Source organism: Streptomyces sp. NPDC001339 (assembly GCF_042895955.1).
Lineage (GTDB): Bacteria > Actinomycetota > Actinomycetes > Streptomycetales > Streptomycetaceae > Streptomyces.
In genome coordinates, this window is the sequence record NZ_JBIAWT010000014.1 from 1 (window position 1) to 115343 (window position 115343).

Below are 115343 nucleotides of genomic sequence, written 5' to 3' on the forward strand. Positions count from 1 at the left end.
TTGCGCCGGATGATGCGGTTCAGCGCCGCGGTGGCACTGCCCTTGCCGGCCCCGCCGCCGTAGACCCGGTAGACGATGTGCAGATCGTCCGCGATCACGGTGGGGACCCGGCCCGCGTCCGGCGCCGGCCCGACGCCGTTGTCCTGCTCAGCCACGTCCGTCTTCTGCTCAGCCACGTCCGTACCGCTCCTCAGCCTTCCAGAAGTACACAAAGCCGACGACGCCCAGCAGCAGCGCCCAGCCGGCGCCGATCGCCCAGAGCTGGGGCATGTTGTCCCGTGTGTAGCTCTCGATCAGCACGGCACGCATCAGGTCGATGAAGACCGCCGCGGGGTTGCACTCCAGCACGGTGTGCACCCAGCCGGGGATGTCCGCCTTCTTCGCGATGGCGTCGATGCTGAACATCACACCGGACGCGTACATCCACGTCCGCATGATGAACGGCATGAGCTGCGCCAGGTCCGGGGTCTTGCTGCCCATCCGAGCCATGATCATCGCCAGGCCGGTGTTGAAGACGAACTGCAGCGCCAGCACCGGGACCGACAGCAGCCACGACCACATCGGCAGCTGCCCGTAGGCGACCATGATCAGGGCCAGCACGCCCATCGAGAACAGCACCTGCTGGAGCTGCATGATGCAGAACGAGATCGGCAGACAGGCGCGCGGGAAGTGCAGCGCGCGCACCAGGCCGAGGTTGCCGGAGATGGCGCGGGTGCCGGCCATCACCGAGCTCTGCGTGAAGGTGAAGATGAACACGCCGGTGACCAGGAACAGCACGAAGTCCTGGATCCCGTCCCGGGTGCCGATCAGGACACCGAAGATGAAGTAGTAGACGAGTGCGTTCAGCAGCGGCGTCGCCACCTGCCACAGCTGGCCCAGCTTGGCCTGGCTGTACTGGGCCGTCAGCTTGGCGCTGGCGAACGCGGAGATGAAGTGCCGCCGGTCCCACAGCTGCCGGACGTACCCCGGGAGGCTGGGCCGGGCCCCGCTCTGCGAAAGCCCGTACCGCTGGGCCAGCTGGGCCGGGGTGAGCCCGTCGTCGGGCGATGGCGGGGCGCTCATGGCGACCGCACCGTCGTGCGTGGTCTCGCTCACAGTTGACACTTTCGTCCTCAAGGTGCGCTGCCGGGGTGATGCCCCGGCTCGCGCCTGATGCTCTCAGATACGAGCTTGTCAGATGACGGGAGGGCGACCCAGTCGGGTCAGTCGCCAAACGGTAGCCCACTTCATGGGGAGCCTGGGACCGCACGGGGTCGTCCAGCCCTCTTTGAATCCGCCCAGCCAGGCCCGCAGCGCCGGCCGGGAGGGCCGGCGGGCGAGCGTCAGCAGGAACCAGACGCCGAGGTAGACCGGAACCAGGGGGGCCGGGAGGTTGCGGCGAGCCAGCCAGACGCGGTTCCGGGCCACCATCCGGTGGTATACCGCGTGCCGGGCCGGGGCCGTCGTCGGATGGAAGAGGACCATGTCCGACCGGTAGTCGATCAGCCACCCCGCGTCCAGCGCCCGCCACGCCAGGTCGGTCTCCTCATGGGCGTAGAAGAAGTCGTCGGGCAGCCCGCCGACCTCCGCGAAGACCGCGGTACGGACCGCGTTCGCACCGCCGAGGAAGGTGGTCACCCGCGAGGAGCGCATCGGGTCGGAGGCGCGCAGCCGCGGGACGTGGCGGCGCTGGGTCTCGCCGGTGTCCGGGTCGGCGATCCGGAAGCTGACGATGCCGAGCGCGGGGTCCTTCGCGAACGCCTCGCGGCACAGCTGGGCGGTGTCCTCCCTGGCCAGCAGCCCGTCGTCGTCCAGGAACAGCAGGATGTCGACGTCGCTGCCGCCGGGCCCGAAGGCCTCGATACCGACGTTGCGGCCAGCCGGGATGCCGACATTCTCGGGCAGCTCGACGGTCCGTACGCCGGCGGGCAGCTCGGGCAGCGGCGAGCCGTTGCCGACCACCGCGATCTCGACCGGGTCACCGTCCTGCTTGGCGACCGAGTCCAGCAGCGCGCGCAGCTCCTCGGGGCGGTTGCCCATGGTGATGACGACCGCCCCGACGCGCAGGCCCCGCTCCACATCCGCTCCCGTCACTTGAGCCTGCTGGAGGCGAGGATGGACACGAGGTGGAGCAGGGTCTGGAGCAGCGCGATGCCCGCGAGCACCGCGACACCCAGCCGCGAGAAGAACAGGTCGCCCCGCACCGCGTCCAGCACCGCCAGGACCAGGATCAGCAGGGACGCCTCGATCCCGAGGACCAGCCGGTGGAACTTGAGCGCCGCGGCGGCCTTGCGGGCCAGCGCAAGACCCGACGAGCGCGGCTCGGACGCCGCCTCCTTGACCGGCGGCAGGCCGCCCTGGTGGCGGGCGACGCCGACGAGGTCGGTCTCGGCCTTGATCAGGATCGCGCCGAGGGCGGCCAGGGTGCCGAGGAAGGCCCAGAGCCAGTCGATCCGCCCGGGCCCGAACAGGTCCGCGGCGCGCAGGCCGAAGCCGACGAGCACCGCGGCGTCGCACAGGTAGGCGCCGACCCGGTCCAGGTAGACCCCGCCGAGCGAGAACTGCTTCTTCCAGCGCGCCACCTCGCCGTCGACGCAGTCGAGCAGCAGGTAGAGCTGGACCATCAGCACACCGAGCACGGCGCCCGCGATCCCCGGCACCAGGAGGGCCGGGGCCGCGAGGACACCGAAGACGGTCATCAGGTAGGTGAGCTGGTTGGGGGTGATCCTGGTGTTCACCAGGTACCGGTCGCAGCGCAGCGAGATTTCCCGCATGTAGAGGCGGCCGGCCCAGTGCTCACCGCTTCGCCGGTCCTTGACCCCCGCGGGGTGCACGACCGGGCGGAGTTCAGCTACTGACGGTTTTGGCATAGTCGGCGTATGCGTCCCTGATCTGGTCGGTGGACAGGTCCAGGTGCTCCAGGATCGTGTAGCGCCCGGGGCGGGTCTGGGGGGCGAACTCGACGGCCTTGACGAATTCGCTCTCGCTGAAGCCGATCTCGCTCGCCAGGACCGGGAGGCCGTGCCGCTGCAGTACGTCGACCATCAGCGCGGACTGCGCCTTCGCTCCGCGCAGGTACATCGCGAAGCACGCGCCCAGCCCGACCTGCTCGCCGTGGCTGGCCGAGCGCTTGGGGTAGAGCAGGTCCAGGGCGTGGCTGATCTCATGGCAGGCGCCGGACGACGGGCGGGTGTGGCCCGCGATCGACATGGCGATACCGGAGAGGACCAGGCCCTCGGAGAGCACGGTGAGGAAGTCGTCGTCGCCGCAGCCGCCGGGGTGGCGGAGCACGGCCTCGCCCGCCTGCCGGGCCATGGCCGCTGCCAGTCCGTCGATGGCCTCGCCCGTCTCGCGGTGGGAGAGCTCCCAGTCCGCGATGGCGGAGATGTTGGAGACCGCGTCGCCGATACCGGAGCGGACGAACCGGACCGGGGCGTCGCGGATCACATCGAGGTCGATGACGAGCGCGATCGGGGTGGGCACACCGTAGGAGCCGCGGCCCGCGTCGTTGTCGAGGATGGAGACCGGGGAGCAGATGCCGTCGTGCGACAGGTTCGTCGCGACGGCGACCATGGGCAGGCCGATCCGCGCCGCGGCGTACTTGGCACAGTCGATGATCTTGCCGCCGCCGAGGCCCACGACCGCGTCGTAGTGGCCGGACTTCATGGCGTCACCGAGCTTGACCGCGTCGTCGATCGTGCCGCCGCCGACCTCGTACCAGTCGGCTCCGGGGAGGGCGGGTGCCAGTCGCTCCCGCAGCTTGGCGCCCGAGCCGCTGCTGTACGCGATGGCCAGCTTGCCCGACGCGGAGATGCGCTGATCGGCCAGCAGGCCCGCCAGGTCGTCCAGGGCGCCGGCGTTGATGTCAACGACAACCGGGGACGGGATGAGGCGGGTCAGTACCGGCATGCGATCTCACGGCCCTTCGCCAGGTCCTCGTGGTTGTCGATCTCGACCCATGCGACGTCGCCGATCGGGGCCACGTCCACCTTGAAGCCGCGGTTGACCAGCTCCTGGTAGCCGTCCTCGTAGTAGAGGTCGGGGTCCCGCTCGAAGGTGGTCTTCAGGGCGTCGGCCAGCTCGCCGGCGGCCTCGCCCTCGATGAGGGTGACACCGATGTACTCACCGGTCGCCTCGGCCGGGTCCATCAGCTTGGTGATCTTCTGGACGCCCTTGTCGGGGTCCACGACGACCTTCATCTCCTCGTCGGCGAGCTGCTTGACGGTGTCCAGCGCGAGGATGATCTTCTGGCCGTTGCCGCGGGCGGCGAGCAGGGTCTGCTCGACGGAGACCGGGTGCACGGTGTCGCCGTTGGCGAGGATCACCCCGTCCTTGAGCGCGTCACGCCCGCACCACAGGGAGTAGGCGTTGTTCCACTCCTCGGCCTTGTCGTTGTCGATGAGGGTGAGCTCGAGGCCGTACTTCCGCTCCAGGGCCTCCTTGCGCTCGTACACGGCCTCCTTGCGGTAGCCGACGATGATCGCGACCTCGGTCAGGCCGATCTCGGCGAAGTTGCCGAGGGTCAGGTCGAGGATCGTGGTTTCGCCGTCGACCGGCACCAGGGCCTTGGGCAGGGTGTCGGTGTAGGGACGCAGACGCCGTCCGGCGCCGGCGGCCAGCACGAGGCCGATCATGCGGGTTCTCCTTCATCGTGTACGGCGGGTGCTTGGGAGGACACCCAGAAGCGGATGCTCTCGACGAGTACCAGCAGCGCCAGGACCACGGCCAGGGCCGTGAGCGCGATTGTGAAACCTGAGGGGGGGAGCGCGGCGGCGAGGACGGCGACCAGCAGGGTCCGTCCCTCGGCGCCACCGGTCGCCCGGACCAGCCACCGCGGAGGAGCTCCGGTACCACCGCGGATGCGGTAGACGGTGTCGTAGTGATGGTAGGCGACCGCCGCGACCAGCCCGAACGCCGCGGGCAGGGCCCCGGGGTCGTCCGCGCGGGCGGCCAGCACCAGGATCGTGACGTACTCCGCGACCCGGAAGAGGGGCGGTACGAGCCAGTCGAGCGGGCCCTTGAGCGGGCGGGCGACGGCGGCGCCGGAGAACGACGCGAAGACGGCGGCACCGAGCACGGGCCACCAGCTTCCCTCGCCCTTCCAGCCCAGCTGGGACATGAGGAAGACCACACCGGCCACGGCCATGAGAGGCGCGGTCGCGGTGCTGCGCGAGGCCGGGCCCTTGGCGATGACCTCGGCGATCGGACCGGAGTCCGCGAGGTCGGCCAGCGCCCGGGCGGCCCGGTCGGTCCGCCGGGCCCGCCGGGTGAGCGAGCGCAGCACCCGGCCGGCCGTGGTGTAGCAGGCGGCCAGCGCGCAGCCGATGAGCAGGGCGGAGAAGACGATGCGCGGGGTGGTCAGCGCGGTGAGCACGGCGATCATGGCCCAGCGCTCCCCGATGGGCAGCACGATCATCCGGCGGGCCCAGACCGTCCAGCCGACGCTGTCGAGCTTGTCGGAGAGTGCGGCGGTCGGGCTGGTGTTGGCCGTCGCGTCGTGGTTGGCCTCGTTGAAGGAGAAGTCGACGACATGGCGGCAGGTCTGCAGCACCATCGCGCCGAGCGCCAGCACCCATACGTCATCGCCGCCGCGTACCGCCCCGAGGGCCAGGCCGGCGTAGTACGCGTACTCCTTGGCCCGGTCGAAGGTGGCGTCCAGCCAGGCACCCATCGTCGAGTACTGCAGGGAGTAGCGGGCGAGCTGCCCGTCGGTGCAGTCCAGGACGAAGGAGAACAGCAGCAGGAGACCGGCTGCGATGAAGCCGCCGCGGGTGCCGGTGGCCGCGCAGCCGGCCGCGATCAGCGCGGTGATCAGGGACGCGGTGGTGACCTGGTTGGGGGTCAGCCCGCGGCGCGCGCACCAGCGGGCGAGGTAGCGGGAGTAGGTGCTGACACAGAAGGTGGTGAAGAACCCGTCGCGGGACTTCACGGCGGACCGCAGCCGTACCGCCTCGTCGTCGACGGCGGCGACGGCCTCCCGTGCCTCCTCGCGCTGGGCGGGCGTGAGCGCGACGGTGGCGACCAGGCTGCCGAGCGCGACGCGGTGCAGGCCGATGTCGTCGCGGTCGAGGGAGTCGGTGAGGGTCTCGGTGAGGACGTCCGTGAGGTGGGCGGTGCCGGCGCCGACCGGGATCCGGCCGACCGCGCGGGCCAGCGCGGGGCGCGCCTCGGGCTGCGCGGTGAGCGCGCCCGGGACGGCCGCGGCCGGGAAACGGGGGTCGGTCAGCGCCAGCCGCAGGGCGTGCCGGTGGCCGACGAAGCGGGGGTCGACGACGGCGATCCGCTCCTGTGCGGGCACCGTGGCGATCAGCTCCGCGACGGCCGCGGGACCGTCGGCGGTACGGACGTCGAAGCCCAGCGTGCGCAGGTCGGCTTCGAGCGGCGACCCGGCGACCGGCGGACCGGTGAGGATGGCGGTCGACAGACGAACTCACTCCTTGAAGGCTGACAAGGCAGCACGGGCGGTTGGCAGTCGATCCGCATTCGATACGACCTACCCGGGCAGCGGGCGTGGCACACCTGGCGCCGGAGGGCTGGGTGGCACGTCGGCAGAGGCTATCGGATCGCCGGATGCGGCCGTTCACCGCGCATTCACCGCGCGATCGAGTGACCGGCGGCGGGTCTGCCGCGATCATCATGGTGGATCGGGTGGCGCCGGAACAACTGGCCCACGGCCCGGGCGCCCGTGACGATGCCGGATATGAGCGGGCTGGTCACGCGGCGGGTGGGTTGTCCCCGGTCCAGTGTGGCGAGGGCCTCTCCCGGGCTCTCCCCTCCTCCCTCACCGGCGGCGTGGCGCCGCGCGCCGTCTGCGCAGGTGATGCGGACCCGGCTAGGGCAGACTTGGCGTCAACGACCGACGACAAGGATGGGCATGCCGATCACATCTGCCAACGGACAGACCACCGGCGACGCGGCGGTGAGCACACCGGGCGGCGTCGCCGAACCGATCATGCTGGAGCTGGTCGACGAGGACGGCACGACGATCGGCACCGCGGAGAAGCTCGCGGCGCACCAGCCTCCCGGTCAGCTGCACCGGGCGTTCTCGGTCTTCCTCTTCGACAACAAGGGACGGCTGCTGCTCCAGCGCCGGGCCCCGGGGAAGTACCACTCGCCCGGTGTGTGGTCCAACACCTGCTGCGGCCATCCGTACCCGGGTGAGCAACCGTTCGTGGCGGCGGCCCGCCGGACCGCGGAGGAGCTGGGGGTGGCCCCCGCGCTGCTGTCCGAGGCGGGCACGGTGCGCTACAACCACCCCGATCCGGACTCCGGCCTGGTGGAGCAGGAGTACAACCACCTGTTCGTGGGGCTGGTGCGGGCCGAACCGGCGCCGGACCCGGAGGAGGTCGGCGAATTCGCGTTCGTGACGCCCCGGGAGCTGGCCGAGCGGCATGCCCGGGCGCCGTTCTCGTCGTGGTTCATGACCGTGCTGGACGCGGCGCGCCCGGCGGTGCGCGAACTCACAGGAGACTCGGCGGGCTGGTAGCGAACGGGGTGAGCGGCAGCTCGGCCCAGATCGCCTTGCCGCCGTTCACCGTGTGATCGACGTCGCACGCGCCGCCCGCCTCGGCGGTGAGTATCTTGACCAGCCACAGCCCACGGCCGCCGGTATCGCCCTCGTCCGCCTCCAGTGCCTTGGGGCGGTAGGGGTGGTCGTCCTCGACCGCGACCCGGAGCCAGTGCGCGCCGATGGTGACCTGCACGGCGATCTGCGGGGAGAGCAGGGCGGCGTGCTGGACGGCGTTGGTGACCAGTTCGGAGACGATGAGCAGCAGGGCGTCCATGACGTCGGCGGCCATGGGCACGCGCTGTTCGTCGAGCAGGTCCCGGACCGCGTGGCGGGCCTGCGGCACCGAGGCCTCCAGTGCCGGGGTGGTGAACCGCCAGACACCTTCGTACGCGCGCGGGGAGGTCAGCTCTTCAGGGGGTTCTGCGGCGGGTCCGGAAGGCATCCTCACAGGAAGAGTGTTGGGAATGGGCTGGTCCGCACCGGCCCGCTGACCACAAGTCAGCGCCTATTGACGCAAGGTGGCCGATTCTGAATGAGGGGATCGGCCGGCCGACCGGTCGTGTTCTTTCTCTGCCGTGGTGCGGGGACGCCCCGGGGTGGTGACCGAACGATCCCCGCCACACAGGCCGCCCGCCCCCTCCGACTCCCGGCCACAGTGAATGCCGGCCGCAGTGAATGCCGTACAAAAACAGCAGGCCCGGTGCCTGAGCACCGGACCTGCTGTACTTGATCAGTAGCGGGGACAGGATTTGAACCTGCGACCTCTGGGTTATGAGCCCAGCGAGCTACCGAGCTGCTCCACCCCGCGTCGGTTGCCCCCACCTTACGGGTCGCCCGCCCCAGGACCAAATCGATAATCGCGCCGGGCGCCCGGGGCGGCTCCGCCCCCGCTCACACGGCCCGGTCGGTGATCCGTCCGCCGTCGACCTCGATCCGGCGCGTGGTGTGCACCGCGTCCAGCATCCGCCGGTCGTGCGTGACCAGCAGCAGGGTGCCCGGGTACGAGGCGAGCGCGGACTCCAGCTGCTCGATCGCCGGCAGGTCGAGGTGGTTGGTCGGCTCGTCCAGGACGAGGAGGTTGACGCCACGGCCCTGGAGGAGGGCCAGCGCGGCCCGGGTCCGCTCCCCCGGCGACAGGGTGTCCGCCGGGCGCAGCACATGCGCCGCCTTCAGGCCGAACTTCGCGAGGAGGGTACGCACCTCGGCGGGTGCCAGGTCCGGTACGGCGGCCCGGAAGGCGTCCATCAGCGGCTCGGTCCCCAGGAAGAGCCCCCGGGCCTGGTCGACCTCACCGACCACCACACCGGGGCCGAGCGCGGCCTGCCCGGTGTCCAGTGGGAGCCGGCCGAGGAGCGCGGCGAGCAGAGTGGACTTGCCGGAGCCGTTGGGGCCCGTGATGGCGACCCGGTCCGCCCAGTCGATCTGGAGGTCCACCGGGCCGAAGCGGAAGTCGCCGCGCCGGACGGCGGCGTCCCGGAGCGTGGCCACGACGGCGCCGGCCCGGGGCGCGGCGGCGATCTCCATCCGCAGCTCCCACTCCTTGCGCGGCTCCTCGACCACCTCCAGCCGTTCGATCAGCCGCTGGGTCTGCTTGGCCTTGGCGGCCTGCTTCTCGGTGGCCTCCACCCGGGCCTTGCGGCCGATCTTGTCGTTGTCCGGTGCCTTGCGGCGGGCGTTCTTGACGCCCTTCTCCATCCAGTTGCGCTGGGTGTGCGCGCGGGTCTCCAGGGCGGCCTTGGTGTCGGCGTACTCCTCGTACTGTTCCCGTGCGTGGCGCCGGGCCCGCTCGCGCTCCTCCAGGTAGGAGGTGTAGCCGCCGCCGTAGGTGTTGACCTGCTGCTGGGCGAGGTCGAGTTCGACCACGCGGTTGACCGTACGGGTCAGGAACTCGCGGTCGTGGCTGACCAGGACCGTGCCGGCGCGGAGGCCGGTGACGAACGACTCCAGGCGGGCCAGGCCGTCCAGGTCGAGGTCGTTGGTCGGCTCGTCCAGCAGGAAGACGTCGTAGCGGGAGAGCAGCAGCGAGGCGAGGGAGGCGCGGGCGGCCTGGCCACCGGAGAGCGTGGTCATCGGCTGGTCGAGGCCGATGGTGAGGCCGAGCTGGTCGGCGGTCTCCTCGGCGCGCTCGTCGAGGTCGGCGGCGCCCAGCGAGAGCCAGCGCTCCAGCGCCGTGGCGTAGGCGTCGTCCGCGCCGGGCCGCTCCTCGACCAGCGCCTGGGTGGCGGCGTCCAGGGCCAGCTGGGCCGCGGCGACGCCCGTACGGCGGGCGAGGAAGGCCCGTACGGTCTCTCCGGGGCGGCGGTCGGGCTCCTGCGGGAGGTGGCCGACCGTGGCGGTGGGCGGGCTGAGGGCGAGGGCGCCCTCCTCGGGGGTGTCCAGTCCGGCCAGCAGGCGCAGCAGGGTGGACTTGCCCGCACCGTTGGCACCGACGAGGCCGATCACATCGCCGGGGGCGACGACCAGATCAAGGCCGGAGAACAGGACGCGCTCGCCGTGGCCGGCGGCGAGGTCTTTGGCGACGAGAGTTGCTGACATCAGACCACCGATCGTATCCGGCCGCCACCGTGCCGGTCGCTCTAATATCCGGGCATGGAACCGGGTCTGAAAACGCATGTCAGCGGCGGCACAGCGACCGTCACCATCAGCAACACCGGCAAGCGCAATGCGGTGACCGTCCAGATGTGGCGGGATCTGCCGCCCCTGCTGGAGCGGCTGGCCGGCGACCGCACCGTACGGTCGCTGGTGCTGACCGGCGAGGGCGGGACGTTCTGCGCGGGCGCGGACATCGGGTCGCTGCGCGACGCGTCCGGTGAATCGCAGGGTCTGGCGGTGGCCGCCGAGGAGGCGCTGGCGGCGTTCCCCGGGCCGACGCTGGCGGCGATACGGGGCTACTGCGTGGGCGGCGGCGCCCAGTTGGCGGCCGCCTGCGATCTGCGGTTCGCCGAGGAGGGGGCGCTGTTCGGGGTGACGCCGGCCAAGCTGGGCGTGGTCTACCCGGCGTCGGCCACCCGGCGGCTGGTCCGGCTGGTCGGGCCCGCCACCGCCAAGTACCTGTTGTTCTCGGGCGAGTTGATCGACTGTGCGCGGGCGCTGCGGACCGGTCTGGTGGACGAGGTGCCGGCCGAGGGCGAGCTGGACAAGCGGGTGGCGGAGTTCTCCGCCGTACTGGCGAGCCGGTCGCTGCTGACCCAGACGGCGGCGAAGGAGCTGGCGAACGGGACCTGGGACGTGCCGCCGGACGAGGCCGAGGAGCGCGGTGCGTACTGGGCCGCGCAGGCGCGCGCGAGCGGCGACACCGCGGAGGGTGCCGCCGCCTTCCTGGAGCGCAGGGCGCCGCGGTTCGAGTGGAACGGCGGCCTCGGGGCCACCGGCGGAACCGCCGGCACCGAGGCCACCGGCGGGACCACCGGCCCCGGCGACGCGGGCGGCACTACCCGAGGCTGCTGAACTCGTTCCTGAACTTGGCGACCAGCTCGGCCGGGGCCTTCTCGGGCGAGCCCGCATCGTAGGGCGGCTGCGGGTCGTACTCCGCCATCAGCTGGATGCCCTGCGCGTACGTGTCACCGGCGATCCGCCCGGCCAGGGTCAGGCCCATGTCGATGCCGGACGAGACACCGGCGGCGGTGACGTACTTGCCGTCGAAGACGACCCGTTCGCCGGTGGGCTCGACGCCGAACTCCTTGATCGCCTCCAGGGAGAGCCAGTGCGAGGTGGCACGGCGCCCCGTGAGCAGCCCGGCCGCGGCCAGGATCAGGGAGCCGGTGCACACCGAGGTCGTCCAGGCCGAGGTGGCGTCGGCCGCGCGCAGCCAGCCGAGCAGCGCCTCATTGCGCATCTGCGGTTCGACGTTCCGAGGCGGGCCGCCGGGGACCACCACGAGGTCCGGGCGCGGTACCTCGGCGAGCGCCTTCTTCGCCACGAGGGTCAGGTTGCCGCTGTCGTCGCTGACCGGCCCCGGGCTCTCGGCGACGAAGACGGTCTCGGCGTCCGGGAGCGGACTCAGGGTCTGGTACGGGCCGATGGCGTCGAGAGCGGTGAAGCCTTCGTAGAGGACGATTGCGAGCTGCATGGCAGTTCCTGTCGGTAGGGATCGGTATGCACGGAGGGATGGGGATGGGTAGGGGTGTGGGACATCGACGGAGCGGAATACGGAATTCGGGACGGAGCCGTGGGGTCAGGGCGCGGACGGCTGGAAGCGGCGGCGGTACTCGGCCGGCGAGGCGCCCAGGACCCGCAGGAACGCGCGGCGCATCGCCTCGGGGGTGCCGTAGCCGCAGCGGCGGGAGACCTGCTCGATCCCGTCGGCGCTGTCCTCCAGGCGGCGCCGGGCGGCCTCCAGCCGTACCCGGTCGACATAGCGTCCCGGGGTCATTCCGGTCTCGTCGCGGAACGCCCGGGCGAAGTGGCGCGGGGAGAGGCCCGCGCGGGATGCCAGTGCGTCGACGGACAGGTCCGCCGCCGGGTTCTCGGTGATCCACTGCTGGACGTCGCGCAGTGGCCGCCGCTGGGCGGTCTGGGCCGCGAGCTGGGCGCTGAACTGGGTCTGGTTGCCCGGCCGCCGGAGAAAGACCACCAGGTGCCGGGCGACGGCCAGTGCGAGGTCCCGGCCGAGGTCCTCCTCCACCAGGGCCAGCGCCAGGTCGATACCGGCCGTCACGCCGGCCGAGGAGGACACATCGCCGTCCCGTACGTAGATCGGGTCGGGCTCGACGCGGACTGCGGGGAACCGTTCGGCGAGGGTGTCGCACAGCAGCCAGTGGGTCGTCGCCCGGCGGCCGTCCAGCAGCCCGGCCTCGGCCAGCAGCAGCGCCCCGCTGCAGACGGAGACCTTGCGCCGGGCGCGGTGGGCGTTGCCGCGCAGCCAGTCGATCAGCCGGGGGTCGGGGTTGCGGGTGCCCTGACCGCCGGGCACCACCAGGGTGTGCGGCGGTGCGGCGTCGGCAAGCGTGCCGTCGGGGACGAGGGTGAGGCCGCTGGTGGTGCGGACCGGGGCGCCGTCGAGGCTCGCGGTGCGGATGCGGTAGGCGCCCGGTGCCCCCTGAGCCGCACCGTGGAAGACCTCGACGGGCCCGGTGACGTCGAGGGCCTGCACACCGTCGAAGAGGACGATCAGTACATCCAGTCCATCGCGCTGTTCCTTGCGTCCATCCATGCCTCCATCCTGGCCAGCGGCGGCGATGGCGGCAATGACGGATTTCCCACCTTTTCCGCCATCCGCGGGCCACCGACGACCGGGACGGCCACACCCCTGCACCCCCCGGGATGCACAGGCCGCCCCGGGAGCACCTCCATACCGACGGGTCGGTAGCCTGCCCTGTATGACATCTTCCAGCGCACTGCCCGAGCAGGCCGGACGCACCTGTCACGACGTCATCAACCCCTTCCACTCCGCGCACTACTTCGCGCCGGAGTTCCCCGCCGAGATGGCGAAGATCGGCCTCGAGAACAAGCACGCCAGCTACTTCGCCTCCAGGGGCGCGGCCATGGGCGCGGTGGGCCCCGGCACCATCGCGGCGACCTTCTACAACTTCCGGTACGACCTGATCGCCGAGCACGTCCCGCACGTCTGGTCGGTCACCACCCCCGAGACAGTGCTGGCGGCCCGGCTGCGCGCCGCGGACGCCACGCTCCGCCGGCTGCTCGGCGACGAGGCGGTCGCGTCGCCGGAGATGGCCGAGGCGGCGGAGCTGGCGCTGCGCGCCGCCGAGGGCTGCAGCCGCCAGGCCCGGCCCCTGTACGCCGCGCAGGCCGATCTGCCCGTACCGGACGCCCCGCACCTGGCCTACTGGCACGCCGCGACGCTGCTGCGCGAACACCGCGGCGACGGCCACCTGATGGCCCTGATGGACGCCGAACTGGACGGGCTGGAGGCGGTGGTCACCCACGCCGCCACCGAGCGCGGGATGAACCTCCAGGGCGCACTGCGGATCCGCGGCTGGTCGGAGGAGGACCTCCGGGCCGCGCGGGAGCGGCTGCGGACCCGCGGATTCCTGGACGCCGAGGGCCGGTTGACCGAGGCCGGGGTCCGGCTGCGCGAGGACCTGGAGCACATGACGGACCGGCTGGACCGGGGCCCGTACGAGCACCTGGGCGCGGCGGGCGTGGCCCGGCTCACCGAGCTGGCGACCGGCTTCACCACGGCCCTCGTGAAGGCCGGCGCGTTCCCGACGGAGCTGTTCGGCGAGTAGGGCTCCCTCCGGTCCGCCGGGCCCGCCGGGGTGTGCGTGCGGCTTCTCACACCCCGGCCCCACCGGCCGGGCGGTGCGACAGTCCGGCCCGCCAACCGGCACAATGCAGGCTCGAAGTACGAGCTGGAAGGCGGGCAGGATCAACGTGACGGCATCCACTGAGCCCAACGGGGCCCTCGGGTCCATCGAAGCGCGGATCGCCGGGGAGCTCGGCGTCCAGGAGCGGCAGGTGAAGGCCGCGGTCGAACTGCTCGACGGCGGCTCGACCGTCCCGTTCATCGCGCGCTACCGCAAGGAAGCCACCGGGACGCTCGACGACGCGCAGCTGCGCACCCTGGAAGAGCGGCTGCGCTACCTGCGGGAGCTGGAGGAACGGCGCACCGCGATCCTGGAGTCCGTACGGTCCCAGGGCAAACTGGACGCCGCTCTGGAGGACCGGATCCGCGGTGCCGACTCCAAGGCCCGGCTGGAGGACATCTACCTCCCGTTCAAGCCCAAGCGGCGCACCAAGGCGCAGATCGCGCGGGAGGCGGGCCTGGAGCCGCTCGCCGACGGGCTGCTCGCCGACCCGTCGGTGGAACCGGCCGCGGCCGCCGCGGCGTTCGTGGACGCCGACAAGGGGGTCGACGATCCGGCCGCCGCCCTGGAGGGCGCGCGGGCCATCCTGACCGAGCGGTTCGGCGAGGACGCGGACCTGATCGGTGAGCTGCGCGAGCGGATGTGGTCGCGCGGGCGGGTCGCGTCGAAGGTGCGAGAGGGCAAAGGCGACAGCAAAGAGGGGCCCGGCGCGAAGTTCGCCGACTACTTCGACTTCGCGGAGCCGTTCACCGAACTGCCCTCGCACCGGGTGCTGGCGATGTTCCGCGGCGAGAAGGAAGAGGTCCTCGATCTCACCCTGGAGCCGGAGGACCCCTCGGCGGCCACCGAGGGCCCGAGTTCCTACGAGCGGTCCATCGCCGCGAAGTTCGGCATCACCGACCGGGGCCGCCCGGCCGACAAGTGGCTGCAGGACACCGTCCGCTGGGCCTGGCGCACCCGTGTCCAAGTGCACCTCGGCATCGATCTGCGGCTCCGGCTGCGGCAGGCCGCCGAGGACGAGGCGGTTCGGGTCTTCGCCTCGAACCTGCGCGATCTGCTGCTGGCGGCGCCCGCCGGCACTCGCGCCACGATGGGCCTGGACCCCGGCTTCCGTACAGGGGTGAAGGTGGCCGTGGTGGACGCGACCGGCAAGGTGGCGGCCACGGACACCATCTACCCCCATGTGCCGCAGCAGAAGTGGGACGCCTCCCTGGCCACGCTGGCGAAGCTGGCCCGTGAGCACGGTGTCGAGCTGATCGCGATCGGCAACGGCACCGCCTCCCGGGAGACCGACAAGCTGGCGGCCGATCTGATCGCCGCCCAGCCGGAGCTGAAGCTGACGAAGGTGATGGTGTCCGAGGCGGGCGCCTCGGTGTACTCCGCCTCCGCGTTCGCCTCCCAGGAGCTGCCGGAACTGGACGTCTCGCTGCGCGGTGCGGTGTCCATCGCCCGCCGCCTCCAGGACCCGCTCGCCGAGCTCGTCAAGATCGACCCCAAGTCGATCGGCGTCGGCCAGTACCAGCACGATCTGTCCGAGGTGAAGCTGTCCCGCTCCCTCGACGCGGTGGTCGAGGACTGTGTGAACGGCGTCGGCGTGGACGTCAACACCGCGTCCGCGCCCCTGCTTTCACGGGTGTCGGGGATCGGCTCGGGCCTGGCCGAGAACATCGTCGCGCACCGGGACCAGAACGGCCCGTTCCGCTCCCGTAAGGCCCTCAAGGACGTGTCGCGGCTCGGCCCGAAGGCGTACGAGCAGTGCGCGGGCTTCCTGCGGATCCGGGGCGGCGACGACCCGCTGGACGCCTCCAGCGTGCACCCGGAGGCGTACCCGGTGGTGCGGCGGATGGTGAAGACGGCCGGTACCGAGGTCGGCTCGCTGATCGGCAACGCCGCGGTGCTGCGCACTCTGAAGGCCGCCGAATTCGTCGACGACTCCTTCGGTCTGCCGACGGTGACCGACATCCTGCAGGAGCTGGAGAAGCCGGGCCGCGACCCGCGCCCGGAGTTCCGGACCGCGACCTTCAAGGAGGGCGTGGAGAAGATCGGCGATCTGCAGCCGGGGATGCTCCTGGAGGGGGTGGTGACCAATGTCGCCGCCTTCGGGGCGTTCGTGGACGTCGGTGTCCACCAGGACGGTCTGGTCCATGTCTCGGCGATGTCCAAGAGCTTCGTCAAGGATCCGCGGGATGTGGTGAAGCCGGGCGACATCGTGCGGGTCAAGGTGCTCGACGTCGACATCCCGCGGAAGCGGATCTCGCTGACCCTGCGGCTGGACGACGAGCACGAGAAGGGCGGCCCGGCGGGCGGCGGCGAGCGGCGCGGCGGCGCGGGCGGCGGCGGACGCGGCCCGCGCGAGGGCGGCCGGGGCGGTGCGCCGCGGCCGCGCCAGGGCGGCGGCGGACGGCGCGGCGACCAGCGGGGCGGCCGCGACGCCGCACCGGCCAACGGCGCCATGGCGGACGCCCTGCGGCGGGCCGGGCTCCTGGGGAAGGAGCGGGGCGGCCGCTGAGGGCCGGGTACGGACGGCGTACCGGGGGCCGGCGGGTTCGCCACGGCCGCGCTGAACGCAACGCGCCGCCACGGCCGCGCTGCGCGCAACGCGTCGGCGCGGCCGGGTCGACCCGCCCCCGCCGGGTCAGCCAGCCCCCCGCCGGGTCAGCCCGCACCCGCGAAACCGCGGATGCGCTCCAGTTCGGCGGCCACGTCCGTGAGCGTGGCGCAGGCCGGGACCGGCCGGAGATCCCCGGCCGGGACGGTGGTGTCCCGTCGGTGGCGCGGGTCGTCCAGGGCGTCCGCCATGGCGGAGAGCGCCCGGCACAGTCGCTCCGACTCCTCGGGGTCCGGGCGGTGCGCGCCGTGGTCGAGGCGTACGGCGCAGGCGGTCGCGGCGTCCACAATGCGCTCGGCGGCGGTCACCACGGTCAGCCAGTCGGGGTTGCGGTCCCGGCCGGCGAGGAGTTCGGCCGCCGCGGTCTCCGCGGCCGTCCTCGCCTCCCCCAGCGCCCGGTACGCCGCGCGGCGCAGGGCCAGCCGCTCGGTGGGGTCCTGGCCGGGTTCCGCCTCCAGCACGTGCCGGAGGAACCGCTCGGTGGCGCGCAGCGCCGAGGTGACCCGCTGCCCGACCCGGCGGCGCGGATCGGCGAGCGCGGGCAGATGCCCGACGACGAGCACGATGCCGCAGGCGATGGAGGTGTCGACGATCCGCTCAGCGGCGGCCTGCGGGTCCCCGCTGACGTGCACGAACGCCAGCACCATCAGGGTGATCGCGACGGTCTGCAGGGCGAAGTGGCGGGTGGCGAACGGCAGCAGCGCCCCGCCCGCACCGGCCACCAGCGCGGGCCACCACGCCCCCGTCAGCGTCCCCATCAGCGGCCCCGCCAACAGCAGCCCCGCTCCGGCGAAGACCAGCACGCCGGCCACGGTTCCGGCGAAGCGGTTCACCGTACGGGAGAAGAGCGGGCCCAGATCGGGCTTGACGAGGAAGGTGGCGGTCGCCGGAAGCCAGTACCAGTGGTCGGCCCGCAGGAGCAGGGCCACCGCGGTGCTGACGGCGATGCAGACGGCGACCCGGAGGCCGTAGTCCCGCCCGGCGGGTCCGAACAGGCCGCGTCCGGGCCGGGTCCGCCCGGCGGCCACGCGCAGCGCGCGCCAGAGCGCGGACGCCGGGCTCCCGGCGTCGGGGATCATCCGCTGCTCAGCGGCGGCGCGCGCCCGGTCCCTCGCCGGTCCGCGCCCCTTCTCCGGCCCCTTCTCCGGTTGTCTCTTCGTTCCCGTCTCCGGCCGCGACGACGGCTCCCGGCGGGCGAAGGCCACCGCCGTGTCCAGCAGCGCCTGGTCGAACGCACCACGCGCGGCGGTGCTGGTCTCCGGGGCGGACACCTGTCCCGGGGCCTGCCCGGTGCGCAGCGCTTCGGCGAACTGCCGGGGGCTCCGGGCGACCCGGGCCGGCAGTGGGCGGGCCTCCCACAGCAGCGCCACGCTCGCCTCGCACAGCGCGGTGGCGGCGGCGAACCGCTCGGCCAGCAGGACCTCTTCCGTACGGACCGGCCGGCGCCACAGCCTGCTGGTCAGCCGGCGCAGCCGCAGGGCTTCGTCGGCGCGGTCCAGGGCGTCGGTGAGCCGGCGCCGGGCAGGCTCGGCACCGGGTCCGCCAACCGCTTCCAGGGCATCGGCGAGCACGTCGAAGACCCGGGCGACCGCCGCCCGCTCACCGCTGAGCGCACCGCCCGCCGGCCGGGGTGACCGCAGGACGAGGCGCAGCAGGAGCAGCCAGAGGCAGCCGGCGAGGACGTACAGGGCCTTCGCCCAGGGCGCGCCGGGAAGCGGCATCCCGGCGCCGAGGACGGTGGTGGCCAGCATCTGCATACCGGCGTTGGACCGCACCGGCCCGGCCACACTGCCGGCGCCGGAGACGAAGCCGACCGCGAACAGCGCCGGCACGATCCACCAGCCCGCACCGGCCGCCTGCAGCGAGGCGCCGATCAGCATGCCGAGCGACGAGGCGAGGGCGGGCAGGCCGATGCGGACGATGCCGGTGCGCCGGGTGCCGGGGCGGTCGTTGACGCCGGCCAGCATCGAGCCGAGACCGACCAGCACACCGGGCGCCGGATGGCCGGTCGCGATCCCCGCACCGAGCAGCGGCCCGGCGCACAGCGCACCTCGGGCGACGGCGGCCCAGGGAATGGGCAGCCGCTGCCAGCGGAACGGGTGCGCCAACCAGGTGGGGACGGCGCGCGGCGCGCGGAGCATGGGCCTCCTCAGACGACGGCGTACGGAAGAACGGCAAGCGGAATCCGAGGGGCGACATCGGCCGTCGGTGCTGCTACCAGCCTAAGGTCCCCATTTGTCCGCAACACGTCCGCAGCACTGCCGGAGGGTTACAAGATCACGAGCTGGGCCGGAGGGCCACCGGCTCAGCCGAGGGCTACCGGCTCGACGGAGGGCTACCGGCGGACCACGAGCTCGGCACCACCACGTTCAGGACGGCGTGCCCAGTCGCCTGGTCAGCCCTCCGAAGGGCAGGAACGTGGTGCGGGTGGCGAGCCGCCAACTGCCGTCGTCCTTGCGGAACGTGTCCTCGTAGTGACCCAAGTTGGCCGGGAGCTGCGGCGGGACCATGCCGTCGGTGTAGCCGTCCACACGGTAGGTCGCGAAGTAGGTGGTCGCGGCGGCCGTCACCGCGGAGTCCACGGTGACCAGGATGTTGGTACACATCCGGCGGGAGAGCCGGTCGGCGGGCCGGGAGCCGAAGTAGTCGCGGAGCGCCGCACGACCCTCGATCCGGCGACCGCCGGCCGGCCACTCCCAGACGCCGTCGGCGGTGAACAGTTCGGCCACCGCGCGAGGGTCCCCCAGGTCGAGGTGCCGGATGAACTCCAGTATCAGCCGCTCGCAGGCCCGCTCGGCGAGCAGACGGTCCATGGGGTCAAGTCCGTTGGTGTCCATGGCGCTTCCCTATCACCCGGAGCGGCCACGGCGGGCCCGTGGAACGGTCGACGGCCTAGCATTCCGGTATGGCGATCGACACAGGTGACGCAGGCGCAGGTGACGTGTGCGCAGGTGACGTGTGCGTGATCGGCGGCGGCGTGATCGGCCTGACGTCGACGGTCGCGCTGGCAGAGGACGGCCACCGGGTGCGGGTGCTCAGCCGGGACGCGGCGGGCGAGACGACGTCCGCGGTGGCCGGCGGGCTGTGCTGGCCCTACCGCATCCAGCCGTACGAGCAGGCGGTGCGGTGGGCCGTACGCTCCTTCCACGTACTCGCCGGACTGGCACGGAACCCGGAGGAGACGGGCGCCCGGATGGTGACCGGGACGATGGCGCGGGCGCACGTGACGGCAGGCCGTCCGGAGGACACGGACGACGGCCTGGCCTCCTGGTACGCCGCCGTACCCGGGATGCGGCCGGCCCGTGCGGACGAACTTCCCGAGGGATACGCATCGGGGTGGCGGGCCCGTACCCCTCTGGTGGATATGCCGGCCCATCTCCGCTACCTGGAAGGGCGGTTGACCGCAGCGGGCGGGAGCATCGAGCGGGACGAGGTCAGGTCTCTGGAGGCAGCGGGCCGAGCAGCGGACGTGGTCGTCAACTGCTCGGGGCTGGGCGCCCACGTTCTCGTGCCGGATCCGGATGTCCACCCGGTCCAGGGCCAGTTGGTGATCGTCGCCAACCCGGGCATCGAGGAGTGGTACGGCACAGCGGACCCGGGCGCCACGGAGACGACGTACGCGCTGCCGCAGCCGTACGGCCTGGTGCTGGGCGGTACGGCGCGGGCACACGCCTGGTCGCGGGAGCCCGATCCGGCGGTGGCGGAGGGGATCGTGGCGCGCTGCGCACGGCGTTTTCCGGAGCTGGCGCGGGCCCGGATCTTGGCTCACAGGGTGGGACTCCGCCCGGCCCGGTCCGCCGTGCGCCTGGAGGCGGAACGGCTGCCCGGCGGCACCCGCTGTATCCACAACTACGGGCACGGGGGCGCGGGGGTCACCGCCGCATGGGGCTGTGCCGACGAGGTGGTAGGGCTGGTCCGGGAGGCCCTGGAGGCCCCGGAGGCCGACTAGGACGAAAGGCCCACTGGGGCGAAGGGCCCACTGGGACGAAAACAGGCCTGATACGGCTTCGCAGCCGGACGCGGCCCGTGGAGGGCCAGGGTGTCCGGCCCTCCACGGGAGCGGATCCGCGCGCCGGCGGTCAGAGCCGGCGCGCCCGCGCTAGCCGGCTCCCCCTTCCCGGTCTCCAGGCCCACCTCCGGTCCCGCCTCCGCCTCCGCTTCCGGTCCCGCTTCCACTTCCGTTTCCGGTCCCGCTTTCGGTCCCAGTTCCGTTGCCGGTCCCGGTTCCGTCGCCGGTCCCATTGCCACCGGGGCCGATCTGGAGCGCGAAGTCGCCGTCGTACTGCTCATGGCCGGCGATCACCGCCATCTCGACGGCCTCCTCGCCCTTCTGCCCGCGCACGATCAGCGGATCGCTGCGCAGATCCCGGGTCAGCGCCCAGCACATCGCGATCATCACGACCATGAACGGCACCGCCACCAGGATCGTCAGGTTCTGCAGCCCGGTCAGCGCGTCGTCCGAGCCGCCGCCGATCAGCAGCATGATCGCGGCGACCGCACCGGTCACCACGCCCCAGAAGACCACCATCAGCCGGCTCGGCTCCAGGGTCCCCTTCTGCGACAGCGTCCCCATGACGATGGACGCGGCATCGGCTCCGGAGACGAAGAAGATGCCGACCAGGACCATGACGAGGATGCTCATCACCGTGAAGAGCGGGTACTGGTGCAGGACGTCGAAGAGCCGGCCCTCGGGGGTGGCCGAGCCACTGAGCCGCTTGCCGTCCTGCAGCTTCATGGCCGAACCGCCGAACACCGCGAACCACAGCAGGCTCACCACGCTCGGTACGAGGATGACCCCGCCGACGAACTGACGGATCGTCCGGCCGCGGCTGATCCGGGCGATGAACATCCCCACGAAGGGTGTCCAGGAGATCCACCACGCCCAGTAGAACACCGTCCAGGTGCGCAGCCAGTCGCCCACTTCGGCACCGCTGGCCGCCTCCGTACGGCCGGCCAGCTGCGGCAGCTCGCCGAGGAACGAACCGAGGGAGGTCGGCAGGAGGTTGAGGATGAGGACGGTCGGGCCGGCCACGAAGACGAAGACCGCCAGGACCACCGCCAGCACCATATTGATGTTGGACAGCAGCTGGATGCCCTTGGCGATACCCGAGACCGCGGAGAGGATGAAGGCGATGGTCAGGACGGTGATGACGGCGACCAGCAGGCTGGTGCCGACACCGTCCATCCAGCCCAGCACCTTGATGCCGCTGCCGATCTGCAGCGCTCCGAGCCCGAGCGAGGCCGCGGAGCCGAAGAGGGTGGCGAAGATGGCCAGGATGTCGATGACCCGGCCGCCCCAGCCGTTCGCCCGCCGTGTGCCGATGAGGGGAGTGAACACCGCGCTGATCGTCTGCCGTCTCCCCCGCCGGAAGCAGCTGTACGCGATGGCCAGCCCCACGACCGCGTAGATGGCCCATGGGTGCAGTGTCCAGTGGAACAAGGTCGTGGCCATGGCGGTGTCCATGGCCTGGGCCGCGTCCTTGGGATCGGTGCCCGGGGGCGGGCTGGTGAAGTGCCCCAGCGGCTCGCTGACTCCGTAGAACATCAGCCCGATGCCCATACCCGCGCTGAACATCATCGCGATCCAGGACACGGTGCGGAATTCGGGCGGCTCGCCCTCCTTGCCGAGCGTGATCCGGCCGTACTTGCCGACGGCCAGCCAGATCGCGAAGATCACAAAGCCGGAGGAGGCGAGCACAAATGCCCAGCCTCCGTTGTCCATCACCCAGTTCAGCATCGCCGTCGATGCGTTCTTGAGCGAGGTGGTGGAGGTCGCTCCCCACCCGATGAAGGCCAGGGTGAGCAGCGCGGTCACACCGAAGACCACACGGTCGGTCTGCGGCGGCCCGGCTCGCCGCGAGTCGCCGGTGTGGCCGGAGTTGCCGGTGTGAACGGAGTCTCCGGCGTGGCCGGGGTCGCCGTTGTTTCGCTGACTCGCGTCCCGTTTGCCGGGTTCTGTCTCGTGAGAGTCTCTCTTGATTGTCTCCGACACGCATCGACCTTTCGATCGGCCATGATTTTCCTGCCGCTTACCCCCTCTCACACAGGGCAGTCGTCCATGGGCACCGCAACCGCAAGGTGATATCCGGCCCGTTGGTCCAGCAGCAGCGGGACGAGGGCGCGCAGCGACTGACGCAGCGGGACGACCGCGCCGTCGGCCGGGTCCGTTCGCCACGTCAGGCCGTGCAGGGCCAATTCATCTCCCACGCGGTCCAGTTGCTCCGCGTCCAGGCGGTATGCGCAGGGTGGGTCGGAGAGGGTCTGCGCGCCGGTGGGGGGTGCGTTGTCGGCGCCGCCGAGGTAGACCGGGCCGTGGTCGGCGTATCCGGCGAGCCGGGCTGCGGTGGTGGCCGCTTCGATGCGTGCGCGGTGACGGCCGAAGAAGGTGAACGCACCCTTCAGCGCGGCGAGGTGGGAGTCGACCCGGCGCCGGTTGTTGAGTGCGGGGTCGGCCTGCTCGGCGGCGGTGAGGGGGTCGATACGGGTCTCGACGAGCAGCCCGAGGGAGCCCTTGACGCCCACGGTGTTGCGGAGGATGCGCTCCTGGCCGTCGCCCGCGACCTGCTTGACGGGCTCATCGGTCTCCGGGTCGGTCCAGATTCCGTAGACCCCGGCACTGAATCCGGCGTTCCGGACGGCGGGTCCGACGAACTCCTCGGCGAGTGCGCCGGACTCGTGGTGCACCGCCTCCGAGGTGTTCGGGTTGCGCGGCCAGAGGGAGAGCAGGTCCTTCGTGTAGTACGGGACGGTGGCGTCGTACTCGTGCAGGTCCAGGACGGAGTCGGGGCGGTAGTCGCGGAGAACCCTGGCCATGGCACGGGCCTCGGCGGTCCGCAGGGCGAGGTGGTCGCGGTTGATGTCCTTCCCGTCGGCGTTGCCCCGGGTGTTCGCCGCCCGGCCGTCGGGGTTGGCGGTCGGTACGACGAGCACGCTGGTGCGTTCCAGGAAGCGCCGGGTGGCCCGGTCCCTGGCGTAGGCGAGGTCGCGGATGGTGGAGAGGCAGGCCTCGCGGCCGGAGGGCTCGTCGCCGTGCTGGGCACAGATCAGCAGGACGGAGTTGCCGCGCCGTACGTCGGCGGGGCGCTCCGGGGCGGGAGCGCCGATGCGGACGAGTTGCAGCGGGCGGCCCTGCTCGGTGGTGCCGATCCGGTCGATCCGTACGCGTGGGGTGGCGCGGTCGACGGCGGCGAGGAACGTCTGCTCCTCGGGCTGGCTGGTCCAGCGCGCGCCATGGCTGGTTTCGAACCCCGTACGGGGTGTCCGGGTTCCGGCGGCATCGGCCGGGGTGGCGGGCAGGGTCGCGCCGAGCGTGGCGGTCAGGGCGAAGGCCAGCGCCCCTAAGACGAGGAGTCGTCCGGCACGGCGGGAGCGGAGTGTCACGAGGAGGTGCCTCCCTCGGGTGAGTGGCGGGGAAGGGGACGCGGGACCGGCGTGAGGGAGCGCGGCGGGGTGATCCCGGCGAGCGGTGCGCCGCCCGTGTGCGGGGACACCCCCGCAGTGGCCCCCGCAGTGGCCCCCGCAGTGGCCCGTGCGAAGGCCGGGTAACCCCCGGTCAGCGGCAGTGCAGCCGCAGTACGGGAGAGATCGAGGGTGAGCGTCGGCCGGGACGCGGGTGGGTCGATCAGGCCGGCGTCGGTACCGGCCACGATCAGTGCGAGCCGGTGTCCGGCGGGCACGATGTGGTCGGCGGCGGCCAGGTCGAGGGTGAGGGTGTACGGCTTTCCCGGGGTGAGCGGGCGGCCGTGGTGGGGGTCGGCGTAGTTGCCGAGGTCGGCCCAGCCGCGGCTGAAGACGGTGTGCGCCACCTTCCGGGTGTCGGCGGCGGTCTCCTTGAAGCAGCCGCTGTCGCCCGTGATGCCGGCTCCCCAGCAGGTGCGGTGGCCGAGGGTGGTGATGCCCTCACCGGCGGCGGCGTAGTCGCGGATGGTGTCGGGGCCCAGGTCCACCAGGACGGCGGAGAGATGGGCGGTCGAGGTGCTCGGGGTGGCGGTCACGGTCACCGTTCCGGAGCCGGACAGCCGCAGGGGCGCACGCAGTGGGCCGGTGGTGAAACCGGCCTTGGCGGTGGTGGATTGGTCGATCCGGGCCGCCCAGTCGGCCTCGCTCAGCGACGGGTCGTCGGTGAAGGTCTCGGTCGCGCCCTGCGGGGCCGGTGTGGTGCCGAGGACGCCGACGCCGGGCGCGGAGCCGTTGTCCGGCCGCAGTGTGGTGGTCCGGGTGCCGGGGGCGGGCCACTGCGGATCGGTGGACCAGGTGCCGGGCGAGCGCTCGATATCGGCCATGGGGGCGCGTTCGATGCCGTTGTCGTAGCCCAGCAAATAGTGGTCGAACCAGTGGTGCAGGGTCTTGACCCAGGCTCCGCGCCGGAGGTCGAACGGATCGACGTGCCCAGCCTGGGAGAGCCAGATCTTCCGCTCCACGCCGTGCCGGGCGAGCGCCTCCCACCACTGGCCGGCGTGCCGGGTGCGGACGTTGAGGTCCTGCAGACCGTGCACCATGAAGACACTGGCCCGGACCCGGCCGGCGTCACGGACGTAGTCCCGCTCGGTCCACAGATCCGTCCAGTCGCCGCTGCGCGGCGCACCGTCGACCAGTCTCTGCTGTACCGCGGCGCAGCGTTTCTTCGCCTCCGGGCTGTCGACCAGGCTGCCGAGCCCGTCAGGTCCTGAGCCGTTGAGCGGAGCGCCCTTGGCGAAGTAGTAGTCGTACCAGGAGGAGATACCGGCGATCGGGACGATGGTCTTCAGGCCCTCGACGCCGGTGGCCGCGACGCCGTTGGCGATGGTGGCGTCCCAGCTCTTGCCGATCATTCCGGTGCTGCCGCTGGCCCAGTCGGCCGTGGCGGGCCGGCCTCCGGTACGGGTGGTGTAGGCGCGGCCCCGGCCGCCGAGCCAGTCGACGACGGCCTTGGCGGACAGGATGTCCGAGCGGCCGCCGACGTCGGCACAGCCGTCGGAGCGGTTGGTGCCCGCCAGGTCGACGAGGACCGTGGCATAGCCACGCGGTACGAAGTAGTTGTCGTAGAAGAGCGGGAACTGGACCGGCCGTCCCTGGGCGTCGTAGGTCTTCTTCTGGCTTTCGTTGCCGCGTCCGCAGCAGGAGTAGTACGGACTGGCGTCCATGATCACGGGTATCCGAAGGCCCTGCTGGGCGGGTTCGGACGGCCGCACGATGTCGACGGCGACCCGGTCGGTCCTGCCGTCCGAGTCGCCGTCCAGCCGGGTGTCCACCCAGACCGATTCGCGTATCGCGCGGTCGTAGGAGTAGACGGGGCGGCTCTCACCGGGTGCCGCCTGCGCGGCGGACGGCCCGATCAGTCCGGCCAGCAGCGCGGCGACGGCCGTCAGCGCGAGTACGGTGAAGGAGATGCGGGGAAACCGCGCGGGATTCGTCACGAGGCGGACGGTAGCGCGGCACAACTCCCCTGCGTAAGGGCGTATATGGCGGCGGTGGTGCGGCCGGTCACAGCGAGGTGGCGAGGTGGTTCATGTCGATCATGTGTCAGATCGCACCATGTACATGACGTGGACCCCGGACAGTACATAAGGTCCCGGATGAGAGCCATCCCCCTACGAGTTGGAGGACTCGTGCGTCACAGACTTATCGTCCCGGGCGCGGCCGCCCTCAGTCTGCTGCTGGCGATCCCGGCATCGGCTGCCGACTTCCAGCCCGGGGCCCCGGGGGTGGGTGACAGCTACTACCCCGCGAGCGGAAACGGCGGGTACGACGTCTCCCACTACGACCTGCGGCTCAAGTACCAGCCGAAGACGGATCTGCTGGAGGGTACGGCGACGCTGCTCGCCACGACCACCCAGAACCTCTCCCGCTTCAACCTGGACTTCGGCCTCAAGGTCAGCGAGATCCGGGTCAACGGCAAGAAGGCCGCCTTCACCACCTCCGGCCAGCATGAGCTGGAGGTCACCCCGGCCGCCCCGCTGGAGAAGGGCAAGGCGATCAGCGTGGTGGTGCGCTACGCCGGCAAGCCCTCCGAACTGAAGATCGACGGCTTCACCGCCTGGGCCCGTACGCCCGACGGCGGCGTGGTGGCACAGGAGCCGCACGGCGCCGCGTGGTGGTTCCCGAGCAACGACCACCCCACCGACAAGGCGACGTACGACATCTCGGTGGCGGTCCCGGACGGCACCCAGGCGCTCAGCAACGGCGTTCTGCTGTCGGAGACCTCCAAGCTCGGCTGGACGCGCTACAACTGGCGCTCGGACAAGCCGCAGTCCACGTACCTGACGACGCTGGCGGTCGGCAAGTTCGACATCACCAAGGACACCACCGCCAACGGACTGCCGGTCATCAACGCCGTCAGCAAGGACCTCGGCGCCAACACGGGTGCGGCCAAGGCCAGCATCGAGCGCACCGCCGAGGTCGTGGAGTGGGAGGAGGGCGTCTTCGGCCCGTACCCCTTCAACGCGCTGGGCGGGTATGTGCCGAACGTACCGGCCGGGTACGCGCTGGAGACCCAGACCCGGCCGTTCTACGGGAAGCAGGCCTTCGACCGCGGCACCAACGTGTCGGTGGTCGTGCACGAGCTGGCGCACCAGTGGTACGGCGACAGCGTGTCCCTCAAGGACTGGAAGGACATCTGGGTCCACGAGGGCTTCGCCCGCTACGCCCAGTGGCTGTGGTCGGAGAAGGAGGGTGAGGGCACCGCCCAGCAGCTCGCGGAGTACGTCTACCAGCAGCACCCGGCCGACGACCCGTTCTGGAAGGTCAAGCCCGGTGACCCCGGCGCGAAGAACCAGTTCGACATCGCCGTCTACGACCGGGGGGCGCTGGCCCTCCAGGCGCTGCGCAACAAGCTCGGCGACAAGGCCTTCTTCGGGCTCCTCAAGTCCTGGCCGACCGAGAACAGGTACGGCAACGGTTCGGTGGCCGACTTCGTGAAGTTCGCGGAGAAGAAGTCCGGTGAGCGGCTCGCCGGCTTCTTCGACACCTGGCTGTTCCAGACCGCCAAGCCGTCCTTCGGGGCGGCCAAGGGCGCCACGATAGCCGCGCCGAGCACGAAGCCGGTGGCGCAGCCGAAGTCGTGGAAGGCGATCGCCGCCACGAACGAGGTGCACGAGTCCCACGGGGCGCACGGGCACTGAGTGACAGCGGCCTCAGGGCTGACTCGGGGCCGCCTCAGGGCTGACTCGGGGTCAGCTCGGCATCAGCTCAGGGCCGGCCGAGGCGGGCCGAGGATCAGCTGAGGGGAGCCGGGGCGGTGTCACGCCCCGGCTCCCCGGCCGTGGTATCGCCGGGCTCCGCCGCGGCACCGCACTGCCGCCCCACCCCGCCCCGCCGTGTCAGCGTGTCACCGCCGGGCCGCCCGGCGAGCCCGGCGCGCGACGGGCATATAGCGCAGCCGCTCCGGCAGCAGGGGGACGACGGTACGCACCACCCGTCCGAAGCGGCGCAGCCGGCGCTCCTGGACGTCCGTCCACTCCAGCCCGATGGCACGCCGGGCGTCCGGCGGCATCAGGCCGATCGTGACGAACCTCCGGAAGCGGGCGAACCCGGGTCGGAGCCACGGCCAGGTCAGCCGGAGCAGCAGCCGCACCCACCGGGGCCCGCGGTCGGGGACCGGGAGCGGCGGGTCGGTGGCGATCAACTCCCGTACCACCGCGGTCTCTTCGAGTTCCTCCTCCAGGACTCTGCGGTAGTACGGCCAGAACTCCTCGATGGTCTGCGGCATATCGCGGTCGTGAATGCCGAGGACACGCCCGACCTGAAGCCACTCCGCGTACAGCCGGCGCTCCTGCTCCTCGGTGAAGGGACGGCCGAGATACCGCTGGACGTGCCGGAAGACGGGGTAGCCGGTGGCGTGCACCCAGGCGTAGCAGGCAGGGGTGAGCGCGTGGTAGGTACGGCCGTGGGCATCGGTCCCCTGGATGGTCCGGTGCAGCCGGCGCAGCCGGCGCCCCTCCTGCGCCGCGCCCTCGCCTCCGTACACCCACAGCTGCAGCGAGACCAGCGACCGCTCACCGCGTCCCCATGGGTCCGTACGGAAGACGGAGTGGTCGTCCACACCGGCGCCCACCGCCGGGTGCGCGACCTGCAGGGCGATCGCGGGCGGCAGGGTCAGCAGCATGCGGATGTCACCGGCCAGCGACCAGAGCACCCCTCCGACCGGTGGAGGGTGCGGGCCGCCGGTGTCCGCGTTCTCCGCACTCATGACATTCATCATCATACGGCGGCACCCCCCTCCGGACCTCTCGCTCCGAATCCCCCTCTCCGTCACCTCTTCACACCCCGATGGTTACCTGGAAGTAACCACGACTGCTTGGATAAGTCGCGGACCAACCCCCCACCCCCCAAAGGGAGTTCCCGTGCCGCACTCCGCGCTGCGCACAGCCCGGGCCGCCGCGACCGCCGCCGTCCTGGCCGCCGTCCCCCTCACGGCCCTGTCCCCCACGGCGTCGGCCGCCACCGCCCCCCATCTGAAGGTGCTGTCCTACAACACCTTCCTGATGAGCAAGAACCTCTACCCCAACTGGGGCCAGGACCACCGCGCGCGGGCGATCGCGGCCGCGGGCTTCTTCCGGGGCAACGATGTGGTCGTGCTCCAGGAAGCGTTCGACAACTCCTCCTCGGACGCACTGAAGTCCGACGCCTCGGCGCAGTACCCCCACCAGACCCCGGTGGTCGGCCGGAGCAAGAGCGGCTGGGACGCCACCGGCGGCGCCTACTCCGCCGCCACCCCGGAGGACGGCGGGGTGACACTGCTGAGCAAGTGGCCGATCCTGCGCAAGGAGCAGTACATCTACAAAGACGCCTGCGGTGCGGACTCCCTGTCCAACAAGGGCTTCGTCTACGCGGTACTGGACGTCAACGGCGCGAAGGTGCACGTCGTCGGCACGCACACCCAGTCCACCGACTCGGGCTGCGCGACGGGCGAGGCGGCCGCCGACCGCGCCAGGCAGTTCAAGGAGCTGGACGCCTTCCTCGACGCCAAGCACATTCCGGCGGACGAGGAGGTCATGGTCGCCGGCGATCTGAATGTCGACTCACGCAGCGCCGAGTACGACGCCCTGCTCAACAACGCCGACCTGGCTCCCGCCGACGGCCGTACCGGCCACCCGTACTCCTTCGACACCCGGGAGAACTCCATAGCGAAGTACCGCTACCCGGACGACCCCCGTGAGGACCTCGACTACGTCCTGCACCGCAACGGCCACGCCCGGCCCGGCGGATGGCGGAACGAGGTGATCAAGGAGGAGTCGGCGCCCTGGACCGTCTCCAGCTGGGGCAAGGACTACACCTACACCAACCTCTCCGACCACTATCCGGTGATCGGCGGCTGAGCCGCCGGGCCCGTCCGGGACCCGGTGCGGCCGCACGCAAGGGCGGCCGCGGACGCCTTCCGGCCTCCGCGACCGCCCTGACCTGCTACGGGTGTCGCTACCGCGCGACTACTTCGCCTGCTCCCGTTCCTTGGCGATCCGGGCCACCCGGCCGCGTACCGCGTACCAGCCGGCGACCAGGGCCACCGCGAGGACCGGGATCAGCATCACGGTCTGCCGGCCGACACCGTCGTCGAACCACATCAGGACGATCACGCCGAGCAGGAAGGCGATCGTGGCGATATCGGTGACCGGCGTGCCCGGCAGACGGAAGCGCGGACGCGTGGCCAGCCCCTGCTTGGCGCGGCGCACGAACACCATGTGACAGACCATGATCGTGCACCAGGTGCTGATGATGCCCAGCGCGGCGATGTTGATCACGATCTCGAACGCCTGGCCCGGCAGCCAGTAGTTGAGCCCGACGCCGAGCACACACACCGCGGAGGTGAGCATGATGCCGCCGTACGGTACCTGGTTGCGGTTCATCAGGCCGGCGAACTTCGGCGCGGAGCCGGCCATCGACATGGAGCGCAGGATGCGGCCGGTCGAGTAGAGCCCGGAGTTCAGGCTGGACATCGCCGCGGTGAGCACGACGAGGTTCATCACATCGCCCGCCGCCGGGACGCCGACGTGCGACAGCACCGTGACGAAGGGGCTCTCACTGCCGGTGTACTTCTCCCACGGCAGCAGCATCGCGAGCAGGACCACCGAGCCGACGTAGAAGACGCCGACCCGCCACATGATGGAGTTCACGGCCTTCGGCACGACCTTGTGCGGCTCCGCGGTCTCACCCGCGGTGACGCCGACCAGCTCGACCGCGGAGTAGGCGAAGACGACGCCCTGGAGCACGATCACCACGGGCAGCAGGCCGGTCGGGAAGAAGCCTCCGTTGTCGGTGATCAGATTCAGCCCCGGCGTGTGGCCGTCGACCGGGTGCTGGGTGGCCAGCAGGAAGATGCCGATGAACATGAAGACGACCAGCGCGGCGACCTTGATGATCGCGAACCAGAACTCCAGCTCACCGAAGATCTTCACGGAGATCAGGTTCACCGCCAGCACGACCGCCAGCGCGATCAGCGCCATCACCCACTGCGGGATGTCGGTGAACAGGCTCCAGTAGTGCGTGTAGAGGGCGATCGCGGTGATGTCGGCGATACCGGTGGTCGACCAGTTGACGACGTACATCCAGCCGGCGACGTAGGCGCCCTTCTCACCCAGGAACTCCCGGGCGTAGGAGACGAACGAACCGGACGACGGTCGGTGCAGCACCAGCTCGCCGAGGGCGCGGACGACGAAGAAGGCGAAGACGCCGCAGACCGCGTAGGCGACGGCCAGGGCGGGACCGGCGGAGTGCAGCCGGCCGCCGGCGCCCAGGAACAGGCCGGTGCCGATCGCCCCGCCGATGGCGATCATGTTGATGTGGCGGCCCTTGAGGCCCTTGCTGTAGCCCGCGTCGCCCGCGTCCTGCTGCGCGCCGCTCCCCCCGTCAGGTGACCTGTGGGCTGTCTCGGTGACGGTTTCCGTGCTCACTGCTGGTGGTTCTCGCTTTCGGGCAGGCCGCTTGCCGTCGGGCAGGCGATCGAGCGAAGGCCGGATCCCGCGGTTCACACGGTCGGCCGCCGGACACCTTCCCCGAAGACCGGCCCCCCGTCTGTGGGCAAGATCACACCATGTATAGGCCATCCAATATCTGTCCGTATTTGTCCCGGATTGCCCGGCGGCATAATTTCAAGGACGGCGTCAGTTCGCCCGTCTCCACCCCCCACTCCTCGCCCAGCAACGCGAATTTCTTGACTTGTTCTGTTCGGTTCAAGCGCGAATTCGCCGCCTCGACGGCTCGCTCCACCTCGGCCCGCACCTCCGGATGCCCGGCCAGCTCCCGCAGCGTCCCCCCGATACCGCGCCGCGCCGCCCAGGCAGCGGCCGGCTCCGGGTCCAGGACGAGCAGCGCGACCAGGTAGGACCGGCCGTCCCCGTGCACCATCGCCTGGCCGATGAGCGGGTGCTCCTTGAGGGTGTTCTCGACCAGCGCGGGCGAGACGTTCTTGCCCGTCGAGGTCACGATCATTTCCTTCTTGCGATCGGTCAGCCAGAGGAAGCCGTCCTCGTCGATCCGGCCGATGTCACCCGTCGCGAACCAGCCACCGGCACCGGTCGCCGGCTCCACCGCCCCGTCGGCCCGCAGGTACCCCTCGCACACGGTCCGCCCCCGGACCTCGATCTCCCCGTCCGCGGCCGTACGCACCTCCACACCGTCGATCGGACGGCCGACCGAGCCGAGCCGGAACGCCCGGGGGCCGTTCGCCGTGCACACCCCGGCCGTCTCCGTCAGTCCCCAGGCATCCATGATCACGATGCCCAGGCCGGCCCAGAACCGCACCACGTCCGGGGGCATCGGCGCGGAAGCGCTCGCCGTCCACACCAGCCGGTCGAAACCCACCATGGCCAGCAGCGGACCGAGCACCTCGGCCTTCGCCACGGCGTACCCCTCCGCCAGCGCGGCGGAGGGGCGCTCACCCCGCTCCTGGCACGCGAGGTACGCGCGGGCCTGCTCGCCCGCCGCCTCGACAGCCGCCCGCCGCTCCTCGGGGAGCCGTGCCAGCGCGGCCCGTACCGACGCCGCGAGCTTCTCCCACACCCGTGGTACGCCGAAGAACTCCGCCGGACGCAGCTCGCGCGCGGCCTCCGCGACCGTCGCCGGATCCGCGCAGAGGTGGACGTGCGCGGCGCGGAAGACCGGCAGGTAGAGGCCCAGCAGCCGCTCGGCGATATGCGCGAAGGGGAGGTAGCACAGGTGCGCGGCGTGGTCGGGCAGCTCCACCACCTGGTCCAGCGCCACCGCGTTGAGCAGCACATTGCGGTGGCTGATCACGACGCCCTTGGGCTCACCGGTGGTGCCGGAGGTGTAGACGACGGTCAGGGTGTCCCCCGCCGCCACCTGCCGCCAGCCGTCCTCGAACGCCGCGGGGTCGTACCGCGACGCTCCCCGCTCGGCCAGGTCCGCATACGTCTCGTGCCCACCCGCTTCCTCGGGGCCCTCCACGTCGACGATCACCAGCTTCTCCAGCCGGGCCGCCGGATCGTCGAGCAGCGGCTCCCAGCGTTCCCGTTCCCGGGTCCCCTCCAGTACGGCGAAGCGGGCCCTGCTGTGCCGGGCGATCTGGGCGATCTGTCCGGGCGCGGCGGTGCCGTACACCGTCACCGGAACCGCTCCGAGGTGCACCAGGGCGAGGTCGCTGAGCCAGTGTTCCGGGCGGTTGCCCATCATCAGGAGGATGATCTCGCCGCGCCGTACGCCGAGCGAGCGATAGCCGGCGGCCAGTTCCGCGACCCGGCGGCGGGCCTCGGCCCAGCTCAGCGTGTGCCGGCCGGTGCGACCGTCCGCGCGCCAGGAGAGCGCGGGCAGTTCGCCGTGGTCCTCGGCGTTGCGTAACAGCAGGGCGGGGAGGGTGACTTCGCCCGGTGCACCGGGCATGCGCAGGATCGTGGTCAACGCGGCCTCCGGATGATGTGGCCTGATCTGCGGACCGAACTGCGGGACCGGCTGCGGGGTGCGGTGCGGTCGGAACCGTTTCCCGAAGGTTTCACAAGAGTGGTGAGACAGCAATACTGTTGAACATGAGTGAGTCCGCCACCGGTCTGACCGTCGACGAACTGGCCGCCCGGGCCGGCGTCACGGTCCGCACGATCCGCTTCTACAGCACCCGCGGTCTGCTGCCACCGCCGGAGATCGGTCCACGCCGGGTCGGCCGTTACGGACCGGACCACCTCTCGCGGCTCGCGCTCATCGAGGAGCTCCAGCACCAGGGGCTGACGCTCTCGGCGATCGAACGCTATCTGGGGCAGCTGCCGCCCGACCTGAGCGCCCAGGACCTGGCCATCCACCGTGCGCTGGTGGCGAGTTGGGTACCGGACAAGGCGGAGGACGCCACCCGCGACCAGTTGGAGCGGCGGATCGGCCGGGAGCTGACCGAGGAGGACCTGGACCGGCTGGCGGCCATGAGCGTGCTCGTCCGGACCGAGGACCCGCAGATCTTCCGGGTCGACCCCGGACTGCTGCACCTGGGCACCCGGCTGCTGGACGTACCGCTCTCGCTGGACAGCATCCTCGCGGCCCGCACCGTCGTCATCGAGCACACCCGCGCCGCGGCCCGCGAGCTCAGCCGGCTCTTCCGGGACGAGGTAGGGGAGCCGTATCGGGACAGCACGCCGGACGCGGAGGAGAGAGCGCGGATGAAGTCGCTCTCGGCCCATATGCAGCCGATGGTGGTGCAAGCACTGGTCACCGCCTTCCAGCGGTCGATGAAGCAGGAGCTGCGGGAGTGGCTCGGCGACGGCCCCGGCCACCCCGACACCGCCGCGCAGGGGTGACGGGGCGGGCCGCGGCGGCCCGCCCCGTCCCGGTCGGTCCCGGTCAGTCGCTGAACTTCTCCCCCTTCTCGGCCTTGTCGAGCAGCAGCGCGGGCGGTGCGAACCGGTCGCCGTACGCCGCCTGCAGCTCGCGCGCCCGCGCCACGAATCCGGGCAGGCCTACGAGCTCCTCCCGACCTGGCCCGCCGAGCTGCTCCCGCCCTGGCCCGCCGAGCTGCTCCCGCCCTGACCCGCCCTGGTACCCGTTGATGTACTGGAGCACGCCGCCGGTCCACCCCGGGAAGCCGATGCCGAGGAGCGAGCCGATGTTGGCGTCGGCGACGGAGGTGAGCACGCCCTCCTCCAGGCAGCGGACGGTGTCCAGCGCCTCGGAGAAGAGCATCCGCTCCTGCATGTCCCGGAACGGGATGCCAGCGCCCGCCTCGGCGCTGCCGTCACCCGGCCTCCCGGAGCCCCCGAAATGCTCGCGCAGTCCCGGCCACAGGCCGATGCGTTCGCCGTCCTCGCCGTACTCGTAGAAGCCGGTGCCACCGCTGCGGCCGGGGCGCCCGAACTCGTCGACCATCCGGTCGATGACCTCGTCGGCCGGGTGCGGCTGCCAGGAGCCGCCGGACTCCTCGACCGCCCGCCTGGTCTCCTCGCGGATCTTTCGCGGGAGAGTGAGGGTCAGCTCGTCCATCAGCGAGAGCACCTTCGCCGGGTAGCCGGCCTGGGCGGCGGCCTGCTCCACGGAGGCCGGATCGAGGCCCTCGCCGACCATCGCCACGCCTTCGTTGATGAACTGGCCGATGACGCGGGAGGTGAAGAAGCCGCGCGAGTCGTTGACGACGATCGGGGTCTTCCTGATCTGGCGGACCAGGTCGAAGGCGCGGGCCAGCGCCTCGTCGCCGGTCCGCTCGCCCTTGATGATCTCCACCAGCGGCATCTTGTCGACCGGTGAGAAGAAGTGCAGACCGATGAAGTCCTGGTCGCGCTCGACGCCCTCGGCCAGCAGGGTGATGGGCAGGGTGGAGGTGTTGGAGCACAGCAGCGCGTCCGGCGCGACGAGGTGCTGGATCTCCTTGAACACCTTGTGCTTGAGCGCGACGTCCTCGAAGACCGCCTCGATGACGGCATCGCAGCCCGCGAGGTCGGCCGGCTCGGCGGTCGGCGTGATCCGGGCCAGCAGCGCGTCCGCCTTCTCCTGGGTGGTACGGCCCTTGGCGACGGCCTTGGCGCAGAGCTTCTCGGAGTAGTCCTTGCCCTTGGCGGCGGCGTCCCGGGACACGTCCTTGAGGACGACCTCGATACCGGCAAGGGCGCACGCGTAGGCGATCCCGGCGCCCATCATCCCGGCGCCGAGGACGCCGACTTTGCGCACCGTGCGCGGCTCCACGCCCTTGGGGCGGCTGGCGCCGGAGTTGACCGCATTGAGGTCGAAGAAGAAGGCCTGGATCATGTTCTTCGCGGTCTGGCCGGTGACCAGTTCGGTGAAGTAGCGGGCCTCGATGGTCTGGGCCGTCTCGAAGTCGACCTGGGAGCCCTCGACGGCCGCGGCGAGGATGTTGCGCGGGGCCGGGTAGGGGGCGCCGTTGGTCTGTTTCTTCAGGCCGGCCGGGAAGGCGGGGAGGTTGGCGGCGAACTTCGGGTGCGCCGGGGTGCCGCCGGGGATCTTGTAGCCGGGGACGTCCCAGGGCTGCTGGGACTCCGGATGGGCGTCGATGAAGGCGCGCGCCTTGGCCAGCATCTCCTCGGGGGTGGCGGCGAGTTCGTGGACGAGGCCGTGCTCCAGTGCGCGCTTCGGGGAGTACTGGGTGCCCTGGAGGAGCACCTTGAGCAGGGCGTCCGTGATGCCCATCAGCCGTACCGTGCGGGTCACGCCGCCACCGCCGGGGAGCAGGCCGAGGGTGACCTCGGGCAGGCCGATCTTGGAGCCCGGTGCGTCCAGCGCGATGCGGTGGTGGCTGGCGAGCGCGATCTCGTAACCGCCGCCGAGCGCCGCGCCGTTGAGGGCCGCGACGACGGGCTTGCCCAGGGTCTCGATGCGGCGCAGGGAGTGCTTGATTCCGGTGCCGGCCTCGAACACCCGCTGGGCGTCCTCGGGGCCGGCCTTGATCATGTCCTTCAGGTCGCCGCCGGCGAAGAAGGTCTTCTTCGCGGAGGTGTAGATGATGCCGCGGAGGGTGTCCTTCTCGGCCTCCGCGCGGTCGGCGATCGCCGCGAGGGAGTCCTTGAACGCCTGGTTCATGGTGTTCGCGGACTGGTGGGGGTCGTCGAGGACGAGGGTGACGATGCCGGTCTCGTCCTGCTCCCAGCGGATGGTCGTGCTCTCGGTCATGGCGGGTTCTCCGTAGAAGTCTGGTGGGCCGCTGGGTTACAGGCGCTCGACGATCGTGGCGATGCCCATGCCGCCGCCGACGCACAGCGTGACCAGGCCGTAGCGCTTGTCCTGGCGCTCCAGTTCGTCGACGAGCGTGCCGAGGATCATCGCGCCGGTGGCGCCGAGCGGATGGCCGAGGGCGATGGCGCCGCCGTTGACATTGACCTTGTCCAGGGAGAGGCCCATCTCCCGGACGAAGCGCAGGACAACCGCGGCGAAGGCCTCGTTGATCTCGACGAGGTCGATGTCGTCGATGGTCAGCCCGGCCTTGGCGAGGGCCTTGCGGGTAGCGGGCGCGGGCCCGGTGAGCATGATGGTGGGCTCGGAGCCGGAGACCGCCGCGGAGACGATCCGGGCACGCGGGCGCAGTCCGTACCGCTCCCCCACGGTCCGGGAGCCGATCGCGACGAGCGAGGCGCCGTCGACGATGCCGGAGGAGTTGCCTGCGTGGTGGACGTGGTCGATCTTCTCGACCCAGTGGTACTTCTGCAGCGCGACGGCGTCGAAGCCGCCGAGCTCCCCGATGTCCGCGAAGGACGGCTTCAGTTTGGCGAGGGAGTCGGCGGTGGTGCCGGGGCGTGGATGCTCGTCGCGGTCGAGGACGACGAGACCCGAGCGATCCTTGACCGGCACGACGGACCGGTCGAAGCGGCCGTCCTTCCAGGCCGCGGCGGCACGCTCCTGCGACAGGGCGGCGTACTCGTCGACGTCACGCCGGGAGAAGCCCTCGATGGTGGCGATCAGGTCGGCTCCGATGCCCTGCGGCACAAAGTTGACGGCGAGGTTGGTCATCGGGTCGTTGAACCAGGCGCCGCCGTCCGAGGCCATCGGCACCCGTGACATCGACTCGACGCCGCCCGCGAGCACCAGGTCCTCCCAGCCGGAACGGACCTTCGCCGCGGCCAGGTTGACGGCTTCCAGGCCGGAGGCACAGAAGCGGTTCTCCTGGACGCCGGCCACCGTGTCGGGCAGTCCGGCCGCGACGGCGGCGATCCGGGCGATGTCGGAGCCCTGGTCGCCGACCGGTCCGACGACGCCGAGCACGATGTCGTCGATCGCCGCCGGGTCGAGGTCCGGGCAGCGGTCACGGAGCTCGTGGATGAGGCCGACGACCAGGTCGATCGGCTTGGTGCCGTGCAGGGCTCCATTGGCCTTGCCGCGTCCGCGCGGGGTGCGGATCGCGTCGTACACAAACGCTTCGGGACTCACGGTCGAGCCTTTCTTGTCGGGCCGGGGCCGGGGTGTCCCCGGAAACGCGCGGCGACGAGGGGTCAGGCGAGCAGGGAGCGGCCGATGATCTCCTTCATGATCTCCGTCGTCCCGCCGTAGATGGTCTGGATACGGCTGTCGGTGAAGGCCTTCGCAACGGGGTACTCACTCATATAGCCGTATCCCCCGTGGAGTTGGAGGCAGCGATCGGCGACCCGCTTCTGGAGTTCTGTCGCCCACCACTTGGCCATCGAGGCGTGTACGCCGTCGAGCGTGCCGTCCGCGTGGTCGGCGATGCAGCGGTCGAGGAAGGCACGGGTGACGGCGCACTCGGTGGCCATCTCGGCGATCTCGAAGCGGATGTGCTGAAGCTTCGCCAGCGGGCGCCCGAAGGCCTCCCGCTCCTTGACGTACCGGGTGGTGATCTCCAGCAGATGCTCCGCGGCGGCGATTCCGGCGACCGCTATGCCCAGGCGCTCCTGCGCGAGGTTGGTCATCAGATGCCCGAACGCACCGTCGAGCTCGCCGAGCAGATTCTCCTTGGGCACCCGTACGTCGCGGAAGAACAGCTCCGCGGTGTCCTGGGACTTCTGGCCGATCTTGTCGAGGTTGCGGCCCCGCTCGAAGCCCGCCGTGCCGCGCTCGACGGCCAGCAGGCTCAGGCCCCGCGCCCCGCCCTCCGGAGTCGTCTTGGCCACGACGATGACGAGGTCGGCGAGGATGCCGTTGGAGATGAACGTCTTGGCACCGTTGAGGATCCAGTGATCGCCGGCGTCCTCCGCGCGGGTGCGGATGCCCTGGAGGTCGGAGCCGGCGCCGGGCTCGGTCATGGCGATGGCGGTGATGATCTCGCCGCTGCAGAAGCCGGGCAGCCAGCGGTGCTTCTGCTCGTCGGTGGCGAGCGAGGTCAGATAGGGGCCGATGATGTCGTTGTGCAGGCCGATGGCGAGGCCGGCGGCACCGGCGCGGGCGAACTCCTCGGCCAGTACGGCGCTGTAGCGGTAGTCGGGCTGTCCGCCTCCGCCGTACTCCTCGGGCACCGCCAGGCCCAGCAGGCCCTGTCTGCCGGCGGCCCGCCAGACGTCCCGGCTGACGATGCCGTCCTTCTCCCACTGCTCGTAATGCGGCGTCACCTCCTTGGCGAGGAAGGTGCGCACGGTCCCGCGGAAGGCCTCGTGGTCGGCGGTGTAGAGCTGGCGCTGCACGCTACTGTCCCTTCGAAGGATCGTTCCGGACCGACGGAGTCCGTCGACCGGGCGGGGCGCCCGCGGAGTCGGCGGGCGGCGGTACAAGGAGGCTGCGCACCCGCCAGTCGCGGGCGATCTCCTCGGTGTCCGCTCCGGGCCGTGCGGGCGGTCTGCGGACCGCGCCCGGTGTACGCGAGAAACGGGGCGCGGGCGCCGGCTGGGTGATCCCGCCGTGGTCGAGGAAGGTGCCGCGGGCGGCGAGATGCGGGTGCTGCGGGGCCTCGCGCAGCGAGAGCACGGGCGCGACGCAGGCGTCGGACCCCGCGAAGACGGTGGTCCACTCCTCGCGCGTCCGGGTCCTGAAGCGGGCGGCGATGGCGGTACGCAACTCGCCCCAGGCGGCGAGGTCGTCGCGGCCGGGTGCGTCGTCCTCGATGCCGAGCAGGCGGATGAATTCTCCGTAGAACCGCTGCTCCAGGGCGCCGACCGCCATGTAGCCGCCGTCGGCCGTCTCGTAGGCGCCGTAGAAAGGTGCCCCGCCGTCCAGCAGGTTCCTGCCGCGCCGGTCCTGCCAGCCGCCGGCCGCCAGCATGCCGTGGATCATCGCCGTCAGATGGGCCGTGCCGTCGACGATCGCGGCGTCCACGACCTGGCCCGTGCCGTCCTCGGCGCGGGCGTGCTGGAGGGCGGCGAGGACGCCGATGACCAGGTAGAGGGAACCGCCCGCGTAGTCACCGAGGAGGTTGGCGGGGAAGACGGGCGGGCCGTCGGACGGACCGGTCATGCCGAGGGCTCCCGTGAGGGCGATATAGCCGATGTCGTGTCCCGCTGTGCCGGCGAGCGGCCCCTGCTGTCCCCAGCCGGTCATCCGGCCGTAGACGAGCCGGGGGTTGCGCGCCAGGCACTCCTCGGGCCCCACCCCGAGCCGCTCGGCCACACCGGGGCGGTACCCCTCCACCAGGACATCGGCCCGCTCGGCCAGTTCGAGGACCTGGGCCACCCCTTCGGGTGTCTTCAGGTCGACCAGGACCGAGCGCTTGTTGCGGTTGGTGAGGTCGTGGGCCGGATCGATGCCCGGCCCGGCGCCTCCGGGCCGGTCGACGCGGACGACATCGGCGCCGAGGTCGGCCAGCAGCATGGCCGCGAAGGGGCCGGGGCCGATGCCGGCGAGTTCGACCACCCGCACCCCGCTCAGCGGGCCGTTCCCTGACTCTGCCATCGCGTCCCATGCCCTTCCGCACTGTGACACTTCTGATGTAACACTCGTGATGTTAAGAACGTGTTCCACTTTCCACAAGACCCCCGGCGCCAAGCGGCCACCACCGCGAAGGCCCGCGCCGACGAAGCTCAACTCCCCTCGCCGTCACGGGCCTTCGCGCGCCTGCTGCCGCTGCGCCGCTATCCCCCGTCGAGCTCGGCGATGAGCTGCTCGGCGGCTATCCGACGGCAGGACTCACGAGGGGCGCAGGACAGCCCGCGCACCCGCTCACGCCTGTGTCCCCACACCGCCGTCAGACTCGCCACCTCACCCACGAGTCGCTCCTCCGCGTCCGTCGAACTCCGTCATGTCCATCGCCTCGGACGGCACCGCCCGCGATGCCGTCCGGCGCGTCCGGCGCCGCGCTCGTCGCGCAGACCGGTCAACGCAGTCCACGCTAACCGCGACCACTGACAACGGCCCGCGCAGCGCCGGACGCCCGGCCGACAGGGGGACAAGCGCGGTCCGGCCCGACCGGCGGCCCGCCGCGTCCAACCGGACGGCCGAGACCGGCCGTTGACGCCACCACCGCCACTGCCTAGGGTCCGGACACCAGGTCAACGGGGCAGTGGAGAGGATGGGCAATGCGACGGCAGGACACCTCGGGACGGACCCATGACCTCGTCCTGTACGGAGCCACCGGCTTCACCGGCGCACTCGCCGCCGCCTACCTGGCCGAGCACGCCCCCGAGGACTGCCACTGGGCGCTGGCCGGACGCAGCCTGGCCAAACTGGAGCAACTGCGCGACCGGCTGACGGCGACCCACCCGGCCTGCGCCGCCCTCCCCCTGTTGCGGGCCGACAGCGGTGACCCCGCGTCGCTGCGCGCGCTCGCCGCCGGCACCCGGGTGCTGGCGACGACGGTCGGCCCGTATCTGCTCCACGGCGAACCGCTGGTCGCCGCCTGCGCGGAGGCCGGCACCGACTACGTCGATCTGACCGGCGAACCGGAATTCGTCGACCGGATGTACCTGCGGCACGATGCGACGGCCCGCGCTTCCGGCGCACGCCTCGTCCATGCCAGCGGCTTCGACTCCGTCCCGCACGACCTGGGTGTCCATTACACCGTCGGGTTCCTCCCTGAGGGCGTCCCGATCCGTATCGACGGCTTCGTCCGCACCCACGCGACGTTCTCCGGGGGCACCCTGGCCTCCGTACTGACCGCCGTCTCACGCCCGGTCGCCATGGCACGGGCCGCCCGCGAACGGCGACGGGCCGAGCCGCGGCCGCTGGGCCGTACGGTACGGGTCCCGATCGGCCCGCCGCTCAGGAGCCGCGAGACGCACACCTGGGGTGTGCCGTTGCCCCTCCTCGACTCGCAGATCATCGCCCGCTCGGCCGCGGCGCTGGACCGATACGGGCCCGACTTCCGCTACCGCCACTACGCCGGTGTGCGGCGGCTGCCGGTCGCCGTGGGCGGTGCCCTGGGGGCGGGCGCGCTGTGTGCGCTCGCGCAGGTGCCGCCCGCGCGGCGCTGGCTCTCGGGCCGCCTGGAGCCGGGCCGGGGACCGGACCCGGAGCGGCGGGCGCACAGCTGGTTCGCCGTCCGCTTCGTCGCCTCCGGTGGCGGCGAACGCCTGGTCACGGAGGTCTCCGGCGGCGATCCCGGCTACGAGGAGACGGCGAAGATGCTCGCCGAGTCGGCGCTCTGCCTGGCCTTCGACGACCTCCCGGAGACCGCGGGCCAGGTGACCTCCGCGGTCGCCATGGGGGACGCGCTGACGACCCGCCTCCAGAAGGCGGATATCACCTTCCGCGTGGTGAAGGAGGGAGAGGGAAAGGAGGGACAGGGATAGGGCGCAGGTACGGATGGGGCGAGATACGAAGCGAGAGAGAAGAGATGACGGAGAGATGCGGAGGAGACGGGGCCGCCGACGGCCGGCCCCGCCCTCAGGCTCCTGCCAGCGCCCTCCGGCACAGCGCGTCGGCGGCCCGGGTGGTCTCCGGAAGCCGGTAGGCGGCCGCCAGGTGGAGCGTGTGCGCGCAGGCCCGGTCCAGGCCGATGCGGTGCCCCACCGAGACGAAGACCGGTTTGACGCCCTGTTGCGTGCGCAGCGCCCGTCCGACCTCCTCGTCGCCGTCCAGGAGCGGAGAGGTCGCGCCGCGCTCAGGCCCCGGAGCCGCGTACCGGAACGTGAAGGGATTCTTGGCCACGCCGATCGCGGGCAGTCCCGTCAGCACCCCGAGATGGCTGGCCAGGCCGAAGCGGCGGGGGTGCGCCAGCCCGTACCCGTCGCAGACCACGAGGTCGGGTGTGCGGGTGAGGCGGCTGAGGGCGTCCAGCACGGTGGGGATCTCGCGGAAGGCGAGCAGACCGGGGACGTACGGGAACGAGACCGGCCCGACGGCGGTGGCCCGGTCGACGACGGCGCGGGTCCGGGCGTCCAGTGCGACGGCGGCCGCGGCGACGACGTTCCGCTCGTCGTCGTAGGCGACATCCACCCCGGCCACGATGCCGTCGAACCCTGGTTCCGGCCCCGGCTCGCCGAGCCGCACCCGGGACCGCAACCGGTCCTGGACGGCGCGCGCCTGGGCTTCGTCGGTCGGCCAGCGCCGCAGTTCCTCGTCGCAGGAGATCGTTCCGGAGGTGTCCATGATGGTTCCACGCTACCGAACGGCCGAGCGCACCGGAGCGTGCGGATCGACGAGCGGCCTGCTGTCAGTGGGCGTCGGTACCGTGAGGAGCAGCCCCCGCCCCGGCCCCTGCCCCGATGTCACCGGAGGCTCTCATGACCGACGCTCTCCACTATCTCGATGCCACCGACCTCGCCGCCCGGTTACGCCGCCGCGACCTCTCCGCCCGGGAAGTCGTACAGGCCCACCTGGACCGCATCGAACAGGTCAATCCGGCCATCAACGCCATCGTGACCCTCGACCCGGAGGGCGCGCTCACCGCCGCCGCGGCCGCCGACGAGCGCCTCGCCCGGGGCGCGCCCGTCCCGCCCCTGCACGGCCTGCCGATCGCCTTCAAGGACACCCACCTCACCCGGGGGATGCGCACCACGTTCGGCTCACCGCTCTTCGCCGACCACATCCCGGACGAGGACGAGCTGCTGGTCGACCGACTGCAGCGGGCCGGTGCCATCCGTCTCGGCAAGACCAACGTCCCCGAGTTCGCGGTCGGTTCGCACACCTTCAACCCGGTCTTCGGTACGACCCGCAATCCGTACGACACCACGCGTTCGGCGGGCGGCAGCAGTGGGGGCGCCGCCGCGGCGCTCGCCGCCGGACTCCAGCCCCTCGCCGACGGCAGTGACATGGGCGGCTCGCTGCGCAACCCGGCGTCCTTCTGCAATGTGGTCGGGCTACGGCCGACACCGGGACGCGTCCCGGCGCACCCCGGCCGCAATCTCTGGGACACCCTCGCCGTACCGGGTCCCATGGGGCGGACCGTCGCCGATACGGCACTCCTGCTGTCGGCGATGGCCGGTCCGGATCCGCGGTGCCCGCTCAGTCTGGAGACTCCCGGCGAGGCGTTCGCGGTGTCGCTCGACCGCGAGCCGCGCGGACTGCGCCTCGCCTGGTCGCCCGACCTGGGCGGATTCGCGCCCTGCGACCCGGACGTCCTCGCCGTTCTGGAACCTCAGCTGAGTGTCCTGGAAGAGCTCGGCTGCCATATCGACGCCGCATGTCCGGACCTCACCGGAGCCGACGAGACCTTCCGGACGTTGCGGGCGCACAGCTTCGACCTGGCCTTCGGTGATCTGCTCGACTCCGACCGGCAGGCCTTCAAACCGAGCCTGGTCCGGAACATCGAGCAGGGCCGCCGCCTGAGCGTGAGCGACCTCATCACCGCCACCACGATCCGGAGCCGGCTGCACCTCGACGCGGTCGGCTTCTTCTCCCGGTACGACCTGCTCCTCGCGCCGGTCAGCCAAGTCACGCCGTTCGACGCGGAGCTGGAGTACCCGCAGGCGGTGGCGGGCCGGGCCACCGAGACGTATCTGGACTGGATGCGTTCCGCCTACCTGATCTCCGTCCTCGGCGTGCCGGCCCTCTCGGTCCCCGCCGGATTCACCCCGGACGGTCTGCCCGTGGGGCTGCAGTTCATCGGCGCCCCGCGTGCCGATCTCGCTGTCCTCCGGGCCGGGCACGCGTATGAGAGAGCCACTCGGCACGGCCGACACCGCCCCGCATCACCCACCGCCTGACCCCCCTGGCCTGGGACTTCCCGTCCGCGGGGCGATGGCACCGCCCACGCCCTCCTCCCCACTGCTCTATATTTCCGGCATGTTCGTATTGGAATTGACCTACACCGCGCCCCTTGAGCGCGTAGATGCCTCCCTTGCCGACCACCTGGCGTGGCTGCAGAAGCAGTACGCCGCCGGGCACTTCCTCACCGCCGGCCGCAAGGTCCCGCGCGAGGGTGGCGTGATCCTCGCCGCGGGGATGGACCGGGCGACCGCCGAGCAGATCGTGTCCGAGGACCCCTTCGTCATCGCCGGCGTGTGCGAGTACCGGATCGTCGAGTTCGTGGCGACAACGACCGCACCGGCGCTGGAGGCGTACCAGGAGCAGCAGGCGAACTGAGGCACCGTCCGTACGAGCCCGTGGGCACCCGGGGATGCAGCACTCCAGGGTGCCCATGGAGCGGCGGCCGGGAGCCCCTCTCCTCCGGGCCGCTCAACTCGACGGCCAGCGCCCGCCATGACGCCAGTAGTCCCGGATCTCCTCCAGCTGACGGCCCTTGGTCTCGGGCGCGGTGACGGAGGCGAAGATCAGCGCGGCCAGCGCCAGGACGCCGAGCCCCGCGAAGGTCCGCGCGGCACCGGCCCTGGCCATCAGCGACGGGAAGAACTGGGCGATCAGGAGGTTGGCGACGAGGTCGGCCGTGAGCATCACCGACGCCCCCGTGGAACGCAACGGGGCGGGGAACGCCTCACTCGCATAGACCCAGATCAGCGATCCGAAGCCGAAGTTGAAGGCCGCGGTGAACAGGAGGATCGCGGCGAAGCCGATCCAGGTCGTGGCGCCGTGCAGCTCTCCTGTGGCGAACACCGCGGTCAGGACGGCGAGCATCGCCGCCATCGTGCCGATGCCACAGAGCAGCACCAGGCGCCGGCCGAGCCGGTCGATGACGAGGATGGCGAGAACCGTTGCGGCCAGTGAGGCGAGTTGCACGAAGGACGGCAGCAGGAAGCTCTGGCCGTTGCCGGAGAAACCCATCTCCTCGAAGATCTGCGGGCTGTAGTACGTCACGGCGTTGATGCCGGTGATCTGGCAGAAGAAACCCAGGCCGACGACGAAGAACGCGGCGCGGGCGTACGGCTTGCGCAGCAGCGAGCGCGCCGATCCGCGGCCTTCCCCGGCGAGCGCGGCGCCCACGGCGGCGACCTCGGCCCGCGGTTCGACGTCCGGGTCGACCCGGGCCATGACCTCGACCGCTCGTTCCGTACGCCCCTTGAGGACGTACCAGCGCGGAGTGTCCGGCAACCGGAGCAGCGGGATCAGCACGAGCGCCGCGGGGATCGCGGAGAGGCCGAGCATCCAGCGCCAGTGGCCGCCCCCGGACAGGCCCCAGTTGACGAAATAGGTGATGACGATGCCGGCGACCGTGGCCACTTGATAGGCGGCGACCGACGCACCGCGGATGCGCGCCGGGGTCGATTCGGCGACGTAGAGCGGGGCGGCGACGATCGAGATGCCGATGGCGACGCCGAGCAGGAACCGGACGATGTCCAGCACGACAACGTTCGGCGCCAGCGCCGACAGCGCGACGAACACGGCGTACGAGCCGGCGACGATCAGCATCGCGGCCTTGCGCCCCAGCGCATCGGCCAGCTTGCCGCCGATCAGCGCGCCCAGGATGGACCCGAACACCAGAACGCTGTTGACCAGGCCTTTCTCGGCCTCGGTGAGATGGAAGTCCTTGCTGAGGAAGACCAGGGCACCGGAGATGCTCCCGGTGTCGTAGCCGTAGATGACACCGACGACGGCGCCGGTGAGCGCGAACAGCCTGCCGGTGCGGCGCGGGGTCCGGGAGGACGGTGGCGGGGGCGTCGTGGGGAGCGTGGCAGTGGACATGAGCAGTCCTTCGTGCGGCGGAGCGGCCTTGCTGCATGACTGATCAGCTTCGTGACTGATCTTGCGAATATGCTGCGCCTTTCGCGCAGCTGTCAACACTTAGCAGGCAAGCCGTTGCCCGCACCCCCGCACTGCACACATCCGGCCAACCTGCCGCCCCCTTCGGCTCTCCCTCCACCCGCTCACCCACCCCCTTCGCCTCACTCACTCGTTCGAGGGATGGATCGGCGGCGCAATTCTGCGTACAGTCGATTGCAACGAAGCAGAAAGTTGCAGTTTCGCGCAGCAGTACGCAGAGCGCTGCGGTACGCCGCGAGGGTGCGACTCGACATCGGAGCCGTTTCACTCATCACGGGAGGGTGGGCCATGAGCGAGACCTCGTACATGGAGCAGGAGCTGCAGAGTCAGCCGGAGACCTGGCAGGAAGCCGCGCGGATCGGCGCCGCGGCCGGGCCGCTGCCCAAGGCCGGACAGCGGGTGGCCGTCATCGGGTGCGGCACCTCGTGGTTCATGGCGCAGTCGTACGCGGCGCTGCGCGAGAGCGCCGGGCTGGGGGTGACGGACCCGTTCGCCGCCTCCGAATCGTTCCTCGGTGGCGACCGTGGCTATGACGCGGTGGTGGCGATCACCCGCTCGGGCACCACGACCGAGGTGCTGCGGGTGCTCGAGGCGGTCAAGGGGCGCATCCCCACGGTGACGATCATCGGTGATCCCGACACCCCGGCGGTCGCGATCTCCGACGAGACGGTGGCGCTCCCGTTCGCCGATGAGAAATCAGTGGTCCAGACCCGCTTTGCGACAACAGCGCTGACGCTGCTGCGCGCGCACCTCGGCGAGGATGTCTCCCGGGCAGTGGCTGACGCACGGGGGGCGCTGGGCACCCCGGTGGAGCAGGACTGGGTGGACGCCGAGGAGTTCTCCTTCCTCGGCACGGGCTGGACCTTCGGCCTGGCCAACGAGGCGGCGCTCAAGATGCGGGAGGCGTCGCAGAGTTGGACGGAGTCCTACCCCGCGATGGAGTACCGCCACGGGCCGATCGCGATAGCGGCACCGGGCCGGGTGACCTGGCTGTTCGGCCAGGCGCCGGACGGTCTGGAGGCGGATGTGGCGCGGACGGGCGCGCGCTTTGTGTGCCATGACCGCGATCCACTGGCCGATCTGGTGCTGGTCCAGCGGGTGGCCCTGGAACGGGCCCGGGCCCGTGGCCTGGACCCGGACAACCCGCGCAGTCTGACCCGCTCGGTGATGCTCGAAGCGCCGGCCGCCTCGTAGTCCCCGTTCCTCCCGGCACGTCAACCCGCCTTTCCTGCAAGGGAGCTACCGTCCCATGCCTCTCGTTCCCACCTCATCCATCGTCGAGGCCGCGCGCAAGGCGCGCATCGGCGCCGCGGCCTTCAATGTCATCCATCTGGAAACCGCCGAGGCGCTGGTCACCGCCGCCGAGCGCACCGGCACCCCGCTGATCCTCCAGATCAGCGAGAACTGCATCCGCTACCACGGCAGTCTGCTGCCTCTCACCCGCGCCACCCTCGCCCTCGCCGAGGGTTCCAGCGCTCCGATCGCCGTGCACCTCGACCACATCACCGATGCGGAACTGGTCCGCCAAGGCATCGCCGCCGGAGTGCGGTCGGTCATGGTGGACGCCTCCGCGCTCCCCTACGAAGAGAACGTCGCCACCACCGCTGAACTCACCGCCTGGTGCCATGAGCGGGGCGCCTATGTCGAGGCGGAGCTCGGCGAGGTCGGCGGCAAGGACGGGGTCCACGCACCGGGGGTGCGTACGAAGCCGGACGAGGCCCTGGCGTTCGTCCGTGCGACGCGAGTGGACGCCCTGGCGGTGGCCGTCGGCTCCTCCCATGCCATGCATGAGCGCACCGCCGTACTGGACAAGGACCTCATCGCGGCACTGCGCGGCACCCTCCCGGTGCCGCTGGTGCTGCACGGCTCCTCCGGAGTGCCGGACGACGAGTTGCGCCGCGCCATCGCCGCAGGGATGACGAAGATCAATATCTCCACGCATCTGGTCTCCGTCTTCACCGGCTCGATACGGCAGACCCTGGACGCGAATCCGTCGCTGGTCGACTCCCGCAAGTACGTCAAGCCGGCCCGGGAAGCCGTGGCCGAAGAGGCCGCGCGACTACTGGGGGTGCTGACCACTCCTGCGACGGTCGCTGACCGGCTCACGGCCCGGGCCTCGACTCGGAGGTGAGCGACAGCGCGCGGTGGGGGACGAGAGGCCCAGCGGTGGGGGACGAGACGTCCGGCGGACGTCATCGAGGCCGACCGGGACGGATTAGGCTCGCGCCATGAAGCGCCATGAACGGATGAACGCACTGCTCGAGCTGCTCGGGGACCGAGGCCGGGTGGATGTCGAGGAGGCAGCGACCGCACTCGAGGTCTCGGCCGCCACGATGCGCCGTGACATGGACGCCCTCGCCGAGCAGCAGCTGCTGACCCGCACCCGGGGCGGGGCGGTGCTCAGCTCCGTGGCGTACGACCTGCCGATCCGCTATAAGCACGCGCACCGGTCGGCGGAGAAGGAGGCCGTGGCCAAGGCGGCGGCGAAGCTGGTCGAGCAGGGCGACGTGGTCGGGCTGAGCGGTGGTACGACCACCACGGCGATCGCCCGGGTGCTGGCCACCCGTCCGGACTTCGCGGAGGCGGGCCCGCAGCCACACCTGACGATCGTGACCAATTCCCTCAACATCGCCAATGAGCTGGCCGTACGGCCGCAGATCAAGATCGTGCTCACCGGCGGGGTAGCGCACTCGCGATCGTTCGAACTGGTCGGCCCCTTCAGCGAGTTGGTACTGCAGCAGATCTCGATCGATATCGCCTTCATCGGAGCCAACGGTGTGGACCCGGTGATGGGGGTCACGGTGCACGACGAAGCGGAGGCCCGGGTCAACCGCCTCATGGCCGAGCGCGCCCGACGTGCGGTGGTCGTCGCGGACTCGTCGAAGATCGGCGAACGCTGCTTCGCCCGGGTCGGTGACGCGGATGTCTTCGACACTCTCATCACGGACGGCGGCGCGAAGGAGGCAACGCGCCGGGAGTTCGCGGACCGCGGGCTGAAGGTGGTGGCGGCCCGGCCGTCCACCAGTGAGTGACGCATCACCGAGTTGTAGGCTTGCGGGTCCGGTCGTCTGCTCGCGGCGCGTTCCCCTGCCGTGTGGCCCACGCGCAGCTCTGCCACGTAGCGAAAGGGGCGCGCTTGTGTCGCGATTGTGTCCCTGTGTGGCCCCCGGGGCTGAATCTGCCGGAGCGGGCATGGACAATGGGGAATGAACGTGCGAAGTCAGCGCCTGGTGCGGGAAGCCGGTGCCCGGTGCGGGTTTCGCCAGGAGAGCCCCAGTCCGAATGCCTCTCGGGGGAGATAACGTGCGGAAGATGATCGCCATAGCGCTGGCGGCGGTTGCGTGCAGCGCCTCACTGACGTTGGCCGGTGCCTCGAACGCGATGGCCGCCGACCAGGGGCCGCGGTGCGTGAAGGTAGGCAAGTACTTCACCAAGGACCACAACCGCTACGTCCGCCTGACCAATCTCTGCACTCAGCGGACGTCGTGCTTCACGATCGTCATGCCGCACCAGAAGGATCCCCGTGGCCGCCTGCCGAAGGGCGCGACGAAGGACGTCCGCTACGCCACGACCTCGTCGCCGCGGGCGCTGTACGTGAAGAACAGCCCCTGCTGAGATAGCCCGTATCGAGGTACCCCCTGCCGGGATACCCAGCCGCGAAGGCTCTGCCGAGCGGCTGAAGCGGGCGCAGGGGTCAGTCCCGTACGGCGATGCCGTCCAGGACCATCGAGAGGTACTGCCGGGCGATCTCCTCGGGACTGTGCTGCCCACCCGGGCGGTACCAGCTCGCCGCGACCCAGACGGTGTCGCGCACGAAGCGATAGGTCAGCCGGATATCGAGGTCGGCACGGAAGACGCCGTCGGTCACACCCCGCCGCAGCGTGCCGAGCCAGGCCTTCTCGAATCTCTGCTGGGAGTCGGTGAGGTAGCCGAAGCGGGGCTGGGCGGAGAGGTGCTTGGCCTCTTTCTGATAGATGGCGACGGCTGCGCGGTGCCGGTCGATCTCCCGGAACGACTCGGTGACCAGGGCCTCGATGGTCTCCCGGGGGCCGAGCCCGGCGGCGAGTACGGCGTCGTACCCGTCCCACAGTTCAGTCAGGAACGTGGAGAGGATCTCGTCGAGGATCGATTCCTTGGAATCGAAGTGGTAGTAGAGGCTGCCGGCGAGCATCCCGGCTTCGTCCGCGATCCGGCGGACGGTGGTGGCGTTGTAGCCCTGCGCGGCGAACACCTCGGCCGCGGTGTCGAGCAGTTCGCGGCGGCGTTCCGGGGACGCGTTCGCGGTGGTGGTCTTCTTCTTGGCGGCTGGCACCCGGCCATTGTCGCTCCCCCGCATCCCCGGTGACGGACGGGCTCTCGTACGAGTTCCCGCTGAGGCTGGGCCCCGGTGTGAGCCGGCGCATATTATTTACAAGTAAAACACCTGCTAACCTTCCCTTATGGGGAAGCACGCCAAGCCCGCCGGTACGAGACGCAACAGGAGGAGCGAGAGGAGTGGCGCGAGCAGCGGGAGTGGCGGGAGCAGATGGCAAGGGGGGCGCGCCGCGCCGGGAGGTGTGGTACGCACCCGGCCGTTGCCGGTCAAGAGCACTGTGCGGGTGCGCCGCCCCGTCGACACCTGGTACAAGTCGGCGTTCAGCGCGGTCGTAGCCCTGGCGATCCCCGATCTCACGCTCCTCGCGGTGGGCCGGCTGGACCTGGTCCTCTACACCTCGGCCGGAGCGATGTGCGCCCTCTACGCACACGGGCTGCCGTACGCCGCACGTGCCCGTGCCCTGCTGTGGGTGGTGCTCGGCATGGTCGCGAGCCTGGGCATCGCACTGACCGCCGCGTCACTGATCACCTCGGCCGTCGTCCTTGTCGCGCTCGCCGCGCTGATCGCCGCAGTCCACAAGATGGTCTGCGATGCGACGCGTATCGGTCCTCCGGGGAACCTGATCCCGACCTTCATCTCCGCGTCGGCGTTCTTCGTGCCACAGCACCTGGGGCAGGTGCCCCTGCACATGGCGCTGGCGCTGGGTACCGGTGTGCTCGCCTGGCTGGTGTGTATGGCGCCGGGGCTCGTCCGGCCGCGCGGGCCGGAGCGGATCGCGACCGCTCGTGCGCTGGAGGCCGCCGCCGGACTGCTGCGCACCGATCCGGGCATCGGGACCACGCAACGGGAACCGGCCGGTGGCGGGGCGGAGCCAGTCGGTGGCGGAGCAGGGCAGGCCGGTCGTGGGGCAGAGCAGGCCGGAGTGGCGCAGGCCCGGCATGCCGCCGCCGCTGCCGTGAACGCGGCCTGGCACACGTTGTTCCTGGTCCCGGCCGCCCGCACGCCGGAGAGGGCCACGGAGCGGGCCGGGCTCGAACGGCTGCTGGTGCGGGCGGAAGCGGCGCTGGGGGAGGTGGCGCCTCGGGGAGCCTCCGAGCGCGGCCAGGGAGCCTCCGGGCGAAGCGGCGGCACGGACCCGGGCGTCCGGGACGCCGGATACGACCCCGGTGCCGAAGCCGGACGTCTCACCGCCTGGGCTCGTGACCTGCGCGGTGGCCGCGCCCTCCCCCAGGTCGCGCTGTCGGAGCCGCAGGCCGAGGAGTTGCGCGGGGTCGCCGTGGCAGAGGCGCTGGCCGGTGACCCGCCCGGGGGCGCGACGCGTACCGGAACCGGGGCGGCGGGGCCGCGGCGGCCCGCGCCCGGCCGCCCGCGCGGGGTACGGGCGGTGTTCGCCCGGCTGGCGCCCGGCTCGCCGCTGCTCCCCATCGGAGCGCGGGTCGCCGCCGGGTGCGCACTGGCGGGCTGGGTGTCGATGGCCGTCGGCGTCGGACACCCGTACTGGGCGGTGGTGACCGCGGCGTCGATCTACCAGGCCAACACCACGCTCTCCTGGCAGCGCGCGCTGCAACGCACCCTCGGCAATCTGCTCGGTCTGCTGCTGTTCACCGCGCTGCTGCCGCTGATCCACACCGGGCAGTTCGCGATGGTCGTGCTGGCCCTGGCCTTCCAGCTCGGCGCGGAGGCCTGCATCAGCCGGAACTACTGGCTCGGCACGGTCTGGGTGACGCCGATGGCGCTGCTGCTGACCGAGTTCGGCAGCCATCTGCCGGCCAGGACGCTGGTCGTGGACCGCTGGATCGACACCGTGGTGGGTGCGGCGGTCGGCCTGATCTGCTGTGTCGCGGTCACCAACCGGCGGGCCGCGGACCGTATCGACCTCGCGCTGGAGCGGGTCGCGGAGGCGGAAGCCGCCGCCACCCGGCTGCTCACGTCGGATCCCGTGCCCGGCGCCTCGGATCCCGCGCCCGGTGCCGACGACGCCCTGAAGGACGATGCCCTGGAGACCGGTTGGGCGCGCGACCGGCTGGCCGGTGCCCTGGTCGAGCTCCGGGAGGCGGTGGAGGTGGCGGCCGGCGAGTGGTGGCAGCGCACGCTTCCGGAGGAGCGGATCGCCCGCGCCGAACAACAGGGGCACCGTACGCTCGCCCGGCTGGTCCGGCGGCTCTCGGCACCGGCACTGGCCGCCTGACGCACGCGCCCGCCAGGCCCGCCGCGCACCCGCCCCCCACCCGCACGGCGGGCGCCCTCGCGCGGGGCACAATGAGGGCGTACGGCACGGCACAACGGTGTACGGCACGGCATGAGGGTGTACGGCACGGCCGAGAGGAGAGTGCGGGTGGCAACCGAGGACATCGTCGCAGGGGTGATGCGCCAGTGGCAGCAGGTGCACCCCGGGCTGGACACCGGCCCGATGGCGGTGATCGGGCGGCTCAACCGGTGTGCCGCCCTCCTGCAGCAGGCAGCCGACGCGCCGCTGCGGCGGGCCGGACTCGCCCGTCCCGAGTTCGACATCCTCGCCACCCTGCGCCGGATGGACCGTGAGCTGACTCCCGGACGGGTGGCCCGCGAGACCTTCGCCTCCGGCGCCGCGGTGACCAAACGCGTACGGCAGCTGGAGGAGCGGGGGCTGATCGCCCGCCGGCCCGACGAGCGGGACCGCAGGGTCGCGCACCTCTCGCTCACCGACGAGGGCCGCGAGACCATCGACCGGCTGCTGCCCGAACAGCTCCGGTACGAGGCGTCGCTGCTCGACGGCATCGGCGACGTGCGGCAGGGCGAACTCTCCGCCGCGCTGGGCGAGTTGCTGGTCGTCTTGGAGGGACGTCTCGGCAGCCTGATGGAGTGAGCAGTCGGGCGGACCGAGCCGGCGGACGGAGTGCGTCGGCGGACGGAGTGAACCGTCGGGCGGAGTGAGCCGTCCGACGGGGATGAGACGCTCGATCCGGCTTCAGGGGGCGACGGGGCGGCCGTCGGCGGCAGCCGGGGCCGCGTCTCCGAACAGGTCGGCCAGGTGCCGGTCGAGCAGACGTAGCGCGGTCCGGGGGCCGTGCACATCCAGCAGGACATAGGTGGCGAGCCCGTCGACCAGGCCGATCAGGAGCATCGCCTCGTCCTCGGTGGCGCGTTCCGGCGGCAGCTCACCGCGCGCGGCGGCCAGCCGGAGCTGATCGGCGAAGAAGGCGCGGAGCTGGGGGATGCCCTGTCGGGCTTCGGCGCGCAGGGCTTCGTCATGGACGGCGCGGGCGTAGTAGGCGGCGCCGACCAGCTGGCCGACGCGGCTCTTGTCGTCCAGCGGCAGCATGCCCGACAGGCAGGCGCGCAGTACGTCGCGCGGGGTGCGCGCGCCCGGGAGCGCCTCGATGCGCTCGCGGACGCGGTCGGCGGCCAGCCCATTGATGTGCCGGAGGGCGAAGAGCAGCATCTCGTCCTTGGTGCGGAAGTAGTGCTGGAGCCGGCCGAGCGAGATACCGGCCTCCGCCGCGACATCGCGCAGGCTCGCGCCGTCCAGGCCGCGGGTGCCGGCGATCCGCAAGAGCGCTTCGGAGATCTCCCGGCGCCTGGCTTCGTGATCCACCTTCTTGGGCAAGAACGGAACCTCCGAACCGCTTTTACAAGTCACTCGTATCGCTATAACGTAGCCTACCGCTACTCAATACAACTGACTTGAAACCGGTGATCTCATGTCCGGGCCCGCCGCCCCGCTCCTGCGCCCACCCCGCCACCGCGTCGATCCCCGGGCCCGCCGCTGGTGGACCCTCCAGGCCCTGCTGACGCTCAGCGGCCCGCTGCTGGTCACCGCGCTGGTCATGGCGGTACTGTCGCTCCTCTTCTTCCCCGGCGCGCTGCCATGGCTGGGGCCGTTGCTTCTGGTCGTGCTCGTCCTGCCCGCCGTCGGCTATCTCGCGCTGATGCCGCGGTGGCGGTACGCGGTGCACGCCTGGGAACTGGGCGGGGCGGCGGTCTACGCGGCGAGCGGCTGGTTCTGGCAGAAGCGGCGGATCGCACCGCTGTCCCGGGTGCAGACGGTGGACACGGTGCGCGGACCGCTGCAGCGGCGGTACGGGCTGGCGACGGTCACCGTCACCACCGCGTCGACGGCCGGCGACATCAAGATCGCCGGGCTGTCCGACGCGGACGCCGAGGAGCTTTCCCGGCGGATCGGCGAGGCGGCGCAGGACGTGCCGGGTGATGCCGCATGAGCACGCCGCCCGGACCGGAGGTACCCCCCACGCCGCCCATGCCCCCCACACCCACGCCCACATCCACACCCGCACCCGCCTCTCCCTCCGCCCCCTCCCCTCCCTCCGATCCCTCCGACGCGAGGGCGCAGTGGCGCCGACTGGACCCGCGCACCCTTCTGGTGCACTGCGGCTGGCTGGGGGCACCCCTCGCCTCGTTGGCGCTGACCGCGCTGGCCACCGGGGGCCGGATCACCACCGGCGCCTGGATCACGCTCGGAGCCATCGCCGCCTCGTTCGCCGTCATCACCGCCCTCGGCCTGATCCGCTGGGCGCGCACGGAGTTCCGGGTGACCCCCGACACCCTCACCGTACGGAGCGGGCTGTTCAACCGGCGGCTGCGCAGTGTGCCGCTGCACCGCATCCGCACCGTCGACCTGACGGCGTCACCGCTGCACCGGCTGCTGGGCGTCACCGTGCTGCGGGCGGGTACGGCGGGCTCCGGCGAGAGTGGCGGCGGGCTCTCGCTGGACGCACTCACGGTCGCCGAGGCGGACCGGCTGCGTACGGAGCTGCTCGCCCGGGCCGGTGCCCGGACGGTCGCGGAGGACCCGGTCCTGGCCCGCATCAGCTGGCGCTGGCTGCGCTATGCGCCGCTCACCTTCTGGGTCGTCGGCGGGGTGTTCGCGGTGGCCGGATCGCTCTACCGGGTGCTGGACGGCATCGGCATCGAGCCGTGGAAACTCGGCTTCGTCCGGCGGGCGTTCGACGAGTTCGGCGCGAGCGCGCTCTGGCTGACGATTCCCGCCGCGCTGCTGGCCATAGTCGCGCTCGGCTCGGTCGGCGCCGTCGCGCTCTACGTCGAGAACTGGTGGCAGTACTCCCTGGAGTGGACCGATACCCACACACTGCGGGTGCGACGTGGGCTGTTCACCACCCGCTCGGTGACCATCGAACGGGCCCGGCTGCGCGGTGTGGTGCTGCGGGAACCGCTGCTGTTGCGGGCGGGCGGCGGCGCACTGGTCCGTGCGGTGGCCGGCGGCCTGGGCAACCGCGAGGAGAACCGCAAGCGCAGCGGGCTGCTGCCGCCGGCGCCCCGCCCGGAGGCACTGCGGGTGGCGAGCGGCGCGCTGCGCTCACCGTTTCCCGGAAGTACCCCACCGGCACCCCCCGGAACCCCCGGGAGTAGCGCACCGGCACCACTGGCGCCGCACCCGCGTGCCGCCCTGCGGCGGCGCCGGATGCGCGGACTGCTGTTCGTCGTGCTGCCCGGCACCGCCGTGCTCGCCGGGCTCGGCGCCGCGTTCACGCCCGTCCTGCTGCACTGCGCCTGGATCTACGCGGTGGTCACCACGCCGCTCGTACTGTGGCTGGCCCGGGACGCGTACCGCAGTCTGGGACATGGCATCGAGGGCGGCTGCCTGGTCGCCCGGTCGGGGACCTTCAGCCGCGACACCCTCGCCCTCCAGCGCGAGGCGATCGCGGCCTGGACGTTCTCGACGTCACCGTTCACCCGCCGGTCCGGGCTGGTCACGCTGACCGCCGCGGTGGCGGCGGGCGAGGACGGCTATCACGTCCGGGATCTCGCGGCCGCCGATGCCGCGGGCTTCGCCGCGGCGGCGGCCCCGGGGATCGTGGACGAGTTCCTGGTCCGCCCCACGGGTCGATGACGCCACCCCACGGGTCGATCCCACCGGGCCCCACAGATTGATGGCGCTGTCCGGGCAACACCTGCGATGACCAGGACAACCCATCGTCAAGGTGAGATACATCACACACCTGTCGCGTGCACGGCGAGACCGGACAGACCGTCCTACTGGACGAGCTAGTGCCCATGACCGCTCTTGCCCATGACCGACAGCCGTGAGGGAGCAGCGCGATGAACACCGTCATCGACCAAGCCGTCCAGGTCCGTCTCATCGCGACCACCCCCGGCCCGCACGCGTTCCCGGCCATGCTGCACTACCAGCCCGCCGACCCCCTGGCCGTACGGATGTCCTTCCCGCCGGAGATCTCGCTGGACGGGTCCGCGGTGGACTGGGCGTTCGCCCGCGAGCTCCTGGACGAGGGCCTGCGGACGCCGGCCGGGCGGGGCGACGTCCGGGTACGGCCGTGCGGCCCGGACCGGACGGTGATGGAGTTCCACGCGGAGGAAGGCATCGCCATGCTCCAGTTGAAGACCGCGGACGTGCGGCGGTTCCTCGCCCGTTCCTACGAGGTGGTGCCGTCGGGCGGCGAGGCCGCGCATCTGGGCATGGAGCGCGAGCTGGCGGAGCTGTTCGGCGCGGCGTGACGACGCCGTACCAGTGGATAGCCGCTACCGGCAGATTCCAGGAAGAAATTCAGGAAGAGAAGAGATTCACGACAAGAGCAGGAGAAGAGAAGAGGTTCAGGAAGAGAAAGAGGCCGTCGCCCGGGGAAGCACCCGGGCGACGGCCTTTCCGCGACCATGGCGGCGGCCTCTTCGCGAGCTACCGCCGCCACTCCCTGCCTTGGTCACCGCTGCGGAAACCCGAACCCGTAGCCCTGCTCCTTCATCCACGGCAGCAGCCGGTCCAGCGCCTCGACCGTCCGGGCGCGGTTGCCGCCGCCGTCGTGGAAGAGGATCGTGGGCCCGTTGCGGAGTTCCCCGCGCACCCTCGACTCGATCGTCGCGGCGCTGCCGCCCTCGAAGTCCTTGCTGTCGACCCGCCAGCCCAGTGGACGCATGCCGTGCTGGGCGGCGACCTTGCGGCTGTGGGGGGTGAAGGCGCCGCCGGGGGCGCGGTAGTACTCGACCTTGGCGCCGCCGGCCGCGTCCTCGATCTTCTTCTGTGCGTCGAGGATCTCCCGGGACTGGTAGCTCTCCGGCTTGTGGTCCATACCGGTGTTGTGGCTCATGCTGTGGTCACAGAGCTTGTGTCCGCCGGCCACGACCTTCTTGACCAGGTCGGGGTGGGCCTCGGCCTGCGGGCCGATCATGCAGAAGACCGCCTTGACGTCGTGCTTCTTCAGCACATCGAGGACCTTGGGCGTCCAGGTCGGGTCCGGGCCGTCGTCGATGGTGATGTTCTGGCTGCGGCCGGGACGGTCCGAGGCGTGCACGATGGACGGGTCGACCTGGGCCGTCTCGGGCGGCCGGGCGGAAGCGGAGCTGTCCGCCTCGGCCGTGGAGGTGCCACCGAGCTGGCCGGAGGCGACGGCTCCCACGATCCCCAGCGACACCACCGCCGCCGCCACAACTCCTATGATGCCGCCCTCAATTCCGAAGCGCCGAGCCATCCCGATCCCGTCCCCTTGCGTCGTGCTGGTGTCCGTACCGGACGGAGGCGGGCGATATGTCCACCCGCCGCCTTCCACCACGACAGATGCACCCCGGACGGGACAGGATGCTCCTGTTACGGATCCATCATGAAACTTATTGATACTGGACCCATGCCACGTGTACTTCTGATCGAGGACGACGCCGCCGTTCGGGACGGGGTGACCCTCGCGCTACGGCGGCGCGGCCACGAGGTGGCGGCCGCGGCCAGCGGTGAGGAGGGCCTCACGGTCCTGCCGGTCTTCCGCCCGGACATCGTGCTGCTGGACCTGATGCTGCCCGGCAAGGACGGCTTCGAGATCTGCCGGCTGATCCGCGCCGAACGGCAGCTGCCGATCATCATGCTCACCGCTCGCGGCGACGATCTGGATGTGGTGCTCGGGCTGGAGGCCGGGGCGGACGACTACATCGTCAAGCCGGCCCGCGGTGAGGTCCTCGAAGCGCGCATCCGTGCTGTGCTGCGGCGTACCGCGCTGCCCGCGGACGGTGCGCCGGCGGCCGCGGAGCCGGGACCCGCCCCGGTCGAGACGTACGGCGAACTGGCCATCGACCGGGCCGGTCTGGTCGTCACCAAGGGCGGCAAGGATCTGGCGCTGGCGCCGTCGGAGATGAAGCTGCTGCTGTTCCTGTCCGCGACGCCGGGGCAGGTCTTCAGCCGCCAGCAGTTGCTGGAGCATGTGTGGGAGCACAGCTACCACGGCGATGCGCGGCTGGTGGACGCCTGTGTGATGCGGCTGCGGACGAAGATAGAGGACACCCCGCGCAGCCCCCGGTACGTGCAGACGGTACGGGGCTTCGGCTATCGCTTCGGGCCCCTGTGAAGCCCCACGGCCGCCGGATGCCGTCCCGGCCCCGCGCCCTGACCCTGCTGCGGGGCCTGCGGGCCCGTCTCGTGGTGGGGTTCCTGGTGGTGGCCGCGGTGAGCGCGCTGACCACCGCCCTGCTGACCTACCGCGAGGCCCGTAACGCGATCCTCCAGCGGTCCCAGGACATCGCCGTCAACGATCTGCGGGCGCAGGTCAATTCGCTGGCGCCGGAGCTCTCGGTACCGCCGTCCCAGGCCGACCTGGACAACTTCCGGGTCCAGCTGGAGCGCGCCGGCAAGTCCCGTGACTGGGACATCTCGGTGCACTACCGGGGCGTCCCGGACAGTGCCGAGAACGGGCTCCGGAGCCATCTGGTGATCCCCGCCGAGCTCAAGGCCTCGGTGGACGCGCGCCATGTGCCGGTGTTCCAGCGCATCGACCGGAGCGGCGACCCCTGGCTGCTGATCGGTATGCCGGTCCGGCAGTCCGACGGCCAGGCCTCCGCGCTGTCCGTCTACGCCCGGCTCCCGCTGCATGCCGAGGAGGCCAACGTCGAGGCGCTGGTGAGCGCCGCACAGCGGGGCGCGCTGCCGGTCCTGATCCTCGCGGTGATCCCGGCACTGCTCGCCGCCCGCGGGGTGCTGCGGCCCGTGCGGGGGCTGCGGCAGGCCGCCGGACGGATCGCGGAGGGCAAACTCGACACCCGGCTGGAGGTCAAGGGCGCCGACGAACTCGCCGATCTGTCGCGGACGTTCAACGACATGGCGGCCCGGCTGGAGGAGAGCATGGCCGAGCTGAGGCGGCTGGAGGCCAACTCCCGGCGGTTCGCCGCCGATGTCTCGCACGAACTGCGCACGCCGCTGGCGGCGATGAGCGCGGTCACCGACGTACTCGACGAGGACGCCGACTCCCTCGACCCCGACACCGCCTCCGCGGTCCGGCTGATCAGTCAGGAGACCGGCAAGCTGGCGCGGATGGTGGAGGACCTGATGGAGGTCTCGCGGTTCGACGCCGGGGCCGCGGCGCTCCATCTCGACGAGGTCGACGTCGCCGAGACCATCCGCAAGACGCTGCAGGCCAGGGCCTGGCAGCAGCGGGTGACAGCGGAGCTGCCCGAGGACGTACGGGCCAGGCTCGATCCCCGGCGGCTCGATGTGGTGGTCGCCAACCTGGTCGGCAACGCGCTGCACCACGGCGGTGAGCCGGTCCGGGTGCTGCTGCGCACGCCGGAGCCGGGCGCCGGCCGGCTGCTGATCGAGATCTCCGACAGCGGTCCCGGCATCGACCCCGACGTACTGCCGCACGTTTTCGAGCGCTTCTACAAAGCGGACTCCGCCCGCGCCCGCTCGGAGGGCAGCGGCCTGGGCCTGGCCATCGCCATGGAGAACGTACGGCTGCACGGCGGGACGATGCGGGCCGCCAACTCCCCCGAGGGGGGCGCGGTGTTCACGGTGGACCTGCCGCTGCGGCAGGACGAGCCGGGCGGCGAGGGCGGGACGGACGGAGCACACGCACCGGACGGAGTGGACGGGACCGACGGAGCGGACGGGACGGAGCGCGCGGCAGGCGCCGGAGCCGGGAAGGAGAACGACGGATGACCGCCTGGAACAGGCCGGACGGACTGAACGGCCGGAACGGACGGCGCGCGGTGCGGGCCCGGCGGCGGCTGCTCGGCGGCGTGGCCGGCACCGCACTCGCCGGCGCGCTGGCCGGCTGCGGGATCGCGCCGACCGATGTGATCGACGCCGGCGAGCCCGCGATCGGCGTGAAGTCCCCCGGCCAGCCGGCGGCCGATGTCCAGCTGTTCTTCTACGGAGCGTCCGGACTGCGCTCCGCGACCCGTCCGGCGAAGGCCCCGGTCGACCCGGAGCAAGCCATCGAGCTGCTGATGAAGGGGCCGAACCACGCCGAGCGGATGCGCGGCCTGACCACCGCCCTGTCGACATTCCCCGGCCCGCTGACCGTCGCCACCGGCGAGGGTACCGTCACGATCACTCTGCCGAGGAAGTCCGGGCCGCCGGGCTCCGCCTCACTGAACCAGCTGGTGTGCACCGCGGCCAATGCCCGGGTGCCCGGCGGCGGGCCGCCGGAGCGGGTCGCCGTGACACTGGTGGGTGCGACGTTCCGGCTCAACCCCATGGTGTGCGGCGGAAACAACGCCTTCCCGGTGGTCCAGCCGAGCCCGAGCGGCGCGACGGACAGCGGTGACGGTACGAGCGGTACCGGCACCGCGAACGACAGCGGCGTAGGCTGACAGATACCACCGCACCCTGGGGAGATATGCGATGACCGAGCGCAAACCACCCGGCGTCACCTTCGAGACCTGGGTCGACAAGCAGATCCGCGAGGCAACGGAGCGCGGCGACTTCGCCGATCTGCCCGGGGCCGGCAAGCCCCTCCCGCACCTCGACCGGCCGTACGACGACATGTGGTGGGTCAGGGAGAAGATGGACCGGGAGAATCTCTCCTGCCTTCCGCCGAGCCTCGCTCTGCGCAAGGAGGCCGAGGAGGCCCTGAAGGCGGCGGCCGACGCCCCGTCCGAGGCCGCGCTGCGCCGCATCCTCACCGCGGTCAACGAGCGGATCCGGGCGGCACTGCGCACCCCGCTCGACGGCCCGCCGCTGCATCTCGTTCCGTTCGACATCGACGAGCAGGCCCGTAAGTGGCGGGAGCGGCACGGCAGTTGATTCTGCGTCACGGCTCCGTGTCCGCCGCCATCCGCACCCGCAGGAACCGGGGCCGGTACAGGTCCACATCGCCGTTGAGCCGGGCGTCGGGCGGGACGCCGGGCGGGCCCAGCCAGTTGACGTCATAGCTGAGCAGGAGGCGCCCGTCCGTGGTGAACTCCGGGTGGGCCTGGGGGTTGTAGACGATGACGTAGCGGGGGTCGGGTGCGGGCGGGCGGGGCGGCGTGAGGCGGCCGTTCGGGCCGTGCCAGGGGCCCTGGGGTGAGCAGGACCAGTAGCTGGTGAGGGCCTGTGTCGCGGCCGTGCCGTCTCCCCCGGTGTCCATGGTGAACAGCACCCAGGCGGGGCCCTCCCGTACGACGGTGAACCCGGTGCCGACGCCGCGCCGTCCGCCGTCCCGCAGCACCGGCACGGCCTGTTCGGGACTCCGCCGCCAGTGGGTGCCGTCCCAGAAGCGCCAGCCGCCCCGGTCGGCGAGCCGCCCGGCCGGGACCCGTGCGAGGTAGGCGCTGGAGCCCGGCGCGGACGGCGATTCGTCGGCACCGAAGACATACGTCCAGCCGCCCTCGCCGACGGCGGCGGCGCCGTAGAGGACGCGCCGCTCCGGGTCGGTGACGGCGCTCTGGCCGACCGCCTCCCGGATGCTCTCCAGCCGCAGCCCTGGCAGCGACAGCGTGGCGACGTCCGTGGCGCGCGGGACCCCGAAGATCCACGGCCCGGTTCCGGGCGCGCGGTTCCACAGCAGTACCCGGACCACCTTCTCCCGGGATCCGGGCGTACGGGGTTCCACGCGGGCGCGGACGGGCCAGCGCAAGCCGCCGTCCGCCGGGTCGGGGAAGAACGGGCCGGGTCCATCCGGGGTGCGGCCGGTCAGGGTGCGCTCCAGCCGGCCCGAACGGGACATCAATACGGCGGAGTTGTGGCGGAGGAAGGGCGGCCGCCCGTTGTCCGCGGTGCGCCAGGAGTGGGGCTCCCCCTGAGGGTTGGGCGGCGGGTGGATCCGGTCGAGGAAGGTGTCGGAGAAGAGCCAGAGGGTCCGGCCGTCGGGCAGGCGCACCGAGTGGGTGCCGTCACCGCCGGTCCAGTCGTCCACCCTGGTGTTGTCATCGCCGTACCGGACGAATTCCGCGATCTGCCGGGAGTCGGCCGACCAGGAAGCGATCCGGCGTGCGGTACAGCCCGCGGCGTGGCCGGGGGACTCGGCTCCCGGCACCGCGCAGACCAGCGCGGCGGCGGCCAGCAGCAGCGTGGCGACGGGCTTGGTGCGGATGCCCGGTGACTGGTCCATCGTGCTCCTCCGTCCGGGAGCCGCGCCCACCGCGGCGAACCGGCCACCGTGACCAACCGTCCAACCCCCTGAACGGTCACCGCCGGAGCCCAGGAGCACCTGCCACCGCACGGAATGGACAGGAAGGTCCTTGGCAGGTCAATGGACAGGAAGTTCCCTGGCAGGTCAACGAGTGCAACATCACAGCCGGCGCCCCTGCTCCGGCTAACGGTCGTTCGCCTAGCCTGCTGCCATGACCGCCGAGTCCCCCGAACTCCCCCTGGCCGCCGCCTTCCCGGATGCCGACCGAGAGCAGTGGCAGCGCCTCGTCGAAGGCGTACTGCGCAAATCGGGCGTCACGGAAGCCACGGGACCCGCCGCCGAGGACGCGCTCGCCACGGATCTCCAGGACGGCATCCGCGTCCGGCCGCTCTACACCGCCGAGGACGGCGGCACCGCCCTGGGGCACCCCGGTTTCCCGCCCTTCCTACGGGCCGGCCGGCCCGAGGGCACGGCCGTCGGAGGCTGGGACGTACGCCAGCGCCATGTGCAGACCGATCCGCGGCGCGCCAACGAAGCGGTGCTCGCGGACCTGGAGAACGGCAGCACCTCCCTCTGGCTGACCGTCGGGGACGGCGGGATCCCGGTGACCGGTCTGGAGGAGGCACTCCGGGGCGTCTATCTCGACCTGGCCGCGGTGGTCCTGGACGCGGGCGCCGACTTCGTCCCGGCGGCGGAGGAGTATCTGCGGCTGTACACGGCGTCCGGGGCGCCGCTGAGCGAGGCCGTCGGCTGCCTGGGCGCCGATCCGCTCGGTCTGCTGGCCCGTACCGGCGACGACAGCAAGCTGCGGGTCCAGCTCGAGGCCGCGGCCCGGCTGGCCGGACGCTGTGCCGCCGAGGCACCGGGGGTGCGGGCCTGGGCGGTGGACGCGCTGCCGTACCACGAGGCGGGCGGTTCGGCCGCGGAGGAGCTGGGCACCTCGCTGGCCACCGGCGTCGCCGCGCTGCGGCAGCTGACCGCTGCCGGGCTCGGTATCGACGACGCCTGCCGGCAGCTGGAGTTCCGCTACGCCGCCACCGCGGACCAGTTCCTGACCATCGCCAAGCTGCGCGCGGCCCGCCGGCTGTGGGCGCGGGTCGCCGAGGTGTGCGGGGCCTCGCCCGAGGCGTCCGCGCAGCGCCAGCACGCGGTCACCTCCTCGGTGATGATGACCCGTCGGGACCCGTGGGTGAACATGCTGCGCACCACGGTCGCCGGTCTGGCGGCCGGTGTGGGCGGCGCGGACGCGGTGACGGTGCTGCCGTTCGACGCCGCGCTGGGCCTGTCCGACGCCTTCGCCCGCCGGATCGCCCGTAACACCCAGTCGGTGCTGCTGGAGGAGTCTCATCTGTCGAAGGTGATCGACCCGGCGGGCGGCTCCTGGTACGTGGAGCGCCTCACCGATGAACTGGCCCGCGCGGGTTGGGCGTTCTTCCAGGAGGTCGAGGCGGCGGGCGGGCAGGCCGCGGCGCTGCGCTCCGGGAAGCTCGCCGAGCGCCTCGCGCGCACCTGGGAGCGCCGCACCGAGGACCTCCGGCACCGCCGTGAACCGATCACCGGCGTCAGCGAGTTCCCGCACCTCGCCGAGCAGCCGGTGCACCGCGAGCCGGCCCCCGCGCCGGTGCGCGGAGGGCTGCCGCGGGTCCGCCGGGACGATGCGTACGAGCTGCTGCGGGCGCGTTCCGACGCGCATCTGGCGGCGGCCGGCGCCCGCCCGAAGGTCTTCCTGGCCGCGCTCGGCCCCGTAGCGGCGCACACCGCCCGGGTGACATTCGCCGCCAACCTCTTCCAGGCGGGCGGCATCGAGGCCGTCCAGGAGGCCGTGGATGCGGGGTCGGTGGCGGAGGCGTTCGCCCGCAGCGGCGCGCGGACCGCGTGTCTGTGCTCCAGCGACGGGGTGTACGGGGAGCAGGCGGCGGAGGCGGCGGGCGCGCTGAAGTCCGCGGGGGCGCTGCGGGTGTACCTGGCGGGCAAGCCGGGCGAGCGCCGGGAGGAGTACGTACGCGCCGGTGTGGACGCGTTCGTCTTCGCCGGCTGTGACGCGGTCGGGGTGCTGTCCTCGGCCCTGGACATCGTGGAGGTGGCGTGACGATGGGCATCCCGGACTTCACCGGGGTCGAGCTGGGCGAGCCGGCCGCCTCGGCCGACGCCGGGCAGTGGGCCGCGGCCGTGGCGCAGGCCACCGGCAAGGCCGTCGAGGACCTGACCTGGGAGACGCCGGAGGGCATCGACGTCAAGCCGCTCTACACCGGGGCGGACCTCGACGGCCTGGACTTCCTGGGCACTTATCCGGGAATCACGCCGTATCTGCGCGGCCCGTATCCGACCATGTACGTCAACCAGCCCTGGACGATCCGGCAGTACGCCGGCTTCTCCACGGCCGAGGAGTCCAACGCCTTCTACCGCCGCAACCTCGCGGCCGGCCAGAAGGGCCTGTCGGTCGCCTTCGACCTGCCGACGCACCGCGGTTACGACAGCGACCATCCGAGGGTCACCGGCGATGTCGGCATGGCGGGCGTGGCGATCGACTCGATCTACGACATGCGGCAGCTCTTCCAGGGCATCCCGCTGGACAAGATGACGGTGTCGATGACGATGAACGGCGCGGTCCTGCCCGTTCTCGCCCTCTACATCGTGGCCGCCGAGGAGCAGGGCGTTCCGCCCGAAAAGCTGGCCGGGACCATCCAGAACGACATCCTCAAGGAGTTCATGGTCCGCAACACCTATATCTATCCGCCGCAGCCGTCGATGCGGATCATCTCCGACATCTTCGCGTACACCTCGCAGAAGATGCCGCGCTACAACTCCATCTCGATCTCCGGCTACCACATCCAGGAGGCGGGTGCCACGGCCGACCTGGAGCTGGCGTACACCCTGGCCGACGGGGTGGAGTACCTCCGCGCGGGCCTGGCGGCCGGTATGGACGTGGACTCCTTCGCCCCGCGCCTCTCCTTCTTCTGGGCCATCGGCATGAACTTCTTCATGGAGATCGCCAAGCTGCGCGCGGCCCGGCTGCTGTGGGCACGGCTGGTCCAGCGCTTCGAGCCCAAGAACCCCAAGTCCCTTTCGCTGCGCACTCATTCGCAGACCTCGGGCTGGTCGCTGACCGCGCAGGACGTCTTCAACAACGTCACCCGGACGTGTGTGGAGGCGATGGCTGCCACACAGGGCCACACCCAGTCCCTGCACACCAACGCGCTCGACGAGGCGCTCGCCCTGCCCACCGACTTCTCCGCCCGGATCGCGCGCAACACCCAGCTCTTCCTCCAGCAGGAGTCGGGCACCTGCCGGGTCATCGACCCGTGGGGCGGCAGCGCCTACGTCGAGCGGCTCACCCACGATCTGGCGAAGCGGGCCTGGCAGCACATCGAGGAGGTCGAGGCGGCCGGCGGGATGGCGAAGGCGATCGACGCGGGCATCCCGAAGCTGCGGGTGGAGGAGGCGGCGGCCCGTACCCAGGCGCGGATCGACTCCGGACGGCAGGCGCTCATCGGCGTCAACAAGTACCGGGCGGAGAGCGACGAGGAGATCGAGGTCCTCAAGGTCGACAACTCCGCGGTGCGCGCCCAGCAGATCGAGAAGCTGAAGCGGCTGCGCGCCGAGCGCGACGAGGCGGCCTGCCAGGGTGCGCTGCGGGCGCTGACCGAGGCGGCAAGGGCCGGTTCCGGCAAGGGACTTGAGCGCAATCTGCTCGCCCTGGCGGTGAACGCGGCCCGCGCCATGGCGACCGTCGGCGAGATCTCGGACGCCCTGGAGGAGGTCTACGGGCGGCACTCCGGCCAGATCCGTACGATCTCCGGTGTGTACCGAGACGAAGCGGGCCCCTCCTCCGGTGTCGAGCGCACCCGGGCGCTGGTGGCCGAGTTCGAGCGCGCCGAGGGGCGCCGGCCGCGCATCCTGGTGGCCAAGATGGGGCAGGACGGCCATGACCGCGGCCAGAAGGTGATCGCCACGGCCTTCGCCGACCTGGGCTTCGACGTCGATGTCGGCCCGCTGTTCCAGACGCCTGCCGAGGTCGCCCGGCAGGCGGTCGAGGCGGATGTGCACATCGTCGGGGTGTCGTCGCTGGCCGCGGGCCATCTGACGCTGCTGCCGGCGCTGCGGGAGGCGCTGGCCGCCGAGGACCGGGACGACATCACGGTCGTGGTGGGCGGGGTGATCCCGCCGCAGGACGTCCAGCCGCTGCGCGACATGGGCGCCGCCGCGGTCTTCCTGCCCGGCACGGTGATCCCCGACGCCGCCCACGACCTGGTGCGGGACCTGGCGTCGGCCCTGGGCCACGAGCTGTAGAGCGGGGGGTCATGCCTGCGACGATCGATGTCGGACGGTACGCCGAGGGGGTCCGGGCGGGCTCCCGGGCGTGGATCGCCCGCGCCGTCACCCTGGTGGAGTCCACCCGCCCCGACCACCGGGCGGCGGCCCAGCGGCTGCTGGTCGAGCTGCTGCCGTACTCCGGCGCGGCCCGCAGAGTGGGCATCAGCGGGGTGCCGGGCGTCGGCAAGTCGACCTTCATCGACGCGCTCGGCAGTCTGCTGACGGGAATGGGGCACCGGGTGGCGGTGCTCGCCGTCGACCCGTCCTCCAGCCGTACCGGCGGCTCCATCCTGGGCGACAAGACCCGGATGGAGCGGCTGGCGACCGACCCCGCGGCGTTCGTCCGCCCCTCCCCCACGTCCGGCACGCTGGGCGGTGTGGCGCGCGCGACCCGCGAGTCCATCGTCGTCATGGAGGCCGCGGGCTACGACGTCGTCCTGGTGGAGACCGTCGGTGTCGGCCAGTCCGAGACCGCGGTCGCCAACATGGTCGACACCTTCCTCCTGCTGACCCTGGCCCGCACCGGTGACCAGCTCCAGGGCATCAAGAAGGGCGTACTGGAGCTGGCGGACCTGGTGTCCGTCAACAAGGCCGACGGTCCGCACGAGAAGGACGCCCGCGCCGCGGCCCGCGAACTGTCCGGCGCGCTCCGCCTGTTGCACGGTCCCAACTCCGCCTGGACGCCGCCCGTCCTCACCTGCAGCGCCCGCGAGGGGACCGGTCTGAAGGGGGTCTGGGAGCGGGTCGAGGCGCACCGTGCCCTGCTCGAATCCACCGGGGCGCTGGCCGAGCGGCGCCGCGTCCAGCAGGTCGACTGGACGTGGTCGATGGTCCGCGAACGGCTCATCGACCGCCTTCGGGAGCACCCCGAGGTCCGCCGGCTGGGCCCGGAGGTCGAACGCGCGGTGCGCGACGGCGAACTCACCGCCACGCTGGCGGCGGAGCGACTGCTGGCGGCGTTCGGGCTGCTGGACGGCGCCTCCGGCTGAAGGGGCCGGTGCACCCGGCCGACGGGGACGGTACGCCGGCCGGCGCACTGATTCTCATCGCTCTCTCACCCAGCGCTTATGAGCTGGTCACACCGTGTTCCTACGGTCGCCGAAGGCTCGTCGCGCACCCGGTGCGGCGGCCCGGAGGAAGAGGGCACCATGTACCACCTGACCGGCGTGACCAAGTACTACCGCAACGGCCGGGACAGGGACGTGGTGCGGGCGCTGGACGGTGTCGGACTGTACGTCGAGGAGGGCGGCGGCCTCGTCGTCCGGGGTCCGGCCGGGTCGGGCACGTCCACGCTGCTGCGGGTCCTCGGCGGTCTGGAGCGTCCGAGCGGCGGCACTGTGGTGCTGAACGGCACGGATCTGGCCACCGTGACGGAGTGCCGGCTGTCCCGGATCCGGGCGGAGTCGATCGGCATGGTGCACGGCGGGGGACGTCCGGGGCGTGCGGGGCTCCCGGGGTATGCGGCGCTCTGGCCCGGGCTCACCGCGCAGCAGAACGTGGCGAGCGTACTGGTGCCGCTGCGGCTGCGCCCCGCCGACTGCCGGGAACTGGCCGCGACGGCGCTGGCGGACGTCGGGCTGGGACATCGGCTGGAGCGCCTTCCGGGCGAGCTGGACGCCGGGGAGCGGCGGCGGGTGGCGCTTGCCCGGGCCCTGGTGAAACGTCCGGCGGTGCTGCTGGCGGACCGGCCCACGGCGGGCCTGACCGCCGCGGCCCGTGCGGAGATCATCGAGCTGTTCGAGCGGCTGTGGGGAGAACGCCGGCTCAGCTGCGTCGTGGCCACCGAGGACGAGGCCCTCGTCCGGCGGGCGCCGCGGCTGGCGACGCTCTCGGCGGGGAGGATCACGTCTGTCGTTCGTCAGGTTCGCCGGGAGAGACCCTTCGGTACACCGACCGCAGCAGCTGGTCCTTGGCCGGACCGGCGACCCGCCACTCCAGGTGCCACTCGTCGGCGGCAACCGCGGTGAAGGTGCCCTCGTAGCGGTCCTCGGCGCAGGGGTGGACGGCGGTCCAGCGGCCGGTCCGCAGGTCGAGGTCGTGGAAGGGGCGGCCGTCGGCGAACCGGACCTCGGCGGTGCCGTCGGGGCGGGGGCACAGATACAGCGTGCGCTGCGCGGGGTAGGACGTACCGTCCCAGGTCAGCCGCCCGGTTTCGGCATGCAGCAGGACGTCCGCCGGCAGCGCGCCCACCGTGGCCTCCGCGACATCACCAGCCACGGCGTCACCGGCTGCGGCGTCACCGGCCACGGCGGGCCGGAACTCGGCGGTCCCGCGGAAGCTGCCCGTCGCACCGGCCCGCAGGTCGCATACGGTCCGCTCGATGCGCCACCGGCCGGAGAGGTAGGCGGCGGCGTCCGGGACCGGGTACGGGTGCGGGACAGGGTCCCGCCGGCTCGACGACATCCCCCCATTCTCGCCGTGCGGACCCGCGTTCTCGCCGGGTGGGCCCCCCTTCTCGCCGTGCGGACCCGCAGCGGCCGCCTTACGCTCGGTGCAGTGATCGTCACCGAGGCCCGGCGGCCGTGCGCCGTCGGCCAGGCACCGCGCCCGCCGCTGCCGCCTCGTACGAGCCCGGAACCGAAAGGCACCCCCATGCCGGAGCTGTTCATCGGAGGTCAGTGGACCACGGCGGCCGACGGGCAGGTGCGGGAGATCCGCTGCCCCGCGGACGGCACGCTGGTCGCCACCGTCGACGAGGGCGGGCCGAAGGACGCGGCGGCGGCGGTCACCGCGGCCCGTACGGCCTTCGACGACGGTTCCTGGCCGCGCACCCCGGCGGCCGAGCGCGGCCGGCTGGTGCTGCGCGTCGCCGAGCTGCTGGACCGCGACCGGGAAGCGCTGGCCCGGGCGGAGTCCCTCGACACCGGAAAACGGCTGGTGGAGAGCGGATACGACATGGACGACATCGCCAACTGCTTCCGCTACTTCGGCAACCTCGGTGCGGCCGGCGGCACCGACCGGGTGGTGGACACCGGTATCCCGGAAGCCGACAGCACGGTGCGGCACGAGCCGGTCGGGGTCTGCGCGCTGATCACGCCGTGGAACTATCCGCTGCTGCAGACCGCCTGGAAGGTCGCGCCTGCGCTGGTCGCGGGCGACACATTCGTCCTGAAGCCCAGCGAGCTCACCCCGCACACCGCGATCCACCTGATGCGGCTGCTGGAGGAGGCCGGGGTGCCGGCCGGCACCGCGAACCTGGTGCTGGGCACCGGCCCGCTGGTGGGCGCACCGCTGACCGAGGACCCGCGGGTGGACATGGTGTCGTTCACCGGGGGTCTGGCCACGGGGAAGCGGATCATGGCCGCGGCCGCGCCCACGGTGAAGAAGATCGCCCTGGAGCTGGGCGGCAAGAACCCGAACATCGTCTTCGCGGACGCCGACTTCGACACCGCGGTCGACTACGCCCTGACCGCGGTCTTCCTGCACTCCGGACAGGTCTGCTCGGCGGGCGCCCGGCTGCTGGTCCAGGACGAGCTGCACGACGCGTTCGTCGATGAGCTGGTCTCCCGCGCCCAGCGGATCCGGCTGGGCGGACCGTTCGACGAGTTCGCCCGTACCGGCCCGCTGATCTCCGCGGAGCACCGCGCCAAGGTCGAGGCGTACGTGGCGGCGGGGCTCGACGAGGGCGCGGTACTGCTCTGCGGCGGCTCGGCGCCCGACGACCCGTCGCTCTCGAACGGCTTCTACTACCTGCCGACCGTGCTGGACGAGTGCACACCGGACATGTCCGTGGTGCGGGACGAGTCGTTCGGCCCGGTGCTGACCATCGAGCGGTTCCGCGACGAGGAGGAGGCGGTCTCGCTCGCCAATGACACGGTGTACGGGCTGGCCGGGGCGGTGTGGACGCAGAACAGCGAGCGGGCGCACCGGGTGGCCGGCCGGCTGCGCGCGGGGACGGTGTGGATCAACGACTTCCACCCCTACGTACCGCAGGCGGAGTGGGGCGGGATGAAGCAGTCGGGCATCGGACGGGAGCTGGGGCCGGCGGGACTGGCGGAGTACCAGGAGGCCAAGCACATCTGGCGGAACACCGCGCCGCGGCCGCAGAGGTGGTTCGAGTGACCGGTCCCGGCCACGACGACGAATCGCTTGCCGAACTCGGCTACAAGCCCGAACTGAAGCGCACCCTGGGCGACTTCCACACCTTCGCGGCCGGTATCAGCTATATCTCGATCCTCACCGGTACTTTCCAGCTGTTCTACTTCGGTGTGGCCCACGGCGGCCCGGCGTACTGGTGGTCCTGGCCGATGGTCTTCGCCGGGCAGCTGATGGTGGCGCTCTGCTTCTGCGAACTGGCCGCCCGCTATCCGGTGGCCGGCTCGATCTACAACTGGGCGAAGCAGCTGGGCGGCCCGCACATCGGGTGGCTGGGCGGCTGGATGATGCTGACCGCGTCGATGGTGTCGCTGGCCGCGGTGGCCCTGGCGTACCAGGTGACGCTGCCGCAGATCTCGTCGTGGTTCCAGTTCATCGGCGACGGCTCCGGGAAGTCGGCGGCCGCCAACGCGGTGGTGCTCGGCACCGTACTCGTCGCCTTCACCACTCTGGTCAACGCCTTCGGCGTCCGGCTGATGGCGCGGATCAACTCGGCCGGTGTGGCGATCGAGCTGATCGCCGCCGTCGTGCTGGTGCTGCTGCTCGCCGCGCACATCGTCCGCAGTCCCGCCGCGCTCACCGAGACGTACGACCTGGGCAAGGGGGAATCCCTCGGCTACGTCGGGGCGTTCCTGACCGCGTCGCTGGCCTCGGCGTATGTCATGTACGGCTTCGACACGGCCTCCTCGCTCGGCGAGGAGTCCAAGGACCCGGCCCGCAACGCACCCCGGGCGATCCTGCGGGCGCTGCTCGCGTCCTTCCTCATCGGCGGGCTGATCCTGCTGTTCGCGCTGCTCGCCGTGCCCGATCTGCACGCCAAGGAGCTGTCGGTGGACGGGCTGCAGTACGTGGTGCTGGCGACGCTCGGCTCGGCCGTGGGGCAGATCGTGCTCTGGTGTGTGGTGATCGCGATCACGGTGTGCGAGCTGGCGGTGCACACCGCGGCCATCCGGCTGGCGTTCGCGATGGCCCGGGACAACAACCTGCCGGCCTCGGCGCGGCTCGCCAAGGTCAGCCCCCGCTTCCAGACGCCGGTGCTGCCGGCCGTGATCATCGGTCTGGTGGCGGTCGCTGTCCTGGTCCTCAACGTCAACCAGCCGCAGATCTTCTCGGTGATCACCAGCATCGCGATCATCATGATCTATCTGGCGTATGTGTCCGTCACCCTGCCGATGCTGGTGCAGCGGCTGCGCGGGAGATGGACGCCGGTGCCAGGCCGGTTCTCCCTCGGCGCGTTCGGACTCCCGGTGAACGTCCTCGCGGTCCTCTGGGGTCTCGGGATGTCCCTCAACCTCGCCTGGCCACGCGCCGCGGTCTACAACGCGACCGGGCCGCAGCACTGGTATCTGCGCTGGGGCGCGTTCCTGTTCATCGGTGTCGTGGCGGTCGGCGGGTTCACCTACTACTGGTTCGTCCAGCGGAAGAAGACGGGCGTACTGGCCGCGCACGCCGCCGTCCTGCCCGACGACGGCACCCCGGGCTCCCCCACCACCCCCACCGCCTGACAGGAGACGGCGCGATGCCCCAAGGAACGTCCGGTCCCCAAGGAACGCCCGCGTACGGGGCGACGCCCGTGGACGAGTTCGACTACGTCGTGGTCGGCGGAGGCACGGCCGGCGCCGTCGTGGCGGCCCGGCTCAGTGAGGACCCGGCAGTCACCGTCTGCGTACTGGAGGCCGGCCGCTCCGACGTCGGCGACGACGACATCCTGTGCCTGGACCGCTGGATGGGGCTCCTGGAATCCGGCTACGACTGGGACTACCCCGTGGAACCCCAGGAGAACGGCAACAGCTATCTGCGCCACGCCCGCGCCAGAGTCCTCGGCGGCTGCTCGTCGCACAACTCCTGCATCGCCTTCTGGGCTCCGGCCGAGGACCTCGACGAATGGGCCGACCTGGGCTGTACGGGCTGGAGCGCGGCCGACTGCTTCCCGCTCTTCCAGCGGCTGGAGACCAACGACGCCCCCGGAGACCACCACGGCCGCTCCGGCCCCGTCAGCCTGCGCACCGTCCCGCCCCGCGACCCGTGCGGGGTGGCCCTGCTGGAGGCCTGCGCGGCGGCGGGCATCCCCGTCACCGCGTTCAACACCGGCAAGACCGTCGTCCGCGGCGCCAACTGGTTCCAGATCAACTGCCGCCCGGACGGCACCCGTTCCTCCTCCTCCGTGTCCTACCTCCACCCCGTCATGGGCACCCGTCGCAACCTCGACGTACGCACCGGCCTCCAGACCAGGCGGCTGAACTTCGACTCCTCCGGGCGCTGCACCGGCGCGGACTACCTCGCCGCCGACCTGATCCACACCCGTACCGTGAACGCCCGCCGTGAGGTGATCGTCTCCTGCGGCGCGATCGACTCCCCCAAACTCCTGATGCTCTCCGGCATCGGCCCGGCCGACCATCTCCTCGCCGTCGGCATCGAACCGCTCGTGGACTCCCGCGGCGTCGGCGCCAACCTGCAGGACCACCCCGAGGGCGTGATCATGTGGGAGGCCGCACAGCCGATGGTGACCACCTCCACCCAGTGGTGGGAGATCGGCATCTTCGCCGACACCGAGCCCGGCCTGGACCGCCCGGACCTGATGTTCCACTACGGCTCGGTGCCCTTCGACATGAACACCTACCGCCGGGGCTACCCCACCTCGGAGAACGCCTTCTGCCTCACCCCGAACGTCACCCGCGCCCGCTCCCTGGGCACCGTACGCCTGCGCACCCGCGATTTCCGCGACAAGCCCAAGGTCGATCCGCGCTACTTCACCGATGAACACGACGTACGGGTGATGACCCACGGCCTCCGCCTCGCCCGCGAGATCGTCTCCCAGCCGCCGATGGCCGCCTGGGCCGCCGCCGAACTCGCCCCCGGCCCGGCCGTCCAGTCCGACGCCGAACTCCTCGCCTACATCCGCGACACCCACAACACCGTCTACCACCCCGCCTGCACCGTCCGGATGGGCGCCCCCGACGACCCGGCGGCTCCGCTCGACCCTCGGCTGCGGGTCAAGGGCGTGACGGGCCTGCGGGTGGCCGATGGCTCCGTGATGCCGTTCCTGACGGCGGTGAACCCGTGCATCACCACGATGATGATCGGGGAGAAGTGCGCGGACCTGATCAAGGCGGGATGACCGCAGATCGGCACAGCAAAGACCTACGAGGTGGGCTCCCTTCGCCGGCATGGTCCGGATCAGGTGCTTGGGGGTCGCCGTCCGGTCTTTACGACCTTTCAGCCTCTCAGCCCGACCTTCCTTCATACGTCCTCGGCGAGAGCCAAAACCCTCTTCCCCGAGGCCGGTCAGATCGGACTCCCTCGCTCGCCCCGTAGGCCGGTCTTCAGGATACTACCGACCAAGCGGCATGGAACACCTATTCCAGACATTTTCCTAAAATCCACCATCGGCCGCCGCCAGGGGCCCACCCATGGCACGCGACCACTCACTCACAGTGAAAACACGCCACGAATATGCGCGTGACACAAGCGCGCCCCGGCCGACTTCCACCTTCCGTGCAGTAGCGTCACGTTTGCACCTTTTTGATCCGCTCTATTGCAGATGGCATTGCAGAAAGCGTGGGGCCGACCGGCGCACTACGGGGCGATGCTCCCCCTGGGTGGAGGCCATGGAGAAGATCTCCCGCAGCACCGAGGACGACATGACCACCGTCGCCGCCGTGGTCCGGTCCACCCGGACCCGGCCGGTTCCGCCCGCGCGACTGCTGGCGGACGCGGTCACCCGGGCGGGGCTCTGGCAGCGGCTCGCCGCACGCGCGGCCGGCGACCCGGGTGGGCTGGCGGTGATACTGACGCCGGGAACATCCGCGTACGGCGACCCCGCGACCGCGGTCAGCGCCGTGCTCGTGGAGCACCTCGTCGACCTGCTGTGTGACCGGGGCTACCGGAACATCACCGTCGGAGCCGCCCGGTGCGGTCCGGACGTATGGCTCGACGGCCCCGGGTTCCGTGCGGCCTGCCACCGGCTCGGCTACGGCGGGCGCACCCAACGGGGCAGTACCTACCGGGTCGTTGACCTGTCCGAGGACATCGAGCCGGCCGGGTTTCCCCCGTCCAGCGTGCTGCACGGCAGCGGAATGGCGCGCAGCTGGCTGGAGGCGGGATTCCGCATCAACATCGCGAAGAACTGCACCCACCCGGAGTTCGGGTACGCCCTCTGCCTGGCCAATCTGCTGGGTGTGCTGCCGCACGCCGACAAACACCACCACTACCGGGCCCGGCGCGACGGCGCCGAGGTCATCGTGGATCTGCTCCATGCCTACGCACCGGACTTCCACCTCATCGACGCGGTGGTGAGCAGTCACGGGTGTGCCGGAGCGTATGTGGGCAAACCGCTGGGAACGGGAACGGTCATCGCCGCGCCGGACGGGGCGCTGGCGGATATGGCCGGTGCCCTGCTCATGCGCGTCGACCCGGTCTCCTCGCCACTCAACGCGCGGGTACTCAGCGACCGCGGACTGCCGGACGGCTACCACCTCGACGGAGACCTGACGCCGTATCAGGGGTGGCGCAATCCGCCGAGAGCCCTGGTCGAGGCGGTGCGCCGGCTCGCCCCGGACGGCCGGGCCCACCGGCTGTTCAGTATCGCCTCCTGGCAGGTGGCCCCGGACGCGGCGGAGATCACCGATCCCGCGCTGGCACGGCTGTCCCGCGTCCTCACCACGCTGATCCGCGGCGCGGACGAGAACCCGGCGGCTTCCGCCGCCCTCTGCGCGATGATCGGGGCGGCCGCGTCCGCGTCGTCCACCGTACGCGCATGGCGCACCGGGTACGGGAAGGAGAAGATCCGGCGCCGGGACGTCTCCCTCGGCATCGACCCGGACGCCTATACCCACCACGACTTCGACCGGATCAACGGTCTCCTCCAGCCGCTGGAAGAAGTGATCGACGCGCTCCCCCCGGATGCCTGGCTGATGCGGTGGCAACACCTGGGCAGCTCGATCCTCTTCGGCTGCGAACGGACCGTCAATGCGCCGTACGCGGAGTTCGTGCGCCGGGTGGACATCAGCCGGACCATCAGCTACATGACCGACTACCTGGGCGGACGGGTCCATGTGGTGTCCCGCGACGCGCAAGGGCGGCCCACTCGCCAGATCGAACGCAACCTGTATCTGGCACAGCCGAACTACATGGCGTTCTACGGCGGTCCGCCCATCGATGTGTGCAAACTCGAGTCGCTCACCTACGGGGAGTGGTCGCGGCGGATCGCCTGGCGGACGGTCCACAGCCCGAACGGCTCCGCCGAGTACGACGACGGTTCGGTGGCCTTTCTCCCGGCGGACGGCGGCGCCCGGACCCGGATCGTGGTCCGGGTGCGCCAGCGGTTCACGCTGCCACTGACCTGGCAGGTGTTCCGCCCCGAAACCCGGCCGAAGCTCAGAGATCCACTGGTGCAGGACTCCTACCAGCGGTTCTTCACCCGCACGCTCGACAACTTCGAGGCGCAGTACGAGGGTCGGCCGTTCCGGATCGGCCGTCCCTGGCAGGAGCGTGACGACATGCTGGCCGCCGAGCTGCCCACCCAGCGCCTGACCGAGGCCGTCCGGCTCGTACGGGGCCTCGCCTCGCAGGCCCTGGCCGTGCCGAGACTGCCGGGACAGCTGGGGCCGGACGGCTTCTGGCATGTCGCGCCCGGCGACGTCCCGTCCCGCTTCGGGCCGCTCGAGGAGTTCCGGGAGGCGCTGCGTCCCGCGGTCACCGGCTTCTGGCAGGGGCTGCGCGAAGCCGCGGCCCGGGACAGGCGATCGAGGTAGTCACTGTGAAAGCGTGTGTGACCGGAGCCACCGGACTTGTCGGTGCCCAGGTGGTACGTGCCCTGCTGGGCGCCGGCCACGAAGTGAGGGCGCTGGTCCGCCGAAGCAGCGACACGCGGCAGTTGCGTGCGCTCGGCGTACCCGTGGTCCACGCGGATCTCCGTACCCCCGCCACCTTGCGGCCCGCGTTCGAGGGCTGCGAGACGGTGTTCCACTGCGCCGCCGTCTTCGCGTACTGGGACATCACCCGGGAGGAACTGGCCCGGGCCAATGTGGACGGCACCCTCGAGGTGCTGCGGGCGGCAGCGGCGGCAGGCGTCCGGCGGGTGGTGGTGACCTCGTCGTCGGTCACCTGCGGCTCGTCCGACGGCCCCGCGTCCCGCGACGAGACCGGGATGCCCGGCGAGGAGTATCTGCCGGACTACTTCCTCACCAAGCTGGAGCAGGAGCGGGCGGCGCTCGCCTCGGGCGACGAACTGGGGCTGGATGTGGTGGCCGCCTGCCCGACCATCGTGGTCGGCGGGCCCGACTGGCGGCTCGTACCCAGCAACGCGCTGCTCACCCGGTATCTGGCCGATCCCCTGCGCACCACCTATCCGGGCGGATGCAACATCGTCTCCGTCCGGGACGTCGCCGACGGCCATGTCCTGCTCGCGGAGAAGGGGACCGCCGGGGAACGCTATCTGCTGGGCGGTGAGAACTGGGCGTGGCGGACCATCCACCAGACCGTCTCGGAGCTGTGCGGCACCCATGGACCGTGGGCCACCGCCACACACACCGGCGCCTATCTGGCGGCGACGGTGGCGGAGGTCCGAGCGGTACTGAACGCCCGGCCCCCTTCGACCACCCGCGCGGAGGCCCGGACGATGGGCCGCTACTACTGGTACCGGCACGAAAAAGCCGCCGCCCTGGGCTACACGCCGCGGCCGGCCCGCCAGGCACTCGCCGAGGCGCTCGGCTGGCTGGTGACCAGCCCGCACCTGCCCGACCGGGTCAGGTCCGGGCTGCGGCCGCATCCGGCGGTCATGGGCACGCGGGAGCTGGTTCCCGGACAACTGGAGGACGGGGTCGGAGCGCTGAGCTGACCCCGGTCCGCCGCCGTCATCGCCTCGGAAACGTCCGCCCCGCCGTCGTCGTCTCGGTGACGTCCGCCGTCATGGCGTCGGAATGGTCCGCGGTCATCGCCTCGGAGTCATCGCTTCGGCAACCGCTGGAAACCGCTGTGCGCTTCGGAAGCCGCCGGTCCTCATTGCTTCGTCCCCCTGGAGCGGGGCGAGGGACCGGGCTTCCCGCCCTTCGCGTCCCTGCCTCCTCCACCGCCGCCCGAGTCGCCCGGCCCGGCTTCCTCCGCCGACGCCCGCAACTGCCCCCAGAGGCGCTGCTCGTGCTCCCGGGTCAGCTCCACCACCCCCCGGGCGTAGTCGACGCCGAGTCCGCTCAGCGCCGAAGCGAACTTCATGCCCTCGTCGCCGACGAACTTCCAGCATGTCCTGTTGACGCCGCCCCAGGTGGGTTTGCCGTTGAGCAACCCGGTCATCAACTCCGCATAGTCACCCCACATCGCGGTCTGGAGCTCGGCGATCCGGACGGCCGCGGTCCGGAAATGTTCCCAGCTGCGCCGGAGTTCGGCGTTCAGCTCTTCGGTCGTCTCGGTGCTCATGGACACTCCTCAGATCGGGGCCCGGCGGGGGCCGGGACCGGGCTCAACAGGGTGCTGTGGTGGAACCCCAGCCGGGGATCGGTCCAGACAGGCAGATCGGGAAGGTATTCGCGCAGCTCCGGCATCTCGACCCGCAGCCGCACGGCATTGGCCGGATAGTCGTAGACGGTGATCGTATTGAGTCCGCGGTTGGCGGTGAACAGCAGCTTCTGGTCGGCGGAGAGCTGGCAGGCGTAGACCGAGTCGAGCAGCGTGCCACGGGTGACCCGCAGCGCGCCGACGAAGTGCCTGCTGCTCGGGGCGAGGGACCCCCGGGTGAACGCGTCGGTGACCTGCCGGGCGGCCTGCCGGGCGGAGCGCATCTGCGCGGTCAGCCCCGGCCGTTCGTCGATGACACGGTACGAGATGAAGTCGTCGAGGTCGATCATGACAATGGTGCCGCTGCCGCCGTTGCAGTAGATCAGCTCGCGGTCGGAGACGCAGACGTCCGAGTTGATGTGCGCGGGCACGCTCTGACCGCAGGTCCAGTGCCGCAGGACCTGCCCGGTAGCGGCGTCGATCTCGAACACGTACTCCTTGAAGTAGGCCATGGCCCATTCGTGCCAGTCCCGGCCCTCTTGAGGATGGACCCGGAAGGACAGGGCGTAGAAGATGTCCTCCTGCGGATGGCAGGCCACGTGCCAGCAAGTCGTCGGCAAGGGGATCCGCCGGGCGGCCTGCCTGTCCAGGTCGAAGACACCGACCTCGGCGGCCTCCCCCTGCCCCGGATGGTCCATACCGCCGTAGACGAGGTAGCGGCCGGAGGCGGTGCGCTTCATGGCATGCGGGAGTTTGAGCAGGTGATCGCCGATGCGCTCGGCCTTGGTCGGACGGTCGAGGTCCACCAGCCAGAGGCCGTCACCGATTGCGGTGACCCCCTGGGTGTTGTCCAGCCACACCATGTGCGTGCTGCTCTTGAGGGACGCGTCGGGGGTTTCGAACCGCAAGGTGGAGACCCGCTCGCGCTCGTCCAGCGACTGGACGTCGTAGAACAGGAGCTGCTGCCCGGCGTTGCCGAGAAACCCGAACCGCCGGTCGGGCGTGATGCTGACGGCATGGCCGCCGGCCACACCGTCGTAGTACTGCACGCGGTAGGCGTACTCGCCGGTGTCCGGGTGATAGCGGAAGACGCAGACGCCGGCCGCACCCTCCAGACCGTTCAAACCGTTGCCGTCGAGGGCGATGTGGAAGGCATAGGGATAGCGGTCGGTTGATGCAGCCATCATGGACCGTCCTACCGTGGTGACACCGTGTCGCTTACGGGGGATTCATCCATGCGCCCAGCCTCCATGGATCATCGTACGAGGGGTGTGGTCGGGCCGCATGTCATGCGACAACGGCTGCGACAGCGGCTCAGGAGGTCTGCGGGAGCAGGACCGGAGGGGGCATAACGAGGCGGTCCGGCACTCCTCATCATGGCACCACGGGTGTTCAAGATCTTGCTTTGAGCGACCCGTCGGCCTGTCGACTCATCGATCCACAGTCGACTCATACCGACCCGCACCGACCCACATCAGGCGTCAACCAGGGGTTGACGGCGGAATATCGTCAACCTACGGTTGACGCATGGAGAAGAACCCCGAGCGGGACGCTCCCGCCGTTCAGATGTCCCAGCACGTCAGCCTCGACTCGCTCATCCAGGCCATCAAGAAGGTCCACTCGAACGCGCTCGACCAGCTCACCGACGCGGTCCTTGCCGGGGAGTACCTCGGCGACGTGGCCGACCACCTCATCGGCCACTTCGTCGACCAGGCCCGCCGCTCCGGCGCCTCCTGGACCGACATCGGCAAGAGCATGGGCGTCACCAAGCAGGCGGCCCAGAAGCGCTTCGTACCGAAGGACCAGCCGGAGCTCGACACGGACCAGCCCTTCAGCCGCTACACCCCGCGCGCCCGCACCGCGGTCGTGGCGTCCCAGAACGAGGCGAGCGCCGCCCACAACGACCGGATCACCACCGCCCACCTCGTCCTCGGCCTGCTCACCGACCCGAACAGCCTCGCCTCGATGGCGATCGCCGCCCAGGGCGTGGCGCTCGACCAGGTACGCACCGCCGCGGAACGCCAACTCCCGCCCAGCGCGGAGAAGGTGCCCGCCCTCATCCCGTTCGACGCGGCCGCCAAGAAGGCCCTGGAGCTGACCTTCCGCGAAGCCCTGCGCCTCGGCCACAACTACATCGGCACCGAGCACATTCTCCTCGCCCTCCTGGAACAGGAAGGCGGCGACGGCCCGCTCGCCGCGCTCGGCATCACGAAGGAGGCGAGCGAGGGGTACGTAGTGGAGACGCTGAAGACGATCACCACCCAGCTCAAGGAGGGGAAGGAAGGAAAGGGAGGAAAGGAAGAGAAGGAGAAGAAGGAGAGCGGGAAGGGCGACGAGGGATAGCCCCGGAAGCGTTCGTGCGGCCGGCGCGGACCGGCCGCACGGGTAAGCCGGCCCCTCGACCTTCGGCTACCGGTCGTCTGCGCCGGCGCCCACCAGGCCCGCTTCATAGGCCAGGACGACCGCCTGGGTGCGGTTGCTCGCGCCCAGCTTCGCCAGCACATTGCCCACATGCGTCTTGACGGTCTCCAGGCTCACCCGCAGTTGTACGGCGGTTTCCTGGTTGGACAGCCCCTTCGCCATGAGCCGCAGAATCTCGGTCTCACGGCCGGTGAGCGCAGCCGCCCCACCGGTGGCGGCCCTCCGCCGCACGGGTCTGCCGAGGGCCAGCCGTCGTACGGCGTCCGGGAACAGCACGGAGTCGCCGGTGGCCACCAGCCGGATGGCGTGCGCGATCTGCCGGGAGGGCGCCCGCTTCCGGATGAACCCACTGGCACCGGCCCGCAGGGCGTCATAGACGTATTCGTCGTTCTCGAATGTGGTGACGACGACGACCTTCGGCGGATCGGGCAGCGCGGACCGGAGCCGCCGGGTCGCCTCGATACCGTCCACGCAGGGCATCCGCACGTCCATGAGGACGACATCGGGGCGTAGCCGCTCGACCAGGGAAAGTACCTCGGCACCGTCAGCGGCCTCGCCGACGACGTCCAGGTCGGGTTTGGCCGACAGCAGGGCCCGCAGTCCCGTACGGGTGAGCTCCTCGTCGTCGACGATGAGGACGGTGACCGGCGGGTCGGGGGACGGGAACGGGGTGGGGGGAGGGGAAGAGCTGGGGCTGGGGCTCGCGTTCACGGCAACGACCGTAGCGGTATGCGTGCTGCCAGTCGCCAGTGCGTACCGTGCTCGTCCGCGGGCCCCGCGGATACCTCACCGCGCAGCAACCGCACCCGCTCGGCGATTCCGGTCAGCCCGTGCCCCTGCTCCCTGCCCGGGCGGAACGGCACCCGGGCGTCGAGGAGCGAGTTGATGAGCTCCACCTCCAGCCAGCCGTCCCGTGCCGTGACCCGCAGGCTGATCTCGGCCAACTCGCTGTGCCGCATGGCATTGGTCAGCCCTTCCTGAATGATCCGGTAGGCCTCCCGCGACACGGTGGCCGGTACCTGCGCGAGGTCCCCGGCGGTCTCCAGACGCAGTCTGGCTCCCGCTTGCCGGACCCGGTCCGTCAAGGGGCCGAGGCCGGCGAGAGTGTGGTGCGGTGTGGTGGGCGACTGCCCTGCTCGCAGGACGCCGAGGACATGGTCGAGGTCGTCCATCGCGGCGCGGGACGTCTCCTCGATGCTGCTGAGGGCCCGCCGGGCCGCCTGCGGATCACTGTCCATCAGTTCGCCGGCGACGGCGGCCTGGATGGTCGAGGCGGTCAGGGTGTGCCCTATCGAGTCGTGCAACTCCTGGGCCAGCCGGTTGCGCTGGGCCAGGAGATCCCGTTGTGCCTCCACGGCGGCCAGCCGCTCGGCGGGCCGCGGGCCGAGGAGGAACGCGGCGAGCGGGCGCATGGCCGCCGCGCCGCCTACGACGGCGTATCCGGCGACCGCCAGACATCCGGCGGAGACGACCGCCGTCCACATTCCCCGCCACCCGTACTCGACGTGGGGGGTCCACCCCCAACTCGCCACCGGACCACCGCCGCTGAGCCAGACCGAGGGGAGGACGAGGGCCATGAAGACCGCCAGGCAGGTCACCGCGGTCACCACGGCCCCGACCGCCGCATGCGCGGTCAGGTAGGCCGATGTCCGGAGCCGGTCTCCCCAAGGGGACAGCGGGGATTCCGGCGGGGCGGAAAGGCCGGTGCCCAACAGTCGGTTGGCCAGCCGGACGCACCCCCGCCGCGCCGCACGAGGAGCGCCCATGGCCACCAGCGCCGCGCACAGCGCGAGGCAGAATCCCAGGACACGAAGTGCTGCCGGCCACTTCGGCGACGCCATGACGAGCGCCACGCCCACCGGCGGCAGGCTCAGGGCCGCGCCGATACAGGCGTACGTCCCCCTCTGGTAAGGGACTCTGCCGAAGGGCGAACGAATTCTTCTTGTGCTCACGGCCCGCACAGTACCTCCGGGCCGAGGGGAGCACCTCCCCCGAAAGAGCCAGTACCGGCTCCCCCTCCACGGGGATTCCGATTTCCCCCGTCACAGCGATGCGCCGGAACACCGGTGGCTGAGAACGTTCACGGAGGAATGAGGAACAGAGACTCGCTTCGGCGCTCCGAAAGGCAATCGTGAATTCACCCTCGACCTCGCACTCCGAAAACCGCACCTCCTTCTCCCTCTCCGCCTCTCCCCCCACCTCAGCCTTCACCTCCATGGCAGCGAGGATCGGGGCGGCCGCCTGGCTCCTCGCCGCCGTGCAGATCCTCGTCGTCCAACTGGTCGTGGAGTCCGGCTGGCACACTCCCTACAGCTGGGCCCAGTACAACATCAGTGATCTCGGCAACGTCCTCTGCCAGATCTGGGACTCCACCCGGCCTCGGTATGTGTGCTCACCGCTGCACGACGCCATGAACATCTCCTTCGTCGTCCATGGCGCACTGCTGCTCGCCGGCACCCTGCTGACCGGCGCCTGCTGGGGCCGCAGCCGGATATCGGCGGGTGCCCGCATTCTGCTTGCCGTCAGTGCCGGAGGATGGGTGCTGGTCGGGCTCGTTCCCGCGGATATCGATGAGAACCTTCATGTGCTGGGCGCGATGCTCATCATGGGGCTGGGAAATCTCGGACTCCTCTGCGCCGGATTCGCCCCCGCGGATTCCCTGTTCGGCAGGCTGCGTCCCCTCACCCTCGCCATGGCCGCCCTCGCGGTGCTCGCGGCATGGATGTTCTTCGGTCAGCACGATCCCGGAATGGGGATGGGCGGCCTGGAACGCATCGCGGCCTTCGCACTCGACGCCTGGATCCTCGTCATGGCCCTCGCCATACTCCGTGCCCGTGCACGTGCACGTTCGCATTCCCGTGCCCGCGCCCGTGTTCCTGGCGCACCTGCGTGACGAGCCCGGCGGCTTCGCCGGCGGACAGGGCGACGGCGTGGACCACAGGACGGGCCGCATGAGGGATGAGGTAGCGGCCACGCGCTACCGAAGCTGAGTACGCGCGAGGCTGAGTGCGCGCGAGGCTGAGTGCGCGCGAGACGGAACGGCCGCTCAGCCGGCCAGGATCCGAGATACGTCACCCTCCTGACCCCCTGGACGGATCGATACCCCTGGCGGGTATCATCCGGGGCGGTACACCCAACGTACGGGAGGTTGCACAGTGTCCGGGCAGCGGAGATCCACCGCCTTGTGCGGTCGGCTGCTGCTCTTCACCGCCCTGCTGTTCGGGATCGTCACGATGCACACCCTCGGCCACCCCGCGGAACACTCCGCGCCCCCTATGGCCGACAGCAGTGCCGGAACTGCCGCATCCGCCCCGGCGCACCATGCCATGGCACCCGTAGCCGATGCGGCCGTGGGCGATACGCCCGTAGGCGATGCGCCGGTGGCCGATGTGCTGGTGGCCGATGTGCCCAGAGCCGATCAAGACGCTCACCGTGCGCATCATCCGGCCCCCCTCGGCGGGATGGACCCGATGTCCGTCTGCCTGGCCGTACTCGGCGCGGCCACCCTTGTCCTGCTGTTCTGGGGAGTCCTGGCACGCCGGCCGACGGATGCGCCGGCCACCGTCCTCGCGCGGCTGCCGCATGCCCTGCGGCCGATCCCGCCACCGCCCCGCGGAACACTCCTCGCCCAGTTGTCGGTGCTGCGCGTATAGGAGCGATGTCGCGCCGCCCCACCGGGAGCGGCACACGCGCCATCCCTCTTACGCGTCACACCGATACATACGAGGTGCACCCCATCATGCGCACACCCACTCGCCGCGCCATGCTCGGCACCGGAATCGCGCTCACCGGCGGCGGACTGCTCGCCGCCTGCTCAGGCTCCGGCACGGACCACTCCGGCCACGGCGGACAGCCCGCGTCCGACCCCGCGGGCTACGTCGCCCCCGGCGGCAAGGAGGTCGCCGCCGCCGAGGCGAAGCGCACCCCTGGCCCCGTCCGCAAGATGAAGCTCACCGCCACCCCGGCCACCCTGGACCTGGGCGGCCGTACGGTCCGGACCTGGGCCTACGATGACGAACTGCCCGGCAAGGAAGTCCGCGTCACCGCGGGCGACACCCTCGCCCTCACCCTCGCCAACCACCTGCCGCAGTCCACCTCCATCCACTGGCACGGACTGGCCCTGCGCAACGACATGGACGGCACGCCCGGCCTGTCCCAGGCGCCGATCAAGGCCGGCGCCTCCTTCGAGTACCGCTTCACCACCGCCCACCCCGGCACGTACTGGTTCCATCCGCACTCCGGCGTCCAGCAGGACCGCGGGCTGTACGCCCCGCTGATCGTCGAGGACCCGAAGGAGCCGCTGAAGTACGACAAGGAGTGGGTCGTCGTGCTCGACGACTGGGTCGACGGCGTGGACGGCAGCACGCCCGACGCGGTGCTCGCCGAACTCGGCAAGGGCATGGGCGGCATGGACCACGACGGCATGAACATGGGCGAATCCGGTGGCATGGACCACGGCGGTATGAGCCACGACGGCCATCACATGTCCAACATGTCCCAGATGCCAGCGACCGCCGAGGCGGTGGCGGACAAGGCCCCCTCTCCCAAACCCTCCGGCCCCTCCCGGATGATGATGGGCGCGACAAGCAAGCTGCTCGGTGGCGACGCGGGTGATGTCGCCTACCCGTACTACCTGGTCAACGGCCGCACAGCGGACAATCCGGAGACCTTCCGCGCCCGGCCCGGCGACCGTGTCCGCATCCGCTTCATCAACGCCGGCGGCGACACCGCCTTCCGCGTGGCCCTCGGCGGCCACAGGATGACCGTCACCCACACCGACGGCTTCCCCGTCGCGCACGCGGAGACGGACGCCCTGCTGCTGGGCATGGGCGAACGCTATGACGTCCTGGTCACCGCCCAGGACGGCACCTTCCCGCTCACCGCACTCGCCGAGGGCAAGAAGCAGTCGGCGATGGCGGTCCTGCGCACCGGAGGGGGTGCGGCACCCGAGCCGTCCGTACGCCCGAAGGAACTGGACGGAGAGCTCCTCCAGGCCCGGCAGCTGAAAGCGGACGGCTCGGTCCGCCTGAAGCCGGGCCGCCCCGACCGCACGATCACCCTCGAACTCACCGGCTCGATGACCGCGTACGACTGGGCCATCAACGGCAGGAAGTACGACCCGGCGCAGCGGTACCCGGTCCGCGGCGGCGAGCGCGTGCGGCTGTCCTTCGTCAACAGCACCCAGATGTGGCACCCCATGCACCTGCACGGCCACACCTTCTCCCTGGGCGACGGAGGACCGCGCAAGGACACTGCGATCGTCCTCCCCGGGCAGACCCTCGACGTCGACTTCGACGCCGACAATCCCGGCCTCTGGATGATCCACTGCCACAACGTCTACCACTCCGAGTCCGGAATGATGACGGTCCTCGGCTACCGCAGGTAGCCGCCCTCACCGCTCTCACTGCTCCCACCGCCCCCACTTCCCTCGCCGCCCCGCTGAAGGCGTACCACGCCCCCAGCGGGGCGGCGACGTAGCCGCATCTCCCCGGGCGCTCTCGGCAGGATGGGTGCTTTACCCCTCCCCCATTACGGCGATAAAGCCGATTTATCCCGGCGCCTTGCCCTGCCCCGTCACCCCTATACCGAGACTTGTCACGCAAGCGCCACCCCTCCCGCCCCCTCTTGCGACGTGGCACGCCGGGCGCCCTGACCACTCGAAAGGATGTGCAGTGTCCCGCTCCAGACGCAGACGCGGCCGGATGGCGGCGCTCACCGCCGTACTGACCGCGATGGCGATCCCCGGTATCTGGCTCTCCGCCCCCGCGGGCCACGCCGCACACCCCTCCCCAACGGCTCATCGCTCAGCCGACACCGGCCCCGCCGTACGGCACGACACCTCTCGCACCCTGCGGTCCATGGCCGCCGCGCACGGTCACCACCACGGGCGCGGCGACAAGGACAACAAGGACAACAAGAAAAAGAAGGAGCAGGGCCGTAAGGTCGCGCGGCTGCCGCATCCGCCCGCTTCCCCCAAACGCGACCCGGTCGTACAGTCCCGTTCCCTCTCGGCTGCCGCCGCCCCCTCCGCCAAGGCCGGCTTCGACGGCATCGGCGCCGGGAACTACTCGGTCACCACGGTTCCCCCGGACCCGAGCGCCGCCGCCGGTTCCAGCCAGATCGTCGAGACCGTCAATACCGCCTACGCGGTGTACTCGAAGACCGGGGCCACGATCCTCGCGCCGACCGACACCAACACCCTGTGGTCGGGGCTCGGCGGCCCCTGCGAGACCACCAACGACGGTGATGCCACGGTCCGTTGGGACAGCCTTGCCAGTCGCTGGGTCATCACCCAGATCGCCAACGTCCACTCGTCCTCCGGTCCGTACTACGCGTGCGTGGCCGTCTCCACCGACGCGGACGCCACCGGCAGCTACCACCGGTACGCGTTTCAGTACGCCAACGTCACGGACTTCCCGAAGCTGTCGGTGTGGTCCGACGCGTACTACGCCACCTACAACGTGTTCAGCCCTTCCGGCGGTTTCCTGTATGCCGAGGCGTGCGCGCTGAACCGGACGGCCATGCTGGCCGGCGGCGCTGCCACACAGCAGTGCTTCACCACCCCCTCCTCGTACGGCGGTTTGCTCGGCGCGGACCTGGACGGCCGGACCCCACCGCCGTCCGGAGCTCCGGAGCTGCTGGTGGGCCTGGGGACCACGGGCACGGCCCTGACGTACTGGAAGTTCCACGTCGACTGGGGCACCCCCGCCAACTCCACCTTCACCGGCCCGTCGACGCTGACCGTGGCCCCCTACACCACCGCCTGCGATGGCTCAGGCGCCTGCATCCCCCAAGCCGAAACCAACCAGCGACTCGATTCCCTCTCCGACCGGCTGATGTACCGGCTGGCCTACCGCAACCACGGCGATCATGAGTCGCTCGTGGTCAACCACACGGTGAGCGCGGGAAGTTCGGCGGGCGTGCGCTGGTACGAGCTGCGGTTGTCGGGCGGCAACCCGACTGTCCACCAGCAGGGCACGTACGCGCCCGACTCCACGTACCGCTGGATGGGCTCGATGGCCGAGGACCAGGCCGGCAATATCGCGCTCGGCTACTCGCAGTCCTCGTCCACGGCGCACCCCGCGATCCGTTACACCGGACGGCTGGCCGACGACACATCCGGGGTCATGACCCAGGGGGAGCTCACCGCGATCACCGGCAGCGGCTCCCAGACCGGGTCACAGCGCTGGGGTGACTACAGCTCCATGGCCGTGGACCCGGAAGACGACTGCACGTTCTGGTACACGAACGAATACCTCCCGTCCGACGGCACCTACAACTGGCATACCAGGCTGTCCTCGTTCACTCTGCCGAACTGCGGTTCCCCATGACCGGCGTCTTCTCGTCACCTTCTCGTCAGCGGTGAGCACGCGCGGCTGCCCGACATCCGGGCCACCGGCCCACCGGGCCACCGGGTGGAGTCGTGTCCGAGTGGGGAATTGGACCAATACCCCGTGGATCACGCCACTCGCCGTGGAACGAGGGCCGCGTCCACCGGATCCGTGCTCTGTTCAGCAGGCTGACGACGTTCAGCAGGCCGACGACTACGACGACGAGGGGGCCCATGGCCAGGGAAGCGCACAAGGACAACACCGGTGTGCGGCAGGCACGTAAGGACGTCCGGACGGCACATGCGACGGCACATGCGATGGCGCATGCGACGGCACGTTCGGCGGCGCGTACGGACGTCAAGGTATTGGTGACCGACCTGGACGGCACCCTGCTCGGGGGCGATGAGGACGGCCGAGTGCAGTTACGCCGGGCGCTGGACCGGCATCCGGAGATCACCGTCGTCTTCGCGACCGGCCGCGGCCTGCCCTCCGTCCAGGACCTCCTGGTGCGCGATCCCCTGGTTCCCTCGCCCCGGTGGATCGTCGCGGATGTCGGGTCGAGCGTCGTGGACGCCGTTGACATGAGCCATATCGACGTCCTGGAAGCCCAGCTGAGGGCGGGCTGGCCGGGGCATGACCGGGTCCGGGCGGCCCTGTCCCGCTTCCCGCACCTCGTCCACCAGGACGGTGTGGCGCAAGCCGGGCGCTGCTCCTTCTACCTGTCCCCCCAACACCTCACCGAGCACCTCACGGCAGCCGTCGAGGACCTGGGATGCTCCTGGACGTACTCGGCGGACCGCTACTTCGACGTCCTCCCGCCCCAGGCCGGCAAAGGTCCTGCCGTACAGCAGCTCGCCCGCAAACTCCAGTGGCCCTCCTGCGGGATCCTCGTGGCCGGCGACTCGCTCAACGACCTGTCGATGTTCCGTCTCGGCACCCATGGTGTGATCGTGGGCAACGCCGAACCGGCGCTGTACGCCCAAGTGCCCGTCGAAGCCCGCGTTTTCCGGCCCGCTCGCCACGGCGCCGCCGCGATTCTGTCCGCCCTGGAACGCCTCGGCTGGGTACGGCGCCCCGCACCGGTGGTCATCGGATACCACCGCCCGCCCCTGCACTGGTCCCAGGGGCAGTGGCACCGTCCGTCCAGCCCCAACGGGATTCTGCCGACCCTGACATCCGCCCTCGGCAACGGCACCCACGCCCCCGGCGCGGTCTGGGCGGCCGCGCTCGTCCATGACGGACCCGCCGACCTCCCCGAGCCGCCCACCGGGCTCCCGATGGCGCTGCTGCCGGTGACGCCCCGGCAGTGGGCGGGCTACTTCCACGGCGCCTGCAAGGAGACGCTGTGGCCCGCGCTGATGTCCCAGCCTCACCTCATCCGCCACACGGCGTCCCAGTGGTCCGACTACCTGGAGATCAACGAGGCCTTCGCCCACCACATCAGCGCTCACGCGGACCATCGGGGGACGGTCTGGCTGCACGACTACAACCTCTGGCTCGTCCCCGGCATCCTCCGGACCAAAAGGCCCGACCTGCGGGTCGGCCTGTTCCACCACACGCCCTTCCCCCACCCGGACACCTTCCGACGGCTGCCCGCGGCCGAGCAGCTGCGCTCCTCCCTCGCCCAACTGGACTGGGCCGGCTTCCACACCGCCGCCTCCGCCCGCAACTTCCGGCACCTTCTCGCCGGCTCCGCCCGTCCGCCGCACACAGGGGTCCACCCTCTGGGCATCGACCGCCACACCGTCGCCGCTGTCGCCCGCTCCCGCCCGCAGCGCGGCCCCGCCGACGACGGCACCCTGCTGGTCCTGTCCGTCGAGCGCCTCGACTACGCCAAGGCGCCCGTCCAGAAGGTCCGCGCCATCGCCACGCTCCTCGACCAGTGCCCGGAGCTGCGTGGCCGGCTGCTCTTCCGTCTGATCTGCCCGCCGCCCGAGCCCGGCATCCGCGCCTACGACGCCACGCGCGCCGAGCTCGAAGGCGCCATCGATGCGCTCAACACCCGCTGGTGCGGTGAGGGTTGGTCCCCGGTCGAGTACCTTCCCCGTTCCCTGTCGTTCCCGGACGTCGTCGACCACTACCTGGCAGCCGATGTCTTCTGGGTGACCTCACTGGCCGACGGCATGAACCTCACCGCCCAGGAGTACGTCGTCGCCAAGGCCGCCACCGGAAGAGCGGGCGTCCTCGTCCTGTCCCACCAGACCGGCGCCGCCGAACACCTCGGCGCCGCCGCCCTCCTCACCGACCCGTACAGCCCTCAGGACCTGGTCAGCACCCTGCGCCGGGCACTGACCATGACACCGGCCCAGCGGCGGGCACACCTCGCACGCCTCGCCGCTCTCCTCACCGCTCCGGCCCCCGCCGACTGGGCCCGGACCATCATCGCCGCCATCCGGAAGGTGCCCTCCCGGTAATCCGGCCGGCCGTCATGAAAGCATTTCCGGCTCTGCACAAGTCTTTCACGCCGCAAAGCATTTTCACGCCAGAAGGGCAGTGGCCGGTTCTCGATACCAGCTCGATGAGGCGGGGTTGAACGGCAGCAGCGAAATCCGGGAAGCTCCGCCTCAAGGACTTCCGGATCAATCCGTAGGACCCTCTGCGTCGGCTCCCCCCGCCCTTCCACCTTCCTTCCACCTCCCTTCCGCCTCCCTTCTACGCGTTCTTCCACCGTGAACTCAGAACAGGCAAGGACATTCGACCGCGGCAAGACCTGGACAAGACCTGAACAAGGCCTGAGAGAAGACAGAAAGACAGAGAGGAGAGGAACGTCATGGCTTCGAAAGAGTCGCCCGGAGCCTCCTGTGGCCAGCCGGCCACCGGAGAGGAACTCCATGTCTGCATGGGTCTCAACGCCTGCGCAGGCCAGGACGTCACCGGGAAGGCGACCATGGCCGGCACCGGCCAGTGTGCCACGGTGCAGCATGTCTGCCACGGTGAGGGCGCCTGCCGCGGCCAGGGTGGCTGCGGTTACGCCGGGGACGACCTCCAGCAGTTCCACCCGGGGGAACAGTCCTGCCGGTACAACGGCAGCTGTGCCAGCCCCATCAACGAAAGCCGGGTCTTCTCCGCCGGCCCGATGAAGGGCAAGAGCGTCTGGCAGCAGGCACGCCGCCTCTTCGAAGCGCGGATGTACGCGGCGGGCAAGGCATTCGGCCCGTCCCCCGGCCAGGGCGTCCCCGACGACCATTTCCCCGACTACGACCGTCTGGACCGGCGTACCCCGGTGCCGGGTTCGTCCGACGAGGCCACCGCTCTCTTCCGGGCCTCGGCTGACAACCCTCGTCGGCACGAGGGCGAGGAATTCCCACCCCTGGAGGCGATCGCCCGCAACAGCATCGGTAGGCACCTGGAGGGCACAAGCATCACCTTCACCATTCCGGCGAGCGCCTCGTCCCTCGTGTATTTCCAGCAGAACGGCGGGGAGAAGAGCAGCAGTTGCACGGTTCTCACCAACAAGGACGGGGTGGCCACCGCCCACGCGCTCCACGCCGGGCACACCAGCCCCAACGACCAATGGGTCACCGTGACCGCCAAGGGCCCCACCTACACCGGCACCTCCGCGGCATGCGAGTTCCATGTGACGGTCCTGGCACCCGAGGAGCAGAAATAGCACCCGGAGAGGCGGCCGGCACGGCGCCGCGGAGCGGCAGCGCAGCCCAACACACCAGCCCTCACCTGGGTTTCGGGCTCGGACTGCGCGGACCCCACATCCCGTACATCCGCGAACACCGGCCGCCCGTCGACTTCTTCGAGATCATCTCCGAGAACTACCTGAAGCCCCGGACCGCCCGACGACGTGCCCTGGACGAGATCGCCGAGCACTATCCGATCGTCCCGCACGGGGTGTCCCTGTCGATCGGCAGCACCGATCCACTCGACCGCGACTATCTGCGCAGCCTGAAGCAATTGGCGGACGCCGTGGACGCCCCATGGGTGTCGGACCATGTGTGCTGGACCGGAGTGCTCGGCGTGCACACACACGACCTGCTGCCGCTCCCCTTCACCGAGGAGTCACTGCGGCACGTCATCCAGCGCGCCCGTACCGTGCAGGACCTGCTGGAGCGGCCCCTCCTCCTGGAAAACCCCAGCAGCTACCTGCAGTTCCGTGCCTCGACGCTCACCGAGTGGGAGTTTCTGAGCCGGCTCGCCGACGACGCGGACTGCGGACTGCTGCTCGACGTCAACAACGTCTACGTCTCCGCCGTCAACCACGGCTTCGACCCGGAGACGTACCTGAAGGCCCTGCCGCACCACCGCGTGGCGCAGATGCACCTGGCCGGCCACGCCGACTACGGCACGCACCTGATCGACACCCACGACGCGGACGTGCCGGACCCGGTCTGGGAGCTGTACCGGCTCGCCGTGGAGCTCACCGGAGGCGCGGCCACCCTCATCGAACGCGACGACGGTCTCCCGCCCTTCCCCGTGCTCCAGGCCGAGCTCGACAAGGCCAGGGCAGTGGCCGCAGCGGCCCTCGGAGGGCAGGAAGACGTCGGGCGGGAAGGCGGTGGCGATGGCTGACGTCCCGTGCTCACTCGCGGCGATACAACGGTGGATGCAGAGTGCGCTGCTGGCACCGGGCGGCGCCGGGCAGACGACGGGGAGCACACAGACGGCGGAGGTGGCGGGGAACTCACGGACAGCGGAGGTGGCGGGGACCCCACGGACAGCGGAGGTGGCGGAGTTAGCAGAAGTGGTGGAGGTGGCGGAGGTGGTCGCCGCGTCCGGGCGGCTGACGGCAGAGGAGTGCTTCCGTATCTACCGCCGCGGCTACCGGCTCCGGCTGCTGCGCTGTATGCGCGGCCAGTACCCCGGGATGGTCCATCTCCTGGGCCGCGAACTCTTCGACCGGTTCGCGCTCGACTACCTGGACGCGCACCCGTCCCGCTCGCCGAGCCTCGACGGTCTCGGCGCCGGCTTCCCCGGCCACCTGGCCCGTACCCGGCCGGACACCGCCTCGGACGGCACGCCGCACGAGGAGTGGATCGACCTGCTGATCGATCTGGCCCGGTACGAACGGGACTTCGCCGCCGTCCTCGACGGCCCCGAGACCGGCCCGGACACCGACCCCAGGGCTGCTCCGGGCCCCGGCCCCGGCCCCGGAGCAGGTCCGGACCTCCGCCCCGGGACACGACTCTTCGAGGCCCGGTTCCCCGTCCACCGCTACGCGGCCGCCGTCCGCCGCGGGGAGGCCCCGGAACCACCCGCCGCCGAACCGATCCTCCTCGCGCTGTCCTGCCGGAACGGCATCGTCGTCATCCAGGACCACACCGCATCCCGCTCCCGGACCCGTCGGACGGCGCACCAGCCGTCCCGGCCGTCCCCCGCCGCATCACGTCCGTCCGCACTGGAGGAACCCATGCCCCACCTCACGCCCCCCTTGGCCGTCCGGGCGATCGACGGCATCACCACCCTCGACTCACTGGCCGATCACCTCGGCGACGCGGCACGCATCGAGCTGTCGACCATTCCGCCCTACCTCTACGCGGCCTACTCCATCAAGACGTCCGGCTACTCGCAGTGGGCCCAGGGCGCATCGGCACAGCGCACCCTCATCGGCGTCGCGATCGAGGAGATGCTGCACATGGCGCTGGTGCGGAACGTGATGGTCGGCACCGGCTGCGAGACGGTGAAGACGAAGGACGGGAAGAACCGGAAGCCGTTCCGCTTCTACGACCCGGACAGCATCCCCGCCTACCCCGGTGACATGAGCCATCGCACCCCGCCCCTGACCCTTCACATGCAGCGCATCTCCACCGCCGCCGTGGAGGGCTTCATGGAGGTCGAGCTACCCGAGACGGTGCAACAGCCGGTACTCCCCGCCGCCGACGGCTACTCGTACCACACGCTCGGCGAGCTGTACCGCGCGATCGGGGACGGCATCACGTACCTGACCGGAACGAAAGAGATCAAGTGGGGGCTGACGGAGTCCCGCTGGACGCAGCAGTACCTGCGGGCGTTCTGGAACCAGTGGGGAGGCCCGCCCAAGCCCGTCCCGGTCGTGGACCAGGGCAGCGCCCTCGACGCCCTCTACATCATCGTCTCCCAGGGCGAGGGCGCCCCCGACGAGCAGGAGGAGTCCCACTACGAGAAGTTCACCCGCATCCGCGACCACGTGGACGGCATCGGTGTCGTGTACGACGACTCGGGACAGCAGAAGTACACCATCGACGACAAAGACGGGGTCGCCGTCTGGCCCGTGGTAACGGACCCGAAGGCCACCGACTTCCCCGGATCGCTCGGCAAGCTGGCACTGCTCTCCGACGCGGTCTACTGCTATGTGCTGGCGCTGCTGGACAAGCTCTACCTGACCCCGGCGGACGACCCCGCCTCCGAGTCCGGGCCGAACGCGCCGGACCCGACGTCCCAGCGGTACGCGCTCGAACGCGGCTTCATCGCCGCCATGCAGGGAGTCCTCTCCCCCGTGGCCAACATCCTGGTGAGCACTCCCCTCACCAGCGGGCCGAACGCCGGGCAGCACGCCGGGCCCACCTTCGGCCACTACGACTTCAAGGGCGTGCCGCCCCAGCAGGTTCTCCTGGACCTGTGCACCGACCCGGACCTGGCGAAGGACTTCCCGCAACTGGGCGGCATCGACGGCGTCCTGAACCAGATCAGGCTGCTCCCCTACTTCACCGTCTAGGGCCCCGGCAGATACTTCACGGTCTGGTGCCCCGGCAGACAACCCCCTTCGCGCCGGGCGCGCCAGGGCCGAAAGGCCCCAAGGAGTAGGGGCGATGGGGCACACCCGGCCGATGTCATAGTGGGCGCGCCCCATGCCAGGACGGGCCGGCCCAGCGGTGCTCCGTACGCCGCCGCCCGCCCGCACCGCACCCCCACAGGAGGCGGCTTGCCCACCGTGAACGCCCCAGGCGACGACTACCACGCGCTCCTCGCGCGGCACGAGGCGATGCGGCTCCGCCGCCGGCTCCTCGCGCCCGGACATACCTCGTGGTCCGGCTCCGGCCATGGCGGGGAGGGCCCGTACGACGGCGCGTCCGACCAGCGGGTCATCACGCGCTTCCTCGGCCTGGTGGCACCGTTCGACGAGCTGATCCACGAGCTGTACGAGGTGCTGTTCTCGCGCCACCCGTACCTGCGGTCGCTGTTCCCCGACTCGATGGAGTTCCACCAAGCGCATCTCGCGCAGATCCTCCGCTACCTGATCGAGCGGCTGGACCGCCCGGACGACATCGCCTCCGCCTTCGCCCAGTTAGGCCGCGACCACCGCAAACTGGGCGTGCGGCCCGCGCACTACCAGGCGTTCGAAGAGGCGCTGTGCGAAGCGCTGTGGCGCCGCGGCGGCGCACGATGGAACCACCGCCTGGAGCAGGCGTGGCTGCGCATGCTCCGGTTCGCCGTCGCGGCCATGGTCGACGGCGCGGAGTCCGCCCTGACGGAACCGCCCTGCTGGCAGGCGACCGTACGGGAGCACCACCTCCACTCCCCCGACCTGGCCGTACTCCGCCTGCGGCCGCATGAGCCCTATCCGTACCGGGCGGGGCAGTACGCATCCGTGGCATCACCGCTGCTGGAGCACACCTGGCGCCCGTACTACCTCGCCGGCGCCCCGCGCCCGGACGGTGAGCTGGAACTCCACGTCAGGGCCGTCGGCAGCGGCGGTGTGAGCGAGGCGCTGGTGCGCCGCACCCGCCCCGGGGACACCCTGCGGCTCGGCCCCGCCCACGGGGTGCTGACGCTGGACGACGGCCCGGTGGGAGAGCTGCTGTTCGTGGCGTACGACACCGGCTGGGCGCCGGTGAAGGCGCTGCTGGAGGAGGTCGACGCCCGGCGGCCGCGCGGGGGACGGATCCATCTGTTCCTGGGCCCTGGTCCCGAACCCCTCTGCTCTGGTCCCGAGCCGTACGACAGCGGGTGCCTGGCCGGTTCGGCGCACCGCCGCCCCTGGCTGACCGTGGTTCCGCTCACGGGACCGGGACCGGGACCGGAACCGGGGGCAGGGGGGTACGGACCGGAGGCCGAAGAGGTGCTGCTGCGCCGCGACTGGTCCCGGCACCGGGCATTCGTCAGCGGCCCGCCGGAGACGGTCGCCGCCGCGGTGTCCCGGCTCACCGAGGCGGGGGTGCCCGCCGGGCGCATCCGCCATGACCGGCTCAACGGGGTGCCGTTGGCCGGGGCCACTGCATGAGCCCGGGGTCCCCGGATCCCCAGGTTCCGGCCCGAACGGGAGTTTTCGCACAGCCTGATCATGGTAGTAGTTGGCGGTGGACATACGACTGAGGGAGGCGCGGCATGGCACGGAGTAACACCAACGGCCTGTTGGGGGAGGAATTCTTCACCCCGGGCGGCTCCTCCTTCATCGACTTCCTGACGGCGCACCGCCCGGAGTTGCTGAGCACACGCCGGCTGCTGCCCGAGGGGGTCCAGGCCGCACCCGGCCAACTGCCGCACGGCACCACGGTATTGGCGCTCACCTACCGTGACGGGGTGATGATCGCCGGTGACCGCAGGGCCACGATGGGGCACCTCATCGCACAGCGCGATCTGGAGAAGGTGCATCCGGCGGACGACTACACCGCGGTGGCCTTCGCGGGCACCGTGGGGCTCGCGAAGGATCTGGTCAAGCTCTACCAGGTCGAGTTGACGCACTTCGAGAAGGTCGAGGGCATTCCGATGTCCCTCAACGCGAAGGCGACCCGGCTGGCCACCATGGTCCGGCAGAATCTCGGCCAGGCCATGCAGGGCCTGGCCGTGGTACCGCTGCTGGCCGGCTACGACCTGACGGCACCGGAGGGCGAGAACGGCCGCATCTTCTCCTTCGACGTCACCGGAGGTCCTTACGAGAAGAGGGACTTCCACGCCGAGGGCTCCGGATCCCCCTATGCCAGAAGCTCGTTGAAGAAGCTGTTCCGCGAGGACATGTCCAGGCGCGAGGCAGCCCTCGCGGCACTCCAGGCGCTCTACGACGCGGCGGACGACGACTCCGCCACCGGCGGCCCGGACACCAGCCGCCGGATCTACCCCATCGTGTCCGTCATCACCGGGGACGGCTTCGAGCAGCTGCCCGAGCAGGAGACGGAGCAACTGAGCCGCGAGATGGTCCAGCAGCGCCTCAACCGCCCGGACGGACCGGTCGCCGCTTCCCCCCAGTGACACCTGGTGTGCTCAGGGTGCTTCCGAGGAGATCCGCCCGGAAGCTCCCTGGCTAGGCCTCGCCTGCCGCCTCCGCGGTCTCGGCGGTCTCGGCGGGCCGGCCGGCGGACCGGCCGGAGCTTCGGGACAGCCATCCCTGGAGGGCGGGAAGCAGCAGCACCATGAGGAAGAGCCGCAGCGTCTGCACGCTGGAGATCAGCCCCAGGTGCGCATCGCTGGTCGACGCGCTGGCGAGGACCGCGTTGATACCGCCGGGCGTCGTCGCGAGGTAGGCGTCGACGCGGCTCACCCCGAGCACCGGCGCCAGGCCGACGGCAATCCCCCCGATGACCCCGCAGAGCAGGACGATCGCGCCCAGTACCAGCGGGATCATGCGCTTCAGCGCCTGTACGGTCTCCTGGTCGAAGCGCAGCCCCACCTCCAGCCCGACGAGGACGAGCAGCGCCTCCTTGAACAGGCCCGACGGCGAGTAGCCGTGCGTCAGGCCGAGCGCCGTGACGAGCGCGGAGAGCAGCATGGGTCCCAGGAGCGCCGCGCTGGGCAGCCCGATCCCCCGGGCCAGGCGCATGCCGACAGCGGCCAGGACGAGGGCGATGGACACCCCGGCCAGCTGATCGCCCCGCGGCACCAGGGCCCAGGACCATGCGGCAGCGGCGCCCGCACCGCCGTCCGCCCCCGCACCGCCGGACGCGGGCTCGGCGATGAGCAGGGCGATCACGGGCGCGGTGGCCGAGATCACGGCGACGCGCGTGTACTGCATGAAGGCCACGACCCGGGGATCCGCGCCCATGTCCTTCGCGCAGGACGTCACGGCCGCCGATCCTCCGGCGATCATGCCGAGTGTCGCGGTGAGCCGGTCCATTCGGCCGGTCCGGGCGACCATGACGGCGATGCCGACGCTGAGGGCGGTCGTCACCAGCGTGAGCATCGTCAGCGGGAGCATGGCGCCGACGACGTCGCGCAGGACCGAGATCTGGAGATAGGCGCCGATCATGACGCCGATGAGGGCCTGCACGCTCTGGTCGACGGTCTGCGACATACGGCGCCGCTGTCCGTCCCGCAGGGCGATCACCGCCCCGGCGAACAGCCCGAGGAGGAGCTGTGGCGCGGGGGCTCCCAGCCGTTCCAGCGCCGCCGAGACGGCGAGGATTCCCACCGAAATCACGACGATCTTCGTCGAGCCGCCAGGTGAATTCCGGACCCAGCTCGGAAGCCGTTCAGCTACGTGCATAACACAATCTCCGGGGTTCACTTCAGCCGATAGCCATCATGAACGCGGAGAAGTTACCAATCGGTAAATTCGTCTCTTCGCCACCGTGAATTTCGCTGCCGTGAATTGCGCACGTGCAGCGGGCGGAATCCCTTGAGGGGGCGCGGAATCCCTTGACACCCCTTTACGCGGCTTCGGAACGGTGGCGTGTCCGGTAGGCGCGGGCCAGGTGGCGCTGGAGGCGGGCGTGGCGGAACTGGTAGACCGCGCCGGCCTGGCGGAGCACGCCCCGCTGGTAGGCGTCCTCCAGGAAGGTGAGCACGGACCAGGGCAGCCGGCCGGTCAGCGGCAGCCAGATCCGGGCGAAGACCGCCCACTGGCCCCAGGCCGTCAGACCGAGCGCGTAGCCGAGGGCGCCGCCGAGTCCGCTGATGACACCGAGCTTGAGCGAGGCCATGAGGTTCCAGACGAGCGGGCCCAGAATCGCGGACATGGTCCGGCTGACCGACCAGGACCCCACACCGACCAGGAGTCCGAAGGCGGGCGCCCAGACGAGAAGTTGGAGGACGACCGTCCGGCAGTTCGTGCGCAGCAGACTGAGCGGATTGATGGCGGACCGGATATCGAGAGGAGTTTCCAGGAGGGTCAGGAGACCGAAGCTGGGGCCGGCCGCCAGCGCGAACACAAGACCGTAGATGATGCCGTCGCCGAGGCCGATGGTCAGGGTGGTCGGGAAACCGATGCCGAGGAAGAGGCCGTTGAGGACTCCGCGTACGAATCCGTAGCCGAAGCCGAGAACGAGCCCGAACAGCAACCCGATCCCCAGTCGGGAAAGGGGTCTCCGCCAGTTCCTCCCTCCCCCGCCGGATATCCCCCCTTCCCTGCCGAATCCCTTTCCCTTCCCGCCGAACATCCTCCCCCTCCCGCCGAATACCTTCATGCCCACGCTGGACGGCGCCACGGCGGTGTTCTTGGCCGCGACCAGGAACCAGTACGTGATCCCGAACATGAGCCCGGCAAGGGGCCCGGCCACCAGCCCGTCCGCGAGCTGGAATCCGAGGGGGTCGAAGAGGGTGCCGACGACAGTGTCGATGAGCCCGATGACCAGGCAGATCACCAGCGCGGTCACCAGCGTGCGCGTGGAGCGGCGCAGCCCGCAGCCGAGCCGCCACCACTCCAGGTTGGGGGTGTCGAGCCGGGTCAGGTGGTGAGCGAGGTAGCCGAGCCAGTACTGGGCGCGGTCCGGGTCGAAAGTGCGCTGCGGCCTGCTGCCGGGACGGTGGTCCGGCCGGGGGCGGTAGGCGGCGGCGGTGAAGTTGTGGAGGAGGTGGTCCTCCAGCTCCTCGGGGCTGCCGAACCGCCGGGTGTCCAGGAGCGCGGCCGGGTCGTTGCCGGGGGTGTCGCTGTAGACGGCGCGGGCGAGCGTGACCATCAGCGGAGTGGTCAGTACCGCGGCGAGCTGGGCAGCGGCCCGGCTGTGCGGCCGCTCGCGCAGCTCGCTCAGCACCGGGTCCCAGGCAGTTGCCGGCAGAGCCGGTGCCGGAAGTCCCGCCTGCCGCGCGACGTCCGGCACAGACCCTGGTGCCCCACTCGCTTGTGCCCCACTCCCTCCTCGTGCCCCACCGCGGGCCTTGCGCGTGCTGCGCGGCAGGTAGTCGGCCAGGTCGCGCAAGGTGAGATCGGTCAGATCCACCGCGGCGGCGGAGGTGAGCACGTCGGTCTCCGCCACCGCCGCGGCGTACTCGGACGGACGGCTCGTCAGCAGGAGAGGGAGGGTGGTGGCGTTGAGCGCCTCCAGTGCGGGGCGGCGCAGGCCGTCGGCGATCTCGTCGAAGCCGTCCAGCACGGGGAGCACCCGGCCGGTCTCGACCAGTGCGGCGGCCAGGTTCGCCCCGCCGGGTCCCGGGGCGGCGAGGCCGGGGTGATCGCGCGTCAGCTGCGTGGTCAGCCAGTCCCGGAAGGTGAGGACGGTGGGGTCCCACGAACCGATGCTGAAGATCACCGGTACGGCTTCGGTGCGAGCCCTCGACGTCAGGTGGTCCAGGACGAACCGCACGGCGAGGATCGTCTTGCCGGAGCCGGACCGGCCCAGTACCACCAGCCGTCCGGACGGGATCCGCCGGTACACGCCCACGATCTCGTTCAGCCGCCCGCTCAGGTCCAGCGGCCCCCGCGCGTCCCCGGCGGGCAGGCGGCGGATGTTGGCCCAGTGGTCGGTCAGCTCCTCGGCGGCGGGCCGCCAGCGCACCGGCAGCGGGTAGGGATCGTGGATCTGCCGCTGCTCCTCCTCGCGCCGCCAGCGGGCGGCCACCGCCTGTGCGAGCTGCTCGGCAACGTCGGCCAGGGTTGCGTGCAATGCCGAACCCGGCTGCCCTGCGGCCGGTTCGATGTGGCCGGCCGGTTCGACGCGACCGGCCGGTTCGATATGGCCGGCTGGTTCGTCCGGCATGGGCCCCTCCCCGGCCGGACCGGCCGATTCGCCCGGCCGCGGCCCCTCCCCGGTCGGGACAGTCGGTTCGTCCGGCGGACTCCCCTCCCCGGTCGGGACAGCCGGTTCGTCCGGCGGACTCCCCTCCCCGGTCGGGCCCGTCGATTCGTCCGGTGGGCTCGCCTTCCCGGTCCGGCGGAGGGCAGCCGCCAGCAACTCCTCGCTCTCCCCAGGGCTCAGCCCGAGGGCATCGGCCAGCAGCCGCACCGTCGTCACCCTGGGGTCGGCACGCTCGCCGGTCTCCAGCCCGCGGATGGTGCGCACGCCCACCTTGGCGCGCTCCGCCAGGACCTCCTGAGTCATCCCCGCCTCGTGCCGCAGCCGCCGCAACAGCACGCTGAACTCACTGCTCACAGGTCACGGCCTTCCCCCGGCATGTCGTTTTCCCCCAGGTGAGGGACTCTAGCGCGGCCACCGGCCGGATACGGCCGGTCTGCTGGCCTGTCCGTCGCCCGGTGCCAAGGCCAGTGTCGACGGCATCCGCCAGACCGACCAGTCAGGAGCCCGGAGAACCGCGATGCCGACGACCACCACCACCGGCCAGCCGATCCCCAGCACGCTCACGCATCAGGAGCGCGACGTGCTCTACGCCGTCGGCTGCGGCCTGAGAGACGCGGAGATCGCCTCCTCCCTCGCCATCCCCCAGCACGCCGTTGCCGGACACCTCGCGGGGATCCGCGCCAAACTCGGGCTGCGCGACCGGGCGGCCGCCATCGTCCACGCCTTCGACTGCGGGCTGGTCGTCCCCGGCCACGGCCCCCGCAGGCAGGCAGCGGGGCCGGTGCCGCGGACCGCTGCCCGCCCGGCGCACACACCCCGGTTGCGCATCTCGGTACTCGGACAGCTGCGCGCCTGGCGCGACGGGCAGCCGGTGGACCTGGGGCACCTCCGGCAGCAGGCCGTACTGGCGGCGCTGGCGCTGTGCTCGCACCGGACCGTCAGCCAGCAGGAACTGCGCGACGGAGTGTGGGGGATGGAGCAGCCGATCACGAATGTGGTGCCGGTGTACGTCTACCGGCTGCGCAAGAACCTGCGCATCGGGGACGGTCCGGACTCGGTCATCCAGCGCGACCGGTGCGGCTACCGGCTGGTCCCCGGCGCGGTCACGGTGGACGTGGGGCGCATGGAGGAACTGGTCACCGCCGCCGGGACCGCGGGGCGGGCCGGCGAACTGGCCGAGGCGGTACGCGCCTGCTCCCAGGCCCTGGACCTGTTCTGCGGGGAGCCGCTGGCCGGCCTCCCCGGGCCGTGCGCCGAACTGGAACGGCTGCGGCTCACCGAGCGCCGCATCACCCTGGCGCAGCGGAAGCTGGACTGGCAGCTCCAGCTGGGCCGGCACTCCGAGGCGATCGCCGAGCTGTGGGCCCTGGCCGTGGCGCAGCCCCTGAACGAACCGGTCGCCGCGATGCTGATGCGGGCGCTGTACCGCAGCGGCCGGCAGGCCGACGCACTGACCGTGTTCGACCGCACCCGCCGCCGCCTGGCCGACGAACTGGGGGTGCCTCCGGGCCAGATACTGCGGCGGGCCCACCAGATGATCCTGCGTGGGTGCGATGTCGGCCCCGTCCGTCCCCGCACCACGTCGTGACCCGTCCGACGCCGCGTACGCGCGGTGAGGAGCTGCTGCTGGCGAGGATCTCCGCGGCGGCCGGCCGTGCGCGCCTCGGCAAGCGGCGGGCCACCTACGCGAGAGCCGCGCACACACTCCGCGTACGTGCCGTGCCGGTCCGGGGAATGCGGAGAATCCGGGGCCTGCTGGCCTCCCCCGTCTGGTACGGCCGGCTTCCCGCGGCGAAGAGGACCGCGGACGTGCGACTGGACCTGTACGAGCACGGGATGACGATCGCCGCCAAGGGGCGGATCCACGTCGTTCGCTACGACACCACCGCCACCGTCCGCCACGCCACCTCCTACACGATCACCGATATCGAAGGAAGGCGGGTCGTGCTCCACGTCAGGCCGGAGGAGAGCGACGCGGAGGTCTGGGGGACCGAGATCCGGCGGGCCGTCACCCGTGCCCAACTGCCCCGGGCACTGGCAGCACTCGACAACGGCGAGCGCCTCACCTTCGGGGACATCTGGCTGACGAGGGTGAACGTCGGATGCGGAGAGGTGTCCGCGCGGTGGCCGCAGGTGCGGCAGACCGACATCAGGAAGGGGGCCATCAGGCTCAATATCGACGGGAATTGGCACAACCTGGGGCCGACGGAGTCCGAAATCCCGAATCTCTTCGTCTTCCGCGCCATTGTCGAGCTTCTCCGCGCGGACGGCACGCGCTCGCAAGGAGCCTGAGGCCGCATCACAGTCGTGTGTCCCCGGTCCGCATCACCGTGGGGGTTCGGACCGGGCGCCACCAGCGCACTCATCGCCAGTTCATCATAATTCCACTGACCTTTCCTAACGTCACAGTCGAGCACAGCAGTTGTGCATTGCCTCACCTGTGCACTGCCCCATCCGTGCACTTCCCCATCTATGCACTACCTCAACTCGTCGAGGAGAAACAGAGCGATGACCCTGGTCCGCAGAGGGAAAAGGGCGATCGGTGCTGCCGGTGCGACGGCAGCAGCCATGGTGGCTCTCACCACCGTCGCGCCCATCACCGCCCACGCCGATTCGGTGCACCACTACTACCTGGAGGTCGGTGGCACGGGCTCGGCGGCGCCCGCACCCGACTGCACCTCCACCTACGCGATAGCCAACAAGCACCTCAACGGTGGCATCCCGGTGCCGGTCTGCTATCCGGCGAGCGCCGGCCCCTGGCTCAACGGCCACAACGCCCCGGATCCCACCGCACCCAGCTACGACGCCAGCGTGCGCGAGGGGTACCGCCGGCTGCTGGCCACCGCCGAGGAGACCTACCGCCGCGACCCCGGCGCCCGCTTCACGATCGTCGGCTACTCCCAAGGCGCGCAGGTGGCCGACCAGGTGCTCCAGACCATCGCCAACGGCGGCACCGCCATACCCCGCTCTCAGGTGGACGGCAAGCTCTACGCCGACCCCATGCAGCCCGGCACCGGCATCTGGGCCAAGGTTCCGAAGGGCTGGAGCGCCCTGGGATTCACGTCAACGGGCGCCGGCCCGGCGAAGTTCGACGGCGTCCCCGTACAGCGCTACTGCATCCGCACGGACCTGGCGTGCGACGCCACCTCGCTCCAGTCCATCCCCGGCTTCCTCCAACAGCACCCCAAGTACTGGCAGGAAGGCAATGTCATGGCGCAGACCATCGGCCACGACGGTGGTGACGGCGTCGTCTGGTACGACCCTGACGGCCGTCGTCGAGCCGCCTCGTAAGCTGCCTCGTGATCGGGGGACACGAGGCACGGTCCGGTCCGGCCGGCACAGCCCGGCCGGACCCGCTCGTTCACCCTCACGGTCACGGACGTCGGTCCGTGGACCGCGCGGAAGAGCCCGCTGTGCCGCCCGGCTCAGGGGGTTCCCCCGGGAGAAAGGTCACCTGGGGTGCGCCCGTGCGCGGGTGGATGGCCACCTCGGCCGCCACGCCGTACACCTCGGCCAGGAGCTGCGGGGTGAGCACCTCGGCCGGTGTGCCCGACGCGGTCACCTCGCCGTCGTGCAGGACGTAGAGGCGGTCGCAGTAGTACGCGGCGAGGTTCAGGTCGTGCAGCGCGACCAGGGACGTGGCCGGCAGCTGCCGCAGGACGCCGAGGACCTCCAACTGGTGCCGGATGTCCAGGTGGTTGGTCGGTTCGTCGAGGACCAGCAGCGAGGGCTGCTGGGCCAGGGCACGCGCGATGAGCACGCGCTGGCGCTCGCCCCCGGAGAGCCGGTCGAAGGGCCGGTCCGCCAGGCCGGCCGCGTCCACCGACTCCAGTGCCGACTCGATGAGCCGGGCGTCCTCGGCGGTGTCGCCGTCGAGCAGCCGCTTGTGCGGGGTACGGCCCAGGGCGACGACTTGCCGCACGGTCAGATCGAGGTCTGCACCCGGGTCCTGTACGACGGCGGCCAGGGTGCGGGCCAGCCGCCGCACCGGCAGGGACCAGGCGTCGGTGCCGTCCACGCGTACGCACCCGGCATCGGGGCGCAGCACGCGGTAGACGGCACGCAGAAGACTGGACTTGCCGCTGCCGTTGGGGCCGACCAGGCCGACCACCTCGCCGGGTCGGGCGGTCAGTGACACCTCTCGCACCAGGTGGCGCGCGCCGGCGGTGAGCGTGACGCCTTCCACGGCGAGTTCGGTGGCGGTCGTGGTCGAGGTCATGCCACTCCTCGGTCGGTGTTCCGCCGGGCGTCCCGGCGCATCAGCCACAGGAAGAACGGCCCGCCGCACAGGGCCGTCAGTACGCCGACGGGGATCTCCATGGGGGCGGCGACGGTACGCGCCGCGATATCGGCCCAGATCAGGAACACCGCTCCGGCCAGCGCGGCCGCGGGCAGCACACGGCGGTGGTCGCCGCCCACGAAGAGGCGCACGATGTGCGGCAGCATCAGGCCGACGAAGCCGATCGGTCCCGCCGCCGCCACCAGCACCCCGGTGACGAGGGAGAGCAGGACGAACATACGGGCCCGGAACCGTGCCACGTCCAGCCCCATCGTCGTGGCGGCCTCCTCGCCCGCGAGCAGCAGGTTCAGCGACCTGGCCTGGACCAGCAGGACGACGATGCCGAGCAGCAGCGCCGCGCCCGGCAGCCACAGCGTGCCCCACTGCACACCGCCGAGACCGCCGAGGGTCCAGGAGAGGACCTCGCGCGCCTGGTTGCCCCGGTCGGCGGTCAGCAACAGCAGGTCCATCACCGCGGTGAGGACGGACGCGACCGCCACCCCCGACAGCACCAGCCGCACGGAGGTGATGCGCCCGCCCGCGCGGGCCGTGGCGTACACGAGCAGCAGGGTCACCAGAGCGCCGGCGAACGCGGCGGCCGACAGCGACACGGCGCCGAACAGGCTCACGCCGAAGACGATCACCACGACGGCGCCCAGGGACGCGCCCGAGGAGACGCCGAGCAGGTAGGGCTCCGCGAGCGGGTTGCGCACCAGCGCCTGCATCGCCGTGCCCACCACCGCGAGTCCGGCGCCCGTCACCGCCCCGAGCAGCACGCGCGGGGCCCGAACGTCCAGCACGATCGTCTCGCGCGCCCGGGACCGGACCGGCTCCGTCCAGTCGCCCCAGTCGGCGCCCAGCGCGTGCGTCACGATGCCCCACACCTCACCGGGTGGCACATGCACCGAGCCGATGGCCAGACCCGCCGTGACGGACGCCAGCAGCAGGACGGCGAGCAGGGCGAGGGCGGCGAGGAAGGACCACCGGCGTGGCCGGCGCTCAGGGCCGGTGCTCCGGACGGTGGCGGCGTGGGAGGGGGCAGGGGAGGCAGCGGCCCTGGCGGGGGCGGCGGCCTTGACGGAGGCCTTGGCGGAGGCGGCCGTCACCGGAGCCTCTCCGGGTGCAGCTCCTTGGCCAGCTTCTCCACCGCGTACGGCGGGCGGACGCCGAGCACGGTGTCGGTCAGCGGCAGCACGACGAACCGCTTGTTCTTCACGGCGGGAACATCGGCAAGGGCGGGCTGCGAGAGCAGGAACTCCTTCTTCTGCTCGACGCTTCCGGTTCCGGCGTAATCGTAGATCGCGATCACCTCCGGCTTACGGGCGACGACCTGCTCCCAGGACACGTCACCGAAGACGCCGTCGAGGTCCGCGAACACGTTCCGTCCGCCGGCCAGCCGGATGATCTCGGTGCCGAGGCCCTTGCCGCCCGCGGTGTACGCCGACTTGTCACCGCTGTCGTAGACGAACACGGGCACGGCGGGTGCGCCCTTGACCGCCTCGGTGGTCCGGCCGACCCGCGCCCGGAGGTCGCCGACCAGCTTCTCGGCCCGCTCCGGTACACCGAAGATCCTGCCGATGGTCCGGATCTCGTCGTAGTCGTCCGCCACGGACACCTGCTTCTTCTTCCCGCAGGACTCACGGTTGAGGTAGGTGTCGATACCGGCGTCGGCGAACGCCTTCCGGGAACGCCCCGTCTTCTCGGCGAACGCGCTGCCGTAGCCCCCGTAGACGAAGTCCGGCTCGGCATTCAGGACCGTCTCGAACGATGGTTCCTTCTTCGCGAGCTCCGGTACGGCCTCGAAGTCCTTCTTCAGTTCGGGCAGGACGGCCGAGTCGGGGTAGGCGGTACCCACCATCCGGTCCTTGAGCCCGAGTGCCAGCATCAGCTCGGCAGGGTGCTGATGGATGGTGACCACCCGTGAGGGCGGTTTGCGGTACGTCGTGCGCGTACCGCAGTTGTCGATCGTGACCGGGAAGCCTTTCGCCGGTGAGGCTGGTGAGGCCGAGCGGGCCGAGGAATTCCCGTCACCGACGGCGCCCTTCGTCGTACCGCAGCCGGCCAACAGCATCGCCGACAGGACGGCGGTCAGGGCCGCGGCCCGCCGGAAGCGCCGGTGGGGAGCGGAGAGAGAAGGGAGAGAGGGAGAAGAGGGAAGGGGACGGGGCGTGCCGTCGTACACGTGTAGAGCCTCCTGGGGAGTCCGCGCTCCTCGGAACGAGCCCGCGACAGGCCAGTGTCCTGACTCCCGGATCGACGTTCCCCCGGCCTTCCCGCGCCGCGCGCAGTGGCCTGTCGGAGGGGTGCACTCCCCGGTCACAGTGGCGGGACCGTGCCGGAATCGCACCGGCTTCCTGTCTCCCGTCGCGGTGTTGACCAGGCGATAGTACGTTTCGTCGAGCGAGGAGTGAGAAGAGGGGTGAAAAGGTGCGTGGTGCCTGCGTCGCCCCCGGACGGACCGCACTGTGCGAGGAGAGCGAACTCACCATGTCCACTGCCCTGTGCCCTGCCCTTCCCGAGGCACCGGCGGAAGTCGTCGCGGCGGCCCTTGCGGACGTGGCGGCTCTCGGCGGCTTCTTCACCCTTCCCCTGGGCGGACCGGAGGCGGGCTGGCACTCGGTCGACGACGCCTACGCCCTGGGCTTCGCCGACCGGGCCGAGGCCATCGCCGAGCGGTACCGCACCCGCGAACTGCGCATCGGTGCCTCCATCGCACAGCTCGGGCACGCGGCGCGCCTGTGGTCCCCCCTCCTGGCCTGCACGCTCATCCACGGTGTCGTGCCCGATCTGTCCGTACTGCACCGGGCGGACGACGGCCCGGCGCTACGGCTGCCCGTCCCCGCCGGCTGGTACGCCGACCGGAGGCCACACCTCGCCGCGGTGCTGTACGAGCAGGTGGTGCCCCGCCACCTGGCGGCGCTGGCCGCGGGACTGCGGGTCAAGGTCGCTCCCCGGCTCCTGGACGGAAACGCCGCGTCCGCGCTCGTGGAGGCGGCCCGTACACTCCTGGCCGCCCGCCCGGATCTGCGCGGCCCGCTCACCGAACTCACCACCAGCCTGCTCGCCACCGGCCGGCTGGCCGGCACCGGACACCTCACCGGCCCCGACCTGACGTTCCGTCGCCGCAGTTGCTGCCTCTTCTACCGCTCACCAGTGGGCACCAAGTGCGGGGACTGCGCCCTGGCCGGCTGAACCGGGCCCGGGGGTCGGTGTCTCAGGCTGCGACCACGACCCACCTACGACAACCTTTGTTGCCGATATCGGGACGGGCACGGTGGAATGGGGGCATGGAGCACTCCCCCGCCATCACCCAGGCCCTCGCCGACGTCGGCCCCCGCCTCAAGCGACTGCGCACCGAGCGCGGGGTGACTCTGTCGGCGCTGTCCGAGGCCACCGGCATCTCCAAGAGCACCCTGTCCCGCCTGGAGTCCGGGCAGCGCCGGCCCAGTCTGGAGCTCCTGCTCCCCATCGCCCAGGCCCATCAGGTGCCCCTGGACGAACTGGTCGGTGCCCCCGAAGTCGGCGATCCGCGTATCCGTCTCACCCCCAAGAAGGTGAACGGCAACACTGTGCTCGCGCTGACCCAGCACCCGGGCCCGCTGCAGCCGTACAAGACGGTCATTCCGGCAACGCGCCACACGCCCGATCCCTGCACCCACGAGGGCTACGAGTGGCTCTACGTCCTGGCCGGACGTCTGCGCCTGGTACTGGCCGACCACGATCTGATCCTGGGCCCGGGCGAGGTCGCCGAGTTCGACACCCGCCTGCCGCACTGGTTCGGCAGCACCGGCGACGGCCCCGTGGAGATCCTCAGCCTCTTCGGCCGCCAGGGCGAGCGCATGCACGTACGCGCCAAACCCCGCTCCGGCAAGTAGCCCGTCCCCGTCCCGGAAACGGCAACGAAAATTGCCATGGCTTGGTGCCGGCCGCAGCCTTGAGCACATTCCTGGGCAGATCCCTTCGTCGGCTGCCTCACACGCAGGACAATGCGATGCAATGCAAGGACAACGCCATGAACGACATCCCCCATACCCCCTTGACCCCTCACACCCTCCATGCCGACCCCGCCTACGGATGGAGTGGCGACGAGCTCGACCTGGACGCCTACCTGGACCGCATCGGCTACGAAGGTGACCGCGCCCCGACTCTGGAGGCGCTCCGCGGACTCCAGCGCGCGCATGTCACCTCGATCCCGTTCGAGAACCTCGATCCCCTGCTCGGCGTGCCGATAGCACTGCACGTGGACGCCGTGCAGGACAAGCTGGTGCGCGAGCGGCGCGGGGGCTACTGCTATGAGCACGTGACCCTGTTCGCCGCCGCCCTGGAACGGCTGGGCTTCGAGTTCACCGGAGTGCACGGCCGCGTCACCGAGGGCGCCGGCAGGCTCCGTCCCGCCACCCACGCGATGCTGGCCGTCACGGCGGCGGACGACGACCGGCTCTGGCTGAGCGACGTCGGCTTCGGCCGCGGCCCGCTCGCCCCCATCCCCGTCATCCACGGAGCCGAACTGTCCGTGGAGGGCTGGGACTTCACGATGGAACGGCGCTCCTCAGCCCTCGGCTCCCACGAGTGGTGGCTTCACGAGCGCGGACCACAGGGATGGCAGGACCGCTACTCCTTCACCCTCAACCCCCAATACCCCATCGACTACGCGGTCGGCAGCCACTTCGTCTCCACCCACGCCAAGTCGCCGTTCATCCAACGCCCCTACATCCAGCGGTTCAGCGCCACGCACCACCATGTGCTCGACGGGACGGCGTGGACCACCCTGCGGCCGGACGGTTCCCGCACCGAACGCACCATAGAGGCGGGCGAGTTGCACGGAGTGCTGACGGAGATCTTCGGGATTCCCGTCAGTCCGCAGGCCGTTGCGGGGGTGGCAGAGCTCCTGGAGTCCACGTGAGACCTCAGCTGGAGTCCACGTGAGACCTCAGTCGGCGCGTCGGGCGCAGTCGTAGAGGGTGTAGCTGCCGTCCGAGATGCGGCTGTAGGCGCGTGGCGGGATGCGCGTGCAGTTTCGCTTCACCCAGGAGGATGCCGGTGTGGCGGGGCGGCGCGTGGTCAGCAGGGCGTAGCGCAGTTGGTGGGTGGCGACCAGGTCGGTGAGCTGTGGTACGGCCGGATAGGGGGTCAGGCCGGTGAAGCCGCCCATGACCAGGATGGGCTGGGAGGTGGCGCGGAGCAGGGGCTCGGCGCCGTAGGCGGCTTGCGTGGCGAGCAGGTACTTCTCCCCGGAGCGGTGCGCGGAAAGGTACTTGAGCAGGGCGGCGTCGCGGACGGATGGGCTGCTCAAGGGGAAGCGTGGGAACGTGACCCGGTGGTGGCGCTTGCCGCGGTAGTCGGGGCCGACGGGCCCGGCCAGCGGCGACATCGGTGAGCCGCCGTACCGCGGGTCCAGGCAGGAGGCCGCCCAGACCGCCGGGGCTAGCAGGATGGACACCAGGGAGGCCGCCAGGGCACCTTGCACCGCCCGTCGCGTGGTGCGCGGTCCGCGGGTGCACAGGCCGACGGTCCCGCACAGACCGAGCATCAGCACCACCGGCAGCAGCCAGGGCGCGAAGTCGCGGTGCCGTACTTCGATGGCCGCGGCCCACAGCGACGTGAGGGCGATGGCGACCGGCAGCGCGGCTCGTCGACCGCCACCGGCACCGCCGGCGCGGTACTCGGTCCAGAAGAGGGTGACTCCGGCGCCGGTCAGCGCGGCGAGGGCCGGGGCCAGTACGGTGGTGTAGTAGCCGTGGTTGCCGTTGGAGTTGCTGAAGACCACGACATGCACCGCCAGCCAGCCTCCCCAGAGGAGGAAGCCCGCCCGCCGGCCGTCGGTGCGCGGTTGTCCGGCGCGCCACCACACGCCCAGTGCCAGGGCCAGTACGGCGAGCGGCAGGAGCCAGGCGATCTGCGGGCCCAGGTCCTGGTTGACCAGCATGGTCCAGCCGGTGTTGTCGGTGGTGCGGCTGGCGGCCGTCCCGGCGACGGCGCCCAGCGCGTTCGGGTCGTCGCCGAAGCGGCTGAGCCCGTTGTAGCCGAAGACCAGGGTGAAGGGGTTGTTGTTGGTGGTCGCGTCGATGTAGGGACGGTTCGGGGCGGGGGTGGCCCATACCAGCAGCAGCCAGGAGCAGGAGACGGCGAGGGCGGTGGTCCCGGCGAGCAGCAGCCGCCAGGCCCGGTCCCACCGGGAGCCGGGCGCCGCCAGTTGGTACACCGCGGCGAAGACCGGCAGGACGAGCCATGCCTGGAGCATCTTGGCCTGGAAGGCAAGCCCCACCCACATCGCGCAGAGGAGCAGCGGCAGCAGTCTCCCGGTGGTGACGGCCTTCTGCAGCGATCCCGCGGCGAGGACGAGAAGCAGGACGAGCAGGGTGTCGGGGATGGTGTGCCGGTCGAGCGCGACGGTGACCGGGGTGAAGGTGAGGACCAGCGCGGCGAGCAGCCCCGCCCATACGCCGGCCCAGGCACGGACGATCCGGTGCAGCGCCCAGACGGCCAGTACACCCTCCAGTACCTGCGGCAGCACCGCCGCCCAGTTGTACGGCCCGAAGAGCCTGAGGGAGAGGGCCTGCGGCCACAGGGCACCGGGGATCTTGTCCACGGTGACCGAGCCGCTCGGGTCGAGCCCGCCGAAGACGAAGGCGTGCCAGTCGGCCGCCATCGACCGCGCGGCCGAGCTGTAGTACGGGTGCACCCCGGCACGGTCGATACCCCAGCCGTAGAGCACCACGGCGGCTGCCAGGATCGCCAGGATGGCGTACAACTCCCGGCGGCTGTAGTCCTGTTGTCGCAGACCTGTGCCGCGTCGGCGGCGACGGTCGACGGGGCCCCGGGCGAGGGCGGTGGTGGCCATGGCGGAGTCTCCCAGGGGACGTCGGGCTGGAGTCGGACGCGGAGGGTACGGCGAGATCAGCAGTGGGGCTCAGCTGATGGGCTCAGCCGACGGGCAGCGCCCCCAGCAGCAGCCCGGCGACGAGCACGACGTACGTGCCGAGGGTCACCGCCGTGGTGGAGATCACCGTGGCGGCCAGCGGTTGGCGGACCAACTGGTAGGCGATGAGGCCGGGCACGATGAAGCCGAGGGTCTGAGCGGTGTAGAGGAGCGGGAACTCGTGCTGGAGCGCGAGCAGCACCGTGGTCTGGAGCACCACCGCGGACAGCACCACGGCGGCGAACAGCCGCTTCCCATAAAGGATCACATGGCGCTGAAGGACCTTGGTCGCGAGGAAGGTGAGCGCCGTGATGCCGATCACCATCGCGGCGCGGACCACATCGGTGACGAGGGTGAGCGCCAGCCAGCCGGGGGTGATCATGCCGCCGGGAGAGAGGTTGGTGGTCAGATAGCAGACCAGCGAGAAGACCAGGCCGAGGGCTATCCCCAGCGCGATGGTCTGCGGAGTGACATTGACGGGGATCACAGCGGGTTCCTTGTCGGCCGGTACGGGACGTCGGCAGGGGCGGCGGCATGGACGGCGGCGGGGCTCGGACTCGGGCTCGGACTCGGGAGGTGCGGGCGGGGCCTGGGGCTGTTCAGCGGCGCCACCCAGCTGTACGGCTGCGGCTCGGGCGGGTGCGCGACCCCGAGCGGCTCGTCGGTGTCGTCGGTGTCGTCGGCGGGCAGCTTGCCGAGGTGCTCCAGGAACAGCTCGCCCTGGCCGTGGATATTGCCGATGGCCACGAGCGAGGAGTCCGGGCCCAGTTCGGCGAGGATGGCGTGGGTCAGCTCCTGCGCGTCGCGCCGGTCGCCGCCCAGGTCCACCACCCGGCCCGACGCCCAGTCCGGCCGGATGCCGTCGCGGGCGCTCTTGGTCGGATGCCCGATGAGCAGGACCTTCTCCGGGGCCAGGTCGGCGACGATCGCTCCCATCTGGCCATTGCGTTCGACCCGGTCCGGGCGGCAGTTGATGACCACGTTCAGCGGGCGGCGGATCGCCCCGAGCTCCTCCAGCTGACGGACGTTCATCAGCGTCGACTCGGGGTCGTTGGCGGCGAAGACGTTGGCGAAGCGCAGCCGTCTGCCGTCCGGTGTGCGGTAACGCTCGACGGAGAGCACACCGGGGTCCGGCGGTGCGCCCCACATCCCGCGCAGTGCGGTGGCCCGGTCCACACCGAGCAGTTCGGCCACCGCCAGCGCGATGGCGACGTTCTCCTTGAAGGTGAACCAGCTGAACCCGCGCAGCTCCTCATCCGTGACCGACTCCGGATCCACCACGATCAGGCGGCACCTCCGTTTGTCCGCCTCCTCCTTGAGGATGTGCAGCCGCTCCCGCTCGGCGGTGACACAGACCCCGCCGACCGGCATCGACCGGGACAGCGAGCGGGCCACATCGTCCAGCGTCGGCCCCATCTCGGCGAGATGGTCCTCGCGCACATTGCACAGCACGCCGATGGTGGAGCGGATCAGCTTCTCCTGGTTGATCTCCTGAAGTGCGGGCATCACCGCCATGCACTCGATCACCAGCGCGTCCGGCCGGTACGCCGCCGCGCGCCGGACGATGCCGATCTGCTCGACGACATTGGCGATACCCAGCTTCCGGTACACCGGCTCCTCGGTGGCGTCCGGGTGGATGAACCGGGCGGCGGTGCCGGTGGTCTTGGCCACGGTGGCCAGACCACCGCCGCGCAGCGCACCCGCGCACAGCCGCGTGATCGAGCTCTTGCCGCGAATGCCGTTCACCAGCACCCGGGTGGGGATCTGCGCCAGCGCGGCGTAGTGCCGCCGCTGCTCCAGCACACCGGCGACCAGCAGCACCGCGCAGCTCACCAGCAGCACAACGTAGAGGAAAAGCACGTCAGTTGATCCTTCTGGTCCTTCACTGCTGCGGCGGTCCGCCGCTGCGGAACGATGGGGCGGAGGCAGAGGCGGAGGCAGGAGCAGGGGCACGGGCAGAGGCGGCGGCCTCGTCGGCTCTTCCGCCGCCGCGGTCCCGCTCCGCCAGCGCCTGCCGGAGCAGTTCCAGACTGCGGGTGACCGAGCCGCACTCATCGTGGTGGACGGGGTACAGCACGGTGCGGCGGTCACCGCCGGCCAGCCGCTCCGCGCATCCGGTGACGGCGCGCAGCGGCCTGACCACCACGATGTGCAGCCAGGTCAGGCACCCGACGCCCACGGACAGGGCGAGCAGACCGGCCAGTATGGTGCGCGCCTGCACTTGGTAGGCCGCCAGTTTGAGCGCTGCGGCAGGCTCGGCGGAGACCACCCGCCAGCCGAGTCCGGCGACCGGCCCCCGCTGCGCCAGGGGCACTGCGGCCGCTACGGACGGGCCCTCGCCCGGCGTGTTCCCGGCGTGCAGTACGGCCGATGTCGCTGCCGGGCCGCCCGCGCCGCCAGGTGCTGCCTCGGTCCTGGCCGCCAGGCGGGTGAGGCTCCGGTGGGGAAGCGCCTGGAAGGCCTCAAAGCCGACGCTCGCCGCGAGCACCCGGTAGTGGTCGTCGGTCAGCCACACATTGCCGAGCCCCGGCCGCGCGACCTGGGAGTTCAACGCGTTCACACCGATCTCGGCGACGACTGCGGCCGGATCGGCGTCCTTGGCGTCCTCGGCCTTCGTGACCTTCCCCGCCTTCCCCGCCTTCCCGGCCTGTCCCGCCTTCCCGTTGGCCGGGATCTGGGCGTAGGCGGCTATCGCGGGGATCGTGCCCGATGTGTTGACCTGGGTGATCCCGCCGCCGGTCGGCGCCTGAGCGAGGGTGCGCAGGGGCTGCTTGCCCACCCGCTGCACGATGGCTCCGGTGTGGTCCAGCACGTACAGCGACCGGAACGTGGGGTGGTCGGCTTGTTCGCGCCGCAGGACCTCCGTCGCCCGCTCGCGCGGCGCACCGGCGAGGGCCGACGC

General features: G+C 71.2%; 92 protein-coding genes, 1 tRNA gene, 2 pseudogenes and 2 riboswitches (1 of these 97 running past the window's edge). Of the genes and pseudogenes, 50 read left to right on the plus strand and 45 right to left on the minus strand.

Going from position 1 to position 115343, the window contains the following annotated elements; genetic code table 11:
• The 7 genes and pseudogenes from ACFY12_RS31135 to ACFY12_RS31165 form a co-directional block, all read right to left on the minus strand.
• Positions 1 to 176: pseudogene (locus tag ACFY12_RS31135) on the minus strand (ABC transporter ATP-binding protein); the annotation flags it as partial.
• Complete coding sequence (locus tag ACFY12_RS31140; protein WP_390719289.1) at positions 169 to 1095, minus strand: ABC transporter permease; 927 nt, start codon at positions 1093 to 1095, stop codon at positions 169 to 171. The gene ACFY12_RS31140 and the pseudogene ACFY12_RS31135, both read right to left, overlap by 8 nt.
• A gap of 78 nt (positions 1096 to 1173) precedes the next feature.
• Positions 1174 to 2046, minus strand: coding sequence for a glycosyltransferase family 2 protein (locus tag ACFY12_RS31145; RefSeq protein ID WP_390719423.1), 873 nt, complete (start codon positions 2044 to 2046; stop codon positions 1174 to 1176).
• Between the two features lie 23 nt (positions 2047 to 2069).
• Positions 2070 to 2849 (minus strand): CDP-alcohol phosphatidyltransferase family protein, encoded by a 780-nt coding sequence (locus ACFY12_RS31150; RefSeq protein WP_390719290.1) that lies wholly within the window; start codon positions 2847 to 2849, stop codon positions 2070 to 2072.
• On the minus strand, positions 2827 to 3888 hold the full coding sequence (locus ACFY12_RS31155) for an iron-containing alcohol dehydrogenase family protein (RefSeq protein ID WP_390719291.1): 1062 nt from the start codon (positions 3886 to 3888) through the stop codon (positions 2827 to 2829). The genes ACFY12_RS31150 and ACFY12_RS31155 overlap by 23 nt, the downstream gene beginning before the upstream one ends.
• On the minus strand, positions 3876 to 4613 hold the full coding sequence (locus ACFY12_RS31160; protein WP_390719292.1) for a sugar phosphate nucleotidyltransferase: 738 nt from the start codon (positions 4611 to 4613) through the stop codon (positions 3876 to 3878). Before ACFY12_RS31160 ends, ACFY12_RS31155 begins: the two co-directional genes overlap by 13 nt.
• Positions 4610 to 6403, minus strand: a complete 1794-nt coding sequence (locus ACFY12_RS31165) for a DUF5941 domain-containing protein (RefSeq protein ID WP_390719424.1) — start codon at positions 6401 to 6403, stop codon at positions 4610 to 4612. Before ACFY12_RS31165 ends, ACFY12_RS31160 begins: the two co-directional genes overlap by 4 nt.
• A 450-nt stretch (positions 6404 to 6853) precedes the next feature.
• Between ACFY12_RS31165 and idi the strand changes: the two genes are divergently transcribed.
• Positions 6854 to 7465: an isopentenyl-diphosphate Delta-isomerase gene (gene idi, locus ACFY12_RS31170; RefSeq protein WP_390719293.1), complete on the plus strand. Its 612-nt coding sequence runs from the start codon at positions 6854 to 6856 to the stop codon at positions 7463 to 7465.
• Here the strand turns inward: idi and ACFY12_RS31175 are convergent.
• The 3 genes from ACFY12_RS31175 to ACFY12_RS31185 all read right to left on the minus strand — a co-directional run bounded on the left by ACFY12_RS31175 (position 7440) and on the right by ACFY12_RS31185 (position 10024).
• On the minus strand, positions 7440 to 7931 hold the full coding sequence (locus ACFY12_RS31175; RefSeq protein WP_390719294.1) for an ATP-binding protein: 492 nt from the start codon (positions 7929 to 7931) through the stop codon (positions 7440 to 7442). The genes idi and ACFY12_RS31175 overlap by 26 nt on opposite strands.
• A gap of 292 nt (positions 7932 to 8223) precedes the next feature.
• Positions 8224 to 8297 (minus strand) — tRNA-Met (locus tag ACFY12_RS31180).
• 83 nt (positions 8298 to 8380) lie between these two features.
• Positions 8381 to 10024, minus strand: a complete 1644-nt coding sequence (locus ACFY12_RS31185; RefSeq protein ID WP_390719295.1) for an ABC-F family ATP-binding cassette domain-containing protein — start codon at positions 10022 to 10024, stop codon at positions 8381 to 8383.
• A gap of 54 nt (positions 10025 to 10078) precedes the next feature.
• On the opposite strand from ACFY12_RS31185, the gene ACFY12_RS31190 reads away from it, so the two are divergent.
• Complete coding sequence (locus tag ACFY12_RS31190; RefSeq protein WP_390719296.1) at positions 10079 to 10936, plus strand: enoyl-CoA hydratase/isomerase family protein; 858 nt, start codon at positions 10079 to 10081, stop codon at positions 10934 to 10936.
• Here the strand turns inward: ACFY12_RS31190 and ACFY12_RS31195 are convergent.
• A complete protein-coding gene (locus tag ACFY12_RS31195) occupies positions 10920 to 11558 on the minus strand; it encodes a DJ-1/PfpI family protein (protein ID WP_390719297.1) in 639 nt (212 codons plus the stop codon). The two genes, ACFY12_RS31190 and ACFY12_RS31195, sit on opposite strands and share 17 nt — an antisense overlap.
• 105 nt (positions 11559 to 11663) lie before the next feature.
• Positions 11664 to 12641, minus strand: coding sequence for a GlxA family transcriptional regulator (locus ACFY12_RS31200; protein ID WP_390719298.1), 978 nt, complete (start codon positions 12639 to 12641; stop codon positions 11664 to 11666).
• A 166-nt stretch (positions 12642 to 12807) separates the two neighbouring features.
• Here ACFY12_RS31200 and ACFY12_RS31205 point away from each other — a divergent pair, with 166 nt between their 5' ends.
• Positions 12808 to 13677, plus strand: coding sequence for a hypothetical protein (locus ACFY12_RS31205; RefSeq protein ID WP_390719299.1), 870 nt, complete (start codon positions 12808 to 12810; stop codon positions 13675 to 13677).
• A 145-nt stretch (positions 13678 to 13822) separates the two neighbouring features.
• The gene (locus ACFY12_RS31210) at positions 13823 to 16264 is read left to right on the plus strand and encodes a Tex family protein (RefSeq protein ID WP_390719300.1); all 2442 of its coding nucleotides are present in this window, start codon (positions 13823 to 13825) and stop codon (positions 16262 to 16264) included.
• A gap of 146 nt (positions 16265 to 16410) precedes the next feature.
• Here ACFY12_RS31210 and ACFY12_RS31215 read toward each other — a convergent pair whose 3' ends face one another.
• Together ACFY12_RS31215 and ACFY12_RS31220 are read right to left on the minus strand one after the other, a co-directional pair.
• The gene (locus tag ACFY12_RS31215; protein WP_390719301.1) at positions 16411 to 18504 is read right to left on the minus strand and encodes an FUSC family protein; all 2094 of its coding nucleotides are present in this window, start codon (positions 18502 to 18504) and stop codon (positions 16411 to 16413) included.
• Positions 18505 to 18732: 228 nt separating this feature from the next.
• Positions 18733 to 19200 (minus strand): nuclear transport factor 2 family protein, encoded by a 468-nt coding sequence (locus ACFY12_RS31220; RefSeq protein ID WP_390719302.1) that lies wholly within the window; start codon positions 19198 to 19200, stop codon positions 18733 to 18735.
• Between the two features lie 68 nt (positions 19201 to 19268).
• On the opposite strand from ACFY12_RS31220, the gene ACFY12_RS31225 reads away from it, so the two are divergent.
• Positions 19269 to 20312 (plus strand): FAD-dependent oxidoreductase, encoded by a 1044-nt coding sequence (locus tag ACFY12_RS31225; protein WP_390719303.1) that lies wholly within the window; start codon positions 19269 to 19271, stop codon positions 20310 to 20312.
• Between the two features lie 150 nt (positions 20313 to 20462).
• Here ACFY12_RS31225 and ACFY12_RS31230 read toward each other — a convergent pair whose 3' ends face one another.
• The 3 genes from ACFY12_RS31230 to ACFY12_RS31240 all read right to left on the minus strand — a co-directional run bounded on the left by ACFY12_RS31230 (position 20463) and on the right by ACFY12_RS31240 (position 25758).
• Entirely contained in the window at positions 20463 to 22190 is a 1728-nt protein-coding gene (locus tag ACFY12_RS31230) for a BCCT family transporter (RefSeq protein ID WP_390719425.1), read from the minus strand.
• A gap of 212 nt (positions 22191 to 22402) precedes the next feature.
• Complete coding sequence (locus tag ACFY12_RS31235; protein WP_390719304.1) at positions 22403 to 23743, minus strand: M14 family metallocarboxypeptidase; 1341 nt, start codon at positions 23741 to 23743, stop codon at positions 22403 to 22405.
• Positions 23740 to 25758, minus strand: a complete 2019-nt coding sequence (locus tag ACFY12_RS31240) for a Xaa-Pro dipeptidyl-peptidase (RefSeq protein ID WP_390719305.1) — start codon at positions 25756 to 25758, stop codon at positions 23740 to 23742. Before ACFY12_RS31240 ends, ACFY12_RS31235 begins: the two co-directional genes overlap by 4 nt.
• 192 nt (positions 25759 to 25950) lie before the next feature.
• Here ACFY12_RS31240 and ACFY12_RS31245 point away from each other — a divergent pair, with 192 nt between their 5' ends.
• A complete protein-coding gene (locus ACFY12_RS31245) occupies positions 25951 to 27462 on the plus strand; it encodes a M1 family metallopeptidase (protein ID WP_390719306.1) in 1512 nt (503 codons plus the stop codon).
• Between the two features lie 206 nt (positions 27463 to 27668).
• Here the strand turns inward: ACFY12_RS31245 and ACFY12_RS31250 are convergent, their stop codons facing one another.
• A complete protein-coding gene (locus ACFY12_RS31250; RefSeq protein ID WP_390719307.1) occupies positions 27669 to 28529 on the minus strand; it encodes an oxygenase MpaB family protein in 861 nt (286 codons plus the stop codon).
• A gap of 154 nt (positions 28530 to 28683) precedes the next feature.
• On the opposite strand from ACFY12_RS31250, the gene sph reads away from it, so the two are divergent.
• Entirely contained in the window at positions 28684 to 29658 is a 975-nt protein-coding gene (gene sph / locus ACFY12_RS31255; RefSeq protein ID WP_390719308.1) for a sphingomyelin phosphodiesterase, read from the plus strand.
• 108 nt (positions 29659 to 29766) lie between these two features.
• Here sph and ACFY12_RS31260 read toward each other — a convergent pair whose 3' ends face one another.
• Complete coding sequence (locus tag ACFY12_RS31260) at positions 29767 to 31227, minus strand: amino acid permease (protein WP_390719309.1); 1461 nt, start codon at positions 31225 to 31227, stop codon at positions 29767 to 29769.
• Between the two features lie 133 nt (positions 31228 to 31360).
• Positions 31361 to 33190, minus strand: a complete 1830-nt coding sequence (locus tag ACFY12_RS31265; protein WP_390719310.1) for an AMP-dependent synthetase/ligase — start codon at positions 33188 to 33190, stop codon at positions 31361 to 31363.
• 125 nt (positions 33191 to 33315) lie between these two features.
• Between ACFY12_RS31265 and ACFY12_RS31270 the strand changes: the two genes are divergently transcribed.
• On the plus strand, positions 33316 to 34068 hold the full coding sequence (locus tag ACFY12_RS31270) for a MerR family transcriptional regulator (protein ID WP_390719311.1): 753 nt from the start codon (positions 33316 to 33318) through the stop codon (positions 34066 to 34068).
• A 43-nt stretch (positions 34069 to 34111) separates the two neighbouring features.
• Here the strand turns inward: ACFY12_RS31270 and ACFY12_RS31275 are convergent, their stop codons facing one another.
• The 5 genes from ACFY12_RS31275 to ACFY12_RS31295 all read right to left on the minus strand — a co-directional run bounded on the left by ACFY12_RS31275 (position 34112) and on the right by ACFY12_RS31295 (position 40356).
• The gene (locus tag ACFY12_RS31275) at positions 34112 to 36385 is read right to left on the minus strand and encodes a 3-hydroxyacyl-CoA dehydrogenase NAD-binding domain-containing protein (RefSeq protein ID WP_390719312.1); all 2274 of its coding nucleotides are present in this window, start codon (positions 36383 to 36385) and stop codon (positions 34112 to 34114) included.
• A gap of 36 nt (positions 36386 to 36421) precedes the next feature.
• Entirely contained in the window at positions 36422 to 37636 is a 1215-nt protein-coding gene (locus ACFY12_RS31280) for an acetyl-CoA C-acetyltransferase (protein WP_390719313.1), read from the minus strand.
• A 62-nt stretch (positions 37637 to 37698) separates the two neighbouring features.
• Positions 37699 to 38841 (minus strand): acyl-CoA dehydrogenase family protein, encoded by a 1143-nt coding sequence (locus ACFY12_RS31285; RefSeq protein ID WP_390719314.1) that lies wholly within the window; start codon positions 38839 to 38841, stop codon positions 37699 to 37701.
• Position 38842: 1 nt separating this feature from the next.
• Complete coding sequence (locus ACFY12_RS31290; RefSeq protein WP_390719315.1) at positions 38843 to 40042, minus strand: CaiB/BaiF CoA transferase family protein; 1200 nt, start codon at positions 40040 to 40042, stop codon at positions 38843 to 38845.
• A 179-nt stretch (positions 40043 to 40221) separates the two neighbouring features.
• Positions 40222 to 40356, minus strand: coding sequence for a hypothetical protein (locus tag ACFY12_RS31295; RefSeq protein WP_390719316.1), 135 nt, complete (start codon positions 40354 to 40356; stop codon positions 40222 to 40224).
• A 309-nt stretch (positions 40357 to 40665) separates the two neighbouring features.
• On the opposite strand from ACFY12_RS31295, the gene ACFY12_RS31300 reads away from it, so the two are divergent.
• Positions 40666 to 41877: a saccharopine dehydrogenase family protein gene (locus ACFY12_RS31300; protein ID WP_390719317.1), complete on the plus strand. Its 1212-nt coding sequence runs from the start codon at positions 40666 to 40668 to the stop codon at positions 41875 to 41877.
• A 94-nt stretch (positions 41878 to 41971) separates the two neighbouring features.
• Here ACFY12_RS31300 and ACFY12_RS31305 read toward each other — a convergent pair whose 3' ends face one another.
• Positions 41972 to 42676: an endonuclease V gene (locus ACFY12_RS31305; RefSeq protein ID WP_390719318.1), complete on the minus strand. Its 705-nt coding sequence runs from the start codon at positions 42674 to 42676 to the stop codon at positions 41972 to 41974.
• Between the two features lie 134 nt (positions 42677 to 42810).
• Here ACFY12_RS31305 and ACFY12_RS31310 point away from each other — a divergent pair, with 134 nt between their 5' ends.
• On the plus strand, positions 42811 to 44232 hold the full coding sequence (locus tag ACFY12_RS31310; protein ID WP_390719319.1) for an amidase: 1422 nt from the start codon (positions 42811 to 42813) through the stop codon (positions 44230 to 44232).
• A 79-nt stretch (positions 44233 to 44311) separates the two neighbouring features.
• Positions 44312 to 44611 (plus strand): YciI family protein, encoded by a 300-nt coding sequence (locus ACFY12_RS31315; protein ID WP_390719320.1) that lies wholly within the window; start codon positions 44312 to 44314, stop codon positions 44609 to 44611.
• Between the two features lie 93 nt (positions 44612 to 44704).
• On the opposite strand, the gene ACFY12_RS31320 is transcribed toward ACFY12_RS31315, so the two are convergent.
• A complete protein-coding gene (locus tag ACFY12_RS31320) occupies positions 44705 to 46105 on the minus strand; it encodes a sugar porter family MFS transporter (RefSeq protein WP_390719321.1) in 1401 nt (466 codons plus the stop codon).
• 366 nt (positions 46106 to 46471) lie between these two features.
• On the opposite strand from ACFY12_RS31320, the gene ACFY12_RS31325 reads away from it, so the two are divergent.
• From ACFY12_RS31325 to ACFY12_RS31340, 4 genes are all read left to right on the plus strand, one after another.
• On the plus strand, positions 46472 to 47377 hold the full coding sequence (locus ACFY12_RS31325) for an SIS domain-containing protein (RefSeq protein ID WP_390719322.1): 906 nt from the start codon (positions 46472 to 46474) through the stop codon (positions 47375 to 47377).
• 55 nt (positions 47378 to 47432) lie between these two features.
• Positions 47433 to 48314, plus strand: coding sequence for a ketose-bisphosphate aldolase (locus ACFY12_RS31330; protein WP_390719323.1), 882 nt, complete (start codon positions 47433 to 47435; stop codon positions 48312 to 48314).
• A gap of 97 nt (positions 48315 to 48411) precedes the next feature.
• A complete protein-coding gene (locus ACFY12_RS31335) occupies positions 48412 to 49215 on the plus strand; it encodes a DeoR/GlpR family DNA-binding transcription regulator (protein ID WP_390719324.1) in 804 nt (267 codons plus the stop codon).
• Between the two features lie 280 nt (positions 49216 to 49495).
• Complete coding sequence (locus ACFY12_RS31340) at positions 49496 to 49798, plus strand: hypothetical protein (protein ID WP_390719426.1); 303 nt, start codon at positions 49496 to 49498, stop codon at positions 49796 to 49798.
• A gap of 79 nt (positions 49799 to 49877) precedes the next feature.
• Here ACFY12_RS31340 and ACFY12_RS31345 read toward each other — a convergent pair whose 3' ends face one another.
• Entirely contained in the window at positions 49878 to 50495 is a 618-nt protein-coding gene (locus ACFY12_RS31345) for a TetR/AcrR family transcriptional regulator (protein WP_390719325.1), read from the minus strand.
• Positions 50496 to 50907: 412 nt separating this feature from the next.
• Between ACFY12_RS31345 and ACFY12_RS31350 the strand changes: the two genes are divergently transcribed.
• Together ACFY12_RS31350 and ACFY12_RS31355 are read left to right on the plus strand one after the other, a co-directional pair.
• Positions 50908 to 52686, plus strand: coding sequence for an FUSC family protein (locus ACFY12_RS31350; RefSeq protein WP_390719427.1), 1779 nt, complete (start codon positions 50908 to 50910; stop codon positions 52684 to 52686).
• A gap of 111 nt (positions 52687 to 52797) precedes the next feature.
• A complete protein-coding gene (locus tag ACFY12_RS31355) occupies positions 52798 to 53343 on the plus strand; it encodes a MarR family winged helix-turn-helix transcriptional regulator (RefSeq protein ID WP_390719326.1) in 546 nt (181 codons plus the stop codon).
• 102 nt (positions 53344 to 53445) lie between these two features.
• Here ACFY12_RS31355 and ACFY12_RS31360 read toward each other — a convergent pair whose 3' ends face one another.
• Positions 53446 to 54084 (minus strand): TetR/AcrR family transcriptional regulator, encoded by a 639-nt coding sequence (locus ACFY12_RS31360; protein ID WP_390719327.1) that lies wholly within the window; start codon positions 54082 to 54084, stop codon positions 53446 to 53448.
• Between the two features lie 94 nt (positions 54085 to 54178).
• Between ACFY12_RS31360 and ACFY12_RS31365 the strand changes: the two genes are divergently transcribed.
• From ACFY12_RS31365 to ACFY12_RS31375, 3 genes are all read left to right on the plus strand, one after another.
• A complete protein-coding gene (locus ACFY12_RS31365; protein WP_390719328.1) occupies positions 54179 to 54697 on the plus strand; it encodes a PH domain-containing protein in 519 nt (172 codons plus the stop codon).
• A 38-nt stretch (positions 54698 to 54735) separates the two neighbouring features.
• Complete coding sequence (locus ACFY12_RS31370; protein WP_390719329.1) at positions 54736 to 56346, plus strand: PH domain-containing protein; 1611 nt, start codon at positions 54736 to 54738, stop codon at positions 56344 to 56346.
• A 209-nt stretch (positions 56347 to 56555) separates the two neighbouring features.
• Positions 56556 to 56969 (plus strand): SsgA family sporulation/cell division regulator, encoded by a 414-nt coding sequence (locus tag ACFY12_RS31375; protein WP_390719330.1) that lies wholly within the window; start codon positions 56556 to 56558, stop codon positions 56967 to 56969.
• A 203-nt stretch (positions 56970 to 57172) separates the two neighbouring features.
• On the opposite strand, the gene ACFY12_RS31380 is transcribed toward ACFY12_RS31375, so the two are convergent.
• Positions 57173 to 57937, minus strand: coding sequence for a polysaccharide deacetylase family protein (locus ACFY12_RS31380; RefSeq protein WP_390719331.1), 765 nt, complete (start codon positions 57935 to 57937; stop codon positions 57173 to 57175).
• A gap of 153 nt (positions 57938 to 58090) precedes the next feature.
• Here ACFY12_RS31380 and ACFY12_RS31385 point away from each other — a divergent pair, with 153 nt between their 5' ends.
• The 4 genes from ACFY12_RS31385 to ACFY12_RS31400 are packed head-to-tail and all read left to right on the plus strand — an operon-like array spanning position 58091 to position 61470.
• A complete protein-coding gene (locus ACFY12_RS31385; RefSeq protein WP_390719332.1) occupies positions 58091 to 58798 on the plus strand; it encodes a response regulator in 708 nt (235 codons plus the stop codon).
• A gap of 17 nt (positions 58799 to 58815) precedes the next feature.
• Positions 58816 to 60381: an ATP-binding protein gene (locus ACFY12_RS31390; protein WP_390719333.1), complete on the plus strand. Its 1566-nt coding sequence runs from the start codon at positions 58816 to 58818 to the stop codon at positions 60379 to 60381.
• Positions 60378 to 61037, plus strand: a complete 660-nt coding sequence (locus tag ACFY12_RS31395; protein WP_390719334.1) for a hypothetical protein — start codon at positions 60378 to 60380, stop codon at positions 61035 to 61037. Before ACFY12_RS31390 ends, ACFY12_RS31395 begins: the two co-directional genes overlap by 4 nt.
• A gap of 31 nt (positions 61038 to 61068) precedes the next feature.
• Positions 61069 to 61470, plus strand: a complete 402-nt coding sequence (locus tag ACFY12_RS31400; RefSeq protein ID WP_390719335.1) for a DUF1992 domain-containing protein — start codon at positions 61069 to 61071, stop codon at positions 61468 to 61470.
• A gap of 7 nt (positions 61471 to 61477) precedes the next feature.
• Here ACFY12_RS31400 and ACFY12_RS31405 read toward each other — a convergent pair whose 3' ends face one another.
• Positions 61478 to 62758: a hypothetical protein gene (locus tag ACFY12_RS31405; RefSeq protein WP_390719336.1), complete on the minus strand. Its 1281-nt coding sequence runs from the start codon at positions 62756 to 62758 to the stop codon at positions 61478 to 61480.
• 232 nt (positions 62759 to 62990) lie between these two features.
• On the opposite strand from ACFY12_RS31405, the gene ACFY12_RS31410 reads away from it, so the two are divergent.
• The 4 genes from ACFY12_RS31410 (at position 62991) to ACFY12_RS31425 (ending at position 69060) form a co-directional block, all read left to right on the plus strand.
• A complete protein-coding gene (locus tag ACFY12_RS31410; protein WP_390719337.1) occupies positions 62991 to 64868 on the plus strand; it encodes a methylmalonyl-CoA mutase family protein in 1878 nt (625 codons plus the stop codon).
• Positions 64869 to 64870: 2 nt separating this feature from the next.
• Positions 64871 to 67069 carry a methylmalonyl-CoA mutase gene (gene scpA / locus ACFY12_RS31415; RefSeq protein WP_390719428.1) on the plus strand — a complete coding sequence of 733 codons (2199 nt, stop codon included), beginning with the start codon at positions 64871 to 64873 and terminating at the stop codon, positions 67067 to 67069.
• 11 nt (positions 67070 to 67080) lie between these two features.
• Positions 67081 to 68082, plus strand: a complete 1002-nt coding sequence (gene meaB / locus ACFY12_RS31420) for a methylmalonyl Co-A mutase-associated GTPase MeaB (RefSeq protein WP_390719338.1) — start codon at positions 67081 to 67083, stop codon at positions 68080 to 68082.
• 159 nt (positions 68083 to 68241) lie between these two features.
• Positions 68242 to 69060: an ABC transporter ATP-binding protein gene (locus tag ACFY12_RS31425; protein WP_390719429.1), complete on the plus strand. Its 819-nt coding sequence runs from the start codon at positions 68242 to 68244 to the stop codon at positions 69058 to 69060.
• Here the strand turns inward: ACFY12_RS31425 and ACFY12_RS31430 are convergent.
• A pseudogene (locus ACFY12_RS31430) lies at positions 68969 to 69496 on the minus strand (DUF6314 family protein); the annotation flags it as partial. The gene ACFY12_RS31425 and the pseudogene ACFY12_RS31430 overlap by 92 nt on opposite strands.
• Positions 69497 to 69685: 189 nt before the next feature.
• On the opposite strand from ACFY12_RS31430, the gene ACFY12_RS31435 reads away from it, so the two are divergent.
• From ACFY12_RS31435 to ACFY12_RS31455, 5 genes are all read left to right on the plus strand, one after another.
• On the plus strand, positions 69686 to 71155 hold the full coding sequence (locus tag ACFY12_RS31435; RefSeq protein ID WP_390719430.1) for an aldehyde dehydrogenase family protein: 1470 nt from the start codon (positions 69686 to 69688) through the stop codon (positions 71153 to 71155).
• Positions 71152 to 72693 (plus strand): APC family permease, encoded by a 1542-nt coding sequence (locus ACFY12_RS31440; protein ID WP_390719339.1) that lies wholly within the window; start codon positions 71152 to 71154, stop codon positions 72691 to 72693. The genes ACFY12_RS31435 and ACFY12_RS31440 overlap by 4 nt, the downstream gene beginning before the upstream one ends.
• A gap of 14 nt (positions 72694 to 72707) precedes the next feature.
• On the plus strand, positions 72708 to 74306 hold the full coding sequence (locus ACFY12_RS31445; protein WP_390719340.1) for a GMC family oxidoreductase: 1599 nt from the start codon (positions 72708 to 72710) through the stop codon (positions 74304 to 74306).
• A 19-nt stretch (positions 74307 to 74325) separates the two neighbouring features.
• Positions 74326 to 74500, minus strand: a riboswitch (TPP riboswitch).
• A gap of 296 nt (positions 74501 to 74796) precedes the next feature.
• Positions 74797 to 76941, plus strand: a complete 2145-nt coding sequence (locus tag ACFY12_RS31450) for a DUF362 domain-containing protein (RefSeq protein WP_390719341.1) — start codon at positions 74797 to 74799, stop codon at positions 76939 to 76941.
• 17 nt (positions 76942 to 76958) lie between these two features.
• Positions 76959 to 78026 (plus strand): NAD-dependent epimerase/dehydratase family protein, encoded by a 1068-nt coding sequence (locus ACFY12_RS31455; protein WP_390719342.1) that lies wholly within the window; start codon positions 76959 to 76961, stop codon positions 78024 to 78026.
• Positions 78027 to 78187: 161 nt separating this feature from the next.
• Here the strand turns inward: ACFY12_RS31455 and ACFY12_RS31460 are convergent, their stop codons facing one another.
• Together ACFY12_RS31460 and ACFY12_RS31465 are read right to left on the minus strand one after the other, a co-directional pair.
• A complete protein-coding gene (locus tag ACFY12_RS31460) occupies positions 78188 to 78601 on the minus strand; it encodes a hypothetical protein (RefSeq protein WP_390719343.1) in 414 nt (137 codons plus the stop codon).
• Positions 78598 to 79866: a hypothetical protein gene (locus ACFY12_RS31465; protein ID WP_390719344.1), complete on the minus strand. Its 1269-nt coding sequence runs from the start codon at positions 79864 to 79866 to the stop codon at positions 78598 to 78600. Before ACFY12_RS31465 ends, ACFY12_RS31460 begins: the two co-directional genes overlap by 4 nt.
• A gap of 340 nt (positions 79867 to 80206) precedes the next feature.
• On the opposite strand from ACFY12_RS31465, the gene ACFY12_RS31470 reads away from it, so the two are divergent.
• Positions 80207 to 81022, plus strand: coding sequence for a Clp protease N-terminal domain-containing protein (locus ACFY12_RS31470; RefSeq protein WP_390719345.1), 816 nt, complete (start codon positions 80207 to 80209; stop codon positions 81020 to 81022).
• A gap of 66 nt (positions 81023 to 81088) precedes the next feature.
• Here ACFY12_RS31470 and ACFY12_RS31475 read toward each other — a convergent pair whose 3' ends face one another.
• Together ACFY12_RS31475 and ACFY12_RS31480 are read right to left on the minus strand one after the other, a co-directional pair.
• Positions 81089 to 81733, minus strand: coding sequence for a response regulator (locus tag ACFY12_RS31475; protein ID WP_390719431.1), 645 nt, complete (start codon positions 81731 to 81733; stop codon positions 81089 to 81091).
• A gap of 74 nt (positions 81734 to 81807) precedes the next feature.
• Complete coding sequence (locus ACFY12_RS31480) at positions 81808 to 83052, minus strand: sensor histidine kinase (protein WP_390719346.1); 1245 nt, start codon at positions 83050 to 83052, stop codon at positions 81808 to 81810.
• Between the two features lie 263 nt (positions 83053 to 83315).
• On the opposite strand from ACFY12_RS31480, the gene ACFY12_RS31485 reads away from it, so the two are divergent.
• From ACFY12_RS31485 to prcB, 10 genes are all read left to right on the plus strand, one after another.
• Entirely contained in the window at positions 83316 to 83993 is a 678-nt protein-coding gene (locus ACFY12_RS31485) for a DUF998 domain-containing protein (protein ID WP_390719347.1), read from the plus strand.
• A gap of 289 nt (positions 83994 to 84282) precedes the next feature.
• Positions 84283 to 84753, plus strand: coding sequence for a hypothetical protein (locus ACFY12_RS31490; RefSeq protein ID WP_390719348.1), 471 nt, complete (start codon positions 84283 to 84285; stop codon positions 84751 to 84753).
• 86 nt (positions 84754 to 84839) lie between these two features.
• Entirely contained in the window at positions 84840 to 86486 is a 1647-nt protein-coding gene (locus ACFY12_RS31495; protein WP_390719349.1) for a multicopper oxidase family protein, read from the plus strand.
• A gap of 286 nt (positions 86487 to 86772) precedes the next feature.
• Positions 86773 to 88431 (plus strand): hypothetical protein, encoded by a 1659-nt coding sequence (locus ACFY12_RS31500; protein WP_390719350.1) that lies wholly within the window; start codon positions 86773 to 86775, stop codon positions 88429 to 88431.
• Between the two features lie 233 nt (positions 88432 to 88664).
• On the plus strand, positions 88665 to 90845 hold the full coding sequence (locus tag ACFY12_RS31505; RefSeq protein WP_390719351.1) for an HAD-IIB family hydrolase: 2181 nt from the start codon (positions 88665 to 88667) through the stop codon (positions 90843 to 90845).
• Positions 90846 to 91201: 356 nt separating this feature from the next.
• Positions 91202 to 92041, plus strand: coding sequence for a hypothetical protein (locus tag ACFY12_RS31510; protein WP_390719352.1), 840 nt, complete (start codon positions 91202 to 91204; stop codon positions 92039 to 92041).
• The gene (locus ACFY12_RS31515; RefSeq protein ID WP_390719353.1) at positions 91996 to 92952 is read left to right on the plus strand and encodes a DUF692 domain-containing protein; all 957 of its coding nucleotides are present in this window, start codon (positions 91996 to 91998) and stop codon (positions 92950 to 92952) included. The genes ACFY12_RS31510 and ACFY12_RS31515 overlap by 46 nt, the downstream gene beginning before the upstream one ends.
• Before the next feature lie 154 nt (positions 92953 to 93106).
• Entirely contained in the window at positions 93107 to 95074 is a 1968-nt protein-coding gene (locus ACFY12_RS31520; RefSeq protein WP_390719354.1) for a ferritin-like domain-containing protein, read from the plus strand.
• Positions 95075 to 95290: 216 nt separating this feature from the next.
• The gene (locus ACFY12_RS31525; protein WP_390719432.1) at positions 95291 to 96580 is read left to right on the plus strand and encodes a globin domain-containing protein; all 1290 of its coding nucleotides are present in this window, start codon (positions 95291 to 95293) and stop codon (positions 96578 to 96580) included.
• Positions 96581 to 96684: 104 nt separating this feature from the next.
• Complete coding sequence (gene prcB / locus ACFY12_RS31530) at positions 96685 to 97545, plus strand: proteasome subunit beta (RefSeq protein ID WP_390719355.1); 861 nt, start codon at positions 96685 to 96687, stop codon at positions 97543 to 97545.
• Between the two features lie 52 nt (positions 97546 to 97597).
• Here prcB and ACFY12_RS31535 read toward each other — a convergent pair whose 3' ends face one another.
• On the minus strand, positions 97598 to 98710 hold the full coding sequence (locus ACFY12_RS31535) for an AbrB family transcriptional regulator (protein WP_390719356.1): 1113 nt from the start codon (positions 98708 to 98710) through the stop codon (positions 97598 to 97600).
• A gap of 229 nt (positions 98711 to 98939) precedes the next feature.
• The gene (locus tag ACFY12_RS31540; protein WP_390719357.1) at positions 98940 to 101597 is read right to left on the minus strand and encodes a helix-turn-helix domain-containing protein; all 2658 of its coding nucleotides are present in this window, start codon (positions 101595 to 101597) and stop codon (positions 98940 to 98942) included.
• A gap of 163 nt (positions 101598 to 101760) precedes the next feature.
• Between ACFY12_RS31540 and ACFY12_RS31545 the strand changes: the two genes are divergently transcribed.
• The 3 genes from ACFY12_RS31545 to ACFY12_RS31555 all read left to right on the plus strand — a co-directional run bounded on the left by ACFY12_RS31545 (position 101761) and on the right by ACFY12_RS31555 (position 104534).
• Positions 101761 to 102831 carry a BTAD domain-containing putative transcriptional regulator gene (locus ACFY12_RS31545; RefSeq protein WP_390719358.1) on the plus strand — a complete coding sequence of 357 codons (1071 nt, stop codon included), beginning with the start codon at positions 101761 to 101763 and terminating at the stop codon, positions 102829 to 102831.
• Entirely contained in the window at positions 102828 to 103535 is a 708-nt protein-coding gene (locus tag ACFY12_RS31550) for a DUF6585 family protein (RefSeq protein ID WP_390719359.1), read from the plus strand. The genes ACFY12_RS31545 and ACFY12_RS31550 overlap by 4 nt, the downstream gene beginning before the upstream one ends.
• 216 nt (positions 103536 to 103751) lie before the next feature.
• Complete coding sequence (locus ACFY12_RS31555; RefSeq protein WP_390719360.1) at positions 103752 to 104534, plus strand: PE-PPE domain-containing protein; 783 nt, start codon at positions 103752 to 103754, stop codon at positions 104532 to 104534.
• A gap of 82 nt (positions 104535 to 104616) precedes the next feature.
• Here ACFY12_RS31555 and ACFY12_RS31560 read toward each other — a convergent pair whose 3' ends face one another.
• The 3 genes from ACFY12_RS31560 to ACFY12_RS31570 are packed head-to-tail and all read right to left on the minus strand — an operon-like array spanning position 104617 to position 107704.
• Complete coding sequence (locus ACFY12_RS31560) at positions 104617 to 105462, minus strand: ABC transporter ATP-binding protein (protein ID WP_390719361.1); 846 nt, start codon at positions 105460 to 105462, stop codon at positions 104617 to 104619.
• Positions 105459 to 106628, minus strand: a complete 1170-nt coding sequence (locus ACFY12_RS31565) for a FecCD family ABC transporter permease (protein ID WP_390719362.1) — start codon at positions 106626 to 106628, stop codon at positions 105459 to 105461. The genes ACFY12_RS31560 and ACFY12_RS31565 overlap by 4 nt, the downstream gene beginning before the upstream one ends.
• Positions 106625 to 107704 carry an ABC transporter substrate-binding protein gene (locus ACFY12_RS31570; RefSeq protein ID WP_390719363.1) on the minus strand — a complete coding sequence of 360 codons (1080 nt, stop codon included), beginning with the start codon at positions 107702 to 107704 and terminating at the stop codon, positions 106625 to 106627. The genes ACFY12_RS31565 and ACFY12_RS31570 overlap by 4 nt, the downstream gene beginning before the upstream one ends.
• Positions 107705 to 107735: 31 nt before the next feature.
• Positions 107736 to 107918, minus strand: a riboswitch (cobalamin riboswitch).
• 91 nt (positions 107919 to 108009) lie between these two features.
• Between ACFY12_RS31570 and ACFY12_RS31575 the strand changes: the two genes are divergently transcribed.
• The 3 genes from ACFY12_RS31575 to ACFY12_RS31585 all read left to right on the plus strand — a co-directional run bounded on the left by ACFY12_RS31575 (position 108010) and on the right by ACFY12_RS31585 (position 110425).
• Positions 108010 to 108714 carry a (2Fe-2S)-binding protein gene (locus ACFY12_RS31575; protein ID WP_390719364.1) on the plus strand — a complete coding sequence of 235 codons (705 nt, stop codon included), beginning with the start codon at positions 108010 to 108012 and terminating at the stop codon, positions 108712 to 108714.
• 95 nt (positions 108715 to 108809) lie between these two features.
• Positions 108810 to 109397, plus strand: coding sequence for a helix-turn-helix domain-containing protein (locus ACFY12_RS31580; RefSeq protein WP_390719365.1), 588 nt, complete (start codon positions 108810 to 108812; stop codon positions 109395 to 109397).
• 137 nt (positions 109398 to 109534) lie between these two features.
• Positions 109535 to 110425, plus strand: coding sequence for an arylamine N-acetyltransferase (locus ACFY12_RS31585; protein ID WP_390719366.1), 891 nt, complete (start codon positions 109535 to 109537; stop codon positions 110423 to 110425).
• A gap of 27 nt (positions 110426 to 110452) precedes the next feature.
• Here the strand turns inward: ACFY12_RS31585 and ACFY12_RS31590 are convergent, their stop codons facing one another.
• From ACFY12_RS31590 to ACFY12_RS31605, 4 genes are all read right to left on the minus strand, one after another.
• A complete protein-coding gene (locus tag ACFY12_RS31590; protein ID WP_390719367.1) occupies positions 110453 to 112363 on the minus strand; it encodes an ArnT family glycosyltransferase in 1911 nt (636 codons plus the stop codon).
• Between the two features lie 82 nt (positions 112364 to 112445).
• A complete protein-coding gene (locus ACFY12_RS31595) occupies positions 112446 to 112928 on the minus strand; it encodes a poly-gamma-glutamate biosynthesis protein PgsC/CapC (protein ID WP_390719368.1) in 483 nt (160 codons plus the stop codon).
• The gene (gene pgsB, locus ACFY12_RS31600; RefSeq protein ID WP_390719369.1) at positions 112925 to 114301 is read right to left on the minus strand and encodes a poly-gamma-glutamate synthase PgsB; all 1377 of its coding nucleotides are present in this window, start codon (positions 114299 to 114301) and stop codon (positions 112925 to 112927) included. Before pgsB ends, ACFY12_RS31595 begins: the two co-directional genes overlap by 4 nt.
• Before the next feature lie 22 nt (positions 114302 to 114323).
• Positions 114324 to 115343, minus strand: partial view of a HAMP domain-containing protein gene (locus ACFY12_RS31605; protein ID WP_390719370.1) — the 3' end only. Its footprint extends 1443 nt past the window's final position; only the last 1020 of its 2463 coding nucleotides appear in the window; the start codon falls outside the window, past its right edge; it ends in the stop codon at positions 114324 to 114326.

Excerpts from the sequence above, each read along its gene's own strand:
- ACFY12_RS31220 (WP_390719302.1), bottom strand. The coding sequence starts at position 19,200 with ATGGACACCAACGGACTTGACCCCATGGACCGTCTGCTCGCCGAGCGG.
- ACFY12_RS31205 (WP_390719299.1), top strand. The coding sequence starts at position 12,808 with ATGACATCTTCCAGCGCACTGCCCGAGCAGGCCGGACGCACCTGTCAC.
- ACFY12_RS31410 (WP_390719337.1), top strand. The coding sequence starts at position 62,991 with ATGACCGCCGAGTCCCCCGAACTCCCCCTGGCCGCCGCCTTCCCGGAT.
- ACFY12_RS31495 (WP_390719349.1), top strand. The coding sequence starts at position 84,840 with ATGCGCACACCCACTCGCCGCGCCATGCTCGGCACCGGAATCGCGCTC.
- ACFY12_RS31340 (WP_390719426.1), top strand. The coding sequence starts at position 49,496 with ATGATCGCCATAGCGCTGGCGGCGGTTGCGTGCAGCGCCTCACTGACG.
- ACFY12_RS31150 (WP_390719290.1), bottom strand. The coding sequence starts at position 2,849 with ATGCCAAAACCGTCAGTAGCTGAACTCCGCCCGGTCGTGCACCCCGCG.
- ACFY12_RS31270 (WP_390719311.1), top strand. The coding sequence starts at position 33,316 with ATGAGTGAGTCCGCCACCGGTCTGACCGTCGACGAACTGGCCGCCCGG.
- ACFY12_RS31190 (WP_390719296.1), top strand. The coding sequence starts at position 10,079 with ATGGAACCGGGTCTGAAAACGCATGTCAGCGGCGGCACAGCGACCGTC.
- ACFY12_RS31250 (WP_390719307.1), bottom strand. The coding sequence starts at position 28,529 with ATGAGTGCGGAGAACGCGGACACCGGCGGCCCGCACCCTCCACCGGTC.
- ACFY12_RS31275 (WP_390719312.1), bottom strand. The coding sequence starts at position 36,385 with ATGACCGAGAGCACGACCATCCGCTGGGAGCAGGACGAGACCGGCATC.
- ACFY12_RS31505 (WP_390719351.1), top strand. The coding sequence starts at position 88,665 with ATGGCCAGGGAAGCGCACAAGGACAACACCGGTGTGCGGCAGGCACGT.
- ACFY12_RS31545 (WP_390719358.1), top strand. The coding sequence starts at position 101,761 with ATGCCGACGACCACCACCACCGGCCAGCCGATCCCCAGCACGCTCACG.
- ACFY12_RS31175 (WP_390719294.1), bottom strand. The coding sequence starts at position 7,931 with ATGCCTTCCGGACCCGCCGCAGAACCCCCTGAAGAGCTGACCTCCCCG.
- ACFY12_RS31370 (WP_390719329.1), top strand. The coding sequence starts at position 54,736 with ATGCCCCCCACACCCACGCCCACATCCACACCCGCACCCGCCTCTCCC.
- ACFY12_RS31155 (WP_390719291.1), bottom strand. The coding sequence starts at position 3,888 with ATGCCGGTACTGACCCGCCTCATCCCGTCCCCGGTTGTCGTTGACATC.
- ACFY12_RS31405 (WP_390719336.1), bottom strand. The coding sequence starts at position 62,758 with ATGGACCAGTCACCGGGCATCCGCACCAAGCCCGTCGCCACGCTGCTG.
- ACFY12_RS31375 (WP_390719330.1), top strand. The coding sequence starts at position 56,556 with ATGAACACCGTCATCGACCAAGCCGTCCAGGTCCGTCTCATCGCGACC.
- ACFY12_RS31465 (WP_390719344.1), bottom strand. The coding sequence starts at position 79,866 with ATGATGGCTGCATCAACCGACCGCTATCCCTATGCCTTCCACATCGCC.
- ACFY12_RS31590 (WP_390719367.1), bottom strand. The coding sequence starts at position 112,363 with ATGGCCACCACCGCCCTCGCCCGGGGCCCCGTCGACCGTCGCCGCCGA.
- ACFY12_RS31310 (WP_390719319.1), top strand. The coding sequence starts at position 42,811 with ATGACCGACGCTCTCCACTATCTCGATGCCACCGACCTCGCCGCCCGG.
- ACFY12_RS31305 (WP_390719318.1), bottom strand. The coding sequence starts at position 42,676 with ATGGACACCTCCGGAACGATCTCCTGCGACGAGGAACTGCGGCGCTGG.
- ACFY12_RS31315 (WP_390719320.1), top strand. The coding sequence starts at position 44,312 with ATGTTCGTATTGGAATTGACCTACACCGCGCCCCTTGAGCGCGTAGAT.
- ACFY12_RS31445 (WP_390719340.1), top strand. The coding sequence starts at position 72,708 with ATGCCCCAAGGAACGTCCGGTCCCCAAGGAACGCCCGCGTACGGGGCG.
- scpA (WP_390719428.1), top strand. The coding sequence starts at position 64,871 with ATGGGCATCCCGGACTTCACCGGGGTCGAGCTGGGCGAGCCGGCCGCC.
- ACFY12_RS31195 (WP_390719297.1), bottom strand. The coding sequence starts at position 11,558 with ATGCAGCTCGCAATCGTCCTCTACGAAGGCTTCACCGCTCTCGACGCC.
- ACFY12_RS31580 (WP_390719365.1), top strand. The coding sequence starts at position 108,810 with ATGGAGCACTCCCCCGCCATCACCCAGGCCCTCGCCGACGTCGGCCCC.
- prcB (WP_390719355.1), top strand. The coding sequence starts at position 96,685 with ATGGCACGGAGTAACACCAACGGCCTGTTGGGGGAGGAATTCTTCACC.
- ACFY12_RS31225 (WP_390719303.1), top strand. The coding sequence starts at position 19,269 with ATGGCGATCGACACAGGTGACGCAGGCGCAGGTGACGTGTGCGCAGGT.
- ACFY12_RS31400 (WP_390719335.1), top strand. The coding sequence starts at position 61,069 with ATGACCGAGCGCAAACCACCCGGCGTCACCTTCGAGACCTGGGTCGAC.
- ACFY12_RS31350 (WP_390719427.1), top strand. The coding sequence starts at position 50,908 with ATGTGCGCCCTCTACGCACACGGGCTGCCGTACGCCGCACGTGCCCGT.
- meaB (WP_390719338.1), top strand. The coding sequence starts at position 67,081 with ATGCCTGCGACGATCGATGTCGGACGGTACGCCGAGGGGGTCCGGGCG.
- ACFY12_RS31575 (WP_390719364.1), top strand. The coding sequence starts at position 108,010 with ATGTCCACTGCCCTGTGCCCTGCCCTTCCCGAGGCACCGGCGGAAGTC.
- ACFY12_RS31385 (WP_390719332.1), top strand. The coding sequence starts at position 58,091 with ATGCCACGTGTACTTCTGATCGAGGACGACGCCGCCGTTCGGGACGGG.
- idi (WP_390719293.1), top strand. The coding sequence starts at position 6,854 with ATGCCGATCACATCTGCCAACGGACAGACCACCGGCGACGCGGCGGTG.
- ACFY12_RS31460 (WP_390719343.1), bottom strand. The coding sequence starts at position 78,601 with ATGAGCACCGAGACGACCGAAGAGCTGAACGCCGAACTCCGGCGCAGC.
- ACFY12_RS31365 (WP_390719328.1), top strand. The coding sequence starts at position 54,179 with ATGTCCGGGCCCGCCGCCCCGCTCCTGCGCCCACCCCGCCACCGCGTC.
- ACFY12_RS31450 (WP_390719341.1), top strand. The coding sequence starts at position 74,797 with ATGGAGAAGATCTCCCGCAGCACCGAGGACGACATGACCACCGTCGCC.
- ACFY12_RS31425 (WP_390719429.1), top strand. The coding sequence starts at position 68,242 with ATGTACCACCTGACCGGCGTGACCAAGTACTACCGCAACGGCCGGGAC.
- ACFY12_RS31435 (WP_390719430.1), top strand. The coding sequence starts at position 69,686 with ATGCCGGAGCTGTTCATCGGAGGTCAGTGGACCACGGCGGCCGACGGG.
- ACFY12_RS31290 (WP_390719315.1), bottom strand. The coding sequence starts at position 40,042 with ATGGCAGAGTCAGGGAACGGCCCGCTGAGCGGGGTGCGGGTGGTCGAA.
- ACFY12_RS31390 (WP_390719333.1), top strand. The coding sequence starts at position 58,816 with ATGCCGTCCCGGCCCCGCGCCCTGACCCTGCTGCGGGGCCTGCGGGCC.
- ACFY12_RS31515 (WP_390719353.1), top strand. The coding sequence starts at position 91,996 with ATGCGAGTTCCATGTGACGGTCCTGGCACCCGAGGAGCAGAAATAGCA.
- ACFY12_RS31325 (WP_390719322.1), top strand. The coding sequence starts at position 46,472 with ATGAGCGAGACCTCGTACATGGAGCAGGAGCTGCAGAGTCAGCCGGAG.
- ACFY12_RS31395 (WP_390719334.1), top strand. The coding sequence starts at position 60,378 with ATGACCGCCTGGAACAGGCCGGACGGACTGAACGGCCGGAACGGACGG.
- ACFY12_RS31555 (WP_390719360.1), top strand. The coding sequence starts at position 103,752 with ATGACCCTGGTCCGCAGAGGGAAAAGGGCGATCGGTGCTGCCGGTGCG.
- ACFY12_RS31355 (WP_390719326.1), top strand. The coding sequence starts at position 52,798 with ATGAGGGTGTACGGCACGGCCGAGAGGAGAGTGCGGGTGGCAACCGAG.
- ACFY12_RS31380 (WP_390719331.1), bottom strand. The coding sequence starts at position 57,937 with ATGGCTCGGCGCTTCGGAATTGAGGGCGGCATCATAGGAGTTGTGGCG.
- ACFY12_RS31320 (WP_390719321.1), bottom strand. The coding sequence starts at position 46,105 with ATGTCCACTGCCACGCTCCCCACGACGCCCCCGCCACCGTCCTCCCGG.
- ACFY12_RS31185 (WP_390719295.1), bottom strand. The coding sequence starts at position 10,024 with ATGTCAGCAACTCTCGTCGCCAAAGACCTCGCCGCCGGCCACGGCGAG.
- ACFY12_RS31510 (WP_390719352.1), top strand. The coding sequence starts at position 91,202 with ATGGCTTCGAAAGAGTCGCCCGGAGCCTCCTGTGGCCAGCCGGCCACC.
- ACFY12_RS31485 (WP_390719347.1), top strand. The coding sequence starts at position 83,316 with ATGGCAGCGAGGATCGGGGCGGCCGCCTGGCTCCTCGCCGCCGTGCAG.
- ACFY12_RS31470 (WP_390719345.1), top strand. The coding sequence starts at position 80,207 with ATGGAGAAGAACCCCGAGCGGGACGCTCCCGCCGTTCAGATGTCCCAG.
- ACFY12_RS31585 (WP_390719366.1), top strand. The coding sequence starts at position 109,535 with ATGAACGACATCCCCCATACCCCCTTGACCCCTCACACCCTCCATGCC.
- ACFY12_RS31215 (WP_390719301.1), bottom strand. The coding sequence starts at position 18,504 with ATGCTCCGCGCGCCGCGCGCCGTCCCCACCTGGTTGGCGCACCCGTTC.
- ACFY12_RS31330 (WP_390719323.1), top strand. The coding sequence starts at position 47,433 with ATGCCTCTCGTTCCCACCTCATCCATCGTCGAGGCCGCGCGCAAGGCG.
- ACFY12_RS31160 (WP_390719292.1), bottom strand. The coding sequence starts at position 4,613 with ATGATCGGCCTCGTGCTGGCCGCCGGCGCCGGACGGCGTCTGCGTCCC.
- ACFY12_RS31300 (WP_390719317.1), top strand. The coding sequence starts at position 40,666 with ATGCGACGGCAGGACACCTCGGGACGGACCCATGACCTCGTCCTGTAC.
- ACFY12_RS31560 (WP_390719361.1), bottom strand. The coding sequence starts at position 105,462 with ATGACCTCGACCACGACCGCCACCGAACTCGCCGTGGAAGGCGTCACG.
- ACFY12_RS31200 (WP_390719298.1), bottom strand. The coding sequence starts at position 12,641 with ATGGATGGACGCAAGGAACAGCGCGATGGACTGGATGTACTGATCGTC.
- ACFY12_RS31335 (WP_390719324.1), top strand. The coding sequence starts at position 48,412 with ATGAAGCGCCATGAACGGATGAACGCACTGCTCGAGCTGCTCGGGGAC.